Here is a 111,931-nt window from a genome sequence, read left to right on the forward strand (position 1 = left end):
TGCCCGAGAAGGTCGTCGATCGTGACCACGCCGAGCAGGCGCTGACCGTCCACGACGATCGCCAGCTGCACGCGCCCACGGCGCATCCGCAGCAGCGTGTCGTACGCCGACGCGGCCGGCTCGACCACGAGCGGTTTGCGCGCGATCGCCGCCACCGGCGTCGTCGGAGTGAGCTTCAGCGTGTCGCGCACGTGCGCGACGGCGCACTCGGCGGTCGACCCCACGAGGATGCGAAGGTGCCCCGATTCCGCGGCCACGCGCTGCAGGTCGGCGACCGTGGCGTCGGTGGGGACGGATGTCGGCACCCGGTCGGCTCGGACGATCTCCCCGACCATGCGCGTGCTCATGGCGATCGCCTGCGCGATCGGCTCGGAGTACTGCCGCTCGAGCGTTCCCGCCTCGCGTGAGTGGGCGACGAGTTCCCGGATGGTGTCCGCGTCCTGGCCGCCCACCGCCGCCTTCTCGACGGGCTCGACACCGGACGCCCTCACGAGCCGGTTGGCGATGTGGTTGATCCAGAGGAGGAACGGTCGCAGCGGCCAGGTCAGAGCTCGTGCCAGGATGCCGGTCGCCTTGGCCGCGACCTCGGGGTGCGCGATCGCCCACGACTTCGGGGCCATCTCACCGATCACAAGGTGCAGGAAGGTCACCACGATCAACGCGAGCATGAAGGCGATCACGCCCGACAGCACCGAGGGCAGCCCCCATGCCTCGAAGACCGGGGCGAGAGCGTAGTCGATCGCCGGTTTGGTGATCGCGCCGAGGAGGAACGTGCACGCGGTGATCCCCAGCTGCGCGAAGGCGAGCATGACCGTCAGCTCGTTGATTCCTCTCAGGGCAGCGCGCGCCGACGCGCTGCGGTCGGCCTCCTGCTCGAGTCGGTGCCGGCGGGCGGCGAGCAGGGCGAACTCGACGATGACGAAGAACGCGCTGGCGATGATCAGCAGCGTCGTGATGAGAGCGACGGTCCATCCGTTCATCGGTCCGCCTCCGTCCGCGCGCGGTCGTCCGCATCGTGTTCGGCGTCGAGATCGCGTTCGTGCAGATGAACGGTCAGACGCGAGGGCACGTGCCGCTCGATCTCGAGCACCTCGACCTCGAGCCAGCGCTGCATGTTCAGTCCCTGCACGGCCTCACCCGCCCGCTCGGGCAGGTCGACCCGCACGACCGCACCGAGCGGCGGCAGGTCGCCGTGCTCGCTGATCGTCAGTCCTGCGACCGTTTCGGCGCCGTCCCGCTCCAGGTCGTGCCCGATGAGCCGCTCGAGCTCATCCAGGTGGACGTCGCCGGGCACCGTCCACGACGCGTCGCCGTCGGAGGTCACTTCGTCGACGTCCAGGTCGTGCTCGTCGGAGATCTCCCCCACGACCTCTTCGGTCAGATCCTCCAGGGTGAGGATGCCATCGAAGTTGCCGTACTCGTCGACGACGCAGGCCATCTCGTTGCGTGTCCGACGCATCCGCTCGAGGGCGATCGGCAGCCTCATCGAGGTGGGCAAGACGACCGCCTCACGCATCACCGTGGACACCGTCGCGGACGGGTCGTAGTGCCCGCGGAGCAGGTCGATGAGATTGACGATGCCGACCGGGGTGTCCTCGTCGCCGATGACCGGGTAGCGGGTGTGACCGGTCGACATCAACGACAGCACTTCGGCGATCGTGGTGTCGGGGGATATCGAGTCGATGTGGGACCGGGGGACCATCGCGTGCTCGACGTCGCGCTGCGGGAAGTCCAGGATGCGGTCGATGATGTTCGACAGGTCGTCGGGCAGATCGCCACTCGCGCGGGAGTCCTCGATGATCGCCTCCAGGTCGCGGGCCGTCGCACTCTCGTCGACGTCTTCGAGCGGTTCGATCCGCAGGAGCCGCAGCAGCGCGTTCGCGGCGAAGTCGAACACGGCGATCAGCCACCCGAACAGCGTCAGGTAGATCCGGGTGGGAACGGCGAGGGCGCGGGCGAGCGGTTCAGGGTTCGCGATGGCGAGGTTCTTCGGGTACAGCTCACCGAAGATCATCGTCACGATGGTGGCCAGCAGCAGGGCTCCCGTGGTGCCGATGAGGACCGAGACCCCCGGTTCGAGGCCCACGCCGCCCAACAGGGTGCCGATAGACTGCCCGATGAGCGGCTCGGCGACGTAGCCGATCAGCAGGCCGGTGACGGTGATTCCCAGCTGCGCTCCCGAGAGCATGAACGACGTGCGCTTGGTGATCGACAGCACGCGCCGCGCCTGCGCGTCGCCCTTCTCGGCCTTCGCCGTCATCCGCGAACGGTCGACGGACATGTAGGCGAACTCCTGGGCGACGAAGAAGCCGCACGCGACGATGATCGCCAGTGTGACGACGATGCCCAACAGCAGGGTCAGTGTCGCCGCCAGCATCCGGATTCACCCCCTCTCGGATGGAGGGGGTACGAAGATCGACCCTCCTGGTCGGTGGAGGTTCGGTGGTGGCGCACGGATTGCTCCCGTGGGTCAGGGGTGGGGGTGTCCGTCCACGATACGCGTCGCGGTGGCCCGCAAACCGGGCGCTGGCCGTGAAGCGACCTACGATCGGAGGATGACCGACTCAGTGCTCGTCCTCGTCGCAAACGCCGGTGATGGCTCGATCAGCGTCTTCCGTGTCGAAGGAGAGCGGATGACGCGGCTCGCCGTCACAGAAGGGCTCACCGGATGCTCGACCTTCGCCGTCGACGCCGCCCGCGATCTCGTCTACGCGGGCGTGAAGGGGTCGCGCGACGGCGAACCCGCCGGCATCCTCACCCTCGCTCTCGATCGGGACACCGGTCGGCTGGAGCGTCGAACCCGTCTGGACCTTCCCGACGGCGGCATGAACTACCTCGCCCTGACGAGGGACGGATCGGGCCTGCTCGGCGCGGCGTACAGCGGCGGATACGGCATCTCGTCACGGATCGACGACGGTGTGGTGAGAGCGCCCGTCAGCCGTGTGAAGTTCGCGAACCTCCACTCCGTGCTGCCGAGCAGCGACGGGCGCTTCGCGTACTTCGTGTCGCTCGGCGACGACCTCGTGGCGCAGTACACGGTGGACGACGACCTCGCGCTGCTGCCGCTCGACCCTGAGACCGTGGCCGCGCCGGAGGGCAGCGGCCCGCGTCATCTCGTGCTGAACGCCGCGCAGGACGCCGTGTACGTGCTGACGGAGTTCTCGGGCGAAGTGCTGCACTACGCCCGTGACACCTCGACCGGCACGCTGCGCCTCGCCGGTCGCGCGCCGGCGTTCGACTCTTCGAAGGATCTCGCCCACAGCACCTTCGGCGCCGACCCGATGGCGGGGCACCTCATCTGGGGCGCCGACCTGCACTTCGGCGCAGACGAGCGGTACCTCTGGGCCACCGAGCGCACTGAGAGCACGCTCGCTGCCGTCGCGGTGTCCAGCGACGGGGGCGTCACGGGACCGACCCGGTTCTTCCCCACCGAGCCGCAGCCGCGCGGGTTCGCGCTGAGCGCCGACGGGCGCTTGCTCGTCGCCGCCGGAGAGCGCTCGACGACCGTGTCGCTCTACGCCGTCGACGGCGACACCCTCAGTCTCCTGCAACAGGCCGAGACCGGCCGCGGGGCGAACTGGGTGCGCTTCGCCTGAGCCCGTCTCCACCCCCACCCGCGAGGGTGCACTCCCCCACCGCGAGGGTGCACGCCCCACCGCCCGAGGTGCACCCCCCCGTCCGGGGTGCACTCCCCACCGCCCGAGGTGCACCCCCCCGTCCGGGGTGCACTCCCCACCGCCCGAGGTGCACTCCCCGCCTGCTCAACGGAACAGCGCCTCGTACTCCGCGAGGGGCACAAGCCCCTCCGCTCCCGCGATCATGAGCGCGTCCTGCGTGACGATCGCGTCGGCCTGCAGCTTCGCGACGGCAAGATACTCGGCCGGCCCCGTGTCATCCCAGTCCCGCTCGCGCGCAAGCGCGAACGCCGTGGCCCGCGACACCCTGTCGGCCAGCACCCGCACCTTCTGCGACGCGAGCGCCTCCAGCGTCCGCCTGCCCTCGCGGTCATCGAGCCGTCCCGCTCGCACGTCGGCGTAGACGGCGCGCAGCGCGTCGGACCGCATGATCGCCGGCGCGACGAGGGAGTGTCCGCTCGCGACATCCCTCTCGTCGGCCAGCAGCCGCAGCGCGGTCGCTGCGTCGATCGCGAATCTCGTCATGGCGGTGAGCCTCTCACGGGTCACCGACACCGCGCCCCGCCTGCGATGATCGACCCATGCGCACGCTGCTCAACATCATCTGGCTCGTGCTTTCGGGATTCTGGATGTTCCTCGGCTACGTGCTGGCGGGCATCGTCCTGTGCATCCTGATCCTGACCATCCCCTGGGGCATTGCGTCGTTCCGTATCGGGCTGTACGCGTTGTGGCCGTTCGGTCGCACGATCGTCGACCGCTCCGACGCGGGCGCGGGGGCGCTGCTCGGGAACATCGTCTGGGTCATCCTCGCGGGCTGGTGGCTCGCGATCGGTCACATCGTCACCGGGATCGCCCTGTGCATCACGATCATCGGGATCCCGTTGGGGTGGGCGAGCTTCAAGCTCGTACCTGTTTCTCTGTTGCCGCTCGGCAAAGAGATCGTCGACGTCCGCTGACGTGAAGGAGCTTCAGAAGATGCATACGCGCACTCTCGGTCAGGGCCTGGAGGTCTCGGCGATCGGTCTGGGATGTATGGGGATGTCGCAGAGCTACGGCCCGAACCCCGGCAGCCGTGACGACATGATCGGCGTCCTTCGCGCCGCGGTGGACCTCGGGGTGACCCTCTTCGACACCGCCGAGGTCTACGGCCCGTACGTCAACGAGAAGCTCGTCGGTGAGGCGCTCGCGCCGGTGCGCGATCAGGTCGTCATCGCCACGAAGTTCGGGTGGGACATCCAGGACGGCAAGAGCGTCGGGGTCAACAGCCGTCCTCACCACATCCGTCGGGTCGCGGAGGAGTCGCTGCGACGACTTCGCACCGACGTCATCGACCTCCTCTACCAGCACCGTGTCGACCCGGATGTCCCGATCGAAGACGTCGCCGGCACCGTGGCAGACCTCGTCGCCGAGGGGAAAGTGCGGCATTTCGGCCTCTCCGAGGCATCCGCGGCGACGATCCGCCGCGCGCACGCGGTGTTCCCGGTGACGGCGCTGCAGAGCGAATACTCCCTGTGGACCCGTGACCCCGAGTCGGACGTGCTCCCCGTTCTCGCCGAGCTCGGCGTGGGGTTTGTGCCGTTCAGCCCGCTCGGTCGCGGATATCTGACCGGGACGATGGATGCATCGACGACGCTGGCCGACGATGACATGCGCCGCGCGCTTCCCCGGTTCGGGAAGGAGAATCTCGAGGCGAATCGCGCGCTGATCGACCACGTGGCAGGGCTGGCGGCGGCAAAGGGTGCGACGCCGGGTCAGATCGCGCTCGCGTGGTTGCTCGCGCAGCAGCCGTGGATCGTGCCGATTCCGGGTACGCGTCGGGTCGAGCGGATCGCTGAGAACAACGCCGCGACGGCCGTCGCCCTGTCGGCGGACGAGCGGAGCGACCTCGACCAGCTTGCGCAGCGCATCGGCGTGCGGGGCGATCGGTACAACGCCCAGCACTTCCGCTTCGTCGACCGCTGACGCCGCGCTCCGCGCGGCGCGGCGTCGCGCCGCGCGCGGCGCGGGCTACGCGATACGCGTACCGGGCGGAAGCCGCCGCGACGGAGTGTGCGTGCGCACCGCGGCGCGCCACATCAGCAGCGCCAGGAGCGCCAGCTGCACGCCGAGTCCGACGAACCAGCTCGGCACCGTGCCCTCGACCTGCTCCTCAGAGGTCGGGAAATCCCCACCGGGCACACCGGTCGCGGTGTCGCACCCGTCGTACTCCTGCACCGCCTCCGGCGCGATCTGCGCGGTGCGCACCCCGACCTTGAGCGCCCCGAACGCGTCCACCGGATACCCGTCGCGCCAGACCGTCGGCGTCGCGTCGGCGAGGATCACGAAGGGATTCGCCGACAGCAGCCACCACACCCGGTCGAACCGCGGCGCCGTGTAGGTCGATGTCGTCCACGGCCCGCAACGATAGTCGGGCTCCTCCACACCGGGCCCGAAGCCGACGTCGACGCACTGCGGGAGCGGCTCGGTCGCCCCGGGATCGGCCGTCATGCACTCCTCCGGCACCTGCATCGACGGGTCGTACACCGGCTCGAGGAACCGCTGCCGCGACTCGATCTCGATCGGGAACGCCGTCCCCACCAGCCCGAACGCGATCGGCGTTCCGACCACGAGCGCCGCGACGGTCAGATAGGTCACCGCAACCGAGAACAGCGGACGAGCGAGGATGCCGCTGAGCGCGACCCCCAGCCCGGCGACGACCGCCACCTCGATGATGAGGATCACCAGCGACACCAGCAGCACGTCGGCCCGCACCTCGCCGAAGACGGCGGCGAAGATGAGGAACGGCGCCGAGACGGCGAGGAACGCCAGCCCTGTGATCCACGCCGCGAAGAACTTGCCGGCGATGATGTCGGCCGTCGTCGCGAGGGTCACCTGCACCGGCGCGAGTGTCGCGGCGTCGCGATCGCCGTTGATGGCGTTCCCGCTCAGGGTGGGCGACACGAGCACCACGAGCAGAAGCACGAAGAACACGATGATCGAGTACGCGGTGCTCCCCGCCTGCTGGAAGGCGTCGCGCGGCACCGAGATGAACGTCAGCGCCGTGACCCCGAGCAGCAGGACCGCGAAGATGCCGAGCAGCACGTACCAGGCGACGCTCCGGATGCGCTGGGTCAGTTCCAGACGGATGATCGTGGCGATCCGCTGAGCGTTCATCGGTCGCCCTCCCCCGTGGTCTGGGTATCCTCGACGATCGCCGGCGGCGCCACCGTCCCCTCGCGCAGATCCAGCAGCGTCTGCTCGAGCCGGCCGGTCGACGGAGCGAACTCCGCCACCGCGATCCCCGCTCCGACGATCGCCGCCAGCCCCGCCGCGGCGTCGGTCTCGCTCGCGAAGGCGACGAGGACGCCGGCACGGTCGCCCGTGACATCCGTCCGCCCGAGCGCCGCCGCGATCGCGCCCTGCGCGGCGACCATCTCGCCCCCCGCGACCCGCACCCGCCAGTACCGCCCGCGTTGCGCGGACGCGGCGACCCGGTCGGCCGAGACCGATTCGCCGGCGATGAGGAAGGCCGCGTCGTCGACGAGCTCCTCGAGCTCGGAAAGGATGTGGCTGGAGATCAGAATCGTCCGTCCCTCGTCGGCCAGGCGTCGCAGCAGCAGCCGCAGATGCACCCGCGACTCGGGGTCGAGACCCGAGGCCGGCTCGTCCAGCAGCAGCACACGCGGGTCGTGCACGAGCGCACGGGCGAGCCCGAGCCGTTGCTTCTGCCCGCGGGAGAGCACGCGCGCGGGCGACGCGGCGAGCGCGCGGAGGTCGAGCAGGTCGATGAGCGACTCGGCACGGGCCGCCGCGTCGTCGCGCGGCAGATCGTAGAGCCGCCCGGTCGTGACGAGCGTCTCGCGCACCGTGAGCGAGCCCCACGCGCCGAGGGCGTCGGGCATCCATCCGATCACGCCGCGGGCGCGCTGCGGCTCGGCGACCGGGTCGATGCCGGCGACACGGATCTCGCCGGCATCCGGCGCGAGCAGCGACGACAGCATCAGCAGCAGCGTGGTCTTACCCGAACCGTTCGGCCCGACGAGGCCGGTGACCTTCCCGGGCGGGGCGTGCAGACTCACGTCGCGCACCGCGTGGACGTCGCCGAACGACCGACGCACGTGCGTCGCTACGATCCCCCCGGAGGGGATGCCGGCGGCGCCGGCCGATGAGGGAACGGGGTCGGGCGCGGCGGCGTCAGCGGAAGTCACCCGGCAAGCCTAGGCCGCAGCCCCCACAATCCCGGGGAACGCCGGATGTACGTTTTCCGATCGTCTCACCCGGGCGAAGAACCCGCCCGCCGCCCCGGCAGCGCGAGCACGGCGCCGACGACGCACAGCACGCCGCCGGCGGTCGCCGCCCACCATGCCGACGCGACGGGGACTTCGAGCCACACGAACGGCGCATCCGCCGCTCCGCCGAGGGGCGCGAGCGACAGCGCCCACGCCTCGGCGACCACCTCGCCGCCGATGATCGCGATGCCGAGCGCAGGCAGCGCCAGCCCCGCGCCGATCGCCGCCAGCACGAATCCGGTCGCGGCCCTCGGACCCACCTGCATCACCAGCGCCCACGCCGCGGCGACGAACACCCACACCAGCAGCACGGCCGCCACGAGCGCGTATCCCCAGCGCAGCACCGGTTCGGTCCACAGCGCCGACCACGCCGCTGCGGGCCCGCCGATCGCGACCGGGATGAGCGTCCACACGCACCGAAGCACCACCGCCCCACCCGCCGCGGCCAGCACCGGCCACGGCGAGCGCGCACCGACGAGCGCTCTCAGGACGAGGACGGCCACGAACCATCCGCTCATCACGATCACGAGGTGCACCCATGACAGAAAGGAGGTCTGCACCGCCCGCGTACCGAGCAGCAGCGCGCCGGGCACGAGGATGAGCAGCCATTTGTCCAGCTGCAGCAGGCCGAGGGTCGACTCGCGAGCCCGCCAGGGCCGGGTCGACCCGAGCCAGCTCGCGCGCGCGGCCGCAGCGCCGGGCCGTCGCACCAGCCGGGTGCGGGCGGCGAACATGCCGATCACGCCCCACACGAGGGCCAGGAGAAGGATGCCGCGGGCCAGCCACGCCATGAGGGCGTCGCGTCCGTCGTCGTACCCTGCCGCGCCGGTCAGCTGCACCGCGATCGTGGTGTCATCGACCGCCGGCGTCTCGCCGGTGGGAAGCACCTGCAGGGTGGTGAGCACGGCGGCGGTCACGAGGCCCACGGCCAGCACTCCGGCCACGGCGCCTGCGACACCGGCGAGGATGCCCCGCCGTGTCACCATCGCCATCCGATAACGCTAACGGATGCCGCGGCCCGCGCCCGACCTGTCGCGATCGGCCGCTCTGCGGCATCCTGGAATGAAACGGGCGATTCATGCGTTTGCATAGACATCATCCGGCATCGGACTTCAGGAGAGATCATGACCGCCGCCACGCAGGGTCTGCACCACGTCACCGCACTCGCGGGCGACCCGCAGAAGAACATCGACTTCTACATCACCGGCCTCGGGCTGCGACTGGTCAAGAAGACCGTCAATTTCGACGCTCCCGGCACCTACCACCTCTACTACGGCGATGAGGCGGGCCGTCCCGGCAGCCTCATGACCTTCTTCCCCTGGCGGGGCATCGCCCCCGGCCGGATCGGAGCGGGCCAGTCGACCTCGACGGCGTTCTCGGTTCCCGCCGGGTCGCTCGGATGGTGGGTCGACCACTTCGCATCGGTGGGCTCGGAGGCGAAGATCACCTCGACGAGTTCGAGCGAGGAGCGCCTTCTGGTCCGCGACCCGGACGGCCTGCAGATCGAGCTCGTCGCCACGCACGAGAACGACCCGCGCGACCCGTGGGACTCGAAGAGCGTGCCGGCCGAGTACGCCATCCGCGGGCAGCACTCGAGCGTGCTGACCGTCCGCGACGCCGAAGGCACCATCGGGCTGATGGTGAACGACCTCGGCATGCGGATCGTCGAGCAGGAGGGCGGGCGCACGCGCCTGGCGGCCGGCCCCGGCGGCCCGGGCGCCCTCGTCGACGTGCACGCCTCCGGCCTCGCACCCGAGGGGCTCACCGCCGGAGGAACCGTGCACCACATCGCGTTCCGGGTGCCCGACCAGGAGACCCAGCTGGCCTGGCGCAACGACCTCGTCTCTCGCGGACACCAGGTGACCGAGATCCTCGACCGGCAGTACTTCACGAGCATCTACTTCCGCGAGCCCGGCGGGGTGCTCTTCGAGATCGCGACCGACACCCCCGGCTTCGACATCGATGAGCCGCTTCTCGAACTCGGACGCTCGCTGAAGCTGCCGCCGTGGCTCGAGCCCTCCCGCGAGGCGATCGAGGCCCGCGTGCAGCCGGTGTCGCTGCCGACCGAGAACAACCCCGAGGTCGCGGCGTGAGCGGGTTCGCGGGCGCTGTGGATCTCGACGCCTGGCCGCACCTGTTCGAGCCGGGCGACGTCGATGCCCCCGTCCTGCTGACCCTCCACGGCACGGGCGGCGACGAGCGCGAGATCACCGCGCTCGTGCCGCACCTGTGGCCGGGCGCGGGGGTGCTCTCGCCCCGCGGTCGGGTGAGCGAGCAGGGGATGACCCGGTGGTTCCGTCGCAGGGGCGAGGGCGTGTTCGACGTCGACGACGTCATCGTGCGGGCGGGTGAGCTGGTCGCGTTCCTCGAAGCGGCGCGGGAGCGATACGGGCTCGAGGGGCGTCGCATCATCGCGACGGGATTCTCGAACGGGGCGAACATCGGTCTCGCGACCGCGCTGCTTCATCCCGAGACCCTCGACCGGGTCGTGGCCTTCAGCGGGATGTACCCGTTCGCCGACCGCGACCCGGTCGGTGACGTCTCGGCGGTCGAGCTGGTGCTGCTCAACGGCGCTGCCGACCCGATGGCGCCGTCGGCGAGCGTCGACCGCCTCGAGCAGGTGGCGCTGGCGCACGGGGCGAACGTCGATCGCCGTGTGCGACCCGGCGGGCACGGCCTCGCGCAGAGCGACGTCGACGCGGCGCGGGAGTGGCTCGCGGGGCGCCTTTGACGCGGCCACTTCCGATTCGGGGTGCCTTCAGAGGCAGGGCCGGGTGATCAGCGCGAGGTACTGGCCGGAGGGATCGAGCAGGCGGACACCGCGTCCACCGCGCTGGTAATTCATCTCGGCAGGCCCAGGGTCGGGCCGTGAGGCCCTGCTCATGAGACTCTTGACACCGCACTTGCATTTTGCAAGCATGCGGTCATGAGCCTCTTCATCACCTGCCCTGTCAAGGACGTCGAGAGGGCGACTGCGTTCTACACCGCGCTCGGCTGGCACCTGAACGCCGAGATGTCCGACCACAACGTGTCGTGCTTCGCGATCGCTCCCGAGCAGTACGTGATGCTCGGAAGCCATGAGATGTACGCGGCCGTCGGTGGGACCGCGGACCTCGTGGGCGGAGCGGGCGCGCCCTCGAAAGTCACCGTCTCGTTCGATCTCGACAGCCGAGAAGCCGTCGACGCGCTCGTCGACCGCGCTGCTGCCGCCGGCGGACGCGTCGGGGACGTCGACGACTACCCCTTCATGTACCAGCGGCAGTTCGACGATCCCGATGGCTACCACTACTCGCCGTTCTGGATGAAGCCCGAGTCCGATCCCGCCCCGTGAACGACCTCGCAACGGCGTTGGACGTCGTCGGCGCGCGGTGGGCGCTGCTCATCGTCGCGGAGCTGCTCGACGGACCGCAGCGCTACGGCGACCTTCAGCGCCGACTCGGGGCTCCCACCAATATGCTCGCCACGCGCTTGCGCGAACTCGAAGCCGCGGCCGTGCTGACCCGGCTCCCGCTGAAACAAAACACCCGCGCCTACGCCCTCACCGCTCGGGGGCGGGCTCTTCGTCCCGCCGTCGCCGCCCTTGCACGGTGGGGCGCCGAGAGTAGCGTGGCGCACGGAGGCTGAAGTGCCGAAGCTGATCTACACGACGAATGTCTCGCTGGACGGCTTCATCGAAGACCCGGACGGCGGCTTCGACTTCCTCCCGCCGGGCGACGACGTCTTCGCCGCGCACACCGCGCTGATGCAGTCGATCGGCACGCTCATCTACGGGCGTCGCCTCTACGAGCGGATGGCCGTCTGGGAGACCGACCCCACGTTCGCTGCGCGCTCACCCGCCCTGGCGACCTTCGCGGCGGCGTTCACCGACACCGACAAGGTCGTGTACTCGTCGACCCTGACGCACACGCAGACGGCCCGCACCCGCATCGAGCGGGCCTTCGATCCGGCCGCCCTGACGACGATGAAGGATGCCGCGGATCGCGACCTTCTCATCGGGGGCGCCGACCTCGCGGGCCAGGCGCTGCGCGCGAGGCTCGTCGATGAGGTGCAGCTGTACATCGCCCCGGTCGCGGTCGGCGGCGGCAAGCCCGGTCTGCCCACCGGCATCCGGATCGATCTCGAGTTGCTCGATCAGCATCGCTTCGCGAACGGCGTCGTGCTGCTGCGGTATCGCCCTCGCTCGGTGTGAGCGCCGATCGCGACGCCATCCCGCAGGCTCACCGCCCCCGCATCCCCCGTCACCTTCTGCCCGGTTTCGCTTCGCGACGCGGCCGAAGCCGCCGGGGGAACGCGCGGCCGCGCGGCGCAACCCGACGCTCAGCGGCTGAGGGGCGTCTGCTGTACAGCGCGAGCCGTATCTGCCCGTCGACCCGCTCGTACACGCTCGTCATCGCCGCGACGAAGGGCTCAGGCATCCCGGCCCGGCGCGCCGCGCCGCGGTACACCAGGGCCGCGGTGCTCGTCCCGGCCGGCACCATCCGCTCCTCCGTCATCTCGAAGGAGTCCCGCGTCGGGGCCTCTGCATGGGCGGTGCGGACCTGGCTCCGATCCATCACCACACCGTCCGCAAGCACCATCACCGCGTCATCGGTCATCAGATCTCCGTAGAACTCCGCACCGGCGGACGTCACCCACGAGGCCCACGCAGCTCCCCCGTCAGAATGGGCCCCGAAACGCCCCAGAGAAGGGCGCAACGTGACGGGGGAGGACACCGCCCGCCCGCTCCCCCGTCACGATGCGCCCCCTCGACACGCGTCGGAAGGGCAGATCGGGACGGGGGAAGGAGCGGCGGGCCGCGCCGTCCCCAACTCCTGCAAAACCGGGGCCGCGGGGCGCGAACAGCCCCGCCTGGGCACCCGCCCACCGATTCTGCAGGAGTTGGGGACGAGCAAACCGGCTCAGCCGCTCCGGCGCATCGCCCGCACCCCGACGACGAGCCCGACGGCGGCGAGCAGCAGGGCCGCGATCCAGCCCCACAGCACCACCGGCGCCGAAAGGTCGCCCGACAGCAGCGCCCGCTCGGCCTGCACGACCCAGTTCACCGGGTTGACGGTCGCGACCGCCCGCATCCACGCCGGACCGTCGTCGAGCGGCAAGAGCACGCCCGACAGGATCAGCAGCGGGAAGATCAGCGTCTGTTGCACTCCCCAGAAGAGCCACTCCCGGTCCTTCGTCTTCAGCGCGAGGCTGTACGACAGCGACCCCAGGCCGACGCCGAACACCGCCAGCAGCGCGAGACCGACCACGAGCCCCGGGACGTTCACCGCGAAACCGAACGGCAGCGCGATCAGCACGATGATGATCGCCTGCACGACGATCGGCACCACTTCCTTCAGTGCGCGTCCGACGAGGAGCGACGCCCGCGAGATCGGGGCGACCAGGGTGCGCTCGTGCGAGCCGGTCATCATCTCGTACTGCAGGTTCGACCCCGTCGCCCCGGTGCCGAAGAGCACGATCATCACGAGCACGCCCGGCACGAACCAGCGCAGGGTCTCACCCACCGGCTCGCCCGACTGCCCGACGAGCAGCGGCGCGAACAGCCCGAGGAACACCAGGGGCTGCACGAGGCTGAAGATGAGGGTGAACGGGTCGCGCAGCGTCGGCCGCAGTTCTCGGGTCAGCACATTCCAGGTGTCGCGGGCGGGGTTCGGTCGCACCGCGGTGTCGGGGCGATCGGATGCCGGGGACTGGCGTACGGGCGCGCTCATCGCACTGCTCCTTCGGTCTGAGTTCTCGCGGTCTCGGTCTCGGGGACGGCGGCGTCCCCGTCGGTCTCGTCGTCGATCGGGTGCTCGGCGTCGCGGAGCGTCCGCCCCGTGAGGCTGAGGAAGACATCGTCGAGGGTCGGCGGGACGCCGGTCGCGCGCACCACCTCGATGCCCGCGGCGTCGAGCGCGCGCACCGCGCGCGGAAGAAGCGCATCGCCGTCCGGCGCCGTCACCACCAGGTCGACGGCGCCGTCGCGCCGCACCTCGCGCGCGCTCAACGCCGACAGCAGCGGAAGCGCGCGGTCAGCGGCATCCGGTGTGCCGAAACCGAGCGTCAGCACATCTCCGGCCAGCTCGGCCTTCAGCCGCGCGGCGGTGTCGTCGGCGATGACGCGTCCTTTGTCCATGACCATGACGCGCTCGGCGTAGCGGTCTGCCTCTTCGAGGTAGTGGGTGGTGAGGAAGATCGTCGTGCCGAAGCGCTCGCGAAGGTCGAGGATGTGCTGCCAGAGATTCGCGCGACTCTGCGGGTCTAGGCCCGTCGACGGCTCGTCGAGGAAGATCAGCGGAGGCGCGTGCATCAGACCGAGTGCGATGTCGAGCCGACGCTTCTGCCCGCCGCTGAGCTGCTGGACGGTGCGGGTCGCGAATCCCGCGAGATCGAGCGACTCGATGAGCTCGTCAGCCCGCGCGGATGCCGCGGCGCGGCCCATCCCGTAGAAAGCACCCTGGCTCAGCAGTTCGTCGCGGGCGCGCTGCGAGAAGCTGCCGCTGGTGAGCTGGCCGACGTACCCGATGCGGGCGCGGACGCCTTCGGGGTCTCGGAGGATGTCGCGCCCGACCACCTGCGCGGTGCCCGATGTCGGTGGGAGGAGTGTGGTGAGCATGCGCAGGCTCGTGGATTTTCCCGCGCCGTTGGGCCCGAGGAACGCGACGAGTTCGCCGCGCTGCACCTCGAACGAGAGGTCGGTGACTGCCGCCACGGTCTTTTTCTTCACGGTGAAACGCTTGGTGAGCCCCTGCGCTTCGATGATCGGTTCGTTCGCCATGCGTCGAAGGTAGAAGCCCACCCGGACAGATCCTGTCCGCGATAGGAGGCAGAATCGACGCATGTCCGACACCACGACACGCGCGCTCTCTCTGCTGAACCTTCTGCAGACGCATCGACACTGGCCCGGCACCGAGCTCGCCGCGCGGCTGGGCGTCACCGAGCGCACCGTGCGGCGCGATGTCGAGCGGCTTCGCGACCTCGGCTACCGCATCGAGTCGACGCCCGGCATCGCCGGCGGGTACCGGCTCGAGGCGGGGAGCGCGGTGCCCCCGCTGCTCCTCACCGACGAAGAGGCGGTGGCGATGGCGATCGGGCTGCGCGTCGCGGCATCCCAGCGTCTGGTGAGCGGACCCGAGACCACACTCACCGCGCTCGCGAAGCTCGAGCAGGTGCTGCCCGCGCCCCTTCGCCGCCGCGTGAACGCCCTCGCCGACGCGGTGCAGCCGGCGGGCATCCAGACGGGGGCAGCCGTGTCGAGCGAGGTGCTCGGCGAGCTCGCCCTCGCGATCCGCGACCACGAACGGGTGCGGTTCGACTACACCTCGATGACCGGCGCCGAGACACGGCGTCGTGTCGAGCCGCACGCCCTCGCGCCCGCCGACCGGCACTGGTATCTGCTCTGCTGGGACCTCGAGCGCGACGACTGGCGCACCTTCCGCGTCGACCGGCTCGCGCGGGTCGAGCACACGCGGGTCCTGTTCGACCCGCGGCCGCTCACTCCCGCCGAGGTCGAAGACTTCATCCTCGTCGCCCGGTCGTGGACACGGCAGCCCGTCGAGGCGGACGCCGTCATCGAGCTGCCGATCGACGTCATGAAGGAGCATTTCGGCATTTGGGGGCAGGGCGCGACCGAAGAGGATGCCACGCGCACGCGCTGGCCCGTCGGCGGCGCCGACTTCCGCGAGACCATGTACGGCCTGTCGTGGATCCCCGCCGGCGTGGACTACACCACCGACCTCGCCGAGCCGTCGCGCTCCGAGCTGCGCGAGGTGCTCGAGCGGATGCTGCGTGCCGTCGACGCTTCCCCGCCGCCAGCGCGCACCCCGGTGGTGGAGCGAGCACCCCACCCCGCGCAACACACCGTCACACCCTGACACTCTCCTTCACATTTCTGGCGGATGTCGCCGGGCTCACGTAGCGTCGAGGTCATCGCGGCGATCCGGGCGGTCCCGGGCTCCGACTCATAATCGGACGCGTTGCGGGTTCGACTCCCGCCGTCGCGTCCACTTCCGCCCCGGGGCTCCTGCCGCCGGTCAGCTCACCCGGGTCGTTTCCGCGACACCGGTCCGTTCGTCAGCGCCACGGATGACGAATGCGACGCCGATCAACGCCACCACGATCGCGAGGATCTCGACGACGCCGCCCAGTGCTGTGAGTGGCCCTGGGGTGCCACGAGCGACGCTGAAAGTGGAGAAGTCCCACAGTCCGTGAAGGATCATGGCCCAGATGAGACTCCCCGTCACGCGGCGCAGGATGTAGAAGATCGTTCCGGCGCCGAAGGCGAGCGCCACCTGCTGCAGCGTGGGTCCGATCGCCTGACCAGTGAGCGCATTCGCGAGGTGCATGAGACCGAAAAGCGCGGATGTCAGGAACCACACCCACACCTCGGGGAGCCGACTTCGCAGCCCCACCAGCAGGAGACCGCGCGTGGTGAGCTCCTCGGTGAAGCCGACGAGCAGCAGCACGATCGAGGCAGCGAAGAAGGCGGCGTCGTAGGCTCCCCAGTCCGTGAATGACAGGTTGAGCACAAGGGCGACCACCATGATGATCGGGGCGATGATCGGCCAGGTGTGGGCGGACCGATGCCGGTCGAACAGCGCCGGCCGCCACCATCCGAGCAGGGTCGTGGTGACCGCGAGGAGGACGGCTCCGACGATGAGGGAGAGACCGGCGCCGAGGAAGAGGTTGATGCCGCTTTCGCCGAACTCCGTGTACGGAATACCGGAGAGCTGCTGGACCGTGAAGACGACCGCGACGTAGGCGAAGTAGACGACGAGGCCGATCCACACCCGAGGACGGACACGGTAGCGCTGCGTGGCGTGGTCGGACATCGGGCCCCTCACTTTCGGAAGAACTCGTTCGCGCGGCTCGTGTAGAGAAGCGCGAGACCGATGATGGCAACGATCCCGGAGAGGATCGGCGCGACGAGGTTGGCGGGGTTGGCCGCAATGGCCACGATCGCTGTCAGCAGAGAGAGCACGAAGGAGATCGTGACGAGGATGCGGGCGACGTTGCTCCCGCTGAAGAGGAAGAACGCCACGAGGAACGAGATCACCCCGACGACGATCGCGACCCACGCCGGCTCGGCACCGACACCGTCCGGGCTGAGCACACGCGTGAGCACGAGGACGCCCGAGATGATCTGCAGCGCCGCGCCGATCCAGGCGAGAACGGCGATGAGGACGACGCCGGCGGGGCGCTGACCGGCCATCAGGCCTTTCCTCCGTCGGCGTCATCAGCGGAAGACTCTTCGGCTTGGACGGCCTCGAGCAGGTCCTTCAGTCCGAGGCCGCCGACGTTCTGCGCCTCCACCTCGAGCGTCGTCCCCGTCGTCGTGTCGGTCAGCCCGATCACCACGACCGTGCCGCGTCGGCGCCTGGTGACCTGGAGGTCCTTCCGTTCGATGTGCGCGACCGGGTGCAGGTGCTTCCACCCCCCGACGAGGCCGGTGCTCTCCCTTCCGAGCACGTAGAGACGCCCGGCGGAGAGCGCGAGCACGAGCGACGGATAGCTGCCTTTCGACGCAGCGCTCACACGTTCGCCGATCATTCCGCCCGCAACGCCCCACGCCGTCGGGTTGCTGCCGCCGGCTGCGACGCCCGCCGCCGCGCCGAGCACTCCGGCAAAGGTCGACCCTCGTGGCATGACCACCGCGACATCGAGGATCTCGTCGTCGGGAATGACAGCCTGCGCGCCTTCTCGGGCGTGTTCTTCTCTCGACATATCGGTGATCTCCCACAGTTCGGCCGCCGACGCGCCTCGTCAGGCATCTGACCTCGGCACGACGCTAGCTCACAGCAGGACAAAACTGAACTACTTGGCGGCGCGCACTTCGGGCGAAGCCGCAGGACGGCCCCTGCTTGAATGGAGGCTTCGGCAGGTGGGGCATGGATGGAACAGCGCAGGCTCGAGCTCTGGGGCTCCTGGGTCGATTCAACGACGACCTGACCCAGGTCTTCGACTCCACGTTCGGCACCCAGTGGGCGGAAATCGAGGAGATGACCGCGATCAGCGCGATCGCGGCGGATTCGCGCGTAACGACCCGCCGGCTGGCAGAGATCACGCGGCTCAATCGTCGCGCGGTCTCGCGGATGGTGGCCCGTCTGCGCGAGCATAACCTCGTCCTCACCCGCCCGTCGGACCGCGACGGACGCGCTGTCGAGGTCGTGTTCACTCCCAGCGGCCAGCGACGGGTAGAGGCGCTGCGTACTTCGATCCTCGGCTTCTACCTCGCGAACGCCGCCATCGCCCGTGAGATTCGCGACGGCCTCGGATCAGCATCGGCGCCGCTGCGACCCCCAGCGCCGACGGATCCGCTGGACCTCCTTCGCCGTGTGTGCGAGGCCGGGGTCGCGCTGGTGCGATCCATGCCGGATGCCGCGAGTCAGGGACAGCTGGCCGCACGCCAGCGTGCGGCGCTCGTGCAGATCGCGTCGTCGACGGACACACGCCCGCACGACCTCGCCGCGGCACTGCAGGTATCTCGCGCCGCGGCCACATACATCGTCGACCAACTGTGCGCGAAGGGGTACGCGCTCCGCCGCCGTGACCTCGTCCCCGCGGACCGGCGAGCGGTCGTCGTGCAGGCGACCCCCCGTGGCTTGACTGCCGTGCAGGCCGTCATCAGCGGAATCGAACGGCAGGCTGACTCGCTCGCGCATCTGTTCGCCGAGCTGGCCGATTTCGCCGAGCTGGCCGCGGGTGGTGATCAGCTCGCCATCGACACCGCGGCCGGGGCGACCGGTCGTTGAGCGAGCTGCCGCAATCCGGAAGCGAGGCAGTCCACCGGCGAGCTGTGGTCTGGACGTCCTCGCCGCGTCGTCTCGTCTGTCCGGACGGGCGCTTATCCTTCGACCATGGTCGCCATCTCCGCCAAGCCCGAGCTGCGCGTCGACACCATCGAGGAATGGGAGCGCTGGCTCGCATCCGATCCCGGCCCTGACGGCGTGAGGTTGCGCGTACGCAAGACGGCGTCACGCCAACCAGGCATCACATACGCCGAAGCACTCGACGTCGCGCTGTGCTTCGGCTGGATCGACGGGCAGAAGCAGTCTCTGGATGCCGACTACTTCCTGCAGGTCTTCACGCCGCGCCGGCCTCGAGGGGTGTGGTCGAAGGTCAACATCGCGCACGCTGAGCGTCTCATCGCCGAAGGACGGATGCGCCCCTCCGGACAGCGCGAGATCGACCGCGCGAAGGCCGACGGTCGCTGGGACGCCGCCTACCGCCAGAGCGACGGCGACATCCCAGCCGAGCTCCAGGCGGCGCTCGACGCCGACCCGAAGATCGCCGCCGCCTTCGCCGCCCAGTCGGCGCAGAACCGGTTCGCGATGACATTCCGCATCACCAACCTCAAGCGGCCCGAGTCCCGCGCTGCGCGCGTGGCCCAGTACGTCGCGATGCTCGAACGCGGCGAGACGATCCACTGACTCGCGCGGAGACCCACCGGTCGGAGATGGTCTCACCCCTCGCCAGGGGCGTCGGGCGACGTCGGCTGAAACGGTTCGGAATGTCGTGCAGCACACCCCGATACCCGTGACCTACGGAGAAGCCCGTGGCCGTGGCCCGCCTCGTCCTGCGATGCTGGGTCGATCGATCGCATCCAGCGTCGATGTCGACTCGAAGGGATGGCCCAGATGGCCGACGTTCTGCTCTTCCACCACGTCCAGGGTCTGACGCCGGGCATGGCCGCTTTCGCCGAGACGTTGCGCTCCGCCGGCCACACCGTCCACCTGCCCGACCTGTTCGACGGACACACCTTCGACTCGATCGACGACGGCATGGCGCACGTGCGCGAGATCGGCGGCTTCGCGGCAGTGCTTGCTCGCGCAGAGTCTTCCACCGACGGTCTCCCCCACGAACTGGTCTACGCGGGCTTCTCGCTCGGCGTCGTTCCGGCACAGAAGCTCGCCCAGACTCGGCCGGGTGGTCGAGGCGCTCTGTTCTACAGCGCCTGCCTGCCCGAGGAGGAGTTCGGCACCTGGCCGTCGGGGCTCCGCGCTCAGGTGCACGGCATGGCGGACGACCCGTTCTTCACCGAGGAGGACGGCGACCTCGCCGCCGCGCGAGCACTCGCCGCCTCGCATCCCTCGGTCGAGATCTTCCTCTACCCGGGCGATCAGCACCTCTTCGCCGACGACTCGCTCCCGGACTACGACCAGAAGGCGAGCGCGCTCCTCGTCAGCCGGACCCTCGCCTTCCTCGCATCCCTCTGACGACGCCGGCGCTCCTCAGAGCTCTACCGCCACCCCGTCGGGCAGCCATCGCACCCGTTCACGCACGCCGGGCGGGGCGGTGTCGAGCGCCCGGCGTAGGCCATCCTCCCCGTCGCGGAAGTGCGACCACCCGTCGTAGTGCGCCGGCACCGCGACCATCGGCTGCAGCGCCTCGATGAAGCGCACGACATCGCGCCCCGTCATCGTGTAGCGGAGCGGCCCCGTGGCCGGAAACCCCACGCCGCCCGCGTTGACGATCGCGACGTCCACCGCGATGCCGCGTGCGACGCGCAGAAGCTTGCGGGTGAGCACCGTGTCGCCGGTGATCCACAGATCCGGATGCGGGCGGTGCCGGCGGCGCAGGGTGAAGCCGATCACGTCACCGACGATCGCCCGGCTGAGAGGCGGCCCGTGCCGGCCGGGCGTCGCCAGAACGCGGATCGGCTCCTTCCCCTCCCCCTCCAGCAGGATCGATTCGTCGACCATCAGGCCCCGGACCGACGCCATCCCCAGCCGTCGTGCTCCGCTCTTCGTCGTCACGACGTACGTGGCGCCCGGGAGGAGCGCACGTCCCGCGTCATCCAGATTGTCGGCGTGATGATCATGGCTGAGGAGGATCGCATCGATCGGCCCGACATCCGGCGCCGGTACGAAGGGCCCTTTCGTCTTCGTGCTCGAGGTCCCGAGCGCGAACGCGTAACGACGACCGGGTGGATCGAACGTCGGGTCGATGAGGATCCGCCACCCGGCGAGCTCGACGAGGATGGTCGGCCCGCCGATCCGCGTGAGGCGCATCGCGATTCCTCCCTGCCCGATGGGCTCAGGCTTCCGACCGCGCCGACACCGGCTGAGCGTGCTGCAGCGCCCAGTCGAGCGCGTAGTCCGCAACGGCCTCCCACCCGGGTTCCCCGCAGGTCCAGTGGCCGCGGCCTTCGAACTCGTGGTACTCGGTGAGCGCCGGTGACTTCTCCCAGTGCTTGGCGTTGGACTTGTTCACCGACGGCGGCATGATGTGGTCGACGCTCCCGCCGATGAAGAGCAGCGGCGCGCGGTCGACCGAGTAATCGACCCACGTCTCCTGGTGCCCCGGCTGGAAGTTCGCGAGCAGCCCGTAGGCCCACACCCAGTTGCCCGGTGCGGGAATCGCGTAGCGCTCCCACGCGGCATCCGATTCCTCGCGGCTGAGGGCATTCGCGAACGCGTAGTGCCACTCCTCCCTGGTGAACCCGACCGCGCGGTGGAAGTTCGCGGGGTTCTTCAGCGCCGGGAAGAGCGACCGCGCCTGCGAGAGCGGGGTGACCCGCACGCCCTCGGTCGGCGCAGAGTCGATCGCCACCCCAGCGGCACCCAGTCCCCGCGCGAGAAGCATCTGCGTGAGCAGCCCGCCGAACGAGTGCCCCATGATGATCGGCGGGCTGGGGAGCGCTTCGATGACGCCGGCGAGGTGCGCCACGGTCTCGGGCACGGTGAGGTTCGCGATGACGTCGGTGTTCTCGCGCAGGGCCTCGACCTCGATCTCGAACCCCGGGTAGGCGGGGGTAACGACGGTGAAGCCCTTCGCTTCGTAGTGGGCCTTCCACTCCTCCCAGCTGCGCGGGGTGACCCAGAGGCCGTGGACGAGGACGATCGTGTCGGGTGCGGCGTCAGTACTCATGAGGGGGTCCTTTCGGATCGGTGGAGCACGGATGACTCAGGATTGGAGGAAACGGAGGATGTCGCCGTGCAGGCGATCGCGCTCGGTGTCGGGAAGGCCGTGGGCCCCGCCCTCGTAGACGAGCAGTTCGGCGTCGCGGATGCCCGCGGCCGACAGGCGTCCGCTGATCTCGAACGGCACGATCTGGTCGTCGTCGCCGTGGATCACGAGCGTGGGCACGTCGATCTTCTCGAGGTCGGGTCGGAAGTCGGTGGCCGAGAACGCGGCGATGCACTCGTAGGCGTTGCGGGTGCCCGACGCCAGGCCCTGGAGCCAGAAGGCGTCGCGCGTGCCCTGCGGCACGTCGCCGGTGCGGTTGTTGCCGAAGAAGGGCCCGTTGGCGAGGTCGCGATACAGCTGCGACCGATTGGATGCTTCGCCCGCACGGATTCCGTCGAACACGGCGATCGGCAACCCGCCCGGGTTGTCGTCGGTCTGCACCATCATCGGCGGCACCGCCGAGACCAGCACGAGCTTCGCGACCCGTCCGGACCCGTGGCGTGCGACGTAGTGGAGGACCTCGCCGCCCCCGGTCGAGTGGCCGACGAGGGTGAGGCTGTGCAGGTCGAGGTGGTCGATGAGGCACGCGAGGTCGTCGGCGTAGGTGTCCATCTCGTTGCCGTTCCACGTCTGACTGGACTTGCCGTGCCCTCGCCGGTCGTGGGCGATCGCACGGTACCCGTGCTGCGCGAGGAAGAGCGCGGTCGCCTCCCACGCGTCGGAGTTGAGCGGCCAGCCGTGACTGAGCAGGACGGGTGGGCCGCCGCCCTCCCAGTCTTTGTAGAACAGCTGCGTTCCGTCATCGGTGGTCACGTAGGGCATGGGGTCCTCCATCTGCTCGAGGCCAGCGTGGCCCGGGGCGGTGAGGCGCGAACCACGTGAAGCGCGTAGTCCTTCGTGACGATCGCGGAGTCGTCGCGAAGGACGCTTCCCTGCGACTCGGACCGGCCGCTACTCTGACCGCATCGACGCGGAACGATCTCTGCTGGGGCGCGCGGAGGAGTCGGAACGACTCCGCACGCTGCTCTCCGGTGTCCGCAACGAGGCGGGTGGCGCGCTGTTCATCACCGGGGAGCCCGGCATCGGAAAGACCTCGCTTGTCGACGCCGCGCTGCACGAGCACACGCAGTCTCTCCGGGTGCTGAGCATTCAGGGTGTGGAGGTCGAGGCCGGCATCGCCTTCGGTGCCCTGCAGCGGCTGGGTGGTCCGCTGGTCGCGTTCGTCGACGACATCCCCGAGACCCAGCGCGCGGCCTTGCGCATCGCCGCGGGTCTCGACGAGGGTCCGCCCCCGCAGCCGCCACTCGTGGGCCTCGGCTTCCTCTCGCTTCTGGCCCGCGCGGGCGCCGATCGCCCGACCCTCTGCGTCGTCGATGACGCCCACCACCTCGACGCCGAGTCGCTCCTCGTCCTCGGGTTCGTCGCCCGTCGGATCTCCGCCGAGCGGGTCGGACTGGTCGTCGCAGCCCGCGCCGACGAGAGTGTCGAAGGCGCGCTCGCGGGCGTGCCGCGCATCGAGCTCGGCGGACTCGACACCGAGGCGGGCTCCGCACTCCTCCGCCGGGGTGTGGAGGGGGAGCTCGACCCCACCGTCGCGGCCGACTACGTCCACGTCACCGCCGGCAACCCGCTCGCCCTACGCGAGTTGGCAACCGAACTGTCGGCGGCGCAACTCACGGCGACGGCGATCGCGCACTCCCCCGTTCCCATCGGCGGCCGACTGGAGATGATCTACACAGAAAGGATGTCGGAACTCCCCGCACACAGCAGAGACTGGTTGCTCGTCGCGGCTGCAGAGTCGTCCGGTGACCCGGCCGCTGTCGAAGCGGCGGCCGCGGTGCTCGGAATCCCCGCTGACGCGTCGGACGCAGCCGAGGGCATCGACTTCGTCTCCGTTCGCGACACGGTGCGGTTCCGCCATCCCCTCATCCGATCCGCCGTCTACGGCGCCGCGACCGATGCAGCCCGGCGGCGCGTACACCGCGCGCTCGCTGAGGATGCTCGCGATCGCGGGCAGCTCGACGTCGCGGCCCACCACGCGGCTGCCGCCGTGCACGGACCTGACGCCGAGGTCGCCGCCGAGCTGGTGGCCGCCGCCGACGCTGCCGGCGCCCGAGGCGGAATGCTGTCCCGCGCGCACCTGCTCGCGCGGGCAGCGGAGCTGAGTCCGGATGCCGCCGAGGCGAGCGAACGCTCGGTCGCCGCCGCCGAGGCGGCGCTCAGCGCCGGCGCCGCACGACTTGCGTTGCACCTACTGCCGAAGGGCGATGATCACGAGCTCGACGATGTCGCGCGAGCGCGGAAGCTTATCGTCGAGGCGATGTCGGGGATGTTCCTCTCCGAGCCGGAAGGCCTGCGCGCCGGAATGGCGAAGCTTCTGGCCGCGGCCGACCTCGCTGGCGAAACGGCGCCGCAGCTGCGCCGCCAGGCGCTCCTGCTCGCCCTCAACTCCGCAACGGTGACCGAGGGGCGGGCGGTCGGTGCGACCGTCCGCGAGGTGGGCGAGCGGATGCGCGCGGCGTCGGGCGGCGACGACGTCACCGCGGTCGTGATGCGGGCGGCGAGTGCGTTCATCCTCGACGACTACGTCACAGCGGCCCCTGCGCTCCGCCGCGCAGTCGAGTCGCTTCAGGAGGAAACGGGCGCGGGCCTGACGTCGCTGGCGTTCTTCGTGACCGTGCCGTGCGTCGCGCTGTGGGATTGGGATGCTGCGGCAGAACTCCTGCGGCGCTCGGCTGACATCGGGCGGACCATCGGAGCCCTCCGTGAGGTCGATGCGTGCCTCTGGACCCTGAGCGCCGTAGAACTCAGCCGCGTCAATCCGCAGGCGGCGTCGGACTATCTGGAGCAGTCCGCGGAGCTTCGTCGCGCGCTCGGCGTGGGCGACGAGCAGGCGGTGAATGCGGCGATGCTCGCGTGGCAGGGAACGCCGTCCGTCGTCGTGGAGCAGATCAACCACGCGATCCATGAGGCGGGGTGGGGCGGAATCTCTCGGATGGGCGCTGCGGCCATCGCGATCAACGAGCTGGCGACCGGTGCCTACGAGTCGGCGTTCGAGCGGCTGACGCCGCTGGTGCGCCATCCGTTCCTGCAGTCGAGTCATCATCACTACCCGGAGTACGTCGAAGCCGCCGTCCGAAGCGGCAACCGCGCCGCGGCGCAATGGGCGCTCGAGCGCATCGAGGCGTATGCCGAAGCCAGCGGCTCAGCCGTCGCGCGAGCCCTGTTCCTTCGATCGCTCGCACTGTTGTCCGATGACGCGGACGCCGAACATTCATTCACTGAGGCGATCGGGATGTTCCCGCCGTCGCATCGGGGCGACGCCGCTCGGACGCGCCTGCTCTACGGGGAGTGGCTCCGTCGCGTGCGGCGGCGTTCCGACGCGCGAGCCCAGCTCGAGCAGGCGCTGCGCGACTTCGAGGCGGTCGGCGCGACGACCTTCGCCGAGCGAGCCCGGCGGGAGCTCCTCGCTGCGGGCGGCTCGGCGCCGACGGGCTCTGCACGGGTGGATCCGCTGAGCAGCCAGGAGCGTCAGGTGGCCCTGCTCGCCGCGCGCGGCGCGACGAACGCCGAGATCGCCGCGGCGATGTTCATCAGCCCCAACACGGTCGACTACCACCTGCGCAAGGTCTTCAGAAAGCTGGAGATCAGTTCGCGCCGCCAACTCGCCGACCGGTTCGCCGGGGAATGACGACGACCGCCGTCTCGATCGACGAGCTCAGCGCGCTGCGGGCGGCCGCTCCCCCGTTCCGCGCTCCATGATCCAGGTCGGCAGCTCGATCTGACGGCTGAACCCCGCACGGCAGGGGTTACTCTGGGCGGGCGCGCCACCGGCGCCGCCGAGCGAAGGACCCGACGATGAATCCTCCCCCCGCGCCACCGGCCGGCTGGTACGACGTTCCCGCGGGGGGCAAACGTTTCTGGGACGGGAAGAGCTGGTCGGCCGATGTCGTTGCCGCCCCCAGTGCGACGGCCGAGTACGACGCGCTCGATCCGTACCTCCCGGCGCCGCTCGCGACGGCCACGGTGGCGACCGTCCCGATGACTCCCCTCGTCGCGTCGCCACCCGCCGGGTGGTACCCGAGCCCGACGGGAGCGCTGCAGTGGTGGGACGGCAGGCAGTGGGGTCCGTTCGCCCCGCCTGCCGCGCAGGGCGGCGCACCCGCGAAGGATGTGGGAATCGCCTACCTCCTTCTGCTCCTGCTCGGAGGCGTGGCCGCGCATCGCTTCTACCTCGGCCTCATCCCGTCGGCGATCGTCTTCACCGTCCTGTGGTGGGGCGGATGGCTGCTGTCGATCCTGCTGATCGGCGTCCCGATGGTCATCGCAGCCGCGATCTGGTGGGTGGTGGACCTCTTCCTCCTCCCCACCCTGGTGCGCCGGGCGAACGCGGTGCGGTCGATGGGGCCGGGGCTGCGCGCCTGAGCGGGGTCGGGATAAGGGGGTGCACGCACGGCGTCGCGTGGCCCTTGTGACCGCGACGACATTGCGAGGTGGCATTCGATCGCGGCTGAACGGCGGTGGAACCGCTCAGAGCACGGCTCTCGACGCCGATGTTCACGCCGTATACATTGGGGCTGTGCCCCGCGTCATCCTCTACGCATCGATATCGCTCGACGGGTTCGCCGCCGGTCCCGACGGAGATGTGTCGGTGTTGCACGGGTGGGCGTTCGGAGATTCGTCGATGCAGATGCACCCGCAGGTGACGAGCGAGTTCTTCGCGGCAGGCGCGGTCATCTTCGGCGCCAGGACGCTCCGTGCCGGTGATGCCGCATGGGGCGACGATGCGATCTTCTCGATGCCCGTCTTCATCCCCACGCATGAGCACCGTGACCCGGTGACGAGAAACGGGGCACTCTTCACGTTCGCCCCATCGGCCGCCCAAGCCCTGCACCTGGCACGGGACGCAGCCGGCGAACGGAATGTCTACATCATGGGGAGCCCCACCGTCGCACGGCAGCTCTTCGAGACCCGTGCAATCGATGAGATGGAGCTCGCCATCACGGGGGTGGTGCTCGGCGCCGGAATCAGGCTCTTCGATGAGCTCGCTGACACACCGATCCGGATGACGCCGACGCGCGTCATCCCGTCTCGAGGGATCACCCACATCAGGTACCGGGTGGAGCGGTGACGGGCCGATGACGGCGCGCACTCGCGGAGGCATCGGCTCCCCGCAGTTCGAAACGCGATGTCGGAGGGTAGTGCCATGATTCATACATGCGTTCGAACCCGCGGCTCACTCTCCTCCGTGACGAGGACCGGTCTGAGCTGACGGGGATCCTCGGTGAGGTCGAGGCGGCGCAGATGGCTCTGGCTCAGGCGGAGGCTGCGTATTCGCGGGCTCTCTCGGCGGCGGGGGTGTTCGCGGCACGGTTGGCGGAGGGGTCGTCGGCGGTGGTGCGGGACCGGGACATGGCACTGCGGGGTGTGGCGGCCGAGATCGCCGCGGCGGTCAGGTTGTCGGACCGGTCGGTGCAGCGCCAGATCGATTCTGCGTTCGCATTGGTGACCGAGTATCCCGCGACGCTGCACTGCCTCGAGAAGGGGCTGATCACGCGGGCGCACGTGGCGGTGGTGGAGGATGTCGGGCGGCGCCTGCCGGTGGAGGTGCGGGGGGAGTTCGATCAGCTGGCCGCGGAGATCTGCCTGGACGAGACCCCTGGTCGTGCGAGGGCGGATTTGGAGGTCATCGCGGAGCGGATGCACCCTCGGTCGCTGACCGAGCGGCACACGGAGGCGTTCGGGCAGCGGAGGATCGTGCGGTACTCGATCGGGGAGGGGATGTCGGAGTTGCGGGCGGTGCACTCCACGGTGCTGATCGAGGGGATCTTCCAGCGCCTCACCGACGAAGCCACCGAGGTCATTACCGCGCGGGAACCGCAGCCAGGCGATGACTCGGCGGATACCCGGTCGATCGATGAGGTGCGCGCGGACGTGTTCGCGGACATGCTCCTCACCGCCACCCCGACCCTGGACTCCACCGGTCACGGTGACCGGCCGGGCGGGTTGGGGGCGATCCGGGCGAAGGTGCAGGTCGTGATCCCGGTCATGGCGCTCATGGGGCACAGTGACGTCCCGTGTGACCTGGCCGGGGTGGGACCGATCGACGCCGGGACGGCGCGGTTGTTGGCGGGGAACAGTGACGGGGTGTGGGAGCGGCTCCTGGTTCATCCGATCACGGGGTTGATCATGGCGGTGGATCAGTACCGGCCGACCGGGGCGATGGTCCGGTTCCTCAAGGGCCGGGATAAACACTGCCGGTGGCCGGGATGCCGGATGCCCGCCCGAAAATGCGAGCTCGACCACAATCACGACGCCGCCCTCGGGGGCAGAACCGAGATCTGCAACCTCTGCTGCCTGTGCCAACGGCATCACAGCATGAAACAGTTCACCGCCTGGAAAGTGACACAACTCCACGGCGGGATCATCGAATGGACCTCCCCCACCGGAAGGGTCTACACCGACAACCCACCCGGCCACGGCGTCCACTTCCATCCCGAAGAAGACCTCCCCGACGACGTCTGGGTGAAATGGACCACCCCCGGCACCGAGTTCCGGATCCTTGACGAACCCGCCGACGACCCCCACGCACCCGCACCCTTCTGACGGCGACGCGCTCGCGCCTCTCGTTCGCACGTCATGCGGCCGTCTCCCGCGTTGGTCACGTGGCCGGGCCATCGCAGGCTTCGCCGCTCCTCGGCACGGTGTCCTGGATCACCGCGCACTCAGTGCAGCCTGGATCTGCCGGATGTGCGCTGCGAGATCACCGCGGGCAAGCAGGCCACTGCCGAGCGGTCCTGCCGCGTCGGCGCCGAGCGGAGACAATCGACGAAGAGCCGCTCGCGCGTCGGCTGCGACGGCGGCGAGCTGCCAGCCGATCTCCTCGGCAGCGGCATCCGGACGATCTGCCGCCGCCAGTTGCACTGCCCGCGCGGCGTAGGCCGCCGCGCCGAGCGCGTGCGCGCCCATGTGCGCCACTCCGGCCGCCTGCCCAGCCGCGCGGGCTGCCGCGACCCCAGCCGGATCGGCGAGTCCGCCCGCGGCACGCCCCGCTTCGAAGCGGCGCCGGATCTCGCCCGCCGCATCCAGCTCGCCGCGCGCGAAAGCACGGGTCCGCGCGATCGCACCGCGGGGCCGCGGATCATCCGGCGCTACACGCTCGAACAGCGGCAGCACGCGCTCGGCGCAATCCGCCGCCCACGCTGCGACCAGGCGGCGGTCGGTCTCACTCAGAGTCTGCGGCGAGGGCACGCCTCAGCTCTCGGACACGCGACGGTTCGCGCGGGCCCGCGCGGCAGCATGCGCGTCACGAAGCAGAGCGATCACCCGGTCGGAGGTCACCGGACCCGGGTTGACGACAGACACCCAGCCCGCGTCGCCGTAGAGCGGGTGCGGTACGAAGGCATCCTTCGTCATGGGCTGCGCGCCGGCATCCGTCAGCATCCCCACCTGATCACGACCGACGTGGATGTTCACGCGGAAGCGATCGGGCTCGTCGAGCCGAGACGCCATATCGTCGGGGTAGTTCTTCGTCACGATGGTCGCGTACGGCTGCGTGCGCTCGGGCATCACGCCATCTGGTGCGTAGTAGAGGAACGCATCGCCCCAGGCGAGCTCGGGCATTCCGCTCCCCTCGTCGGGGATGACCACGAGTACGCCGTCGAAGGCTCGGACGGCGTCGAGGATCTCCTGAATCTCCATCTCTCCATCGTGGACCTCATGTGCTTATGTGGACTTCGGGTCAGGAAGGGCCGGGAACTGGCGTGCTAAACCCTCAAGAGGTGTCACTGACGACTGCGGCTACCGGCCGACAGGTGGGCTACTCCACGCAGCAGGTTCGAGACCTGGAGCGGTTGGGGGTCATCCCCGCTGCTGAGCGTGCCAAGAATGGATACCGACGCTACAGACCCCACCATGTCGTTGCGCTCCGCGCCTATCGCGCGCTGGCCGCCGCGATCGGACCCGTCCCTGCGCGCCGGCTGCAGCCCATGCTGATCCACGACCCGATCGGAACCGCCGCCGAACGCATCGACGACCTCCACGTCGACCTCGCGCGATCACGCGGACATCTCAGAGAGGCCCTCCGGGGCCTGGACGCCGTGCTCGCAGACCCCGCTGCGGTGTTCGACGAGCGCGATGTGATGACGATCGGCGAACTGGCCGACGCGCTCGGTGTCCGCACCTCCGCGCTCCGCCACTGGGAAGACGAAGGCCTGATCGCCCCCGACCGCAGCGCGAGATCGGGCGCACGTCGATACGGGGCGCGAGCCGTCAGCGAGGCGCGGATCGTCGCGGCGCTGCGAAGCGGCGGGTACCCCCTGCCGCCCATCGCGCTGGTGCTCGGGCAGCTCCGTAAGGACGGGATGACCGATGACACCCGTGCTCTGCTGGAGGAGCGACTGGCCGATCTCACCCGCCGGAGCGTGGCGCTGCTGGAAGCCGCGGGGTACCTACACGAGCTGCTGCGCGATCGAGCGGCGCGGCAGCCCTAGTCGTCGGCGGCGGGGTCGGTCCGCGCGAGCAGCCGGCGCACCACGCCTCGCGCGAGCATCAGGGTGATGATCAACACCGTCACCGGGAAGAAGCCGCCGAGGCGCACGGACGCACCGAAGACCAAATCGACCAGCCACAGCACGACGAACTTGCTGCCGGGCATCAACAGCACGAGCGTGACGACACTGACGGTGCGGGTTTGCCATGTCTGCGCGCCGCGGATGCGGACCATGACCCGCTTCTTGGCCCACAGGACGACCTCGAGCACCAGCTTCAGAAGAATCGCCGTCAGCACCGCCAACAGGAAGGTCTCGGAGATGACGGCCGGGAACAGCTGGATGAACGTCCCGAGCACCACGAGATAGACCAGGACGTCCACCAGATCGATCGGACGGATCCGCACGACGTGAGTGTATCGACGCGCTTTCCCTGCCGGAACGGGACCACCCCTCAGGCGTCGCGCGACCGCCACAGCAGCCAGACGAAGTACGGCGCCCCGATGAGCGCGACCACCAGCCCCGCCGGGAGCTGCGCCGGAGCGATGACCGTTCGTCCGAGGGTGTCGGCGACGCCGACCAGCACGGCGCCGAGCAGCACCGCGACCGGGATCGACCGCCCGTGCTTCGCGCCCACGAGCGCCCTCGCCGCGTGCGGCGCGACGAGCCCGACGAACCCGATGACGCCGACCGCCACGACACCGAGCGCGGCGAGCACCGCCGCGGTCACGAGCAGCGAGAGGCGCGTGCGCTCGAGACGGATGCCGACGAGCTTCGGGGTGTCTTCGTCCATGGCGAGGATGTCGAGGTCGCGGCGCCGCACGAGCGCGAAGGGCAGCGCGATCGTCAGCACGATCGCGAGCGGAATCACCTGCTCCCAGATCCGCCCGTACGTGGTGCCCGACAGCCACGTGAAGATGCGCGGGGTGTCCCACGGGTTCGCGCGCAGCAACACGAAGGTGGTGAGGGCCACCGCGCCGTAGGAGACCCCGATGCCGATGAGGATGAACCGGTCGGCGCTCAGCCCTCCCCGCCAGGCCAGGGCATAGACCAGCCCGAACGCCAGCAGTCCCCCGATGACGGCGGCCACCAGCATCCCGAAATTGCTCGCCGTGGCGCCGGTCACGACCAGCACAGCACCGAGCCCAGCACCCCCGGTGATCCCGAGGAGGCCCGGTTCGGCAAGCGGGTTGCGACTGACCGCCTGCGTGATGCTCCCCGAGAGCGCGAGCGCCGCGCCCGCGACGACGGCGGCGACGATCCGCGGAGCCCGCTCGTCCAGCGCGAAGGCGACGAGCGGCGGCGCGGAATCGGTGAGCCACAGCATGATGTCGCCGGTGAGGAGGCGCGTGCTGCCGAGCAGCATCCCGGCGAGCACCACCCCGCCGAGGACGAGCGCCGACACCGCGACGACGAGGACGAACCGGCGCTGCGTGCGCACGCCGATCCGCATCGTCGGGGGCCGCCGGGTGGGGCCGGCGTCGCGGAGGCGCCGCGCCATCAGCACGAGCACGAGAGCCCCGAACAACGTCGTGGCGACACCGGTCGGCACGGCGATCGCGCCCTCGGCTCCGATGAGGGCGCGCAGCAGCGCGTCGGCGACGATGACGACGATCGCGCCGATCAGGCCCGAGAGGGGAATCAGCAGCAGATGCCGCCCGAGCGCCGGCACCACCCGGACGAGCAGCCTCGCGAGCACGGGGGCGCAGAGGCCGACGAATCCGATCGGCCCGGCGAGGGTCACCGCGGTCGCGGTAAGGAGAACGGAGAGGAGGATGCCGGCGACCCGCGTCGATCGGATCGGCACCCCGAGCGACGAGGCGATGTCATCGCCCAGGGCGAGCACGTCAAGGCGGCGCGCGAGCACGAGGGCCAGGACGACCGCCGTGACGACGACGGGCACTGCGCGGAGGAACGCCTCGAGACCGAGCTGTGAGAGGCTGCCGCTCCCCCAGGCGAAGAGGCCCTTGGTCTCTTCGGAGAACAGCACGAGCAGGGCCGACGTGCCGGCCTGGAAGGCCAGCGCGAGCGCGGAGCCAGCGAGCACGAGCCGGGTGGTCGAGGTGCCCGCTCCCCCGGCGAGGCCGAGGACGATCGCGGCGGCGGTAAGGCCGCCGAGGAACGCCACGGCCCCCGAGGCCCAGATCGGCACCACGAATCCGAAGGCCGCGACGGCGGTGACGGCGAGGTAGGACCCCGCGGTCACGCCGAGGGTATCGGGCGAAGCGAGGGCGTTGCGCGAGAGCGACTGCATGAGGAGCCCCGCGACCCCCAGCGCAACGCCGACGGCGACGCCGGCCGCGAGGCGCGGAATGCGCGACCCCCACAGCACGTCTGGATCGGCGAAGATCGCCCCGCTCGTCCCCTGGGTGAGGTGCCAGCCCGCCGAGAAGACGAGCAGCACGAAGAGCGCCGCGAGCACGCCGAGCGCCACCCCTGTCGAGGAGCGCTCGGCGATGCGCGTGCTCACGGGGTGATGGCGGCGACGTACGCGTCGATGATCTGCTCTGCCGAGCGGGGTCCGCCGAAGGTCCAGATGCCGGCAGGGAACGCGGTGATGCGCCCCTCGGCGACGGCCGGGATCGACGCCCACGCCGGGTTCGACTCGGCGGCGTCGATGAAGCTCTCGTAATCGGGGTCTTCGGTGCCGGTGTAGAAGAAGTTCGCGTCTCCGACCGTGGTCATGCCCTCGATGTCGGTCTGGCCGAGGCCGTAGGCGGGATCCACCTCACCGGTCCAGGCGTTGGTGAGGCCCAGCTCCTCGCCGAGCTCGCCGACGAGCGAGCCCTGCCCGAATGGACGGATCGACACGTTGCCGCCGTCGACGTACCCGTCGAAGTAGACGAAGTCGGTGACCCCGGGCGTCGTGCCCTCGATCTCGGACTTCGCGTCGGCGAGGTGCTGCGCGAACTCGTCGGTGACGACCTCGGCGCGCTCCTCACGGCCGGTCGCCTGGGCGATGAGGTCGAAGGTGTCGAGCATCTGCGCGATGGGATCTTCGGCGTTCGCGCCGACGGTGGCGAGCACGGGCACGCCGTACTCCTCGAGCTGGCCGATGATCGCGTCGTCGCGGGTGTACGCCTCGACGATCACGAGGTCGGGCTCGGTCGCGAAGAGTGCGTCGAGGTTCGGCTCCTGGCGGGTGCCGACGCTCTCGACAGTTTCGGGCAGCTCTTCGGCGGAGTTCCAGGTGCGGTATCCGTCGGCGTCGGCGACCGCGACCGGGGTGAGGCAGAGGCTCAGCACGTCTTCGATCTGCTGCCACTCCAGCACCGCGACACGCTCGGCGGGCTGGTCGAGGGTGACGGTGCGGCCGAAGGCGTCGGTCAGTTCGACCGGGCCGGTCGAGGTCGTCGTGGTGTCGTCGGCGCAGCCCTCGCTCGTCGAGGTCGAAGGCGCGGCGCTCCCCTCAGCGGCCGGGGTGGTCTGCGTGGTGCCGCATCCGGTGAGGGCGAGGGCGAGGGCTGCCGCTCCGGCAAGGGCGGCGAGGGGCTTCTTGGTCATGACGAACTCCATCGAGGGTGGGGGGTGCGGGGAAGAGAAGGGCGGATGCCGGGGCGCAGCGAACCTGCCGCCGTGCCGGGGTCGGGCGTCAGGCGGAGACGGCGTGCAGGTGGCGTGAACGGGCTGCGGCCCGGGCGTGGTGACGACCACGCGGGATCACGCGGACGCGCCCCGTTGCGGCATCCACTTCCGTTTCGATGGCGAACTCGTAGACCTCGGTGAGGTTCTCACCCGTCAGCACCTCGGCGGGCGAGCCCTTCGCGTGGACGCGCCCACGACTCATGAGCAGGACCTCGTCGGCGACGAGCGCGGCGTGGTCGAGGTCGTGCAGGACGACGCCGACGGCGGTGCCGTGGTCGGCGAGGTCGCAGATGAGGTCGAGGGTCTCCACCTGGTAGCGCAGGTCGAGGTGGTTGGTGGGTTCGTCCAGGAGCAGGATGCCGGTGCCCTGGGCGAGCGCGGTGGCCAGCCAGACGCGCTGCAGCTCGCCCCCGGAGAGTTCGTCGACGGGGCGGTGCTCCATGGTGAGGAGGCCGGTGAGCCGCAGCGCGTGGTCGATCGCGGCACGGTCGGCATCGCTGAGCCCTGCGAAGCGGCTGCGGTGCGGGTGGCGTCCGTGGGCGACGATGTCGCGCACCTCGAGACCCGAGGGGTGCGGGCGCGACTGAGAGAGCATGGCGACGGCCTTGGCGAACTCCTTGGCCGAGAGGGTCTCGGCGTTGCGCGGGCCGGCCGGGGTGTCGACGTGGACGACGCCGGCGTCGATGCGGTGAAGCCGCGCGAGCGCGCGGAGGGCGGTGGACTTCCCGCTGCCGTTCGGTCCGATGAGCGCGGTGACGACGCCGGGACGGAGGTGCAGCGAGACGTCGTGCACCACGCGGGTGCGACCGTAGCTGAGGGCCAGCGCGTCGCCGCGCAGCTCGCCTGCCGTGCTCGTGATCTCCGCATCCGTCCTCACGTTAGGTGAGCCTAACCTAGGGTCGCGGCGGGTTCAAACGGATTTGTCTCGATCGTGAGAGAGGGTCTCCCCGTGCCGCATCGTTCGCTGGGCCTCCCGCCCGCGACTCCCGGCCGACCCCGGGAGAAAGGCCGACGCGCCGTCAGGCTGTCGTCACACTCATGCTCCACGTCACGCCGAAGCGGTCCGTGAGCATGCCGAAGCCAGGGCTCCAGGCTGAGGCGGCCAGCGGCTCGACGATCGCAGCGCCAGCAGACAACTTCTCCCAGTAGCCCTGCAGCTCCTCGAAGCTGTCGGATCCGATGGAGACGAACACCGCCTGATCGGTGATGGTCGTGTTGTTCTCGCGACGGGTCGATCCGCCACCCGCGATCGATCCCTCGGTACGACCGGGGATGTCGTAGCCCATCACGCGGAAGCCGTTCTCGGCGGCAACGAGACCGAACACGACCCTGTCCGCCCCGGGCAGGTCGGCCGGCATCCCGAAGTCCGCGTACGTGTTGACGGCGAGGTGACCGCCGAAGACGGACTGGTAGAACTCCAGCGCCTCCCGAGCGTCGCCGCGGAAGTTGAGGTGAGTGGTGGTCTGGACGGACATATCTGCTCCTCGAGGGACGGTGCCGGACCGGTGTGCCGACAGCAATCAGTCTTCCCGTTGTATAGGTCCGTTCCGGTCCTAGCTACGAACTAATCTCGAGGCATGCCATCGACGACGACCACCCGTCTGCTGCGCCTGCTGTCGCTCCTTCAGACCGGTCGCGAGTGGCCCGGTTCACTGCTCGCGGAACGGCTCGAGATCGCGCCCCGCACCGTTCGCCGCGACGTCGACCGCCTGCGCGGGATGGGTTACAACATCCAGGCGACGATGGGCCCGATCGGCGGATACCGTCTCGATGCCGGCGCGGAACTCCCCCCGCTCCTCTTCGACGACGAACAGGTCGTCGCGCTCGCGATCTCCCTTCAGGCCGCGACCACGACGGGGGTCGGCATCGAAGAAGCAGCCCTTCGCGCCCTGAACACCGTCCGGCAGGTGATGCCAGCGCGGCTGCGCCACCGCCTGAACGTCGTCGACTTCACTGCCGTCCCGACCGGGCCCGGCGACCGGACGCGCGACGCGGTCGCTCCCGAGGTCCTCGTCGCGCTGTCATCCGCCGTGCGCGCGCAGCACGTCCTGCGGTTCGACTACGCGGGCCGCCTCCGCAGGGTCGAGGCGCACCATCTCGTCACCGCCCAGGGGCGCTGGTACCTCGTGGCGTGGGACCTCGACCGAGACGACTGGCGCATCTACCGCGCTGATCGGATGACACCGCGTACGCCCACCGGGCCGCGCTACGCCTCGCGGCCCCTCCCCGCGCCCGATGCCGCCACCCTCGTGTCGGCTCGCTTCAAGGGGTCCGGCGTGGGCGACCGTTGGCCGTGCACCGGGAAGGTCATCCTGCATCGCTCCGCCCGCGACGTCCTGCCGTTCGCGGGCGACGGGGTCGTGGAGGACCTCGGTCCCGACCGGTGCAGCATCGAGGTCGGCTCCTGGTCGTGGATCGCCCTCGCCTCAGGCCTCAACCGGTTCGACGCAGACATCGAGGTACTCTTCCCCGACGATCTCCGCGCCGCCTTCGGCGAACTCGCGGCGAGGAACGCAGCGACGGCGGCGCGATGAGGGGGCGTGACTCTGTTCATTCGTCGCAGATGTACGCCACGGCGGCCCTCGACCGTACATTTTCGACGAACGAACGTGGGATGACACGAACGCGCGGCGGGTGGCGGGCGCAACTCGGGCCGGCCCGAGCCGACGCCTTCGAGCCCTGGCAGGGGCCGCACGACCGGATCGACGCGTCGGCGCCCGTCGCCGCGGTCGCAGCATCCATCCTCCATCGCTTGGAATCAGCCGAGCCGCGCACTCCCTGACGACCGTTCGCGCGTAGGGTTTCCGTCATGGCCGCCGATCCGTCCGCATCGAAACCGCAGATCGATCAGCGACCGTTCCTCGAGGCGACCTCCGAGGCGAAGTCGCGCTACGGGCGGTTCAACCTCGCGGTGATCGGCAACACCGGCGTCGGCAAGTCGTCGCTCGTGAACGCGGTCTTCCAGCGCGACTGGGCGGCGGTGGGCAAGGGACTGCCGGTCACGAAGGGCGTGCGGTACTACCACGACGACTCCCTCGGCATCTGGGACATCGAGGGCTTCGAGATCGGATCGGCTGTGCCGCCGCGCGAGCAGCTGCGCGATCACCTCAAGACCATCGAGCAGCACCCGCGCAACGAGCAGATCGCGGTGGTCTGGTACTGCGTCAAGGCCAACGACGACCGTCTCACGCGCGCCGACATCGAGATGATCCAGGAGCTGGATGCCCGCGGTCTGCCGGTCATCCTGGTGCTGACGAAGGTCGACTGGGAACGCAATGCGCTCAAGGGCAGCCGACGCCCGACCAAGGGCACCCGCGAGTTCATCGCCTGGCTCGAGAACCCCGTGGACGAGAGCGGCCGACCGATCACGATCCCGTTCGCCCGGGTCATGCCCACCTCGACGCGCGAGAAAGACGGAAAGGGCACGGGTCACGGGCTCGGTGATCTCGTCGCGGAGACCCTCGCGCTGTCGCCCGCCGACGCGAAGGACGCGTTTCGCATCGCCCAGCGACTCAACCTCCCCTGGAAGCGCGAGATGGCAAGGCCCATCATCACCGGAGCCGCAGGCCTCGCCGCCGGCGTTGCGGCGACGCCGATTCCGGTTACCGATGCGTTCGCCCTGGCGCCGATCCAGATGACGATGATGGGGCGCATCGCCGCCATCTACGACCTCGAGCTGAAGACGATGATGTCGGCCGGTGCGCTCGCCCAGCTCGGCGTGCAGATCTCGGGTCAGGCGCTCGCGCGCAGCTTCCTCAAACTCATCCCCGGCGCCGGCAACGCCGTCAACGCCAGCGTCGCGGCGGCCCTCACCGTGGCGATGGGAGAAGGGTGGATGCGCCTGTGCGAACAGGTCCACACCGGCAAACTCGACATCGCCAAGGTCGGGGATGCCTGGAGCGAGTACGTCCCTGGTGCGCTCGATGTCGTACGGAAGATGGCCGAGCAGCGGGTCAAGAAGAAGTAGGGATGTCGCGGGGCGACCTCAGCCGGACGCCCGAGGCCTTCAACTCCAGCGCCGCCAGCCGGCGCATCACCTCCTGATCACCGCGCCGCCACGCGCCCATCGCATCGGCGTCGACCTTCGACAGCTCGGTGAGCTTCTGAGTCGCCAGAGCCCGGAGCGCGAGGAGGTCGGTGCCCGCGCCACCGCGGAGTACGACCTGCGCGCGGCCGGCGCGACGGACGAACCGGACCCGCGGGATCAGCCAGAGAAGGAGGATCATGACGGTCGGGATGACCGCGATGCCGACCCCGAGTGTCAGTGCCAGCTGCTGCACGATGGCCTGCTGGCCTTCTCCGGCATCCACCAGCACCTGACCCGCCGAACTCGCACCGTCGAACGGTGCGCGCACCGCCCCACCGATGAGCGGCACCCCGGCGAGGGTATCGCCGACATCGGTCATCGAGGTGCGGAAGCCGCTGCCGGCCTCGACCATGTCCTCACCGAAAGAGCCGAGTGCGGCGACAGCGTTGTACACCGTGACGCCGAAGACGACCCAGAGGGCGATGGCAGCCACGGCGATCAGGTCGGCGATGATCTGGCGGGTCCGCTGGGGCGCGAAGTCGGAATAGAGTTTCACGGCCCCACCCTGTCACGCGCGGGAAAGCGGGGGCTCCACCGACGCCGGATGAAGTGGGTGCCCACGGCCGGTCAGCGTCCGTATCGAGCGACCATGGTCTTCGCTGCCTCCTCGACGACCCGTCGAATCTCGTCGTCGGTCAGCGAGCCGCCGTGCACCAAGCGCGGCCAGAACACCACGGTCGCGATCATTCCGAGGAACTGGGGGGCCGCGGTATCGGGGTAGGCCGCGCTCGCCCGGCCCGCCGACGTCTCGGCGACGAGAAACGCGCGCAACGAGGAGAGGACGGGGAGCGTACCGAAATCGAAGGTGCGCTCGCGCAGCTCGGGGAAGCGCGGTGCTTCGGCGATGATCGTCCGCAGGAGCGCCTCGATACGGGGGCGCCCGAGGATCTCGGCATAGGCGAGACCGAGGACGACCAGTCCCCGCTCGAGATCGCCGGCGGGGGGCTGCGGCAGCTCGTCCGGCGAAGAGTCGCCGGCGGCCAGGACCGTCGCTTCGAACAGGGCCGCCTTCGTCGGGAACTGCTTGAACAGCGTCGCCTTCGACACCCCCGCCGCCTCCGCGACCCGTGCGAGCGAGGTGCGGTCGTAGCCGTCCTGCAGGAACAGATCCGACGCCGCAGCGAGGATCGACCCGCGGTTCGCAGCCGCCACCCTGCGGTGGTACTCGGAGACATTCGCCGTCATCCGTTCAGTATCACAGATGGTGAGTTGCTTGACTCACTACGCAGCAGGTCGTAGCCTCGCAAGTAGTGAGTCAAGTGACTCACCATTGCCGACCGACACGACGGAGTGACCATGAGCGTCGTCTTCATCCACGCGACCGTGACCCTCGACGGATTCCTTGCGGGCCCGCGGGGAGAGGTGGACTGGATGTTCGACTTCCCCTCCGCCCCACAGGATCAGGACGTGGTGGACCGCGTCTGCGCCAACATCGGCGCGGTGGTCGGCGGTGCGAACCCGGGCCGGACCATCGAGGACGGCGAGGTCCCGTACGGCGGGATGGTCAAGGCGCCCGTGTATCTCATGAGCCACACCCCGGCCGCGCCCGTCGAGCGGGACGGGATCACCTACACCTTCGTCGTCGATGACCTCGCCTCGGCCGTTGAGACGGCGAAAGAGGCGGCGGGAGAACGGTGGGTGAGCGTTCTCGGCGGCAAGGTCTCGCGCCAGTGCCTGGAGCTCGGACTCGTCGACGAGATCCACCTCGACGTCGTGCCCGTGCTGCTCGGCGAGGGCATCTCGCTCTTCGGCGGGCTCGGTAGGCGCATCGACCTCGACCGGCTCGAGACCTCAGCGTTCGCCAGCGAGACGCACCTGAGGTTCAGGGTGCAGGGTCAGCGGAACCGCGATGCCGCCTCGACGAGCACGTCTTCACTGCCGGCGTAGATGCCGTCGGGACGGGGCCAGTGGGTGATGACGTCCGTGAATCCGAGCGCGGCGGCGCGTCCGGCGGCATCCTCGAACCTGTCCGCGCTCTCGAGGAAGTACATGCTCTCGGAATCGAGCGACAGATACCGGTCGAGCGTCTGCGGGTCGCGGCCCGCCGCCGCGAGGGCGTCGTCGAGGCGGGCGGACAGACCGGCGATCGCCTGCCACCACTCCCCCTCCGGCTTCCCCTCAGGCCCCGTCGTCACCCAGCCGTCGCCGCGGTCGGCGACGAGCGCGAGGCCCTTCGGCCCGTTCGCGGCGATGATCAGCGGCACCCGCGGCTGCTGCGCAGGCTCCCCCACCATCCGCGCGCTCCGCGCGGTGTACCACTCGCCGTCGAAGCTGATACCTCCCGACTCCGGCGCCTCGAATCGCAGGAGATCGTCGAGCCCGGTGACGAACTCGACGTACCGCTCGTGTCGCTGACGGGGCGTGTACTCGGGCTGCCCGAGGACGAAGGCGTCGAAGCCGGTGCCACCGGATCCGACGCCCAGCAGCATCCGTCCGCCCGAGATCTCATCGACCGTCGCGATCTCCTTGGCGAAAGGAACCGGATGCCGGAAGTTCGGCGATGCCACGAAGGTGCCGAGCCTGATGGTGGTGGTCGACAGCGCCGCGGCGGTCAACGTCGGAATCGTGGCGTGCCAGGGCTGATCGGCGAGCGACCGCCACGAGAGGTGGTCGTAGGTCCAGGCGTGGTCGAAGCCGAGCTGCTCGGCGTCCTCCCACTTGCGTCGGGCGGTGGCCCAGGGTTCCTGCGGGAGGATGACGATGCCGTGGCGCATGCGCCCGAGTGTACGGTCACGCGAGCTGTTGCGCGGTGGCGCGGACGAACGCGGCGTACCCGCCGGGGGTGCGACCCTCGAACCGACCCGATGTCATCACCTCGGCACCGTCGCTCGCCACGACGACCGCCCCGAGCGCACGGGCGGCATCGACGAGGCGGACGTCCTCGTGCTCGGGCGTCTCGCTGAACCCGCCCGCGGCGCCGTACACGCTCGCCCGCACACCGAGATTCGCACCGTGGGTGTTCCCGGGCGGGCGGCCGCGATGGTGGGTGGACAGCCAGTGCGCGACGTGCGCGGGAGCGAGGTCGGCGAAGTCAGGCCGCACCGTCCCGAGCACGACGTCGGCCCCGGCGCGCATCAGCGCCACCTGGTGGGTGAGCCAGTTCGCGGGCACGACGGAGTCGGCGTCGGTGTTCGCGATCCACACGTCGACGGGGTCGAGAGCATCGAGAGCGTCGAGACGGCGAAGCGCCTCGACGACCCCCGCCCGCCGCGCAGCGCCCACCTGCGTCACCGAGAGCTCGACCGTGACCACGTCGAACTCGGCGGCGATGGCGGCCGAACGATCGGTGCAGGCATCCAGCACCACGACGACCTCGACCCGCACACCGGCGCACGACGCCGCCTCGACGGCGTCGGCGAGGGACGACAGGCAGGCCGGCAGCAGGTCCTCCTCGTCGTGGACGGGCACGATCACCGCCACCGCGGTCACAGCATGCCCGTCTCGCGTGCGACGGACGGCGCCGGCGGACGTGCGAACACCTCAAGGAGGAAGTCATCCTCCTCGTGGCGCACCACCACGGCGAGATCGTGCTGGGTGCGCAGGGCGATGTGCACGCCGTCGCCGCTCACCGGATTCGTGTCGACCGGATGCCGCCAGTGACACGCCACGAGATGACCGTCGGGGCTCAGCGATCCGAGCGCCAGAGCGATGGCACGCTCGAGGTCGGGGGCGTCCCAGAAGTAGCCGACCTCGGACATCACGATGAGGTCGAACGTGCCCTCGGGCCATTCGGCCGGGAGTGTCGCCCGCCGGAGCTCGACGGTCTCCTGCGAGGCCAGTCGCTCGCGGGCGATCTCGAGCGCGGCCTCGGCGAAGTCGATGCCGAGGAGCGCATCGCACCGCTCGGCCAGCTGCGCGGTGAGCACCCCGGTCGAGCAGCCGAGCTCGACCGCACGCGCGTAACGCGGTCGCGGGAGCGCCGAGAGCAGCACGGCGCGTTTGCGCTCCTCGTACCAGCGGGTCTCGAAGCCCCAAGGATCAGCGCGGCGCGCGTAGAGGTCGGCGAAATGCTCGGCGGGCGTCGACCGATGCCAAGCCTTGTCGGGCACGGGGTCGTCGTCGACGCGGATGAGCGTTTCGAAGCCGCGCGTGAAATGTCGCAGCATCGCTCTGCTCACGATCGGCTCGTCACCGGCTGCGGCCGAGAGCGCCGCCGTCTGGCTGCGGTGGGCGGCGAGCGCCTCGAGCTTCGCGCGGTGCGCCGCGGCACCGAGCGGCACCCGTTCGATGTGACCCCACGGCGGGTCCTCGGCACTCCCCCAGTGCCAGAGCCAAATCGGGTAGGCGCGGTATCGCACGCCCAGGTGACGGGCGACGGCGTGGGCGGCCTCGCCGGCGATCCGATGGTCGCGATGGGAGTCCCCGGTCCACGGCGACACGACGAGCGTGCGGGAGCGCGGCGAGCCGACCGTCCGCACGATGGTCTCTATCTCGCCGGTGAGGCGCGCCTTCACGGCATCCAGGCCACCGTCGGTGTGGCCGAGGAAGGCGACGGATGCCGCGGGGCTGACCTTGTCCAGCGCGTCGCGCACCTCGCCGCGACGCACCGAGCGCAGGTCGTCGGGCGTGTGGGTCGGTGAAGCGGGGTGGGAGTTCTCACCGTCGGTCGCGACGACGACGATCACCCGGCCGCCGCGCGCGGCGACGGTATGCATCAGTCCGGCCACGCCGAGCGTCTCATCATCGGGGTGCGCGGCGACGACGACGAGCGCGTCGATGTCGATGTCGGCATCGGGCAGCCGGCGCGCATCGAACGCCGCCTGCCAGCGTTCCTCGTCGGTGCCAGGGTCGAGATGACTGAAGGTCACCATGGCTGATCCGAGGCGACGAGGTCACGGCCGATGCGCGCCGTATCGCGCGCGCCGTGGTGCTGGCGGAGGTAGAGGTGCAGATCTGCGACCCGCCGCGCGTGGTCTTCGTCGGCGACGAGCGGCAACGGACCGAGCGCGACGTCGGCGGTGCGGAGCGTGGTCGTCGCAGCGTGGGCCGTCACCGTGCGCGCGCGGTTCGCGAGCAGAGCTTCGTCGGTGCGCGGACCCGCGGAGAACACGTCGGCGGTCTCGGCGAGGACGGCGCGGGCCGCCCAGAGCGCCGCATCGGCGTCTCCGAGGTGCAGCTGCGCGACCTGGTCGGCGCGCCCGGTGCTCGCCGCGGCGCACAGCGCGGGAAGGAGTCCCCTCGCGCCACCCCACCACGCCGCCGCGACACCGACACCGCCGTGTGCGAAGCCGGGGCGCCGGAGGTACCACCCGACCTCGCCCACCGGCTCCGCGGGGGTGCCGTCGAAGTCGACCGGGGCGCTCACCACCTGCGACAGGCCGCGGGCGTGCCACGGGCCCGCGTGCGGCGTCACGGTCTCATGGCGAAGGGGAACGGCGAAGAGGCGGCGATGCTCGTCGTCGACCCAGGCGGTGACGAGCGCGTGCGACAGCGCGAAGGCCAGCGAGCACCAGGGCTTCGTTCCGTGGAGCGTCCAGCCCGTGTCGCCCGCTTCGGCCCTTACGCGCGTACCGGGGCCCTCGGCGGCGAACACGCCCCAGGTCGCGGCACCTTCGGGCTCGACGCCCGCCTCGGCGAGGATGGCGAGCGCGTCGAGGTGCGGTTCGAGGATGCGGGCGGCGCCGACGTCGAGAAAGGCGGCGCCGGCGAGGACCTGCCAGCGGTCGGTCAGCGAGGCGTCGGCGGGCAGCATCCGCCCGACGTCGGCCGCCCACGCGAGCGTCACCGGCACATCGAGACCGATCCGGTCGATCGCCGACGCGGCGGCGAGCGCCTGATCGACCCACGCCGCAGGCTCGACGAACAGCGACAGGCGCGGCGGCTGTGATGACGTCATCTGGTGCGGTCCTCCGCCGTCAGTCTGTCTGACGCGCGGGTTTGCGCCGACCGGGGTTGTCGCGCGCGGGGCGCCCTGCTATCGGGCCGGAACGAGAGGCGATGCAGTGGCGTGTGCAGCGCGCAGACCGACCGCCACGATTGCCGCGATCAGTGCGACGAATGCCACGGCGCTGATGATCATCAGCGGGGCGGCCCATGGTGAGTAGTCCGCGCCACTGATCAGGAATGCGTCAGCCAGATTCATTCCCGACATGAAGCTCGCCACGAATTCTCCCGGGGCACCAAAGACAAGGAGCCCGAGGTACGCAATGGCAACCAGAGCAGGCCTCTGCCGGAGCCAGACCTGACTGCACACGAGAAAGACGAGAGCAAGGAGAGGACCGACGGCCAGGAATGCAGGGACCGTGATCCGGTGGATCGATCCCTGCGACTGCTCGACCTCTCGCCAGATCTCCTCCAGTGCCAGGCCCGGAACGGCGGCCAGGGGGTTCAGCACCATGATGTGGACGTACGCCCACACCGCGTACAGCGTCACCAGTAGGGTCCCGACGACCGCGATGCCGAGGGCGAGCAGCGGGCGAGCAGCGGATGCCATCAGCCGGCGACCCTCTCGGTGAGCCATTCGCGCAGCAGGCCCAGGAAGGGCTGCGGGTACTCCACGCTCGGCATGTGCGCCGTGCCGGGGAAGATGTGGAGGGATGCGCCGTCGACGGCCTCGGCGAGGTGCGCGGCCTGCGCACGTGCGGCGCTGTCGTCGTGCTCGCCGACGATGAACAGGGCGGGCACGGTGATCTCTCCAAGACGCTCGTACGCGCGCGGGGTCAGCGGCACGGGCCGCGGATCACCGTCGAGGAGCGCCTTGTTCTCATGCCCGAGCTCCCGTAGACGCTGGAGGAAGATCGGATCGACGTCCGCGGTCTCGCGGGTCGGACCCACACCCCAGTACAGCGCTTCCAGTTCGACCAGGCGATCCCAGTCGCGCGCCTCCTCGGCCTCCTCGATGGGCGCCTGAAGCTCTTTCTCGCGCGCGGTCGGCTCGATCTCGGGGAAGCCGCTCGGGCCCGATCCGATCGTCACGAGCCCGGCGACCCGGTCGGGGTACTCCAAAGCGGTGTCGATCGCGACTATCCCACCGTAGGAGGCGCCGATGAAGATCGCCTGATCCACGCCCGCAGCCTCCAGCACCGCGACAGCGTCGGCGCGATTGGAGTACTCCACATCGTCGGAGGGGCTGCGACCGAACCAGCGAAGGTCGTAGCGGATGACGCGGAAGTCGCGCTGCAGGTCGGCCCACTGCGGTTCCCACATCGCCGAGGTCGCGATGCCCGCGTGGAGGAACAAAAGCGCCGGAGCTTCTTCCGGGCCGGCGGCCTCCCAGAAGAGGCGGGCACCGTCGTGGCGGAGAGTCGGCATGCAGTCACCGTACCCACCGAGGACGGCGGAAGACAGGGACACGCGTCCCGTGACAGCGGGACACGTCACCTGGAACGATGAGCGAATGACCCGGGCTGCCGCCAGTCGCACCGCCACCCTCGTCGCGGTGGTGCTCTCGATCGTCTCGGGCATCGGCGCCCTCACCCTCGACCTGACTGTGCTGCCGACCCACCCCGAGCCCCCGCTGTCGTCCGGATGGTCGGGAGTGCTTCCCGGGGTGGCGATGCTCGTTCCCGGTGCGCTCCTGCTCTGGCGGTTGCCCTGGCATCCGATCGCGGTGGTCTTGACCCTCTTCGGCGTCCTCTGGATCGTCGACGGACTGGCCGCCGCGGCGGTCAACTACGCCTGGTACTTCGACCAGGGCGCCTGGTGGGCTCCGCCGGCCTTCTGGTTCTTCAGTCGCTTCGGGGCGGTGCTGATCTTCCCGATCGTCCTGCTGCTGCTCCTCTTCCCCGACGGGCGCCTCCGCGGCGGGGTCTGGCGCATCGTCTCGATCGCCGCCATCGTGCTCGGGCTCGTGCTCCCCTTCGCGTTCCTCTTCTCCCCCGCCGAGGCGCTGAGCCTCGACAACGACGACCGCGCCGACCTGCTCGCCGCGTTCGAGCCGGCGCTCCCCACGCTCCCCCTTCCCCTCGGGGTGTGGCTCGCCCTCCTCGCCGCGGCCGTGCCGTGCCTCGGGCTCGGCCTGTTCCTCGCCCTCATCGTCTGCGTCAGTCGCCGGTTCGGCGCGACCCCGGTGGAGAAGGCGCAGTTGCGGTGGCTGGTGTGGTCGGCACTCATCTTCCTCGTGGCGCTCGTCTTCGTCTTCCCGAACGTGCCCACGGGCCTCGTCGACCTGCTGCTCGGGGTGACGATCGGCCTCGTCAGCGCGTCGGTCGTCGTCGCGGTGACCCGCTACCGCCTCTACGCCATCGACCGGCTGCTGTCGTGGACGCTCGTGTACGGTCTGCTGATCTGCGGCATCGTGCTCGTCGACGTGCTGATCGTGCTCGCCATCGGCAGCGCGATCGACGACCGAGTCGCCATGCTCCTCGCCGTCGTCGCCGTCACCATCGCCTACGCGCCGCTGCGCGGCTCGCTCTACGCGATTGCGAGCCGCCTCGTCAGCGGCCGCCGCGGCGACCCCTACGCCGTCGTCTCATCGCTCGGCGAACGACTCGACCGCGCCCCTGACGCGCGTGCGCAGCTCGCCGAACTCGCCGCCGCGGTCGCCGAGGCCTTCGGGTCGCGCTCGGTGCAGGTCGAACTCGATCGCCCCGGCGGTGAGGCGATGGTGGCGATCTACGGCACACCCATCGCCGATGCCGCGGAGGTGCCCATCGACCACCGGGGTGAGATCATCGGGCGCATCCTCATCGAAGCCGGCCGCCGCCCCGTCGTCTCCACCCGCGACCAGCGCCTCCTCGGCGATCTGGTGCGGCTCGCCGCCGCCTCGGTCCGCAGCGCCGAACTCGGGCGCGCGCTTCAGGCGGGGCGCGAGAAGCTGGTCCTCGCCCGCGAGGAGGAACGCTCACGTCTGCGCCGCGAGCTCCACGACGGACTCGGTCCCCTCCTCGCCGGCGTGAAACTGCGTCTTGAGACCGCGCGGAACCTCGCCGAGCGCGACCCCGCGCGCTCGCTCGCGCTCGTCGACGCCGCAATCGATGACCAGTCGGACGTGATCGGCGAGATCCGTCGCATCGTGCAGGACCTCCGGCCACCCGCTCTCGATGACCTGGGGCTTCTCGGCGCGCTCGACCAGCAGGCCGCGCGCCTGAGCGGGGGCGGCATGGTGGTGACGGTGACGGGCGCCGTGCCGCCCGACCTCCCGCCCGCTGTCGAGGTCGCGGCGTTCCGCATCGCCTCGGAGGCGCTGGTGAACGCCCACAAGCACTCCGGGGCCGCCCGCGTCGAGGTGGAACTCGGCGAAGAGGACGGGATGCTGCGACTCGAGGTCTCGGACGACGGGCGCGGTCTTGCGGCCGCGGGCTCGACGGGGGTCGGGTTGCACTCGCAGCGCGAGCGCGCCGCCGAACTCGGCGGCACGCTCGAGGTCTCCTCGCGAAAGGGCGAGGGCACGGTGATCCGCGTTCTTCTCCCCCTTCGATCAGACACCGCACGACAGGAGGTGGTCGCCGATGTCGGCTGAACCGATCCGGGTCATCCTCGTCGACGACCACCCCGTCTACCGCGAGGGGCTGTCGATGCTGCTGGAATCGATGGACGGCATCGAGATCGCCGCGACCGCCGCCGACGGCGCCGAAGCGATCGAGGCGACCGACGGCGCCGACGCCGACGTCGTCGTGATGGACGTGCAGATGCCGCGGCTCGACGGACTCGCGGCGACGAAGGAGATCGTGGCGCGGCATCCGCATCTCGCCGTCGTCATCCTCACGATGTCAGAGGACGACGAGACCGTTTTCGCCGCGATGCGCGCCGGGGCGCGCGGGTATCTCGTCAAGGGTGCGAGCCAGCATCAGATCCGGGCGGCCATCACCGCCGTCGCGGGCGGCGAGCTCGTGTTCGGCGCCGCCATCGCACGGCGTGTCGCCGAGTTCTTCACCACGGGGCCCACCTCCTCGCCTGCGGCGGAGGTCTTCCCGCAGCTGACCGCACGCGAGCGCGAGATCCTCGACCTGCTCGCCGCGGGGCGGTCGAACCCGCAGATCGCGCAGACGCTCTTCCTCTCACCCAAGACCGTGCGCAACAACGTCTCGAACATCTTCGCCAAGCTGCAGGTCGCCGACCGGGCCGAGGCGATCGTGCGCGCCCGCGACGCGGGACTCGGGCGGTCCTGAGGTCCCGGGCCGGGGTCGGGACAACGGCGGGACGCCGCACCCTGGGGGCCCGGGTCGACCGGACGGGAATCTGGAATCACCAACCAGAACCGCCCGAAAGGCACACACCACCATGGATCTCTTCACCTCCACTCCTGCCCCTGCCGCCGCGGCACCCGTCGCGCCCGTCGCGAAGAAGAAGGTGCGCGAGTCGCTCGGCCCCGTCCGCCCGAACCGCCTGCAGCGTGTCGGCGGCGCCGCACTGATCGCCGCGCCGCTGCTGTTCACCGTCGGGTTCCTCACTTCGCCGCAGCAGACTTCGGCCGGCACCGCGGGTTACATCGAGTCGCTCGCCGCCGACCCGGCGCTGAGCCTCGTCTCGGCCAACGCCCTGCACTACGGCTGGGTCGCGCTCGTCTTCGGCGCCCTCGCCACCCTCGGCCTCCTCCGCGGCCGCCGCGGCCGGGTCTTCCTGCCCATCGCCGCCGTGATGACGGCCTTCGGTGCCGTGCAGATGTCGGGTCTGCTGCTGTCCGACTGGTTCCTCGTCAGCGCCGGCAACGTGCTGTCGATCGACGATGCCGTGCTGATGGACACCGTCGCGAAGGAATGGTCGGTCGCGATCTGGCAGTTCTCGGGCATGATCGGCGGGCTCGTCGGGATCGCGCTGCTCTCGCTCGCCCTCGCACGGGCGAAGGCCGTCTCGTGGTGGATCGCACCGCTCGGCTTCCTGCCCTGGATCCTCCCCGCCTTCGGCCTCGGCCCCGTCGGCGTGATCCTCGCGCTCGTCTGCTACGCCCCGCTGATGATCGCCGGAGCGCGCCTGATCGCCGCCCGCTGATCCCTCTCGCGCCTCACGGCCCGGTGACCGCATGGTCGCCGGGCCGTTCGGCATCGGCGGCGAGCGCATTCAGCACGAATGTCCAGCCCTGACGGTAATCCTCGGCGGATGTCGCATCCTGCCACGGGCCGCGATGCACGACGGTCACGCGTGTCGCACCCTCGAAGCGCGCGAAGGACACATCGACGACCTCGCCGTCCTGCACCCCGTCGGCGTCTTCCCACCGCCACGTGAAGGAGAGATGCGAGGGTTCCTCGACAGCAAGGTATTCCCCGGTCACGATGATCCCAGCGCGGGGTGCAGCGAATCTGTACCTGCCGCCGACCACGGCGTCGGCGGCGATCTCGACATCGGGCCAGTGATTCCACCACCACGCCTTCAGGCCCGGAGGTGTCGTCCACGCCGCCCAGACTCGGGCGACGGGAGCGTGGATCAGGCGATCGAGCCGGAGCAGGCGGGTGTCATCCATGAGCGTCCAGAGAGTCATCGAGGGCGTCGAGCCGGTCGTTCCAGAACCGCCGGTGGTGAGCCATCCAGCGCTCGATCTCATCCAGCGGTGCGCGGTCCAGTTCGTAGATGCGCCGCGAACCCTGCGGAGTCACCCGGACGAATCCCGCGTCGCGCAAGACCCGGAGGTGGTTGGACACGGCGGGCTGCGACACCGCGAACTCCGCGCGCGCACGCTCGGTCAACTCCCCCGCGGTGCGCGGCCCTGCGGCGAGGTCTTCGACGACCCGCCGCCGAACGGGATCGCTGAGGACCGTGAACGGATGCATGGAGCAAGTATCACTTGCGCGTGATATCAGCGTCAAGTGATACCTCTGAATCCGCCGGTCGCGAGGTGGATCTGTCGGCCCACGACGAGCGATGCTTCACTGTCGGAATGACGCTCGGAGCCGTGGGAACGCAGGTCGCCGAGACGCTCGGGATCGATGCGGAGTCTCGGGCGCTCATCGAAGTACCGTCCGGCGTCTTCCCCTGGGGTGCACGCCTGGGCGTCGGAAATCTGGCGACGGACAGCGTCGCCCTCGCGTCGCTCGCCATCGCCCTTCTCAGCGCCGACCCTCGGCCGCTGCGCGTCGACCGCGACCGTGTCGCCGCATCCTTCGGCAGCGAGCGAATACTGCGCATCCACGGTGCCGCGCCCTCGGCGTGGGCGCCGCTCTCGGGCTTCTGGCGCGCCGCAGATGGCTGGGTACGCACGCATGCCAACTACCCACACCACGAGCGGGCGCTGCGCACTCTGCTCGGTCTGCCGGATGATGCGGGGACGGATGCCGCTGCCGCCGCCATCTCGGCGCGGTCAGCCGCCGAGCTCGAAGACTTCGCCGCCGACGCAGGATCGATCGTCGGCCGGGTGCGGACGTCCGAGGAATGGCTGGGGCACCCGCAGGGTCGTATCGTCGCCGCAGCGCCGATCATCACTCATCGCCGGCTGGGCGACGCGAAGCCGCGCACCTGGTCGGACACAGGCGCGCCGCTCGCCGGCCTGCGGGTCCTCGACCTGACTCGCGTGATCGCCGGACCCGTCGCCGCGCGCGACCTCGCCCTCGCGGGCGCCGAGGTGCTGCGGGTCGACTCCCCGGGCCTCCCCGAGATGGGATGGATCCACCTCGACACCGGACAGGGCAAGCGCTCGACGCTTCTGGACCTTCATCAGGCCGCCGATCGAGAGACCTTCGATCGGCTGCTCTCCCGCGCGCACGTCGTCGTCACGGGGTACCGCCCGGGCGCGTTGACGCGGTTCGGTCTCGATCCGGATGAGCTCGCCGAGCGGCATCCGGGACTCGTCACCGCCTCGGTCTCGGCCTGGGGAACCGCCGGACCCTGGGCCGAGCGGCGCGGATTCGACAGCATCGTGCAGGCCGTCAGCGGCATCGCGATGATCGAGAGTGCAGACGGCGAGACACCCGGCGCGCTCCCCGTGCAGGCCCTCGATCATGCGACGGGGCACTTCCTCGCCGCCGGGATCGTCCGGGCGCTCGGGGCTCAGCGCAGAGAGGGCGGCTCGACCGACATCCGCATGTCGCTCGCCCGCACCGCCCACGCGCTGCTGACCTCGCCCGAACCTGCCACCGAGCCCGGCCCCGTCGTCACCGCGCCGCCGCCGCTGGCGTTCCCCGGCGCGCCCGAGCGCTACCCCGTCATCGGCGGCGAGTGGGGCGCGGATGAGGCGGTCTGGCTCCCCTGATCGGGTCAGCCGGGTCGATCAGGGGAGCGGGGCGGAACGGTGAGACGCATCACGGTCTTGCTCTTGCCGATGTGACGCTCGAAGGTGAAGCCGGCCTTCTCGAACATGGCCCGCGTGCCGTTGTGGAGGAAGGACGACGAGGTGCGCTTGCCCGGCACGAGCTCGTTCGGGAACGACACGACCTCGCCCCCGCCCGCCTTGGCGATGAGGGCGAGTGCACCGTCGAGCGCTTCCCGCGCGACCCCGGAACGGCGATGGTCGCGGTCGACGAAGAAGCAGGTGATGCGCCAGGGAGCCGGACGCGTCTCGCCGGCGTCGTACTGCTTGCGGTGGTAGATGTTGGGCAGGTCGTCAGGGCTCCCGTACTCGCACCAGGCGATCGCCGCGTCGCCGTCGAAGACGAGCGCCGCCTTCGCGACCCCTTCGTCCACCAGCCGCTTCTTGAAGGTCGGGCCGTCGTAGTCGGCCTTGACCGTCCCCTCGGTGTCAGCGTGGAAGTACGAGCACCAGCACCCGCCCCACACCCCGTTGTGCTTCTGCGCGAGCGCGAGCCAGGCGGGATAGGTCTCCGGGGTCAGCGGCTTGATGACGTGACCGGTCGCGCTCATGGCGCCGATCGTGTCACGGATAGGTCAGCTTCCGCAGCATCCATTCCGCAGGTCCTCGCGTGTGCGCGCGCTCGAGGATGACAGCGAAAACGACGGTGACGAGCCAGACGCCGACCGCGTAGAGGGCGACGGACCAGCTCGACAGGTCGTCGCCGAGCCCGAGCCCCCAGGCGCACAGCACGGGCGCGAACAGCACCGACTGCGCGAGGTACGACGTCAGCGACCGCTTGCCCGTCGCCTGCAGCGCCCGGCCGATCGCGCCGGGGCCGGCGGGGCGAGTGCTCAGCCGGGCGGCGAGGAGCGTGAAGGCGGCGACATATCCGAGTCCGCCGAAGAGGCCGCCGAGGGTGTGGAGACCAACGAAGGCGAAATCGAGGTCGCGGGTGAACCCGAAGAGTCCGAGGTTCTGCGCCGCGAGGATCGCGCCCGTTCCCCATCCGACGGTGATCCCGATGATCGCCGTCCGTTGGAGCAGACGTCGGTGCGCGGCGGGATCCTCGAGCACGCTGTGCCGAGCGGCGAGGAAGGCGAGGAGGATGGCGGCGGGAACGACGAGTCCGAGGAACGCCGTCGCCGGGGTGAGCACCGCCCAGAAACTAAGGCGGAGCACCATGGACAGCAGGTACGACGGCTCCCCATTCGGGTTCGGGATCACGAGCGCCCCGGCGTCCGACGCGCCGGACGGCAGGAAGAGGGCCGTCAGCGCCCCACCGACCGCCGAGAACACGGCGAAGACGCCGAGCAGGCTCACCAGGACGATCGCCGTGGTGCGCAGGACCGCATCCCGGCGGTCGAGGAAGAGCCAGCAGATCACGAGACCCGCCAGGCCGTAGGCGCCGACGATGTCGCCGTACCAGAGCAGCAGCGCATGGACGAAGCCGAAGACGATCATCCAGAGATGACGCCGCCGGAGAAGGCGCCTCGCGTCGGCGTGCGAGACCCCGGCCTCGGCCTGTCGCCGATAGAGCTGGACGATGCCGTACCCGAAGAGGAAGGCGAACATCGGGTAGGAGCGCCCGTCGATCGCGATGATGGCGATCGTCTGCGCGACCAGGTCGGCGGGCGACCCCTCGGCGGGATGCGAGGCGATCACGCTTTTGTCGACGCCCCACAGGTACCAGGGGGCGTTCGCGACGGCGATGAAGAGCAGCATTGCTCCGCGCGCGAGGTCAGGAGCGAGAAGGCGAGTGGTCAGCGAGGTCGGGGACGCGGAGCGCGGCGAGGCGGCGGCGGTCATGACCTCAGGTTCGCCCGGACGCGCCCATTCGCACCTCCCCCTGGCGGCGGATTTCCGGCGGATGCCTCGTTGCCCCCCAGACTCACTGGGGCATGACGAGTTGGCTGGTCACGAAGCGGGCCCCCTGGGGATCGACGATCACAGCCTCGCGGGTCCAGTCGGTCTCTGCCGACGAGGCGATGGTCGCGCCCAGCCGCTCGGCAAGAGCGGCAGTGTCGTCGCGATCGGCGACCGTGAAGCGGATCGACCACCGAGCCTCACCATCGCCCTCACTGACCCCTGCGATCACATCCTCGAAACCCTCGGGCGCGAATGCCTGACTCTCCAAGATCTCGGGATCGGATGTGGCGGCCAGATGTCGCCCGTACCCCGGCAGGCGGATCATCCCGGCACCGAGGTCATCGTTGACCTGCCAGCCGAAGACGGCGCCGTAGAAGCGCATCGCCTCGCCCGGGTCGGGTGTGATGAGATCGCTGAAGTTCCAGGCTCCGGGTACATTGACCGCTTGGGCGCCGAGGCGCTGCCGAGCCTGCCAGAGCCGAAACAGGGCGCCCTGCGCGTCCTGGCACGTGGCGGCACGGCCGCCGGTTCCGGCATCCTGCGGAGCGTCGATCACCCGACCCCCCGCCCGGGTGACGGTCGCCGCAGTCGTGTCGGCATCATCGCAGGCGATGTAGCTCACCCAGCCGTCGCTGGCGTCACCCCGCGCCAGCGCCCCGACATCCTCGCCGTCGAGCGTCGCGACGAGGTACCCGCCCGGCGCGGACGACGGCACGACGTCCTGGAACCGCCAGCCGAAAAGGGCGCCGTAGAAGCGAGCAGCGGCATCGATGTCGGGTTGGGTGAGGTCGATCCAGCACGGCACGCCGTGCGGGTAGGTGCGAGCGGGCATGTTCACTCCCCTTGATCGGCTGGTCTGCAGGGCCAAGGCTAGGGGGACCCGCCTGTTCGCGCACGGGGTTGCGGGATGTCCTCAGAGGACAGCCCGGAACAGGCCGGGGTAGTCGAGCACCACGCCGTCGTCATCCACCATCAGCGTGGCGCGGAAGTCGGAGTCGCGCGACTCGTACAGCCACTGCCGTTCACCGACGCGCGTGTAGCGCTGCGCATCGCGGACGACGGTGAGGTCGGGGACGGCGATCCACGCGGTGTCGATATCGGCGCTCTCGCCGATGGAGAGGTTCAGCCGACGGATCGGGAGAGTGTTGGTCAGCGGCGTCGCCGAGATGTCGATCTCGGTCGCGCCGTCGAGGTCGCCGCGGTGCTCGCCGTTCACGAGCCACCGGCCGTCGGAGAACGACAGGCCCAGGGCACGTCCGCCGATCGCGAGATCGGCAAGACGGAAGGCGCCGGTGGCGTCGGTCTCGACGCGGTAGGTGAGGCGACCTCCGTCGGTGTCGACCACGCCGTTGGCAACCATGCCTCGCTCTGAGAACTCGATCTCGCAGGTCTCGGTGCTCGGGGATTCGATTCCCTGCCAGGTGATGCGCGTCATCCGCTCCTCCTCGATCGCTGCCCGGGTCTCGGTGTAAACCGCCAGCGCGGCAGCCGTGGGCAGATCCACGCGAAGTCGGATGCTGTCGGTCGCCGGCCCCGCTCCGTTGACGACCGCCGCGCCCCCGAGCGTATCGAGATGCGGGGCGAGCGTCGCCGCCACGCGGGACGGCAGATACCCGACGTCGCGTCCGTTCGAGAAGACCGCGACCCGCGCGGGACGGCGCGAGCGCCGGTCGGCCTCGTGACGCAGGACGTACAACCGCTGACCGCGGTGATGCCGCTCGGGATCGTTCACGACGTAGTGCGTGCGCTCGAGAGAGACCCGCCGCGAGGGCAGGTGACGAAGATCGGGAAGATCGACGTGACGACGGGATCGGCCGGTCGCAACGTGGGTCAGGTGTTCCCACCATGTCGGCATGGGCGCCCCTCCTTGACTGTGGTGCGCCTTCTTCAAGGCGGAGCGTCCGCCCATCGTGTCACGCCAGGCTGGGCGTTGCCCTGGCGAGGGGGCGCACACGGGTGAGTACCGCGACCGGGGTGAACGGCCGCCCGTTGAAGCGTGTCGCGGTCACCGATGTGTAGGCGCCCATGACGGGGCTCACCACGAGATCGCCGACCCGCAGGTCGGGGAGGTCGCACTCGCGCGCGATGACGTCGGCCGAGTCGCACGTGGGCCCGGCGAGCGTGGCGCGGCGGCGTGGCTCGACCAGCGCGGTCAGGTCGCGCTCCGCGAAGACGAGCGGATGCACCCCTTCGGTGAGCACGTTCGAGTACGAGCCGTACAGGCCGTCGTCCAGGTAGTACCAGCGCCCGTCGGGGCGGTCGGCCACACCGTCGACGCTCGTGACCAGCACCGCCGACTCGGCGACGAGCACCCGGCCGGGTTCGGCGAGGATCTCGTAGCGCTCGGCGAGCGGATCCAGGATCGGACGGATGACCTGTGCGATCTCCTCCAGGTCCGCAACCGGCCGGTCGTAGGCGATCGGAAACCCGCCTCCGATGTCGAGCACGGTGAAGCGGCGACCTCTCGCGCGCTCGAGGCGCGACATCAGCGCGGCCGTGTCGCGGATCGCGGCGGCGAAGCGGGCCGGGTCGTCGAGCTGGCTGCCGACGTGGAAGCTGAAGCCCGCGACGTCGAGGCCCAGCGCGTCGGCACGGGCGACGAGGGCTTCGGCACGCGCGGCGCTCACGCCGAACTTGCTCGACAGATCGCTCCCCGCGTGGGGGCTGCGGTAGGCGAGCCGCACGAGCAGGCGGAGGTCAGAGCCGCCGTCGCGACAGAACTTCTCGAGCTCGATCTCGTTGTCGACGACGAAGGTGCGGATGCCGGCGGTGAGCGCCTCGCGGATCTCGACGGGCTTCTTGATGGGGTGGGTGTGGATGACGCGATGCGGCGCGACACCCTGGCGCTCGAGCTGCGAGATCTCCTCACCGGAGGCGACGTCGAAGCCGCATCCCTCCTCGGCGAGGGCGGCGATCACTGCGGGGTGGGCGCAGACCTTCACCGCGTAGTGGAACCGCGCGAAGGGGAGGGCCTGCCGCAGCCGTGCGTACTGGCGCACGACGATCGAAGGATTCAGCAGCAGCACCGGGGTGCCGTGGAGTGCGATGGCCGCGCGGGCGTCATCCGTCTGCATCACCGCCGCACACTCGTCCCGGCGGCGATCGATGAGGGTCGTGACCGTGTCGTCCATCAGTCCTTCTTCGGGTGCGCGGGGCGGAGACGGGTCTTGGTCGTGAGCACGAAACTGCTTGCCGCCATCGCGTAGAAGACCAGGTCGGCGAGGATCTTGCCGGCGAGCAGGCCCCAGAACGGATCGGGGATGAGCCAGACGCACAGCGAGATCGCCGCGGGCCTCACGACGAACGAGTCGACCAGCTCGGCCGCGCCGAACTCCGCCACGAGGAGGACGACCGTGAGGCTCAGCGCGCGGAAGCCGCGGCGCCCGAGCCGGCGCTGCTCGAGCAGCACGATCGTGGCGAGCACGGCGTAGAACCCCAGGCTCTCGCCGATGATCGCCGCGACCGCGACGGCGACGGGATGGGTGATCCACCCGATGATCAGCAGTCCGAGAAGAAGGAGCGTCGCAGTGCCGACGATCTCGGCCAGCAGATAGCGACGGATCCAGAACCGAATGCCGCGACGCGGCTCGGTGACGACCGCCGGCGGGGTGACGGCCGGCGGGGTGACGACGGCCGGCGGGGTGACGGCGGGGACTGCTGCTGCGGACATCGGTGCCCTCCTCGCCGTGAGAGAGGACGCCGGCGCGGTGGTGATACCCGCGATCGCCGATCAGCCGGTCATCAGACCTCGGCGAGGAGGTGTTCGAGCACCTGGGCGACGCCCTCGTCTGCGGAGGCGGGCGCGGTGCGGTCGGCGATCTCGTGGACGGACGGATGAGCGTCCGCCATCGCGTAGCTCGTGCCTGCCCACGACAGCATCGGGATGTCGTTCGGCATGTCGCCGAAGGCGATGACCTCGGCGGGGCTCACGCCGAGGCGCTCGCACAGGGCGTGGAGGGCGCTGGCCTTCGTGACGCCGGCCGCGCTGATCTCGACGAGCCCCGGCATGGTCCAGGTGACGGTCGCGGCGTCGCCGACGATCGCGGTGATCCTGCCGTGGAGCAGTTCGGCGTCGACCTCCGGATCCCTGACCAGCAGCTTCACCGCGGGGTCGGTCCAGATCTCCCGGAGCGGCCCGCGCGGGGCCTCCGCGATGGCGGTACGCGCGGCGTATCGCGGATCGAGGCGGATGCCGTCGGCGCACTCGATCGCGAACCGGGCCCCGGGGAGTTCGGCCGAGATGGTCGCCGAGAGGGCGAGACCGTCGTCGGCCTCGATGCCGGTGAGCGCGATGATCTGCTGGGCGTGGGCGTCGTACGTGACGGCGCCGTTGGCGACGATCGCCATGCCGTGATTGCCCACGTGCGGCCAGAAGCCGGTCATCCAGCGAAGGGGTCGGCCGGTGACGAAGACGACCGCGACGCCCGCGGCGTCGAGGCGGCGGAGAACGTCGGCGGTGTAGGCAGGAACCTCGAGCGTGCCATCGGGGACGAGGGTGCCGTCGATGTCGGTCGCCACCAGCGTTCGACGGCCTGTGCTCACGTTCTCAAGGGTAGGTGGCGCGGAGGCGGAGCAGGGCGGATCGGGCCTAGCCTGGCGGGACCATGACCGAGGCGTCCGCAGCACCGATCGTCATCGCGATCGACTCCTTCAAAGGATCGATCCGCGCAGCCGATGCGGCCCAGGCGATCGCCGGAGGATGGCGGAGCGTCGACGCCGAGGGCGAGATCCTCCTCTGCCCGATGGCCGACGGCGGGGAGGGGACCCTGGATGCGTTCGCCGCCGCGGACCCCGGGGCGCGACGGATGTCCTCGTGGCTGCTGCTCCCCGCGACCGACGACGCCCCGAACGGAACGGGCGTCGTCGAGCTCGCGTCCACCTCGGGGATCGAGCTCCTCGGCTCGCCGCCGCAGCTGAGACCGTGGGACGCCGACACCCGCGGCTTCGGCGACGCGATCGCCGCGGCGCTTGCGCACGGCGTGTCGCGGCTGATTCTCGGCATCGGCAGCAGCGCCTCCACGGACGGCGGCGCCGGCATGCTCACCGCGCTGGGGGCTCGATTCACGGATGCCGCGGGCCGGCCGCTCGCACCGGGTGCGCGGGGACTCTCGCACATCGCGAACGCCGACCTGCGTGAGCTCGCCCCCCTCCCGCCCGGCGGCGTGACGGTCCTCAGCGATGTGACCAGTCCCCTCCTCGGCGAGCGCGGGGCCGCGGCGGTCTTCGGACCGCAGAAGGGGGCCGGGATCAGCGACATCCCCCGCCTCGACGCCGCCCTCGCGCGCTTCGCCGACCTGCTCGATGTCGACCCCGAGACCCCGGGCGCGGGAGCCGCCGGCGGCACCGGGTTCGGACTGCTTGCGTGGGGTGCGCGCCTCGTGCCGGGTGCGGAGGCGGTGGCGCAGCTCATCGACCTGCCGGCGCGGCTCGCCGCGGCATCCCTCGTGATCACCGGCGAGGGCTCCTTCGATCGATCGTCTGCGGCCGGGAAGACCGTCTCCCACGTGTACGGTCTCGCGGCCGCACGGGGAATCCCGATCGCACTCGTCGCCGGCCGCATCGCCCGGGACGCGTCCTCGTCGGGATTCTCCGGGCGGATTTCGCTCACCGAGCTGGCCGGCAGCGCCGCGTCCGCGCAAAGCGAGCCGGCGCGGTGGCTGCGCCGGGCCGGGGCGGAGCTGGCTCACGAGCTAAACGGATAGATCATCCGTTTAGGGTGTACCCTGACGGTATGACCCCCCGTGCGGACGCCGTTCGCAGTCGCAGCCGCATCATCGAGGCCGCACGCGCCCACGACCCTCGCGCGCTCCGCCTCAACGACGTCGCACGCGACGCCGGCGTCGGCATCGGCACCGTGTACCGACACTTCCCCACCCCCCGGGCCCTCGTGGAAGCCCTGAGCCTCGACGCGCTGGAGCGTCTCGCCGAGGCCGGGCGCCAGGCCGCCGCCGAGCCCGACCCCGCCGAGGCGCTTCGCGGCCTCCTCGCCACCGCACTGCGACTGCAGCTCGAGGACGCCGGGCTCGAAGCCCTGCTCACCGACATGGCCCGCGATGAGCCCGCCGTTCACGATGCCTGCTCCGCCGCGCGCGGACAGATCTTCCACGGCTACGAGGCCGTGCTGCTCCGGGCGCAACGCGCCGGCATCGTCCGCGCCGATCTCACCGCCGGCAGACTCCACCGGCTCATCTGCGGCATCGAACACGCCGTGCGACTCGGTGTGCGCTCCGACGAGTCGCTGCTGCTCGACATCCTGCTCGCCGGCATCTCCGCCCCCACCCCTTCTTGAGGACACCCATGGATTACGGACACGCGCTGGAGTTCGGCGCCTTCATCACCCCCACCGCGGCGGACCCCGAGATCCCCGTCGCCCTCGCCCAGGTCTCCGAGGTCGCCGGACTCGACCTCGTCACGTTCCAGGATCATCCGTACCAGCCGGCGTTCCTCGACACCTGGACGCTGATGACCTGGGTCGCCGCGCGCACCGAGCGCGTGCGGATCGCACCGAACGTGCTGAACATCCCGCTGCGTCCGCCCGCCGTCGTCGCCCGATCGGCAGCGAGCCTCGACCGTCTCTCGGGTGGACGGTTCGACCTCGGGCTCGGCGCCGGCGGCTTCTGGGATGCCATCGAGGCCATGGGCGGACGCCGGCTCACCCCCGGCCAGGCCGTCACCGCGCTCGAGGAGGGGATCGAGGTCATCAACGAACTGTGGAACACCGGCGAGAAGCGCGGTGTCTTCACCGAGGGCACCTACTACCGCGTGACCGGGGCCAAACGCGGACCACGGCCCGCGCATGCGATCCCGATCATCATCGGCGCCTACAAGCCCCGGATGCTCGCGCTCACCGGCCGCACCGCCGACGGCTGGCTCCCCTCCCTCGCCTACCTGCAGCCGGGCGACCTCGCCCGCGGCAACGCGGCGATCGATGAGGCCGCCGCGTCGGCCGGACGGGCCCCGGCGGAGATCCGGCGACTGCTCAACGTCGGACGCCTCTCGGCAGATCCGCGCGCCTGGAGCGAGCAGCTGGCGACATTGGCCCTCGAGGACGGTATCTCGACGTTCATCCTCGCCGCCGACGATCCCGATCTCCTCCGCACCTTCGGCGGAGACATCGCTCCCGCCGTTCGCGAGCTCGTGGCCGACGAACGGCGGGCCCGCGGAGTCCCGTCCGCTTCCGCCCGGTCCGCGATCGCCCTCGCGGCCCGCAGGGAGGGCGTTGCGTACGACGACGTCCCGGACGGGCTCCGCGTCATCGAACCCGGCGATTTCGAGTATCCGGATGTCCGCTCGACGTACATGCGCGGCGGCTCCCCCGGCATCGTGCTGCAGCCCGCCGACACCCCAGAGGTCGCCGCGGCTCTCGCGTTCGCGCGACGGCACCCGAACCTCCCGCTGGCTGTCCGCAGCGGAGGCCATGGCATCAGCGGGCGGAGCACCAACGACGGCGGGATCGTCATCGACCTCCGGCGGCTGAACACGATCGAGGTGATCGACGCCGATCGCCGGATCGTCCGCATCGGCCCGGGAGCGCGGTGGATGCAGGTCGCCGCGGCGCTGTCCGAGTTCGGGTGGGCGCTCAGCTCCGGCGACTACGGCGGCGTCGGCGTGGGCGGGCTCGCCACCGCCGGCGGCATCGGATTCCTCTCCCGATCCCACGGGCTCACCATCGACCGGATGCGCGCCGCCGAGATCGTGCTCGCCGACGGCAGCGTCGTGCGTGCCGACGCCGAGGACCATGCGGATCTGTTCTGGGCCGTCCGCGGCGCGGGCGCCAACATCGGGATCGTCACCGCCTTCGAGTTCGAGGCCGTCGAGATAGGCCGCGTCGCGTGGGTGCAATTGGCCTTCCAGGTCGACGATCTCGCCGGCTTCCTCGTCGACTACGGCCGGCTCACGACCCAGGCTCCGCGCGACACCACGCTCTTCCTCCTCACCGGCAGGTCGCAGCCCGGTGAGCCGCGCATCGTCCAGCTCTACGGCGTGGTGGACGCCGACGACCCGACCACGATCGTCGACCGCCTGCAGCCGTTCGCCGACCTCGCCCCGCTCGTGCAGCAGTCGGTGCAACTCGCCACGTACGCGCAGATCATGGCGAATGCCGATCTCGGTCCGCAGCACGGCTCCGGCGAACCCCATTCCCGCTCGGGCATGATCGAGCGACTCACGTCCGAGACGGCCGAGGCGATCGAGCGGATGCTGGCAGGCGGCGCGATCGCCTTCTTCCAGCTCCGCGCGGTCGGCGGGGCGGTCTCGGACGTCGCCCCCGACGCGACGGCCTTCGCGCACCGCTCGGCCGCCTTCTCGATGGTGGCCCTCGGCGGCAGCGCGTCGCGGGTCGACGCCGCCTGGCGCGAGATCGCCGCGCACAGCACCGGCTCGTATCTCAGCTTCGACTCGTCACTGCGCCCCGAGCGCCTCGCCGAGGCGTTCCCACCGGCGACCCTCGCGCGGCTGCGACAGATCAAGCGGCGCTACGACCCCGATGCCGTCTTCCGCGACAACTTCGGAATCGACCCCCGCGACCAGGGCGAAGGGGTGACGATCTCGGCCGCGTGAAAGCGGGAACCTGACGCAATCGGGCCCCGCACCCTCGCGCCGCTGATAGCGTCCCACTCATGACCGTCGCCCGGGAAAGCGCGGCCACGGGAGCACCGCACACCACGGCCGGGCGGCCCGACACGGCCGAAAACCGGCCCGCGGTCACCCGCTTCACCCCCCTCACCTTCATCTGCGTCGGCGTCGCCCTGGCGAGCGGGCTGGCTCTTGGCCTCCCCCTCCCGGCCGTCCTCGCCGCGGCATCCGCCCTGGTCCTCGCCCTCGTGGGCGCGGCAGTCGCCCTCGCGCGGCACCACCCGTACGCACGCCTCGGCGGAGCGAACGTCGTCACACTCATCCGCCTCACGGTCGTGGCGTTCCTGCTCGCCGTGCTCTTCGCCGGCGGCGGCCACCCCGTCGCCGTGATCGCGGTGAGCATCGTCGCGCTGAGCCTGGACGGCGTGGACGGCTACCTGGCACGCCGCCAAGGGCTGTCGTCGCGATTCGGGGCGGGCTTCGACATGGAGGTCGACTCGGCCTTCGCGCTTGTGCTCGCCCTGCTCGCCGGGCTCGGACCGGCAGGTCCCCTGGCGATCGTCCTCGGGCTCCCCCGTTACCTCTTCGGCGCCGCGGCCCTCGCCTACCCGTGGCTGAACGGGTCGACCGCCCCGCGGTACAGCCGCAAGGTCATCTGCGTCCTCCAGCTCATCGCCCTCATCGCGCTGCAGCTCCCCGTCCTGCCGGCGCCCGCCGCGATCGCGATCGTGATCGTGACCGCGGGGCTGCTGGCGTGGTCGTTCGGTGTCGACATCCGCGAGCTGCGACAGAATGCGGATGCCTCGGCGAGGCCGGCACTCATACGACTCGGCCAGGCCCTCCTCACCGTCCTGATCCTCGCGATCGTCTGGCAGGTCGCGGGAGGGGCAGAGGCCCTCGACATCCTTCTCACCGCGAATCCGTGGTGGCTGCTCGCTGCGGTCGTCCTGCTGGTCACCCACACGGTGCTCTCAGCGCTCCGCTGGCGAGTGACGGCCGCTCCGCTCGGCATCGACCTCACGGGCGCGCACGCGATCCGCGAGTACTTTCTCGCGCAGCTGGTGAACACGACCCTGCCCGGCGGCGTCGTCGGAGACGCCGCCCGCGCCGCCCGCACCCGCCACCAGGCGAGCCTCAGCCGATCGGTGGGCGCCGTGGTCGTCGAGCGCGGCGTCGGTCAGGTCGCCCTGCTCACCGTCTTCGCCGTCGCCTTCGTCGCCACCCTCCTCGCACCCGGGGGCATCGACTGGCCGGCTCCTCTCGGTGCCGGCATCTCGGCGGCGCTCCTCGCCCTCACCGCCGCGGCGCTCGTCCTGCTCCTCCGCCTGCGCTTCGCCCCGCCCGCACCCGAGTCCCGGCTGGGTCGCGTCGTCGAGGGCACCCGCCGGAGCCTCGCCGCGCCGGGCGTCCTCCCCGCCCAGCTGCTCCTCAGCGGGGGCGCGACGGTGTGCATCCTCGCGGCGTTCGCGTGCTGCGCGGCCGCCGTGGGCGCCCCACTCCCCCTCGGCGCGGTCTTCGCCGTCGTACCGCTCGTCCTCTTCGCGATGGTGCTGCCGATCTCGGTCGGCGGCTGGGGGGTGCGCGAGGGCGCCGCCGTCGCCCTCCTGCCCCTCGCCGCTCTGACCACCGCCCAAGCCTTCGCCACGAGCGCCGCGTTCGGGCTGATGGCCCTCGTCGCCTCTCTCCCCGGCCTCGCCCTCGTCTGGACCCGCCGCCGCACCCTGGAGACCACCCCATGACAGATCGCAAGACCCTCACCCGCCGCACTCTGCTCGGCGCCGGCATCGTCGGCGTCGCCGGCATCGCCGCGGCCGGGATCGGCCTGAGCACCCGCCCCGGGGGGCTGTTCGGCAGCGGGGACGCCACGACGGCGGCATCCCTCCAGCTGTCGTGGCTGCACTCGGTCCAGTTCGGCGGGAGCTACATCGCCCTCGACCGCGGCTGGTACGAGGGCGTGGACGTCACGCTCCTCCAGGGCGGACCGAACGCCCCCGTCGAACCGCCGGTCGTGTCGGGATCGGCGCTCATCGGCATCTCGGCCGCCGACTACACCGCGGCCGCCGTCGCCGAAGGAGCGCCGTTCAAGATCATCGGCGTCGCGATGCAGAAGAACCCCTTCGTGATCGCCTCCCTCCCCGAGAATCCGGTGAACGAGCCCGCCGATCTCGTCGGCAAGCGCATCGGCATGGCCCTCGCGAACACGCCCGTACTCGAGACGCTGTGCACGCTCAACGACGTCGATGTCGACGGCATCGAGGTCGTGCCCACGCAGTACTCCGCTCAGCCGCTCCTCGCCGGCGAGGTCGACTGCCTGCTGTGCTGGGAGACCGACCTGCCCGTCGCGATGACGGTGCAGGGGGTCGAGAGCGTCACGATGCTCATGGCCGACTACGGCTACGCGCTGCACTCGCAGACGTACATCGCGACCGAGGAGAGCCTCGCGAACCGTCGCGCCGACCTCGTCGCCCTGATGCGCGGAGAGGTGCGCGGGTGGGACGAGTACCGCGCCGATACGAACGCGGCGGCCGCCCTCACAGTGGAGACGTTCCCCGACGCCGGACTCGACCTCCCCACCCAGGAACTGCAGGCCGAACGGCAGGTGCCGCTGATGTTCTCGGAGGTCACCGACGAGAACGGCTTCGGCTGGTGGACCGACGAGTCGGTGTCGCAGAACCGCGAGACCCTGGCGCTGCTCGGTCAGGACGTTCCGGCCGACCTCTGGGATCGGTCGGTGCTGGAAGAAGTCCATGGCAGCTGAGCCCCGGGTTCTCGTCGCGGGTGCCGGCAAGGTGTACCCCGACGGGCTCGAGGCGGTCGCTCCGCTGGATCTGGAGTTCGCCGGCGGCTCGACCACGGCCCTCGTGGGGCCGTCGGGATGCGGCAAGTCGACGCTCTTGCGCATGATCGCCGGGCTCGAAGACCCCACCTCGGGGTCGATCACGATCGACGGCGACTCGCCCCACGCCGTGGCCGAACGCGGCGAGCTCGCCGTGGCGTTCCAAGACCCCTCGCTCCTGCCGTGGCGGAGCGTGCGGCAGAACGCCGCCCTCGCGCTCACCCTCACCCACCGCGAGGTCGACCGCGCCGCGATCGACCGGATGATCGCCCGCGTGGGACTCGACGGCTTCGGCGACGCCCGGCCCGCGGCCCTGTCGGGAGGGATGCGGCAGCGCGCCGCGATCGCCCGGGCCCTCATCACCGAGCCCCGCCTGCTGCTGCTGGACGAACCCTTCGGCGCGGTCGACGAACTCACCCGGCAGGACCTCATCGCCGAGCTCCCCCCGCTCTGGCGCGAGCGCGGCACCACGGCGCTGCTCGTCACGCACTCGATCAGCGAGGCCGCACGGATCGCCGATCGCATCATCGTGCTGAGCCCGCGGCCCGCTCGGGTGGTCGCCGACGTCCCCGTCCCGCGAGGCGACGCCGCGGCATTCGACCGGGTGGTGGCCGCGGTGACCGACGCACTCTCCCGGTCTCGGGCGGCATGACCACGGTCACCACGCCCCGCACGCGCGCGTGGCGCGACACGGCTCTCGCCGTCGTGCTGCTGCTCGTGGTGTGGGAGGTGGCCGCACGCCTCGTGACCTCGGCCTTCGTCCTGGCCGCGCCGACCGAGATCGCCGTCGCCCTCGTCACCCAGGCGGGTCTGCTGTGGCGAGCCCTCCTCGTGACCGGACAGGCCGCCCTGGCGGGTTTCATCATCGGCAACCTCGCCGCGATCGCCCTCGCCGCCCTCGCCGTGCTGCTGCCGGCGACCGAGCGGGTCGTCACCGCGGTGGCACTCGTGGTGTTCTGCCTGCCGCTCGTCGCGACCGGGCCGGTGCTCCGCGTCATCCTCGGCCCGGGTGACGGTCCGCAGGTCGTCCTCGCGGCCCTCGCGGTGTACTACACCACGATGATCCCGCTCCTCGTGGGGCTCCGCGCGGCGCCCGCCACCTGGTTCGACCTCGTCCGCAGCTACGGCCGAGGGGCGGGGGCGGCGCTGGTGCACGTGCGCGCGCGGGCGAGCCTGCCGTACCTCGTCGCGGGGCTGCAGATCGCGGCACCTGCCGCGTTCCTCGGTGCGATGGTGGGCGAGTTCACCGGCGCGCAGAGCGGGCTCGGGGTGCTCACGATCCGCGCGTCGCGCGACCTCGACATCCAGCTCACCTGGGCGCTCGCCACCGTCGCCACGGTCGTCTCGGTCGTGGCGTACGTCGTGATCGGCGCGATCGGGCGCCGGTTCGTCAGCGAGCGGCCGCCGCTCATCCTCGCCCCCGTCCGGCCGCGTCTCTCCGGGCGCGAGCGCATCCGCAGCGCCGCGATCACCACGGTCGCGTTCCTCGTCGTGATCGTCGCGCTCTGGTGGGGCGGCATCGCCGTCACGGGGATCAGCCCGTTCTTCGCGCGGACGCCGGTCGACGTCGTCCGGATCTTCGCCGGGGTCGACGACGGCGGTGAGGTGCGCGGCATCCTCTTCGCCGCGCTCGGCGAGACCGCGGTCCTCGCGATCGCCGGCTACCTCGCCGGGCTCGCCGTCGGCGCGGTCGGTGCGATCGCCCTGACGCTCGCCCCGCGGGCGGCGACCGTATCGATGCCCATCGCCATCGCCCTGCGCGCCGTGCCCATCGTCACCACGGCACCCCTGGTCATCCTGCTTCTGGGGCGCGGGCCCGTCGGTGCGATCTCGCTCGTGGCTCTCATGGTCTTCTTCCCCACGCTCATCGCGTGCCTGGAGGGCCTCCGTCAGGCGCCCGGCCAGGCCCTCGATGTGCTGCGCAGCTACGGCGCACCCGCGCGCGTGCAGCTCGTGCGCGTGCGGATCCCCGCGATGCTGCCGGCGTTCTTCGCCGCCGCCCGCATGAGCGTGCCCGCCGCGGTGCTCGCCGTCACCGTCGTGGAGTGGCTCGCGATCGGCGCCGGCGTCGGCGCCGCGATGGCTCTTGCCGCCTCGCAGTCGGGCTACGACCTGCTCGCCGTCGCGGTCGTCGCCGTCACCGCGCTCTCCGCGCTCGGGTACGCCCTGGTCGGGGTGGTCGAGTCGCGGGTGCTCCGCGTGTACGCCCCGGAGCAGCAGGCGTGAGCAGCCAGGCGGCCTTCGCCATCCCCGGCGACCTCGACACCGTCACCGGCGGCTACCTGTACGAGAAGCGCCTGCTCCTGGGCCTCCGCGAGATCGGCGTCGACACCGCGCATGTGGAACTGGCGGCCTCCTTCCCCGATCCTTCCGACGAGGAGGTGGATGCCGCGCTGGCGACCCTCCAGCAGGTCGATCCGCGCCATCCACTCATCCTCGACGGCTTCGTGTTCGGGGCCATGCCCACGGCGGCGCTCGCGCGCGTGCGCGCCCCGATCGTCGGCGTCGTCCACCACCCGCTCGCCCACGAGGAGGGCCTGACGCCGGAGCGGCGGGAGTACCTGTTCACCAACGAGCGCGACAATCTGCGCCTCGCCGCCGCCGTGCTCGTGCCGAGCCCGCACACCGCGCGCATCCTCATCGACGAGTACGGCGCCCACCCGAGCATGATCACGGTCGCGCGGCCGGGCACCGATCCCGTGCCGGGAGCGCGGCGCGACACGGAGCCGCCGCTCATCCTGTCGGTGGGGATCCAGCATCCGCGGAAGGGCCACGACGTGCTCCTCCGGGCACTCGCACGGCTGACCGACCTCGACTGGCGGGCCGAGATCGTCGGGACGCCGTGGGATGAGGAGTACGCCGCTGCGCTGCCGAGGCTGCGCGACGACCTCGGGCTCGCGGAGCGCGTGCATCTCGCCGGGGGGATCGGCGACGCCGCGCTCGACAAGCTCTGGGCGCAGGCGTCGGTGTTCGCCCTCGCCACCCGCTACGAGGGGTACGGCCTGGTGTTCGACGAGGCCCTCGCGTGGGGGCTGCCGATCGTGTCGTGCCGCACCGGCGCGGTGCCCGAGACGGTCCCCGCCGACGCCGGCATGCTCGTCCCGCCCGGCGATCCCGAGGCCTTCGCGGCGGCCCTCCGTTCCGTGCTCGCCGATCACGACCAGCGCGAACGGATGACGCGTGCGGCGCGCGCCGCGGGCGCCGCACTGCCGTCGTGGCTCGACACCGCCCGCACCGCACAGCGCGTGCTGGATTCCGTCACCCGTCGTTCACCCACCCCACGCCCGCCGTTCATCGACACGGGGGCGGCGAAACCCGAGCATTGACCAACCGTCGTCTGACGGCTCGGATCGATGAGAGGCGCCACGATGACCGCACCCCTGCGCGTTCTGTCGCTGTACGAAGGGTTCTTCGCCGGAGGCGCACGGGTGCTCCATACCGATGTCGTCGCGGGGCTTCACGCCGGCGGGCAGAGCCATCGCGTTCTGTCGATCGCATCGCGCGCGCGGCGCGAGGCGACGGTGCAGCGGATGGGCGACGACCCGCGCTGCCGTCGCCTCGTCGACGCGGGCGTCGAGGTGCGGAGCCTCGGGCGGACCGCCGGCGACCAGCCACTCGCACCCGAGACGTTCGGCCCGCGCCACCTGCGGCGGGCGGCGACCATGATCGCCCAGGCCGACGTCGTGGTGTCGCTCAAAGAGCAGCCGCTCGGCCTGCTGCTCGCCCTCCGCGACCGCGGGATGATGCCCGACGTGCCGGTCGCCGTCTGTCTGCACCGCTCCGACCCGGCGCATGCCGGCGCGGCCCGCGAGTGGCTCGCCGAGGCGGCGTGGAGCGGGCTCGTATCGACCGCGATCTCCTGCGCGGACTCGACCCGCGACGCCTACCGCGACGTCGTCGGCGAGGGGATCGACGCACGGGTGGTGCCGAACGGCATCGACACCGAGAGGTTCCGCCCCGGCACCGCGCGGGAACGCGCGGCGATCCGGCGGTCGCTCGGAATCCCCGCCGACGCACCCGTCGTGCTCTTCGCCGCACGGTTCGACGCGATGAAGAACCCCGGGCTGTTCCTCCGCGCGGTGGCGGCGCACGCGCGGCACCGGCACCACACCCGCTATCTACTGTGCGGGGCGGGGATGTCGGCGGACAACCCCGCTCTCCGCGCGGCGATCGCGGAGGCCGGGGTTCCGGCATCCGCCCGGATCCATCTGCTCGGGATCCGCGACGACATGCCGGCCCTGCACCGGATCGCCGACATCGTGGCGCTCACGAGCGCCTTCGGCGAGGCGTCGCCGCTGTGCCTCATCGAGGGTGCGGCGTCGGGCGCGACGCCGGTCACGACAGCGGTGGGCGACGCCGCGCGTGTCGTCGAGGGATTCGGAATCGTCACCGCACACGACTCGGTGTCGATCGCGGGGGCGTGGGACGCGGTGCTCGCCGAGCGGCCGGCGTTCCGGCGCCTGGCTCTCGCGGCACGGCCGCGGCTCTCGCGCGAGCGGATGGTCCAGGAGTACCGCCTCGCAATCGAGAGCCTTGCGGTGCGGGTGCCGCTGGCGGCCTAACGGTAGTGCTCGGCGAGACGCGCGAGGCCCTCGTCGATCGACACCGTCGGCGCCCACGCGAGCGCTGCGCGGGTCTCGCGCTGGTCGAACCAGTGCGCGGTGGAGAGCTGTTCGGCGAGGAACCGGGTCATCGGCGGCTCGTCCTCGCCCGGCCTCACTGCCCAGATGCGTTCGATGACCGATCCGGCCGTGCGCGCGAGCGACGCCGGAACGCTCCACCGTGGCGGAGCGGCGCCGGCGGCCAGGCAGATGCCAGCGAGAAGCTCGCCGACGGCGCGGGGCTCGCCGTTGGTGAGCACGAACGCGCGTCCGTGCGCGTGCTCGGCGCGGGCGAGGGCTGCGGTGATGCCCGTCGCGGCGTTGTCGATGTAGGTGGAGTCGATGAGGGCGGTGCCGCCGTTCAGCAGTGGCAGTCGCCCCGCGCGCGCCCGCGCGACGATGCGCTCGACGAGCTGCGGGTCACCCGGCCCCCACACCAGGTGCGGGCGGATCGCGACGACGGATATTCCGGCGCCGTCGCGCGAGAGGGCGAGGAGCTCGCCGGCGGCCTTGGTGCGGGCGTAGTCGCCGCGCGCCTGCTCGGGTGAGGCGGGCTCGGCTCCGACCCCGGCGAGCGCCGCTCCCGCGTGGGCGACCGACGGCGACGAGACGAAGACGAACCGCGAGACCCCGGCGCGCTCGGCGGCATCCAGGATCGTGCGGGTGCCCCCGACGTTCACCGCCTCGAACTCGCGCGGGTCGCCCGCGAGCGACACCTTCGCGGCGAGGTGGATGATCCCGTCCACTCCGTCGAGCGCGCGCGCCGCGGCATCCGGATCCGTCACCGACCCCAGGATGTCGTCGGCTCCCGCGACACCGGAGGGGCGGCGCTGGAGGGTGCGCACCTCGTGTCCGGCGGCGACGAGGTCGGCCGCGACGGCGCCGCCGAGGAAGCCGGATGCTCCGGTGACGGCGACCCTCACGGCGCCGTCGGCCTCTCGCCGGCGAGCACGCGCTCGGCCCAGCCCGACAGACGGGTGCGGTCGATCTTGGAGTTGTGACGGATGTCGGTCGGAAGCGCCGGCACGGCGAGCACCGCGACGAGCGGAGTGTCGGTGGCGGCACGGATGCGGGCCGCGAGCTCGGGAGAGGCGAGGCCCGGGGCTTTCGCGGTCGGCGACGTCTCGATCACCGCGACCGCCTGCCGGAGTCCGTGCGGACCCACGCCGACCACCGCGGCCCGGCGGACGCCGTCGACCCTCTCGACCTGCTGCTCGGGGCCCACGGGGGCGAGCGGACCGTCGGCCGTGACGAGCACGTGCGGCACGCGCCCCTCGACCCAGAGGCGCCCCTCGGCGTCGAGGTGCCCGACATCGCCGGTGCGGTGCCAGCGTCCGCCGTCGTCGGGGACCCCGCGGGCGGCCTCGCGGTCGGTGAGCCAGAGACGGTCGTAGTGGTCCTTCAGGTGGGGCGCCGACACGAGGATCTCGCCGAGCACGCCGGGTGCCTCGCTCGGATTTCCGGTGGCGCGGCCATCGGCGTCGAGGGCGCTGATGCGGATGCGGTTCCCGCCGATCGGGCTGCCGACGCAGACCCCGGCGTCGGGAGCGTCCGCTGCGGCGCGGATCCCCTCGAGGGTGATGTCGGTGACGAGAAGGCACTCGGTCATGCCGTACGGGGTGTGCGCGGTCGCATTCGGCATGACGCGCGCGGCGGCGGCGAGCAGCGCTTCGCTGATCGGCGCCCCCGTGGAGAGGAAGGTCTGTACGCCGGCGAGCGCGGCGCGGTCGTCGGCGGTGAGGGCATCGGCGGTGGCGACGACGTTGAGGATCGCCGCCGGCGAGAGGAACACGATGCGCGCCTCCGAGGCGCGGACCGCGGCGGCGACCGCCGAGGCGGTGAGCGTGCGGGGCGCCGATACGTCCATGTCGGGGGTCACCGAGAGGGTGCCGAGGGCGGGGCCCAGGAGGGCGAAGGGGGCGAACCCCGTGACGAGGCCGGTGCCCGACGAGACGTCGAAGTGCGCGGCGAGGATGTCGCGGAGCGCCGACAGCTGCCGATGGGTGTACGCGACGCCCTTGGCCGGGCCCGTGGACCCGGAGGTGAAGAGGATGGCGGCGGGGTCGTCCGGGCCGGGGATCGGGGGGAGGTCGGCTGCGGCACCGGCGCGCGTGACGTCGGCGAGGCTGTAGCGGATGCCGAGGGCCCGGGCGGTCACGGCAGGCAGCGTCGGCACCGAGATGCGCAGTCCCGGCCACCCCAGCACCCGAGCGGCGGTGAGACCGGGGAGTTCGCCGATGACGACGTCGGGCCAGGCACCGCGCACCGCGCGAGTGAGGCCCTTCAGCCCGAGACCGGCGTCGGCGACGACGACGACTGCGCCGACGCGCAGGCACGCGTAGATGATCGCCGTCAGGGTGGGCCCGGGCGGTACGAGGAGTGAGACGCGGTCGCCCGCGCGCACACCGAGGGCGGTGAGTCCCGCGGCGAGGGTGCGCACGCGGTCATCCAGCTGCCGCCAGCTCACCCGGCGGGTGGCGCCGGTCGCGCCCATCTCGATGACGGCCGTCGCGTCGTCGTCGCGGCGGGCCTCGAGGCGCTCCCAGAGCGGGGTCCACGCCGCATCCGCCTCTCTGTTGGCCTCGGCCACGACCACCACACTCACAGAATCACGCGAACTCCCCACTCGTCCTTCGGAGAAGTGTGACTCTGGCGAGAATCTGTGGGGTTCGGCGAGCCAGGTCAGCACCGCGGCGGCGTAGTCGCGGTCTTCGGCGATGAGGTGCCCGGCGCCTTCGAAGCGGTGGACGTGGGCCTGTGGCATCCGCTCGATGAGGTCGTCGAGATACCGGTCGCCGAAGATCGGGTCGCGGGGTCCCCAGAGCATCAGGGCGGGCACCGTCAGGCGGGTGACGCCGTCGGCGATCCGCTGCAGCTCCGCGAAGCTCTCGTGGCGGGCATCGACGGGGATGTCGGCGACGAAACCGCCGATCGCGCGGCGACGGTCGGCGGTGGCGTACGGCGCGCGGAATGCCGCCTTCGCCTCGGGGCTCAGCGCCGGGGCGGCGAGGGCGAGGGTGGTGTCGAGGAACGCCGTCGTCTGCACGGTCGAGGCGGCGAGCACGCCGCGGGCACCCGCGAGCCGGAGCGGAGCGGGGATCGGCACCCCCGCGGGGTGGTGCACGGCGGTGTTCAGCAGGGTGACTCCGGCGAGGAGCTCGGGGTGGTCGACCGCCCAGCCCAACGAGATCACGCCGCCCCAGTCGTGGCCGAGCGTGACGACCGGGCCATCGAGTTCGAGCGCGTCGGTGAGGGCGGCGAGGTCGCGGATGCGCTGGGCCAGCGGGCGCACGACGTCGGTGCGCTCGGAGAAGCCCATGTCGAGCTGGTCGACGGCGATGACCCGCCAGGCGGGCTCGCCGGCCTCCGCGGCCGCCACCGAGCGGGCGACGATGCTCCGCCACAGGTACGACCAGGTCGGGTTGCCGTGCACGGCGAGGATCGTCCCCTGCGGGGCGACGCCCCTCCGGTCGAGCTCGGGGCCGGTGTCGAGGACGTGCCAGGTGCGCGTCATCCCCGCGTCGACCCCGGTGCCGGGAACGGCCACCAGGCGCGAGAAGCCGGGGTCGAGTCCGGGAAGGCCTTCGGGGGGCAACGCTGCCGGTGAGGTCACCGGTCCGTCACCAGGCCAGTTCCATCATCGCGGTGTTCAGCCCCGAGCCGACGCCCATGAGCAGCACGCGGTCGCCACGGTTGAGCGAGGACTGCTGCTCGACGAGCGTGATCGGGATCGATGCCGGCCCGACGTTCCCGTAGCGGTCGTAGGTGACCGGCACGCGCTCGGGGTCGAGCTTGGCGGCCTTCACGATCGAGTTCGTATGCACCGAAGAGACCTGGTGGGTGATGTAGCGGTCCATGCCCGCCCACTTCCACTCGGGGTCCGCCTCTTTCCACGCCGACACGACGAGGTTGAGGCCCCCCTTCAGCAGCGCCTTGGCGTCGGTGAACATGCCGTCGACGCTCCCGACGCACAGCTCGTGGAACTGCGTGGCGGCCCGGGTCACCCCACCGAGGAGGCGGTGCCCCTCGGGGTGCTCATCGGTGCGGCCCAGCACCGCCGCCGCCGAGCCCGAACCCAGGGTGAGGGAGGCGAACTCGCTCATGAATCCGTCACGGTCGGCGTTGGAGTTCACGAGGCGGTTGATGGTATTGACCTGGATCTCGTCGGCGTCTTCGCCGTTGACGACGATGGCGTAGCGGATCTGGCCCGACTCGATCATCCCGGCGGCGAGGCTCATGCCGTTGACGAACCCGAGGCAGGCGTTGGCGACGTCGAAGTTGATCGCCGAGGTGGGAAGGCCGAGTCCGTGATGCAGCCGCACCGCCACCGAGGGCTCGAGGTGCTTGCGGGTCACCGAGGTGTTGATGAGGAGGCCGACCTCGCCGGGCTCGACACCGGCCTCGGCGAGCGCCTTTGCGCCGGCGGCGATCGTGGCCTCATCGCTGGATTCGCCCGGACCCCAGTTTCGGCGTTCGTTCACCCCGGCGACCCGGCGCAGGAGCCCGGGCTTCAGACGCAGGCGGGCGAGCGCATCGGTGAGACGGTCTTCGATGTCGTCGGACGTCGTCACGCGGCTCGGCAGCACGCTCGCCACCGACAGCAACGACACGTTGCTGAACCGGGTGGTCGCATTTCCGGCCACGAATCCTCCGTTCGACGGGCTCGAGCACGCCCGCCGCTGAAACCAGAAGTCTACGCGGGCCGTATACGCACCCTGGCATGCAGCTCCCAGGAACCGGCGCGGGGTTGCATGTTCAACGGCGGGATGCAACGGGTTCATTCCCGGCGCACAGCGACCCACAATCTCGCCATGGATGACGACGAGCAGAAGAAGATCGCGGATGACTTCGCCGAGGCCGTGAACATGACGCCGAAACAGCTCGAGGATTGGCTCGACACCGATGAGTCGAAGGACGTCGGGCAGAAGGACGGCGGCGGTGAATCCACGGGTCACGCCTCGGGTCGGCGGATCGTGAAGATCCTCCGGAAGAAGAAGGCCGATCTCACCGAGAGCGACTACGCCCATATGAAGAAGGTGTCGGGGTACGTCTCGAGGCATTCATCACAGCGTCCGAGCGGCGATGTGACCGACACCCCCTGGCGCTACTCGCTCATGAACTGGGGCCACGATCCGAAGAAGTGAGGCCGTCCCGGAAGAAGTCGACGCCGAGGTCGGCGTGGTCGACGAACACCCCGTCGACGCCCCCCTCGCCGTTCGCACCGTCTCTGAGCAGCGCCCACTCCGCTTCGTAGTCGCCGAAGGCCGCCTTGCCGCCGGGGCGCCGGAACTCCTTGAGGAGGAACGGGTTCTCGGGCCGGCAGGTCCAGGTGAAGACCTCGAGGTCGCGCGCATGCGCGTCGGCGATGATGTGCGAGCGGTCGGTGGCTCGCCCGAGGCGATCGGGGGTCAGCAGCATCCGCTTGTCGACGCTGATGCCGTCGACTCTTCCCACCAGAGCGTCCAGGCCCGACGGTGCGGCGATCGACGCGTAAGTCGGAGCGTCGTCACCGCGGGCCGCGACGAGGTCGAAGGGTTTCCCCGCCGCCTCGAGCAGGTAGACGTACCGGGCGGGGAGGCCCCGATCCTGCAGCGCGAAGAGGATGCCGGACTCGAACGATTCCACGATGAGCGGCCACTCCCCCGCGGCCCAGCCGGCCGCACGGAGCTCATCGTGCACGATGGCGGCCAGGTCGAACCCGAGAGAGGCCATGAAAGTGGCGTGCTTGATCTCGAGCACGACGCCGATCTCGCGTCCCTGCGCGAGGGAGGCGTCGCGGACGAGATCGAGCACGTCGCGCAGGCGCAGGACGGGCTGTCGATCGTCGAAGGTCGCGCTGGTGGGTCGGACCTCGGCGAGGCGCTCCCGGCACCGGAGGGTGGCGAGCTCGTCCCAGGTGAAGTCCTCGGTGAACCATCCGGTGAGCGCGACGCCGTCGACCTCGTTCGTGGTGCGGCGATCGGCGAACTCGGGTCGCGCCGCGACATCCGTCGTTCCCGAGATCTCGTTCTCGTGACGGACGACCAGCACGCCGTCCTTCGACAGCACGACGTCCGGTTCGACGGCGTCGACGCCCATCTCGAGAGCGAGGTCGTACGAGGAGCGCGAGTGCTCGGGGCGATACCCGGGGGCGCCCCGGTGGCCGATGACGAGGGGACGGCGCACGACTTCAGGCTAGACGCTCATAGTCGCTTCACAGCAGGCCGCCTGCCGGGAATCGGACAGGGTCCGATATCGTTGATTCACAGCACACCGCTGTGGCCCGAATACTTTGGAGTGTGAGAGCAGTGGCCCTCAACAACCCCGCATTCAACAACCCGGCGTTTCAGGACCCTCGCGCCGTGCAGTCTTACCCGGGCGGTGCGCGTGCAGCAAGCCTGACTCCGCCGCCCGCCGCCGCCGCAGGCTCCGCCTCGCGCGGTGGCGTCGACCTCGCCGCACAGGCCCAGATGGAAGGCGCCTTCGCCGGCCCGCCCGCCGGCTCCGTCGACACCGGCCGGATGACGATCGAAGACACCGTCGTCAAGACCGTGTCGCTCTTCGCGGTGCTGCTCGTCACCGCCGCCGTCGGCTGGGTCTGGACGCTCGGCGGCCTCGTGCCGACGACCGCGAACGTGTCGGCGCTGCCGATGATCGTCGGCGGTCTCGCCGGCTTCGTCCTGGCGCTCGTGATCATCTTCACCTCGCGCAAGAAGGTCCGCCCCGCGCTGATCTTCGCGTACGCCGCAGCCGAGGGACTCTTCGTCGGTGGAATCTCGGCGTTCTTCGAGGTGATGTACCCCGGCATCGTCTTCCAGGCGACGCTCGCCACCCTCGTCGTCGTCGGTGTGACCCTGGCGCTCTTCGCAAGCGGCAAGATCCGCGCGTCGGCCCGGGCGACGAAGATCTTCCTGATCGCGATGGTCGGCTACCTGGTGTTCTCGCTGGTCAACGTCGGCCTCATGCTGTTCAACGTCCCGATCGCCGGTGGTGCCTTCGGTCTCCGGAGCGTCGAGGTCTTCGGCATCCCGCTCGGCCTCATCATCGGCGTCTTGGTCGTCATCATGGCCGCGTACTCGCTGGTGCTCGACTTCGACCAGGTGCAGCAGGGCGTCCGCAACGGCGCCCCGCGGCAGTTCGGCTGGCTGAGCGCCTTCGGCATCATGGTCACCGTCGTCTGGCTCTACATCGAGATCCTGCGCATCCTCGCGATCCTTCGCGGCAGCGAGTGATCTCTCGCTCCACGAACGGCCGGCCCGGTTTCCGGGCCGGCCGTTCTGCTGTGAGCAGAACGCGTGGCGCAGCGCGGCATCCGCTCCGTAGCCTCTGTTCATGACGGACTTCCTCCCGCCGGAACCCCTCTGGCGCGACGCCCTCGGCGACCGCTTGCGGCGCCTGCGCCACGAGCGCGGCGAGCGCCTCACCGACACCGCCGACCGCGCCGGGGTGTCGCCCCAGTACCTCTCCGAGGTCGAGCGCGGCCGCAAAGAGCCCTCGAGCGAGATGATCGCCGCGATCGCCGGGGCCCTCGACACCACCCTGATCGACCTGACGCTCGGCGTCGCCGACGACCTGCGGAGCGTCCAGAGCGTCCGTACCACGAGCACCCGCGGCGCATTCGCCCTCGCCGCCTGAACCGCGCCCGGGTACGGTGGGCCGCATGGCCGCGAAGACACCACCCGCGATCCTCGACGTCGACGGCGAGGAGGTGCGGATCTCCAGCCCCGACAAGGTCGTCTTCCCCGAGCCCGGGATCACGAAGCTCGACCTCGTCGAGTACTACCTCGCCGTCGCCGACGGAGCCCTCCGCGGGGCGGGAGGCCGCCCGATGGTGCTCAAGCGCTTCCCCCGCGGCATCGACGCCGAACCGTTCTTCCAGAAGCGCGTGCCCGAGAACCACCCGGCCTTCGTCGACACCGCCACGCTGCACTACGCGTCGGGCACGTCCGCCGAAGAAGCCGTCATCCGAGACGCCGCCGGGCTCGCGTGGATCGTGAACCTCGGATGCCTCGATCTCAACCCGCATCCGGTGCGCGCCGAAGACCTCGACCACCCCGACGAGCTGCGGATCGACCTCGACCCGATGCCCGGCGTCGAGTGGTCGCAGATCGTCGACGTCGCCCTCGTCGCCCGCGAGGTGCTCGACGACGTCGGGCTGGTCGGATGGCCGAAGACGAGCGGGTCGCGGGGCCTGCACATCCTCGTCCGCATCGCCCCCGAGTGGGACTATAAGCAGGTGCGCCTCGCCGCCGAGACCCTCGCCCGCGAGGTCGAGAACCGGGCACCCGGCCTCGCAACGGCGCGGTGGTGGAAGGAGGAGCGCGGCGAGAGCGTCTTCGTCGACTTCAACCAGAACGCCAAGGACCGCACCGTCGCGTCGGCGTATTCGGTGAGGCCCCGGCCCGACGCCCGCGTGTCGGCACCGCTGTCATGGGATGAGGTGCGCACCGCCCTGCCCGAGACGTTCACGGTGCCGACGATGATCTCCCGCTACGCCGAGATCGGCGATCCGCATGCCGGCATCGACGGCGCCGTCGGGTCGCTCGACGGACTGCTGCGGCTCGCCGACGAGCTCGGCCCCGCCGAGAAGCCGCCGCGGGGCGGGGACGGCTCGGGGCGTCGGCAGTCGACGATGCCGCTCATCGAGGTCGCGCGCACGAAGACCAGGCCCGAGGCGCTGGAAGCGCTCGAGACCTGGAAGGCGCACCACGCCGGGGTCGCCGCGCAGCTGCATCCGGCCGATGTCATGATCGACGGCATGCGCGGGTCATCCTCCCTCTGGTACCGGGTGCGGGTGAACCTGCAGCACGTCGCCGAGGGTGAGCGTCCACCGCAGGAAGACCTCGTCGCCGACTACGACCCGTGGGCGGGGAAGGTCTGGCCCCAGGCCGAGAGGTAGGTCAGCCCGTCCGGTCGAGCCCGGCGACGATCGTGTCGAGCCCGAACGCATAGGCCTGGTCGAGGTCACCGCCCAGCCGGAACGCGCCGGCGAGCTCCATGGTGAGGAACCCCGTCGCCCACGCCGTGACCACGCGGGCGGCGTCGAGACTCTCCGTCGCCCGGATGATCGGGTCGGCGACCTCGCGGAACGCCTCTGCCGCCGACTCCGAGTCGAGGAGCAGGCGGAAGCTCGCCGGAGACGTCAGGGCGAAGGCGCGGTAGGCCGAGGCGAGCTCTCGCACCGTGCCGCGCGTCGCGGCGAAGCGCGCGGAGAGGTCGGCTGCCGCGTCCTCGGCCACCAAGCGGAGGAGTTCGTCGCGGTCGCGCACCCTCTTGTAGAGCGAGGGCGCGCGCACGCCGACCCGCTCGGCCACGGCATGCATCGTCACACCCGCCGCGCTCCGCTCCTCGAGCAGTGCGCGGGCCGCCGTGACGATCGCCGGAAGGGTGGTGCGCTCGGGAGTGGGCATCGAGGGTCTCCAAGGGGAATAGCGAGGAGCTATTGACGTTAGCCATGAAAGCTATGTACCGTAGCCATCGTACCCACAGAGAGAGAAGACGGCAATGCGACTCGCACCCCAGCTCCACCGCATCGGCAACGACATCGTCGCGGCGTACCTCGTCGAGACCACCGACGGCATCACGGTGATCGACGCCGGGCTCCCCGGGCATTGGCACGACCTGCTTCGCGAGCTCCGTGCGATGGGACGCGAGCTCAGCGACATCCGCGGGGTCATCCTCACCCACGGCGACAGCGACCACCTCGGGTTCGCCGAGCGCCTGCGCAGCGAGCACGGTGTGCCCGTCTACATCCACGCCGCCGACGCCGAGCGGGCGAAGGGCGGCCCGAAGCCGCCGACGCCGATGGGACGCAAGCGGCTCGGCGCGCTGGTCGGCTTCTTCGCCTATGCGGCGCGCAAGGGCGGGGCGCGCACCCGGCACCTGACCGAGGTCGTCGAGGTCACGGACGGCCAAGTTCTCCTCCTCCCCGGCGAACCGCAGATCGTCGCACTTCCCGGCCACTCGCCCGGGAGCGTCGCGGTCTTCGTCCCCGCCGTACGCGCCGCGTTCGTCGGCGACGCCCTGACGACCCGCTCGGTGCTCACCGGAGAGGTCGGGCCGCAGCCGGCGCCGTTCACCGACGAGCCCGCCGAGGCGCTGGCCTCGCTCGACCGGCTCGCCCGGCTGGACGTGGAATGGATCCTCCCCGGCCACGGCGCGCCGTGGCGCGGCCGTCCGGCTGACGCCGTAGCCGCGGTGCGGGCGGCGGCATCGGCATAACTCCTCAGGTTCGCGCGGTGAGGCGCTGGATCAGCCAGAATCCCGGTTTCGCGAGGCGAATCTGAGGAGTTTGCGGGTGGTGGGGCCTCAGGCCGGTCCCTAACTCCTGCACTTCGGCGGCGGGGGCGGCTCAGCGAGCGGAATCCGGTGCCCCCTGGCCCGAAATGCAGGAGTTAGGGACACAGCGGGCTCAAGCCCGCGTGAGAACGGTGTCGGCCAGGCCGTACTCCACGGCCGCGGCCGCGGTGAACACCCGGTCGCGGTCGGTGTCGACGCGCAGCTTCGCCGCATCGACGCCGGTGTGCCGGGCGAGGATCTCCTCCACCTCGCCGCGCACCCGCACCAGCTCGTCGGCCTGCAGGATCAGGTCGGGGATCGTTCCACGACCCTGCCCGGCGGGCTGATGCAGCACGACCCGAGCGTGGGGCAGGACGGCGCGCTTGCCGGCGGCACCGGTCGCGAGCAGCACCGCCCCGACGCCGATCGCCTGTCCGACCACGGTCGTCGCGACGTCGGGTCGCACGTGCTGCATCGTGTCGTAGATCGCCAGCATCGCCGCGGGGTCGCCGCCCTCGCAGTTGATGTAGAGCTGGATGTCGCGCTCGGGACTGTCGGCGTCGAGGTGCAGCAGCTGGGCGATGAGCGCGTTCGCGACGCCCGCGTCGATCGCGGTACCGAGGTAGACCACACGCTCGGCGAGGAGGTGCGAGTAGACATCCATGATGCGATCGCCGCGCGGATGCTGCGCCACCACGTTCGGTATCGTGTAGCCGCTCACGCCGCCACCTCCGTCGTGCCGACGCTGAGGCCGGCCGGCCGCCGGCGGCGCGGCACCACCTGGTCGAAGCCGTCGACGATCCCGTCGATGAAGCCGTACTCCTTCGCCTCGGTCGCGGTGTACCAGCGGTCGTGGAGCGAATCGTCGAAGATCCGCGCCACGGGCTGACCGGTGTCGTCGGCGATGAGGGCCAGCACCGTGTCGCGGGTGTGACGGAGGTCGTCGGCCTGCATCTCCACCTCGACCGCCGACCCGCCGATGCCGGCCGACCCCTGGTGCATGAGCACGCGCGCGTGTGGGAGTGCGCGACGCTTGCCCCTCGTCCCCGCTGACAGCAGGAACTGGCCGGCACTGGCGGCCATGCCGAGGGCGAGGGTGGCGACGTCGTTCGGGATCAGCCGCATCACGTCGCGGATCGCGAGCATCGCCGGCACCGAGCCGCCCGGCGAGTGGATCCACAGGGCGATGTCGGCGGCCTCGTCCTCAGCGGCGAGGGTCAGCAGCTGGGTGGTGAGCAGGGTGCCGTTGTCGTCATCGAGCGCGCCGTCGAGCACGAGCACCCGGTTGTGGAACAGCTCGCGTCGGGTCTCGGGCCCGAACGCCGGAGGGCGGGGAGTGTCTGACATGCATTCATCGTGCGACGGATGCCGCGGACGCGGCCGCCCGCGCGGCTCTCGGCGGATCAGCTCTGGGCAGAGCGCCGCGAGGGCTTGGCCAGCACATCGCGCACCGCGCCGGCGAGTGCCGCCATCACGTGCGCGGGCTCGATGCGCCGCGCCGCCTCCACCGCCTCGACCGAGAGCCGGTGACGCAGGTCGAGGTCGGTGAGCACCCGCACGAGTGCCTGCGTCATCGCCTCGATGTCGCCGTTCGGTACGAGCAGTCCCCCACCGCCGGCGAGCGCTTCCGCCGGGCCGAAGGGCGCGTCATAGGCCACGACCGGGCACCCGCGCACCAGCGCCTCCGCGAGCGAGAGGCCCTGCCCCTCGTGTCGGGAGGTGGAGAGGAACACGGCGGCCTCGTCGAGCACACGCCCCGGGTCATCCGTCGGTCCTCGCAGCACGACGTGCGATCCGACACCCAGCTCGTCGATGAGCGCCTGCACCTCGCCGCGCAGCGGTCCGTCGCCGAAGATCTCCAGCCGCGCCTCGGGAAGCACGCGGATGACTCCCGCGAACGCCCGCACGGCATGGTCGACCCGCTTCTGGAACGCCAGCCGGTTGAGCATGACGACCTGGTTCGGGTCGCGCCCGGCGAGCGGCGCGACGGCGGAGGCGGCGGGCACCCCGTTCGGCACGACGATGTGGACGTCGGAGGCCCCGAACCGCGCCTGGATCGCGTCGCGCTGCGCCGCGGTGGGCCAGAGCACCGCGTCGAACCGCTCGGCGACGCTGAACCAGCGCTCCCACAGCGCGTTGGTCTCGGCGTCCATGGTGTACGGAGGCTCCATGTGCACGGTGTGGATGGAGTGCAGCAGCCGCACCTCCGGGTCGTCCCACCCCGCGAGCAGCTCGCCGAGCTGCCGCGACTCGCACACGACGATCACCGGCCGCGCCGGGTCGTCCGCGCGAAGCCCCGCCACCACGTGCTCGAGCCATGCGCGGTACAGCGCTCCGAACCCCGGCAGGATTCCGCGCACCCGCCCGTCCGCCCCGTGCACGGCGATCGGGGCGGTCGTGATGTGCCAGTCGGGGTCGTCGGGGATGATCGGCAACGCCACCGCCGGATGGCCGGCCGGCACCGGACGGTACTCCAGGGCAGGGTCGGGGTCACCGGGACGCGCCGCATCGAGCAGCCACGCGGCGGCACCGCCATCCGCTCCCCTCGCCTCGTCGAAGAGGTTACGCATGCGATCGACCCCCGTGATGAGGTCGCGTCCGTCGAAGACGGCGCGATGGTGCGCGTGCTCCTCGGACGTTCCCGGGTCGACGGTGAGAAGGAGCGGCCCCTGGCCGCCGTGCACCCCGGCGGCGGCCATCTGCCGCGCCCGCGCGAGGGTCGCGAGGGTGTATCCGCCGTCCTGGTCGGGGATCAGGCGACTGGAGAGGATGACGTACTCGGCGTCCGGGAAGACGGTCATCCGCTCAGCTCACTCCCACTCGATGGTGCCCGGGGGCTTGGAGGTCACGTCGAGCACGACGCGGTTGACCTCGCGGACCTCGTTGGTGATGCGGTTGGAGATCTTCGACAGCACGTCGTAGGGAAGCCGCGTCCAGTCGGCGGTCATCGCGTCCTCCGACGACACCGGGCGGAGAACGATCGGATGACCGTAGGTGCGGCCGTCTCCCTGCACGCCGACGGAGCGCACGTCGGCCAGGAGCACGACGGGGCACTGCCAGATCTCGCCGTCCAGGCCCGCCTTGGTCAGCTCGGCCCGCGCGATGGCGTCGGCCTCACGCAGAATCTCGAGACGGTCAGCGGTGACCTCACCCACGATCCGGATGCCGAGGCCGGGGCCCGGAAAGGGCTGACGCGCGACGATCGCCTCCGGCAGGCCGAGCTCGCGGCCGATGGCGCGGACCTCGTCCTTGAAGAGGGTCCGCAGCGGCTCCACGAGCTCGAACTGCAGGTCTTCGGGAAGGCCCCCGACGTTGTGGTGCGACTTGATGTTCGCCGCCCCCGTCCCGCCACCCGACTCGACGACGTCGGGGTAGAGCGTCCCCTGCACGAGGAACCGGATCGGCTCGCCGTCGGCGGCGGCCTCGGCGACGAGATCGCGCTCGGCGGCCTCGAAGGCCCGGATGAACTCGCGACCGATGATCTTGCGCTTCTGCTCGGGGTCGGAGACGCCCTCGAGCGCGGCGAGGAACTGCTCGCGCGCGTCGACGGTGACGAGCCGCACCCCGGTGGAGGCGACGTAGTCGTTCTCGACCTGCTCGCGCTCGCCCTTCCGCAGCAGGCCGTGGTCGACGAAGATCGCCGTGAGCTGATCGCCGACCGCGCGGTGCACGAGGGCGGTCGAGACGGCGGAGTCGACGCCGCCCGAGAGCGCGGAGATCACGCGGGCGTCACCGACCTGCGCGCGGATCTTCTCGACCTGCTCGGCGATGACGTTGCCGCTGTTCCAGTCGGCGGGGAGCCCCGCGGCCCGGTGGAGGAAGTTCTCGAGCACCGCCTGCCCGTGGTCGGTGTGCTTGACCTCGGGATGCCACTGCACCCCGTACAGGCGACGGGCGTCGTTCGCGAACGCGGCGACCGGGGTCGCGGCGGTGCGGGCGAGCACCTCGAATCCCTCGGGGGCCGTGGCGACCTGGTCGCCGTGGCTCATCCAGACGTTCTGCTCGGCGGGCTGACCCTCCAGCAGCGTCCCCTCCGACACGATCGTGGCGTCGGTGGCGCCGTACTCGCGGAGGCCGGTGTGCGCCACCTCGCCGCCGAGTGCCTTCGCCATGGCCTGGAAGCCGTAGCAGATGCCGAGGGTCGGCACGCCGAGCTCGAGCACCCGCGGATCGAGCGCCGGGGCGCCGTCCTCGTACACCGACGACGGGCCGCCCGAGAGGATGATGCCGACCGGCTCGCGCGCGGCGATCTCTTCGGGGGTGGCGGTGTGCGGGACGATCTCGCTGTACACCCCGGCCTCGCGCACCCGTCGAGCGATCAGCTGCGCGTACTGCGCGCCGAAGTCGACGACGAGGACGGGGCGCTGCGACGTCTCGGTCTGTTCGGTCACCGGGTGCCTTCCGAAGCGGGGACGGTGGGAGATTCGGATGCCGCGGCCGCGGCCTGCGCCTCGCGCTCGGCGAGGTAGCGGCGCACCTCACGGGCCACCCGCGCCTCCATGAAGAACGACAGCAGCGGCACGACACCGCCGAGGGCGAGGGTGATGAAGCGCAGGAACGGCCAACGCATGAGGCTCCAGATGCGGAAGCACGCGAAGAGGTAGACCACGTAGAACCAGCCGTGGGCGACGAGGATGAACAGCGAGATGTTGAACCCGTCGCCGGTGGAGATCATGTCGCAGTCGTTCGTCGCAGGGAGGAACAGCGACCACCACTGGCAGTCCGCACCGGCGATGACGGGCGCGAACCAGAGGAATCCGCCCGATCCCCCGGCGAACAGCTCGATGTGCAGCGGGGTGTACTTCAGGATCATCTCCGCGACGAGCAGGAGCAGGCCGACACCGGTGATGATCGAGCAGATCTGGTAGAAGGTCAGCGCTCCGCGGATCGCCGGAAAAGAGGCGAGTTTCGGGGCACGCGGCATACCCCCGAGTCTACCGGCCGGCGCCCGAGACCCGATTCCGGATGTCTCGGCGCCGAACCAGGTGCGGCGCCGGGTCAGACCCGCGCGGCGACGATGCCGCCGTCGACGTCGATCGTCGCGCCGTGGACGTACGCCGCCTCGTCCGAGGCGAGGTAGCGCACCGCGAAGGCGATGTCGACCGGTCGCCCGGGCTTCCCGGCCGGGGCTCCGGCAGTCATCGCGTCGAGGATCGCGACGGCGTCCGCGTTGCCGGGGGTGAGGGTGGCGCCGGGGGCCACCGCATTCACCCGCACGCCGGACGGCCCGTACTCCGCCGCCCACGCGATGGTGAGGTGGTCGAGGGCCGCTTTGGTCGCGGGGTAGAGGGCCACGCCCGGGGTCCCCACATTCGCCATCCACGAGGTGATGTTCACGATGACCCCGACGCCTCGTTCCGCCATGGCCGGCGCGAGGGCTCCGACGAGATCGTGCGGGACGCGGATGTTCGTCGCCAGGAGCGCCGTGACATCCTCATCGGGCAGGTCGGCCGTCGGTCCGGTGGGGAAGATCCCCGCGTTGTTGACCAGGATGTCCACACGGCCGCCGACCACATCGGTGGCCCGCTCGGCGAACGCCCGCGCGGCGGCGGGGCTTTCGGCGAGATCGCCGATGACGACGCTCGCGCGTCCGCCGCGTTCGGCGATCGCCGCCGCGACGCGGTCGGCACGCTCGGCACTGCGGCCGTGGACGACGACATGGGCGCCTGAAGCGGCGAGGACGTGGGCGATCGCCTCGCCGATGCCGCTTGAGGATCCGGTCACGATCGCCGTGCGGCCGGCGAGACGATCGTCATGAGAAAGGACGGGAAGGGAGGAAGAAGATGTCATGCCTCCACACTCCCTCTCCGCGACGCGAAGACCTTGACCTGTCGCATCGCGACCTTGACGGAAAACGTCAGGAGGGCGGCGCGCTGAGGTTGGATGGACACATGGATGCCCGGACGACGGCGGCTCTGGACCGCGCAGCCGAGAAGACCCGCCGTCACATCGGCACCCCTCGCCGTGCGGAGACGCTCGGGCTCACGCTCGGACGGACGACCGCTCCGACGCCGATGCTGTTCGTGCGCTACCCGCCCTGCCTCGCGATGGTGCTCCACGGACGCAAGCACTCCCTCGACGCCGATTCCGGGGGCCTGGACTGGGGACCGGAGAGCTTCCTCATCACTCCGGTCAAGCTGCCCGTCATCGCCCGGGTTGTCGAGACCGGCGCGGACGGCGACTTCGTCTCGCTGAACTGGCGCCTCGACCCGGCGATCGTCGCCGAGGTCGCCGGCCAGCTTCCGCGACCTCGGCCCGGGTCAGAGGCGACGCCCCGGCGCCTCGGGACGACGACGGCGGAGATCGCCGACGCCGTCGACCGGCTCGTCGGGCTGCTCGACACCCCGGAGGACGCACCGGTGCTGCTCCCCCTGGTGAGCCGGGAACTGATCCTCCGCCTGCTGCAGAGCGATCAGGCACCCCGCGTGCACGCGGCGGCGGAGCACGCCCGCGCCGACACGGTCAGCACGGTGATCGATCACTTCACCGCCGATCTCGCCCGCCCGTGGACGATCGACGACGCCGCGGCCCTGTGTCACATCAGCCCCGCCACGCTGACGCGGAGGTTCCGCGACATCACGGGTCTGACACCCATGCGCTACCTCAAGCGCCTCCGCCTCGGCGAGGCGCGACGTGCGATGCTCACCGACGGGTGGACGGCGACGCAGGCGGCGACCTCCGTCGGGTACCTCAGCGCCGCGCACTTCTCGCGCGATTACCGCGCGGCCTACCGGCTCCCGCCCGCCAGGGACGCGCAGCGGGCATCAGTCGGATGACGCGGCGCGGGCGTCCTCGAGGTCTTCGACCTCTTTCTCCCACGCGTCCCTGGCCAGGCGATACCAGAGGTAGAACGCGAAGCCGGCGAAGATGACCCACTCGGCGGCGTAGAAGATGTTCAGCCAGTTCACCGCCGACCCCGCCTCCGGCGGCGCCGACACGATCTCGTCGAGACCCCCCTGGGGCACCTCGGCGACGATGTACGAGCGGTAGACCTCGAGCCCCGCCGTGTCGCTCCACCGCGACAGAAGAGCCGCCGGCGACATCCGGGTCAGGGTCTGCGGGTCGGCGCCCGACGGCGGCGGCACCGCCCCCTCGTCGGAGATCAGCCGTCCCTCGATCGCCATCGGGGCGCTCCCCGCCGCGGCGTCGGCGTTCAATCGCTCGGCGGCCGCGTCCGCGGCATCCTGTGTCGGCGCCCATCCCACCGCGACGGCGATCGAGGTGGGCGGGGCGGTGTCGGAGATGCGCAGCTGGCCGGTCACCCAGTACCCCTCGACCCCCTCGTTGAACCGGGAGGCGACGATGATGAAGTCGCCCGGCACCCACGTACCGGTCACGCTCACGCGCTGTCCGACGAAGGGTTCGGGCAGGTACTCGCCGGGTTCGCTCACGTCGGCCAGGGGCCGCACCTCTTCGGTCGCACCCGGTGGAAGGGGCGCGGTGTCGATCGCGCGGCCGAGCTGCCACTGGCCGAGCCAGGCGAACAGGCCCGCGACGACGAGCGACAGCGCGAGGAGCGCGATCCACTGCGGCCGGACCATCACCTCGCGGAGGGTCGGCGGGAACTCCTGCGGCGGAGCCGGCGGCGGCAGTGGGGCGGGCTGGGTCATCACTGCGGGTAGGGCGCGACGACGACCTCGACGCGCTGGAACTCCTTGAGGTCGGAGTAGCCGGTGGTCGCCATGGACTTCCTCAGCGCCCCGATGAGGTTCGCGGTGCCGTCGGCCACCGGGGCGGGGCCGTAGAGGATCGACTCGAGGGTGGTGACCTGGTCGACTTTGACCCGGCGCCCGCGCGGGAGCTTGGCGTGGTGGGCCTCGGGGCCCCAGTGGAAGCCGCCGCCGGGGGCGTCGGTGGCCCGGGCGAGCGCAACGCCGAGCATGACCGCGTCGGCGCCCATCGCGAGGGCCTTGACGATGTCGCCAGACGTGCCGACCCCGCCGTCGGCGATGACGTGCACGTACCGGCCGCCCGACTCGTCGAGGTAGTCGCGGCGGGCCCCGGCGACGTCGGCGACCGCCGTCGCCATCGGCGCGTGGATGCCGAGGGTGGCCCGCGTGGTCGAGGCCGCTCCCCCGCCGAAGCCGACGAGCACGCCCGCGGCGCCGGTGCGCATGAGGTGGAGGGCCGCGGTGTAGGTCGCCGCCCCGCCGACGATCACCGGAACGTCGAGGTCGTAGATGAACTTCTTGAGGTTCAGCGGCTCGGCGACGCTCGACACGTGCTCGGCCGAGACGGTCGTACCCCGGATCACGAAGAGATCGACCCCCGCCGCGACCACGGTCTCGTAGAGGTCCGCCGTGCGCTGCGGGGTGAGGGCGCCGGCGACGGTGACGCCGCCCGCACGGATCTCGGCGAGCCGGTCGCGGACGAGCTCGGGCTTGATCGGCTCGGAGTACAGCTCCTGCATGCGCCGGGTGGCGGCGGCATCGGGGAGGCTCGCGATCTCGGCGAGGAGCGGCTCGGGGTCGTCGTACCGGGTCCACAGGCCTTCGAGATCGAGCACGCCGAGGCCGCCGAGCTGGCCGAGCATGATCGCCGTCCGGGGACTCACGACGGAATCCATCGGGGCGCCCAGGACCGGGATGTCGAACTGGTAGGCGTCGATCGACCACGCCGTCGAGACGTCCTCGGGGTTCCTCGTGCGCCGGGAGGGCACGACGGCGATGTCGTCGAACGTGTAGGCGCGGCGAGCGCGCTTGGCGCGGCCGATCTCCATCTCCATGGTCACCGTCCCAGCCTACCCGCCGGGTCTGACGGGGCCGCGGGGGCTGCCCGGCTCAGGCGACCTGGTACCGGCCCGAGGCCACCGCGCGGGCGCGGGCCTTGGCCGCCTCCTCGTCGCGGTTCTTCGGCGGGGCGGTGGTCACGAGGTCATCGAGCAGGTGCTGGGTGACGTGGGCGATCTCGGCGACGGCGCGATCGAAGGCCTCCTGGTTGGCCTTCGACGGTTTCGTCGTCCCGGCGATCTTCCGCACGTACTGGAGGGCGGCGGCGTGCACCTCGTCCGACGAGGCGGCGGGCTCGAAGTTGTGGAGGGTGTGGATGTTCCGACACATGCGAGCGAGGATACGCCCGCCCCGCTCCGGTCACCAGGGTTCGTCGGCGCGGGGGGCGACGTCGAGGATCTGCGGGAGCTTGGAGGGGAAGCACGTCTGCATCAGCTCCGCGATCCGCGCGTCGGTGTCGTAGTCGTCGACCAGTCGCATCCCGATCATGACGTTGATGAGCATCCCCTGCGCGAGGAAGGTGCTCGCCTCGTCGGCCGAGAACCCGACCTCTTCCCGGAAGAACTGCCACACGTCGGCGAAGATCGTGCGGGCGGCGGGCCCGATGACCGGATGACTGCCGAGCAGCCACGCGTGCGAGAGGGTCTGGTGCAGCCCCCGCACGCTCACCAGCTGGATGTAGGCGTCGCCGATCCGCTGCGGGAGTTCGCGATCGGATGCCTGGTCGGCGAGGGCGTCACGGAACGCGGCCATCAGGGCATCGGATGACGCGGCGAGCGCGGCGAGGAACAGGCTCTCCTTCGACCCGAACAGCCGCACCACGTAGGGCTGGCTGACGCCGGCCGCGCGCGCGACATCGTCGGTCGTCGTTCCCTCGTACCCGCGCGCCCCGAAGATCGCGATGGCCGCGGCGACGATCTGCTCGCGGCGCTCGTCCGAGCTCATCCGGCGCGCCGGAACGGGTGACGTCTTCGTCGAAGGGGAAACCATGTTGACATGTTATCAGTCGATTACTACATTGTCCTTCAGTAAGTAATCATCCGATTACAACCAAGGAGTCCCGATGTCCCGTCGACCTTTCGCGCTCGTCCTCGCCGCGGCATCCCTGCCGATGTTCATGGCGACCCTCGACAACCTCGTCATGACCAACGCCCTTCCCGTGCTGAGCCGCGAAATGGGGGCGAGCGTGGAGGAGCTGCAGTGGTTCGTCAACGCCTACACGCTCGTGTTCGCCAGCGCGATCCTCGTCGCCGCGGCTCTCGGCGACCGCTTCGGCCGCCGGACCGTCTTCGCCATCGGCATCGGCGTGTTCGGGCTCGGCTCGGTCCTGGCCGCCCTCAGCACCGACCCCGGGCAGCTGATCGTCGCCCGGGCGATCCAGGGGCTCGGCGGGGCCGCGGTGCTGCCGCTCTCGCTCGCGCTCCTCAGCGGAGCGGTCGCGCCCGCACGCCGACCGCTCGCGATCGGCATCTGGGGCGGGGTCTCGGGGCTCGGGGTCGCGGTCGGTCCGCTCGTGGGCGGGGCGATCATGGAGGGCTGGTCGTGGCAGGCGATCTTCTGGATCAACGTTCCGGTCGCCCTCGTCGCTATCCCCCTCGCCCTCCTCGTGCTGCCGAACGACCGCGGCGCGCGGGAGCGCATCGACCTGTGGGGCGCGCTCCTGGCCGCCGCCGGGGTGCTCGCTCTCGTCCACGCGATCGTGCGGGCGAACGACGACGGGTGGGACACGATCGGAGTCATCGGCGAACTCGCCCTCGGCGGCATCCTTCTCCTCGCGTTCGTCCTCTGGCAGGCTCGGTCGGCCGCGCCCCTCATCCCGCTCCGGCTCTTCCGCGACCGGTCGTTCTCGGTGACGAACCTCGTCGGATTCGCGTTCAGCTTCGGCACGTTCGGCGCGGTGTTCCTGCTGATCCAGTTCCTGCAGGTCGAACAGGGCTCGACCCCGCTCGAGGCCGCGCTGCAGACGACGCCGTGGACCCTCGCCCCGATGATCGTCGCGCCGATCGCCGGGTTCATCGCGCCCCGTGTCGGCACGCGCCTGTTGCTCGTCAGCGGCCTCGCGCTGCAGGGCGGTGCGCTGGCGTGGATCGCCGCGGTGATGTCATCCGATGTGGCGTACGCGACGCTCGTGGCGCCCTTCATCATGGCGGGGGTGGGGATGGGACTCGTCTTCGCCCCGTCGGCGACGGCGCTGCTGGCGACCCTCGGGCTCGTCGACCACGCCAAGGCGTCGGGGGTCAACTCCACCGTGCGCGAGCTCGGGGTCGCGCTCGGCACGGCGGTCATGACCGCGGTCTTCGTCGGCGCAGGCGGCGCCTTGGTGCCCGGCGAATACGTCGCGGCCGCGCGGCCGGCGATCCTCCTGGGCGCCGCGGTGCTGGGGGTTGCGACGCTGGCGGCCCTGTTCCTCCCCGCCGGGCGCAGCGAGACCGCGTCCAGCGCGGTGAAGATCGACGACGAGACCGAGGTCAGCGTCCCCGCAGCAGTCGGGTGAGCGGCCCGTCGAGGATGAACAGCAGGAAGGCCGCCGAGCCGACCCACGGCGAGACGATCACCACGACGACCGAGATGATCACGGCGCTGAGAGCGCCGCGGCCGTAGGCGCGGGCATCGGCCTCGGGAAGATCGGGCATGAGGTCGGCGCGCCGGCGCACCGCCCACGACCACTGAAGCCAGCTGGTGAGGATCGCCAGGAAGAACGTGATCGGCATGAGCACGCGCCCCGCTGTGTATGTCGAGTACTCGGTGGTCAGGCCCGTGGCGAAGGGGACGACGACGATGAAGAGCAGCCGGACGTTGTTCAGCCAGATCATGACGCCGTCGGCCCGGACGATCCACTCGAACTGCTCGACGTGGGTCATCCACAGCAGGCACAGCAGCAGGAAGCTGAGGGCGAAGTTGAAGAACTGGGGGCCCATGGCCGCGAGGGCGCCCCACATCTCGTCGTTGCTCTCGATCGTGCCGAACGCGTGGGTGGTGAGATCGAGCACCAGCAGTGTCGCGGCGATGGCGAACACCCCGTCGGTGAAGGCCGCCAGGCGCGTCGCGCCGACCGTTGCCGCGGGGTGGGACCGGGTCCTGATCACCCCGCCAGGGTAGCGGCGGCCACCGGCAGGGGCGAGCGCGCGGCGGCGAGGCCATCGGGCGATTCTGTGGCGGGGCGTACGCCCGGGCAGGCTCAGCGCTTGTAGTTCGGCGCCTCCACGACGATCTGGACGTCGTGGGGGTGCGACTCCTTGAGCCCCGCGGGAGTGATCCGCACGAACTTGCCTTTGGCCTTGAGCTCGTCGATGGTGCGCGCGCCGACGTAGAACATCGACTGGCGCAGGCCCCCGACCAGCTGATACGCCACCGCCGACACCGGGCCGCGGTAGGGCACCTGCCCCTCGATGCCTTCGGGGATGAGCTTGTCGTCGGTGGGCACGTCGGCCTGGAAGTAGCGGTCTTTGGAGTAGGACGTCTTCTTGCCCCGTGTCTGCAGCGCACCGAGCGACCCCATGCCGCGGTACTGCTTGAACTGCTTGCCGCTCTGGAAGACGATCTCGCCCGGCGACTCGTCGGTGCCCGCAAGGAGCGACCCGAGCATGACGGTGTCGGCGCCGGCGACGAGGGCCTTGGCGATATCGCCCGAGTACTGCAGGCCGCCGTCGGCGATGATGGGCACGCCCGCTGCGCGGGCGGCGAGGGATGCCTCGTAGATCGCGGTCACCTGCGGCACGCCCACCCCGGCGACGACCCGCGTGGTGCAGATCGAGCCCGGCCCCACGCCGACCTTCACGGCGTCCACGCCGGCGTCGATGAGCGCCTGCGCGCCCTCTCGCGTCGCGACGTTGCCGCCGATGACGTCGACGCCCGCGAACGAGGGGTCGGCCTTGAGGCGGCGCACGATGTCGATGACCCCGGCCGACTGGCCGTTGGCGGTGTCGACGACCAGCACGTCCACACCCTTGTCGCGCAGCGCCTCGGCGCGCTGCCACGCGTCGCCGAAGAACCCGATGGCGGCGCCGACCCGGAGGCGACCCTGCTCGTCCTTGGTGGCGAGGGGGTACTTCTCGCTCTTGTCGAAGTCCTTGATGGTGATGAGGCCGGCGAGCGTGCCGTCGTCATCGATGAGCGGCAGCTTCTCCACCCGGTGCTTGGCGAAGAGCGCGATGACCTCGTTCGCCCCGATGCCGACCCGCCCGGTGACGAGACCCTCGGTGGTCATCACGTCCTTCACCAGGGTCGTCTGGCGCTCGAAACCCGACACGAAGCGCATGTCGCGGTTGGTGACGATGCCGACCAGGTGCCCCTCGGTGTCGATGACCGGCAGGCCCGAGATGCGGTACTTCGCGCACAGCGCGTCGACCTCTTCGATCGTGGTGTCGGGGGTGGTGGTGATGGGGTCGGAGATCATCCCCGACTCGCTCCGCTTCACCCGGTCCACCATGGCCGCCTGCTCCTCGATGGAGAGATTGCGATGGATGATGCCGATCCCGCCCTCGCGCGCGATGGCGATCGCCATGCGGGCCTCGGTGACGGTGTCCATCGCGCTCGAGAGGAGCGGGGTCGCGACCGTGATCCGCCGCGTCACGCGTGAGGAGGTGTCCGCCTCGCTCGGGATGACATCGGTGTGGCCGGGAAGCAGCAGCACGTCGTCATACGTGAGACCGACGAAGCCGAAGGGATCGTTTTCCATGGGGGCTCCTGCGCGAGAGGGGGTGTGCTGATTCTAAACGCGAGAGGCCGTGGCCTATTCCGACCGATCGGTCACTTATGCTCGACCCGCACGCTTTACACATGCCAAGTCGGTTCGTAGGTGAAACACGCCCGACACATTACGCTCATACCGTTCATCAATGCCGATGCACCCCGATGTCGGTATTGGCGCCGGACTGGAGGATCTGTGAGTCCCACCATCGCTGCGGCTCAGCGGACGAGACGCAGGGCGGTCCCCGCGATCATCGCCCTGTTCCTGATGCTCATGGGCATCTTCGTGTCATCCGTGCCCGCTTTCGCCACCGACGCGGAGAATCCCTACCGCATCAGCGGAAACGTCCAGCTCGACGGCGAACCCCTCGAGGGTGTGCGGCTCGTCATCGACGGGCCCGGCGGTGAGCAGGAGGTCGAGACCGACGCGAACGGCCAGTGGCGTGTGGGGGTCCCCGAGCGAGGAGAGACCTACACCGTCACCCTCGACGAGGAGACCCTGCCCGAGGGCATCGCCGTGGTCGACCCCGAGGACGACTCCCCCAACATCAAGGAAGTCGAGATGGGGCAGGGCGGCCGCGCGACGGTCAACTTCTTCATCGGCGAGGGCGAGCGCAACGTCACCGGCTTCTTCGACCAGTTCGTCCAGCGCATCATCCAGGGGCTGAGTTTCGGACTCATGCTGGCGCTTGCGGCCATCGGCCTCTCGCTGGTTTACGGCACCACCGGCATCTCGAACTTCGCGCACGGCGAGATGGTCACGTTCGGTGCGGTGATCGCGGCCGCGCTCGTGGGGCCTGCGAGCCTCGCCCTCCCGTGGTGGCTCGGCTTCCCCGTCGCCGTGGTGCTCAGCGCCGTCCTCGGCCTCGTGATGGACATGGCGCTCTGGCGACCGCTGCGGCGAAGGCGCGTGGGCATCGTGCAGCTGATGATCGTCTCGATCGGTCTGTCGCTCGCGATGCGCTACACGTTCCAGTTCTTCATCGGCGGTGGCACGATCCAGCTGCCGGGCTCCAACGCCCCGCGGATCCCGCTCTTCGGCACCGTGGAGCTCAGCGTCATCGACCTCGCGTCCCTGGCCATCTGCATCGTCGTCATCGTCGCCTTCGCGCTGTGGCTGACCCGGTCGCGGATCGGCAAGGCGACCCGGGCGATCTCGGACAATCCGTCGCTGGCAGCGGCATCCGGAATCGACGTGGACTTCGTCGTCCGCATCGTCTGGATCCTCGCCGGCGCCCTCGCCGGCCTCGCCGGCATCCTGTACGCGTATTACCGTCCCGGCATCCGCTGGGACATGGGAGCGCAGATTCTGTTGCTGATGTTCGCCGCGGTGATCCTCGGCGGCCTCGGCACCGCGTACGGCGCGCTCGTCGGCGCGATCATCGTCGGCATCGTCGTCGAGGTCTCGAGCCTGTGGATCCCGTCCGACCTCAAGTACGCCAGCGCGCTGTTCATCCTCATCGTGATCCTGCTCTTCCGACCACAGGGAATCCTGGGCCGGCGAGAGAGAATAGGTTAGGGCCCGGCAATGGACTGGCTGCAGATCCTCTCAAACTCCGCCTCCTCGATCCTGAGTCCGGCGACCATCGGCTACGCGCTCGCAGCGCTCGGTCTCGCGGTGCACTTCGGGTACACCGGCCTCATCAACATGGGTATCGCCGGGTTCATGGCGATCGGGGCATACGGCTACGCGATCGGCGTGCTCACCTTCGGACTCGAGTGGTGGCTCGCCGCGCTCCTCGGTCTCGTCGCGTCGGCCGTCTTCGCCGTCATCCTGGGTATACCGACCCTGCGCCTGCGCGGTGACTATCTGGCGATCGTCACCATCGCTGCGGCCGAGGTGGTGCGACTGCTCTTCCTCACCACCGCCTTCGACGAGGTCACCGGCTCGGCCGACGGGCTCAGCGGATATCACACGAGCTTCCGTGGTGCGAACCCCATCCCCGACGGCACCTACGGGTTCGGACCCTTCACCTACAACGAGACCCAGTGGTGGGTGCGGATCATGGGCCTGCTGACCCTGGCCTTCGCCGTGCTGGTGGTGTGGATGCTCACGCGCAGCCCCTGGGGCCGCACGATCAAGGGCATCCGCGAGGACGAGGACGCCGTGCGTGCGCTCGGCAAGAACGTGTTCTCGTACAAGATGCAGTCCCTGGTGCTCGGCGGTGTGCTCGCCGCGGCCGGCGGCATCGTGTACGCCCTGCCGTCGGCGGTCAGCCCCGGCGTGTACGTGACCTCGCTGACGTTCTTCGTGTGGACGGCGCTCCTGCTGGGCGGCGCGGCGACCGTGTTCGGCCCGCTCCTCGGATCGCTGATCTTCTGGGTGCTCCAGACGTTCCTCTCCAACGTCCTCCCGGCGCTGGTGTCGGCGGGCATCCTTCCCTTCATGACCCAGATCCAGGCGGGGACGCTGCGCTTCATCATCGTGGGCGTCGCGCTCATGCTCCTCGTGATCTTCATGCCGCAGGGCATCCTCGGCAACAAGAAGGAGCTGACCTTTGTCCGATAACACCTCCGATCCCATGGCCGCCCCGACGCCGCGCGCGAAGACCACCGGTCTTCACGTCGGCGAGGTCAAGCCCGGGGTGGCCAAGGTCGATCCGATCCTCGTCGCCGACGGCGTGCAGCGCTCGTTCGGCGGTGTCAACGCCGTCGACGTCGATCACCTCGAGATCCCGCGCGGCGCCATCACGGCGCTCATCGGTCCCAACGGCGCCGGCAAGACCACCCTGTTCAACCTGCTGACCGGCTTCGACAAGCCCAACGCGGGTACCTGGAGCTACGAGGGGAAGGACCTCTCCGGCATCCCGGCCTACCGTGTCTCGCGGATGGGGCTCGTCCGCACCTTCCAGCTGACCAAGGCCCTCGGGCTCCTCACCGTCATGGAGAACATGAAGCTCGGTGCGACCGGGCAGCGCGGGGAGAAGTTCTGGGCCTCGCTGTTCCCGCCCCTGTGGCGCAAGCAGGATGCCGAGATCGAGAAGCGCGCCGAGGTGCTGCTGAAGAAGTTCAAGCTCGACGCCAAGTCGGCCGACTTCGCCGCGAGCCTCTCGGGCGGGCAGCGGAAGCTCCTCGAGATGGCGCGCGCCCTCATGACCGAGCCGACGCTGGTCATGCTCGACGAGCCGATGGCCGGCGTGAACCCGGCGCTGACCCAGTCGCTCCTCGACCACATCCTCGACCTCAAGGACGAGGGGATGACGGTGCTCTTCGTCGAGCACGACATGCACATGGTCCGTCACATCGCGGACTGGGTGGTCGTCATGGCCGAGGGCCGCATCGTCGCCGAAGGCGACCCGACATCCGTCATGCAGAACCCCGCGGTCATCGATGCCTATCTCGGAGCGCACCAGGAGCTCGATCTCGGTGTCGTCACAGGCCGCATTCCCGTCGTCGAGGCGGATGCGGGGACGGATGCCGCGGCCTCGGCGTCGTTCAGCGCGCAGACGCTCGTCGACGAGGGCCTGGCCGAGGAAGAGCAGCAGGAGGAGCACAAGTGAGCACCCCGACCGAGACCGGCGCGACCACGTCCACCGGAACGCCCGTCGTCTTCGTCGACGATGTCCACGCCGGGTACCTTCCCGGCGTGAACATCCTGAATGGATGCTCGCTGGTCGCCCATCAGGGCGAGCTCATCGGCATCATCGGGCCGAACGGCGCGGGCAAGTCCACGCTGCTGAAGGCCATCTTCGGGCAGGTGAACGTCCGCCAGGGCACCGTCACGCTCGAGGGCGACGACATCACGGGTCTCAAGGCCAACAAGCTCGTCGCGCGTGGGGTCGGCTTCATCCCGCAGACGAACAACGTCTTCCCCAGCCTCACCATCGAAGAGAACCTGCAGATGGGGCTCTATCAGCGTCCGAGCGCCTACAAGGAGCGCTTGGAGTTCGTCACCGGCATCTTCTCCGAGCTCGGCAAGCGGCTCAAGCAGCGCGCCGGGTCGCTCTCGGGCGGTGAGCGCCAGATGGTGGCGATGAGCCGCGCGCTGATGATGAACCCCAAGGTGCTTCTCCTCGACGAGCCGTCGGCGGGCCTGTCGCCCGTGAGGCAGGACGAGGCGTTCATCCGCGTCTCCGAGATCAACAAGGCCGGCGTGACCTGCATCATGGTGGAGCAGAACGCACGCCGCTGCCTGCAGATCTGCGACCGCGGATACGTCCTCGACCAGGGACGCGACGCCTACACGGGCACCGGACGCGAACTGCTGAACGACCCCAAGGTCACCGAGCTCTACCTCGGCACGCTCGGCGCCTGACGCGGGTCGCTGCCGCGCGCCTGCGCCAGATCTGCCCCACGCGCTGCGCCTGCTGGCGCCACGCAACCACCTGCCTGCCTGCCGGCGCCACGCGCCTACCCCCGTGCCTGCCGGCGCCACACCCCCACCCCCGCGCCTGCCGGCGCCACGCGCCCACCCCCGCGCCTGCCGGCGCCACACCCCCACCCCCGCGCCTGATCGAGGGGGCGCATATGGTCGGGTTGAGGCGGCCCGAGGTCACCATTCGCGCCACCTTCACACCTGCGCTGCACCCGCGTTCGCCGACGCCGTCGCCGTCGCCCTGATCGAGGGGGTGCATATGGTCAGGTTGCGGCACCCAAGGTCACCATTCGCGCCACCTTCCTGCGGGCGTTCGCATTGAGGTGGCGCATATGGTCGGGTAGAAGCGCCCGAGCCGACCAATGGCGCCACCTCCCTGCAGCGGGCGGAGCGAGGTGGCGCAACTGGTCGCGCCGAGGCGACGAAGTCGACCATCTGCGCCACACCCAACGCCTCTACCCAGTCCTCCTCGCTGCGCGGACGAGTGCGCCCCCGTCCGCATCGCGTCCACCCCCGCGCGCAGCGTGTGCACCCCTGCACGCGACGCGTGCACACTCGCGCGCAAACGGACACGGGCCCCGGAGTCGAAGACTCCGGGGCCCGTTGCGATCCTCAGGCTGGATCAGCCCTCGTACGCCGAGTAGGTGTTGTCCTCGCCGTACTGGTAGATGCCGATCGACGCCTCGGTCGGGTCGCCGACCTCGTCGAAGGTGATCGGGCCGGAGATGCCGTCGTAGTCGGCCGTGCCGCCACCGAGGATGATGTCGGCGCACTCCGCGTAGCTGGTGCACTTCTCGCCATCACCGTCGCCACCCGAGACCGTGATGAGGTTCTCGGCGATCGCTGCGGAGTCGGTCGAACCCGCCGCGAGCGACGCGAGCGCCAGCAGCACGACCGCGTCGAACGACTCGGCGGCGTAGCTGTACTCGGTCAGCTCGGGAAGGCCCTCGGCCGCGACCCACTCGTCGAGCGAGGCGGTGAAGTCACCGATCGAGTCGATCGAGAGACCCGGCAGGGTGCCCTTCGCGCCGGTCAGCGCACCGGGCTCGAGGCCGTCGTCGCTGAAGTCCGACAGGTTGCCGTCGACGAAGTACAGCTTGTCGGCGGGGAACGAGCCCAGCAGGCCCGGGAGGATCGTCGTGACCTCTTCGAACGTGATCAGGGCGATCGCGTCGGGGTCGGCGGCGAGCACCTCGGAGATCTGCGCGTCGAAGTTCGTGTCACCGGTGTTGTACGTCGGTGCCGCCACGACCTCGCCGCCGGCCGCCTCGAACGCCTCGGTGACGTAGCCGGCGAGGCCGGTGCCGTACGAGTCGTTCAGGACGATCATGCCGAGCGTCTGGTTGCCGTCCTCGGCGATGAGGTTGCCGAGCACCTCGCCCTGGAGCACGTCCGACGGAGCGGTGCGGAAGTACAGACCGTTGTCGTCGTACGACGTGAATGCGTCGGAGGTGTTGGCCGGCGAGAACTGGATGACGCCTGCGCCCACGACCTGGTCGATGAACTGCAGCGAGGTGCCCGACGAGGCCGCACCGATGATGGCCGCGACGTCTTCACCGAGCAGACGCGGGATCTCGGTCTCATAGGCCTTGTTGTCGGTGTCGCCAGAGTCGCCGTAGACGACGTCGATCGAGAGCCCGGTCTCGTCCGAGACCTCGTTGATCTGCGATGCGGCGTAGCCGACACCGGCTTCTTCCGGCGGGCCGAGGAAGGCGAGGTTACCGGTCTGCGGCAGCGCGGTACCGATCTTCAGGGCGAGTTCCTCGCCGGGTGCCGCGGCCGAGGGCTCGGCGCTGCTGTCGCCGCCGGTGTCTCCGCCGCCGCCGGAACATCCGGCGAGGACGAGGGCGCTGGCGCCTGCGAGCGCGACGGCACCGAGGATGGTGCGCTTGCGCGAGCGAGTGAAGACGCTCATGTTGCTCCTTGCTGTGTAAGGGTGCGAAACGGCTCGGGAAAGCCGCTTCCAGTGGGACAAACCTAATCGCGATCCCGTCTCGACAATGTTGCCGTTCGTTAACGATCTGTAACGCTTGAGAGCGCTCCTGGCCGCACAGTGCAAGAAGCAAGCGCGGAACGCGTATCAGGGTGCAGGATGACACCCGTGGCACGCATCACGGTCATCGGCGGCACCGGGCTTATCGGACGCAAGGTCGTCGCGCGGCTGCGCACCGCCGGGCACGACGTCCGCGCCGCATCCCCTTCCACAGGCGTCGACCTCGTCACGGGAGCGGGGCTGGACGCCGCCCTCGCCGGCTCATCCGTCGTCATCGATGTGTCCAAACCGCGCACCTACGACCCTGACGCGGTCTGGCGGCACTTCGACCTGGCGACGCGCACTCTCGTCGCCGCGGAGGCGCGGGCGGGCGTCATCCATCATGTCGCTCTGTCGGCGGTCGGCACCGAGCGCGTTCCGCAGCCGATCCCGTTCTATCGGGCGAAGGCGCACGGCGAGGCCATCCTCCGCGAAGAGAGTGCGCCGTTCTCGGTCGTGCGGGCGACGCAGTTCTTCGAGTTCGGAGCGCAGATCGGCGCGCAGGCGCGCGCGGGCGGAACGGATGCCGCGCGCGTCGCCGACGCGGACGTGCAGCCGATCGCGGGTGACGACGTCGCCGCGGTGCTCGCGGGTCTGGTGGATCAGTCGCCGACCCGCGACGCCGCCGAGATCGCCGGCCCGGAGGTGATGACGCTGGCGGACTTCGTCTCGCGGTGCCTCGCCGCGACAGGGGACGCGCGACCCGTCCTGGCCGATCCCGAAGCCCAGTACTTCGGCGCGCTGATCGACCGGAGCGAGCTGCTCCCCGCCGAGGGCGCCTGGCTCGCCCCCACCCGACTGGCCGACTGGCTCGGCTGAGAGCTCAGGTCACGGCGCCGACATCCGACACCCCGCGGCGGGCGTGACGGATCGAATCGACCGTCAGCACGACGAGGGCGATCCAGACCAGGCTGAACCCGATCCACCGCTCGAGCGGCATCGGCTCCCCCAGCAGGAACGCACCGGTGAGGAACTGCAGGATCGGCGCCAGGAACTGCAGCAGTCCGATGAGGCTGAGCGGCACGCGCCGGGCACCGGCGGCGAAGAAGAGGAGCGGTGTGGCGGTCACGACACCCGCCATCAAGAGCAGCACCGCGTGCCCCACGCCCGCCGTTCCCCACGTGATGCCCGAGGTGAGGCCGACGCTCACGAGAACGGCGATCGCGACAGGGGTGAGCCACAGGGTCTCGAGCGTCAGACCGCTCACGGCGTCGACCGCGGGGCCGATCTGCTTCTTCACCAGCCCGTAGAGCCCGAACGAGAACGCCAGCGACAGCGCGATCCAGGGGAAGGCGCCGTAGCCCACGGCGATCACGATGCACGCGACGGCCGCGATCGCGAGGGCGACCCACTGGGTGATGCGCAGGCGCTCGCGCAGCACGACGACGCCGAGCAGCACTGTGACGATGGGGTTGATGAAGTAGCCGAGGCTCGTCTCGATCACGTGGCCGGTGAGGGCGGCGATGAGGAAGACCTGCCAGTTGATGTAGATGAGGATGCCGGCGACCGCCGTCCACAGCAGCAGCCGCCGGGTGCGGAGGATGACGAGGAACTTGCCCCAGCCCCGCGTGATCGCGAGAAGCAGGACGCAGAAGACCAGCGACAGCAGGATGCGCCAGGCGACGACCTCGAAGGCGCCCGTCGGCTCGAGCAGCAGGAAGTAGAGAGGCAGAAAGCCCCAGATGAGGTAGGCGGCGAGGGCGTACACCGCGCCGAGGGTGCGCTCGCGCGTCGGATCCGAGGTGGTGGTGCTTCTCTCGGTCGTCTCGCGCGTCACCGGCTCAGCCTACGCGCGAGGCGGAGGATGTTCGCCGGGCCGATCGGAGATCTGTGGCTTGCCCGGCGCGCGAAACGGGGGCCGGATGCCTGAGCATCCGACCCCCGTGGAGCGGTGTCGCTGGAGCGAACTCAGCGGACGACGACCGCCAGCACGTCGCGAGCGGAGAGGACGAGGAACTCGTCCGCGCCGAACTTGACCTCGGTGCCGCCGTACTTGGAGTAGATCACGCGGTCGCCGACGGCGACGTCGAGCGGGACGCGGTTGCCGTTGTCGTCGATGCGACCGGGGCCGACGGCCACGACCTCGCCCTCCTGGGGCTTCTCCTTGGCGGTGTCGGGGATGACCAGACCGCTCGAGGTGGTCTGCTCGGCCTCGACCTGCTTGATGACGATGCGGTCCTCGAGCGGCTTGATGGAAACCTGAGTGGAAACCGTCACGGTCTACCTCTTCTTTCTTGAGATGAAGACTGGTTAGCACCCACACCTTGAGAGTGCTAATCCAGTGTAGGCAAATCGCTGGCACTCATGCAACGTGAGTGCCAGATTCGGACCGCGAACAGTAGCAGTTCCTGACGATCGGGGAAACGGTCGCCCGACTGCCCTACTAATGGTCCAGCGTGGTGTGTATCATCCGAAGTAGGACGCCGCTCTCGATGTCGAGACCACTCGATGCGGAGTAACGCGGCTGATGAGTCGGATTGGGGCTGGAACCTGGGGAGGTTCCGGGATCGACTCTGTTGGGGGAGATGAGAACTTGGCTACTGGGGCTACGTATTTTCTGGGGATCGACGTCGGAACGACGCGGATCGCTGCGGCAACGGCGCGTACCGCGCCGGACGGCAGCATCGTCGCGGCACCGTTCCCGCTCGGTCGCCGCAACGACAGCGCCGCCACGGTGGTGTTCGTCGCCGATGACGGCGAACTGCTGATCGGCGACGCCGCCGAGCGGCGCGGCATCACGCAGCCCGACCGGCTCGTGCGCGAGTTCAAACGCAGCATCGGCGACGATGTGCCGGTGGTCGCCGGCGGACGGTCGATCCCGGCCGAGAAGCTCTGGGCGCACACGGTGTCGGCGGTCGTCGACGCGGTCGTCGAGCGCGAGGGCTCCCGCCCCGCCGCGGTGATGCTCACCCACCCCACCGCGTGGGGCCCGCACCGCATCGGCCTGATCCTCTCGGCGCTCGACAAGCTCGGCGTCAAGGACGTCCACCTCATCACCGAGCCCGAGGCGGCCGCCCGTCACTACGAGTCGGGCCGCACGATGGAGCCCGGTCAGGCGCTCGCCGTCTACGACCTCGGCGGCGGCACCTTCGACTCCGTCGTCCTGCGCAAGAGCGCCGACGGCTCGTTCGCCCCGGTCGGAATCCCCGTCGGCATCGACAATCTCGGCGGCGCCGACTTCGACGACGCCGTGTTCCGTCACGTGCTGCGCTCCTCGGGTGTCGCCGAGACCGACCTCGACGACACCGACCCCGACATCCGTCTCGCGCTGGCGCAGCTGCGCCGGGAGTGCGTCGAGGCCAAAGAAGCGCTGTCGTTCGACTCCGACGTCACCGTGCCCGTGCTGCTCCCCTCAGGAGCGACGAGCGTGCGGCTGACGCGCCAGGAGTTCGAGGAGATGATCGACGGCTCGATCGAGCGCACGATCGACACCCTCGAAGACGGACTGGACTCGGCGGGGCTCGAGCCCGACGCGCTCGAGAGCATCCTCCTCATCGGCGGCTCGTCGCGCATCCCGCTCGTGGCCGAGCGCCTGTCCGAGCGACTCGACCGGCCGATCGCGATCGACGCCGACCCGAAGTCCTCCATCGCCCTCGGCGCCGCCCGCGCCCTCGTGCCGGTCACCGCGGATGAGTCGGTCGCGACGCTCGCGCTGGTCCCGGTCGGCGCCGCTGCTGCCGGCGCGTTGGCGACGACGGATGCCGCGGCTGCCGCCACGACCGATCTCGCCGTGTTCGACCCGGCGGGTCCTGCGGAGCGGAAGGCTGCGCGCCGCTGGTACCAGCGCGTGCCCGCCGTCGCGGCCGCGGGGGCCGGTGCCCTCGTCATCGCGACCGGGCTGGTCTTCGCCAGCGCCGGGGGCCTCGGCGCCGGCACGTTCGACGCCGCCGCCAGCACCGAGAACCTGCGCGAGTGGGTGGACGTGGAACTCACGCCGTCGCCGGCCGCCGCGGACGAGTTGCAGACGTCCGACCCGATCGCCGCGGCCCAGGAGCCGGCGGCTCCGCAGGCGAGGCAGGACCGGAGCTCGACCGAGAACAAGCCGAAGGCGACCAACGCCCGCAAGCAGGCGGCTGAGCGGAACGCCGCCGTGCGCCCGCCCGAGCAGCCGAAGCCTGCCGCGAGCCAGTCGGCGACCTCGGGGAAGCCGTCGTCGTCGCAGCCGACGCAGCCGAGTGGTGGCGGGACGGGTTCGAACACCCCCGCGCCGGGAACCAGCACCCCGGCGCCGGGGACCTCCACGCCGGCACCGGACCCGACCACGACCACCCCGGCTCCGGACCCGACCACGACCACCCCGGCGCCGGACCCGACCACGACCACCCCGGCTCCGGACCCGACCACGACCACGCCGGCGCCGGACCCGACCACGACCACGCCGGCGCCGGACCCGACCACGACCACCCCGGCTCCGGACCCGACGACTCCCGCGAGCGAACCGCCGGCGAGCGAACCGCCGGCGAGCGAACCGCCCGCTGACACGACCCCCGCCCCGTAAGCGGTGAGCACGCCGATGACGACTCTGCTCTCGAACTCGTCGGACACCCGGACCGCCTCGATCATGCCCCGTGCCCTTCATGCGCTGACCGCGCTGCACGCGATCGTCGCAACCGACCGGCCCGTCCGCGCCGCCATCGTGGGGGGCTCCGGATCGGGAAAGACCGACGCCCTGCGCTTCCTCCTCGCTCAGCTCGAAGCCGATGACCGGCCGGTCAGGCTGCTGTCCGCACGCGATCGCATCTCGACGATTCCTGACGATGTCGCGCTCCTGGTCGATGACGCCCACACGCTCGACCCGGCACGCCTGTCGCAACTGATCGATCGCGCCCACCGCCCCGACGCGTCGGTGGTGATCGCGTACCGCTCCTGGCCGGCCCCTTCGGAACTGCTCGAGCTCACCCGCGCGGTCGAGCGCAACGCTCCGGCGGTCCTCCTCGGCGAGATCACCCTCGCCGAACTGCGCGAGATCCTCCCCGACGCGTCGGCCGAGTGCGAGGAACGGATCCTCTCCGGCACCGGCGGCATCGCCTGGCTGGTCTTCGAGTGCGCACAGGCCCACGCCGCCCTGTCGTACGAGGGCCGGGATTGCGGCGACCCTGAAGCCCACGCGGATGCGACGCGTGTGCTCATGCGGCGCATCACCCACCGACTCGAGACCGTGTCGCCGCGCCTGCGCCGACGGATCGAGGCGCTGAGCCTCGGCGTCAGTGACGGCGACGACCGCGACGCTCAGGCCGAGCTCTCTGCCGAGGGGCAGGCCGAGGGGCTTCTTCTCCACAACGGCCGACCCGCTCCGGTCGTGGCGATGGCGGCCCGCGCCAGCGTGCCCGTTGATCGACTGGTCGACCTGGTCCAAGCCGGCACCCTCGATCTCGTTCCCGGATCCGACCTCGCCGCCAGTCTCGACGGCATCGTGGATCCCGGGGTCGGGGATCGCCTCGCCGCGCGCGCTCGCCGCGAGGTGGGTCGCAACCCGCATCTGGCCGTCACCCTTTTCGACTACGCGCTCCGGTGCGGCTCCGACCCGCGCGGTCTTGCGGCGGCACACGCGCACGCCCTGTGGGCAGCGGGAGACGTCGATGCGGCGGGGTCCCTCCTCGACGACCTCGCGGCCGAGGGCGGCTGGGCCGGGCTCTCGCCATCCGATCATGACCTCCTCACCGACGCGGTCGCCGCCACCTGGGCCGACCGCGGGCTGATGTCGCTCGCGCACCAGAGCTATCTCGCCGTCACTCCGCTCTCCCCCGCGGGCAAGACGAGGGCTCTGGTCACAGCGGCAGGGGCCGGGTCGACCGCCCACGACGGGGATCCGGCGCCGGATGCCCCGGGTGCGGCCGGCTCGGCACCATCGGCGAACGGCGTGGCGATGCAGCTGTGGGCGCGAGGACTGCGCGCCTCGTTGCAGGCGTCGCACTCCCGCAGCGCGCTCGACGACCTTCGGCGGGCATCGGAGCTGGCGAACGCCGGCCACGACGCGTCGCCCACCACGGAGCTGCCGGCCGTCGTCGCGGCGATCGTCGCCATCGGGCTGGGAGACCTCGGCGCCGCGCATGGGATCCTTGACGACGCTCAGCGCGCGCAACAGGGCGGCGCCCGGTGGATTCCGCACCTCCAGCTGTGGAATGCGTGGGTCGCGTTGCAGCGCGAGCAGCCCGCCGAGGCGCGTGCGCTTCTCACCGCGGCGACCGACGGCACGCGCCTGTCGCCGCGCGACGACCTCATCGCCGCAGCGATCGCGGTGGGCCTCGCCCGCCGTTACGACGACGCGCCGACGCTCGAAGCGATGTGGGAGTCGGTGAAGTCGCGCGCGACAAGGCCGGAGATCGACCTTTACCTCCTGCTCCCCCTCGGCGAGCTGGTGATCGTCGCCGCGCGCCTGGGCGACGCCCACTGGACCCAGGCGGCCTTCGACCGGGGTCTCGCGCTTCTCGCCGATCTCGGTGAGCCGTCGCTGTGGTCGGCTCCCCTCCACTGGGCCGGTATCCAGCGCGGCATCATGCTCAGCCGGCCCGATGATCTGGCCCCGCACGCACGGGCTCTGGTCGCATCCTCATCGCGCAATCCGTTGGCAGCGAAGATGTCGCACGCAGGAAGGGTGTGGACCTCCGTCCTCGCCGGCCAGGTGGACGCCGATGCGGTGGAAGAGGCGGCTCGCGGCCTGGCTTCGGTGGGTCTCGCCTGGGACGGTGCGCGGCTCGCGGGCCACGGCTCGCGTCGCTCGGACGACCGGAAGGTCAGTTCGCGACTGCTCGCCTGCGCGCGCGAGCTGCATCCCCGCGAGGCGCCCCGATCCGCGGACGCGGACTCGCAGGCGACGCCTGCGCGGGCGAGCGCACCAAGCCTGCTCAGCGAACGCGAACGCGAGGTCGCCGAGCTCGTTCTGCAGGGCAAGACCTACGCCGAGATCGGCAAGGAGATCTTCATCTCGCCACGAACGGCTGAGCACCACATGGCGCAGATCAAGCGGCGCCTGGGCGCGTCCTCGCGCTCGGATCTCATCGCGAAGCTGCGGGTCACCCTCGGTGCGACCGGATGAGCATCCCCGCATCGGGGGAACCCCGTAACACCCCGACGACTTTTCGGGCTAACCCCCGATTCCAGACCGACGACCACCGCATAGCCTCTGTAAAGAGTCTCGCAGAGACAGGAGCCGACTTATGACTACCCCGCTGGCGACCATCGCCGACGCCCTTATCGAGTTCATTCTGAGCTTGCTGAACGATCCGGACGCAGCAGCCGAGTATGACGCCAACCCCGAGGCCGCTCTCGCCAGCGCCGGCCTCGCCGAGTGCACGGCGGAGGATGTCCGCGCTGTCGCGCCGATCATCGTCGACCGCCCCGACGTGCACCCGACCCCGCACCCGAACCCTCCCGGCCCCGGCCCTAAGCCGCCGGTCGAGAAGGAGATCTGGAACATCGCGAACAACTTCCACATCGACAACCGGGCGACGATCGTCGACCAGTCGGTGAACCAGAACATCTGGGCCGAAGGCGACGTCAACCAGATCTTCGACCAGGAAGCCGTGATCGCCAGTGGCGACCAGGCTACGGCCGCGGGCGAAGACGCGTCCGTCGACAACTCCGAGACCGACGTCTCTGTGGGTGATGTCTCCATCGGCAACGAGGAGAACAACGTCGACATCACGGACTCGTTCGACGACGAGTCGACCAACACCGACACGGACGTGGTCGTCGTCGCCGACGAGTCGTTCAACGACGGGTCCACGAACGTCGATGCCGACGTCTCGGCCGACGACTCGTTCAATGACACCACCGAGGTCGTCGTGGAGGAGTCGTACGAGTACGACAACAGCGGAAACATCGCCTCCGAGGACGCCATCGTCTACACCGAGGAGACCGACCAGCCGTAACGGTCTTCCCCGTAAGGTTCTTCTGTGACCGACGATCAGAAGCCCCCTCAGCCGCGCGCCGATGCCCCAAGCCGGCGCGCGGCTGAGGATTCTTTCGTGGACGATGTCCTCGCGCAGCACGCGGCGACGGAGAAGAAGCGCCGGGACCGTCAGCGCCCGGCCAACGCCGTACCCACGCCGACGCCGACGCCGACGCCGGAGGCTCAGATGCAGGGACAGGCGGCAGGTCAGGTGAATTCGTCAGCACCTCAGGGACAGCCGCGCCCGCAAGGACAGCAACGTCCGCAGGGGCAGCAGGCGCCCGGTCAGGGGCAGCAGCACCCGCAGGGACAGCAACGCCCGCAGGGACAGCAACGCCCGCAGGGACAGCAACGCCCGCAGGGACAGCAACGCCCGCAGGGACAGCAACGCCCGCAGGGACAGCAGGCGCCCGGTCAGAGGCAGCAGCGCCCGCAGGGACAGCAGGCAACCGCGCAAGGGCAGCAGCGCCCTCAGGGGCAACAACCTCCTCAGCGACCGCCGCAGGGCGCCCTGCCCTACCCCGGACAACCACCGGCGCGCTCTGGCGCGACTCTCGGCCGCATCCAACCGGTGCAGGTTCCCGCGAGCCAGGCGAAGTTCGCCCCCGGCTCACCGCAGCAGCCGGTCCCTCTCTACACCGATCCCCAGCCGCCTCAGGGTCCCGTCGTTTCGACTCCCCGTCGCGGGTTTCAGCCGAAGCGCGACGCCCCCGAGCGTCCCGCGCTGGTCAATCCCTCTGCTGCGCCGGTCATGGCGAAAGCGCCGCCGCCCTTCACGGTACGGATGTCGCAGTTCCTCTGGGTGCTGAGCTTCGCTGTCGGCGCGGTGGCCGTGGTCTTCTACTTCGTCATCCGCGAAGACCAGCTGCCGTTGATCCAAGACGTCATTCGCGGGGTCAGTGAGGGACGCGACGACGCGACCTACGAGTCGGCAGCCGACATTCTGTTCTGGTCGGTCTTCGGCATCATGGTGACGCTGCTGCTCGTCCAGATCGCGCAGCTCGTGTCGTTCTCCGGACGCAAACCCAACATCCGCTGGTGGCAGCTGGGGACGACCCTCGTGATGGGAGTCGCCTACCTCATCGCCCTAGAGTTTGTCGGGACCGGAGAGTACGGTGCCATGCTCGAGCAGCTCTTCATCGCTCAGGCCGGCCTCGCCGTCCTCGCTCTGCTCTTCAGCACCTTCCCCAATGCCCTGCGATGGACGGCCCGCCGCGTCGACGTTCGGCCTGCCGGCGGCGCCGAGGACTTCTGACACGATCTCCTCGAGACTGCGGATCACCACCCGGCACACCTCGACGGCCGCCCGCTCGGTCAGCGGCGACTGGCTGAGCGACCGCCAGTAAGCCAGCTGGGTGTCGGCCTCCTCACTCACCTTCTCGTCGGTCGCTTCGTCGTCGAGGCCCAGGCGGGCGGTCGCGGTGACCCCCTGGCCGCCGATGATCCGCTCGGCCGTCGTCGCATCCGCCGCGCGCAGCGGGAGGCCCGAGGCCTTCGCCTGCGACAGCAGCGACAGCTCGCGCAGCGTGTGCGCAGTGGCGCGGATCCGTTCGATCCCGGCGAGGATCGACTGGGTCCCCTCCCTCGGATCCGCACGGATCGCCTGCTCCAGCCCGTCGAGGACGCCGCGGACCTTGAGGTCAGCCCCACGCGTGCGGAACTGCTCCCGAACGAACCCCTGGAGCTCCTTCAGCCCGCTGTGCTGCACGAGCTGGTCTGCAAGCTCGGTGGACGTCACCGCGCCGCCCCGGATCAGAGCGACGGCCAGCCGCACACCGAAGATGCCGAATCGCGCCAGCAGTTCTCGCCTGACCTTCTCACTGAGAGTGGTGAGCTCCGAGGGCCGGGCGAAGCGGTCGGCCGACACCATCAGCCGTTCCCGGTCATCGCGGGGAAGACCCGCGAGCTCCTTGAAGGCCGCGTACTCGCTCTCGCGGAGGGTCTTGGCGCTCTCGGCGAGGAGGCCGGCCACGGGGACGACACCGAGCGAGAGCGAGGCGAGGTCGCCGTCCCTCTCGTAGCGGCGAGCCACCTTCTGCGCCGAGAGCATCGAGTCGATGCGCCCCGAGCCGATCTCATCGGCGCGCGACAGTACCGCCACCGCATTCACTGTCTCCGACGAGCCGGCAGCGGTGTCGCGGAAGGACTCCAGGAACTTCAGGTCCGACGCGTGCAGGTGACGCATCAGGTAGATGATGGCGTCCGCAGAGGACGGTCGCGCCTCGGGGACGAGGAACGCGGTCGAGCGTGCCGAGACGTCCGTCGACAGCGACGCGATACCGGGAGTGTCGATGAGGATGACAGAGCGAAGACCCGTCGACGGCCAGCCGACGTCGATCCACGCGACCTCCTCGGCCGCGACGCCATCGAGCTCGAGCACGAGTCGACCCGCCTCGCGCTTGATGGGCATGCGCCTGGGCTCCCCCTCGTGAGGATGGAGCGTGATGCTGGGGGTCGTGGAGTATCGGTACCAGGTCACGACCCGGGTGCACTCCCCGGCGTCGGTGGGCGCCAGCTTCTCGCCGAGTATGGCGTTCAGCAGGGTCGATTTCCCCGCCTTGACCATGCCCGCGAGGGCCAGCCGCAGCGGCTCGTGAAGACGGCGATGCAGGTCGTTCAGAGCCACCCGGGTGTCGGAGGGTTCGGGGTATATCTCCTGCGCCGCTGCGATCAGCTTCGCTGCGTCATCGCGTACCGTCGCCGTCACCGCTGTACGGTCTCCAGCTGCCTCACGGCGGGAACGTCCGGGATCTTCGACCGCACCGCCTCGATCTGCGCGATCTGCATCTGCAGCTGCTTCACCCGCTGGTCCTGGTTCGCTGAGAACGACCCGGCAGCCTGCTTGGCAGCGAGAACGGCTTCGGAAAGCGAACGGTGGAGCTCATCGGCGATGCTGCCGAAGTGATCACGGGCTGCGCGCTGCACCATGCGAAGTCGGTCTTTGAGCTGCTTGGAGACCTGGAAGATCACCTCGTCGATGTGCCTTCGGACGATGTTCTTCGCCTCGAAACGGCGCCTCGACAGGCGGTTTCCCATGTCTTCGCGATACGCGCGACGTCCCACCAACACACCCGCGAGGAGGGAGAGCGGGTTGATCAAGGAAAGTCCGATGAGGCTGGTCGCGAGCCCGACCATGAGCACCCCGCCGTAGGATCCGCGGACGCCGATGAAGATCTTCTCACCTGCCCCGAGGGTGCCCGCATCCAGATGGGAGATCTGGTCGATCGGATCGAGCACGCCCGAGGTATCGGCCACGTAGACGACGGGAATCTCGGTCTCGCCCTCCTGGAACAGATCCGCGACCTCCTCGCAGAGCCAGCGTGAGCGCTCGTCCGTCCAGACGAAGGTCTCGGACACGGCGGCCGAGATGCGCTGGTCGAGCCAGTCCGTCATCTGCTCCCAGATGGGGCCGGGGTCACCCTCGTCGATGGCGTTCTCGGCCTCGCGCTGCACTCGGCGGAGACGGTCGCGTAAGTCGTGCTCCATGTCGGAGATGAGGTCGGCGACGCCATCGTTCAGAGCCGTCTGCCATTTCGACGAGCGACCGCGGAACTCCTCGGTGCGGGCTTTGGCGTCTTCGAGTTGCGCGATCATGCGCGGGGTGTCTTCGGGGTGCAGAATCGCGTTCAACTCGCTCGTGAGCGACATCTGCAGCTGATCGACGACCGACACCAGGTCGTGCACCGCGGAGCGTGCCTGGATGTCTTCAGCGCGGCCGAGGACGTCACGACGCAGGTGCGAGACGAGGGCGGGGAATCCGGATTCGTCGTTCAGTTCCCGGTCCTGCAGCTGCGCGGCCATGAGGCGCAGATCGCTCGACACGGAGAAGACCGGCACCTCGCCGACGTCCCCGAGGTGGCCGCGGTCGATCTGCTCGATCTCGCGCCAGTGGGGATAGAGGTCGGTCTTGGCGATGACGGCGGCGACGTTCGGAGATACGCGCATGGCGTGGCGGAGGAACTGCACCTCGGGTTCGGTGTACTCCTGCGACGCATCGGACACCAGGAGCACGGCGTGCGCACTCGAGAGAGCTGCGAGCGTGGCAAGGGCGTTCGTAGAATCGAGACCGCCCACACCGGGCGAGTCGACCAGGCGGAGCCCGCCCTTGAGGAGCTCACGCGGGAGCGCGACCTCGGCGCCGAGGATGTGCTGCTCGTTCTGGGGGTTGCCCTTCTCGGACACATAGTCGGCGAGCTTCTCCAGGGGAACCTCGAGTCGCTCGACGACCCCCGGCTCACCCTCCTTCTGGGTGACGACCCAGGCCCCCGGGGTTTCGGAGTAGCCGACCGCGGTCGGGACGCTCGTGGCGACGTCGTCGTCGACCGGGCACACCGGGGCGTTGACGAGGGCATTGATGAGCTTGCTCTTGCCCTTCTTGAACTCGCCGACCACGATGACGCGGACGTTCGGGTCCTCCAGACGGTCGCGCGTGTGGTGGAGTCGGTCGGCGAGGTCACCGCGGCCCGCCGACTCGGCGAGCGTGCCGATGTTGTCCACCAGGGTGACCAGCGTCTTGCCGGTCTCACTCTGGCTCAAAGCTGGGAGCGTCACCTCCTGGCTCTGCGGGCCCTGTCCGCTCACAACACCGGTGTTGTTCGTCTTGTCCCCCACGCATCCCCCTTGGTCGTGCATCCCCACTCACACGGTACGCCAATCTCTGCCGTGCGAGAACCGTCGCCCCCCGGGCGGTAAACGCGCCTTGCCCGGCCACTCCCCAAGGGGTGGCCGGGCAAGGTGTGTTAGGTCAGTGAGCTGGTGTCAGATCACAGGTCGATGTCGTCGGCGACGACGCTGTCCTCGGTGAACAGGTTGCCGCTGTTCGACCAGTCAACGTCGGTGTCGATCTCGGTGTACTCGTACTCGTTGAAGGCGTCCTCGACGTCGACGTCCACGATGGTGTTGGTGGAGTCGTCGTTGAAGGAGTCGTCGATGTCGAGCTCCCAGTCGTAGTCCTCGTTGACCGAGTTGTCCTGGAAGGAGTCGCTGATCGACACGTCGTTCCACGTGTTGCCGGTGTAGATGTCGCCGATCGAGATCTCGGTGACCGAGTTGTCGACGGTCGCGTCGTCGCCGGCAGCGGTGGACTGGTCA

111 protein-coding genes and 1 tRNA gene (2 of these 112 cut by a window edge) are annotated in these 111,931 nt (G+C 70.5%); 50 read left to right on the forward strand and 62 right to left on the reverse strand.

All coding sequences use genetic code 11. From position 1 onward, the window contains the following. Positions 1-980: the 5' portion of a CNNM domain-containing protein gene (locus T9R20_RS13065; RefSeq protein ID WP_322409742.1), read on the reverse strand. The gene continues 70 nt to the left of window position 1, outside the view; only the first 980 of its 1,050 coding nucleotides appear in the window; its start codon is at positions 978-980; its stop codon lies beyond the left edge, outside the window. Next, positions 977-2,377 carry a hemolysin family protein gene (locus T9R20_RS13070; RefSeq protein WP_322409743.1) on the reverse strand — a complete coding sequence of 467 codons (1,401 nt, stop codon included), beginning with the start codon at positions 2,375-2,377 and terminating at the stop codon, positions 977-979. The genes T9R20_RS13065 and T9R20_RS13070 overlap by 4 nt, the downstream gene beginning before the upstream one ends. A gap of 178 nt (positions 2,378-2,555) precedes the next feature. On the opposite strand from T9R20_RS13070, the gene T9R20_RS13075 reads away from it, so the two are divergent. Then, positions 2,556-3,596, forward strand: a complete 1,041-nt coding sequence (locus T9R20_RS13075; RefSeq protein ID WP_322409744.1) for a lactonase family protein — start codon at positions 2,556-2,558, stop codon at positions 3,594-3,596. Between the two features lie 165 nt (positions 3,597-3,761). Here T9R20_RS13075 and T9R20_RS13080 read toward each other — a convergent pair whose 3' ends face one another. Next, positions 3,762-4,160, reverse strand: a complete 399-nt coding sequence (locus T9R20_RS13080) for a hypothetical protein (RefSeq protein ID WP_322409745.1) — start codon at positions 4,158-4,160, stop codon at positions 3,762-3,764. Positions 4,161-4,216: 56 nt separating this feature from the next. Between T9R20_RS13080 and T9R20_RS13085 the strand changes: the two genes are divergently transcribed. Both T9R20_RS13085 and T9R20_RS13090 read left to right on the forward strand, forming a co-directional pair. After that, positions 4,217-4,591, forward strand: coding sequence for a YccF domain-containing protein (locus T9R20_RS13085; RefSeq protein WP_322409746.1), 375 nt, complete (start codon positions 4,217-4,219; stop codon positions 4,589-4,591). 19 nt (positions 4,592-4,610) lie between these two features. Then, positions 4,611-5,597 carry an aldo/keto reductase gene (locus T9R20_RS13090; RefSeq protein WP_322409747.1) on the forward strand — a complete coding sequence of 329 codons (987 nt, stop codon included), beginning with the start codon at positions 4,611-4,613 and terminating at the stop codon, positions 5,595-5,597. A 45-nt stretch (positions 5,598-5,642) separates the two neighbouring features. Here the strand turns inward: T9R20_RS13090 and T9R20_RS13095 are convergent, their stop codons facing one another. From T9R20_RS13095 to T9R20_RS13105, 3 genes are all read right to left on the reverse strand, one after another. Then, entirely contained in the window at positions 5,643-6,788 is a 1,146-nt protein-coding gene (locus T9R20_RS13095) for an ABC transporter permease (protein WP_322409748.1), read from the reverse strand. Then, entirely contained in the window at positions 6,785-7,762 is a 978-nt protein-coding gene (locus T9R20_RS13100) for an ABC transporter ATP-binding protein (RefSeq protein ID WP_322412181.1), read from the reverse strand. Before T9R20_RS13100 ends, T9R20_RS13095 begins: the two co-directional genes overlap by 4 nt. A 125-nt stretch (positions 7,763-7,887) precedes the next feature. Continuing rightward, complete coding sequence (locus T9R20_RS13105; RefSeq protein ID WP_322409749.1) at positions 7,888-8,895, reverse strand: hypothetical protein; 1,008 nt, start codon at positions 8,893-8,895, stop codon at positions 7,888-7,890. A gap of 132 nt (positions 8,896-9,027) precedes the next feature. On the opposite strand from T9R20_RS13105, the gene T9R20_RS13110 reads away from it, so the two are divergent. From T9R20_RS13110 to T9R20_RS13130, 5 genes are all read left to right on the forward strand, one after another. Next, positions 9,028-9,996 carry a ring-cleaving dioxygenase gene (locus T9R20_RS13110; RefSeq protein ID WP_322409750.1) on the forward strand — a complete coding sequence of 323 codons (969 nt, stop codon included), beginning with the start codon at positions 9,028-9,030 and terminating at the stop codon, positions 9,994-9,996. Continuing rightward, positions 9,993-10,634 carry an alpha/beta hydrolase gene (locus T9R20_RS13115; RefSeq protein WP_322409751.1) on the forward strand — a complete coding sequence of 214 codons (642 nt, stop codon included), beginning with the start codon at positions 9,993-9,995 and terminating at the stop codon, positions 10,632-10,634. Before T9R20_RS13110 ends, T9R20_RS13115 begins: the two co-directional genes overlap by 4 nt. Before the next feature lie 195 nt (positions 10,635-10,829). After that, positions 10,830-11,234, forward strand: a complete 405-nt coding sequence (locus T9R20_RS13120; RefSeq protein ID WP_322409752.1) for a VOC family protein — start codon at positions 10,830-10,832, stop codon at positions 11,232-11,234. Continuing rightward, positions 11,231-11,527 (forward strand): helix-turn-helix domain-containing protein, encoded by a 297-nt coding sequence (locus T9R20_RS13125; protein ID WP_322409753.1) that lies wholly within the window; start codon positions 11,231-11,233, stop codon positions 11,525-11,527. The genes T9R20_RS13120 and T9R20_RS13125 overlap by 4 nt, the downstream gene beginning before the upstream one ends. A gap of 1 nt (position 11,528) precedes the next feature. Beyond that, the gene (locus T9R20_RS13130; protein WP_322409754.1) at positions 11,529-12,092 is read left to right on the forward strand and encodes a dihydrofolate reductase family protein; all 564 of its coding nucleotides are present in this window, start codon (positions 11,529-11,531) and stop codon (positions 12,090-12,092) included. 49 nt (positions 12,093-12,141) lie between these two features. Here T9R20_RS13130 and T9R20_RS13135 read toward each other — a convergent pair whose 3' ends face one another. The 3 genes from T9R20_RS13135 to T9R20_RS13145 form a co-directional block, all read right to left on the reverse strand. Next, complete coding sequence (locus T9R20_RS13135; RefSeq protein WP_322409755.1) at positions 12,142-12,615, reverse strand: nuclear transport factor 2 family protein; 474 nt, start codon at positions 12,613-12,615, stop codon at positions 12,142-12,144. 186 nt (positions 12,616-12,801) lie between these two features. Next, positions 12,802-13,611: an ABC transporter permease gene (locus T9R20_RS13140; protein ID WP_322409756.1), complete on the reverse strand. Its 810-nt coding sequence runs from the start codon at positions 13,609-13,611 to the stop codon at positions 12,802-12,804. Continuing rightward, a complete protein-coding gene (locus T9R20_RS13145; RefSeq protein ID WP_322409757.1) occupies positions 13,608-14,660 on the reverse strand; it encodes an ATP-binding cassette domain-containing protein in 1,053 nt (350 codons plus the stop codon). Before T9R20_RS13145 ends, T9R20_RS13140 begins: the two co-directional genes overlap by 4 nt. Before the next feature lie 61 nt (positions 14,661-14,721). Here T9R20_RS13145 and T9R20_RS13150 point away from each other — a divergent pair, with 61 nt between their 5' ends. Together T9R20_RS13150 and T9R20_RS13155 are read left to right on the forward strand one after the other, a co-directional pair. Then, on the forward strand, positions 14,722-15,756 hold the full coding sequence (locus T9R20_RS13150; RefSeq protein ID WP_322409758.1) for a YafY family protein: 1,035 nt from the start codon (positions 14,722-14,724) through the stop codon (positions 15,754-15,756). Positions 15,757-15,812: 56 nt separating this feature from the next. Beyond that, positions 15,813-15,888 (forward strand) — tRNA-Met (locus T9R20_RS13155). 27 nt (positions 15,889-15,915) lie between these two features. Here T9R20_RS13155 and T9R20_RS13160 read toward each other — a convergent pair. Genes T9R20_RS13160 through T9R20_RS13170 form a run of 3 tightly spaced genes read right to left on the reverse strand, consistent with a single transcriptional unit; the run spans position 15,916 to position 17,605 of the window. Continuing rightward, positions 15,916-16,713 (reverse strand): CPBP family intramembrane glutamic endopeptidase, encoded by a 798-nt coding sequence (locus tag T9R20_RS13160; protein WP_322409759.1) that lies wholly within the window; start codon positions 16,711-16,713, stop codon positions 15,916-15,918. An 8-nt stretch (positions 16,714-16,721) separates the two neighbouring features. Further along, positions 16,722-17,093 (reverse strand): hypothetical protein, encoded by a 372-nt coding sequence (locus T9R20_RS13165; RefSeq protein WP_322409760.1) that lies wholly within the window; start codon positions 17,091-17,093, stop codon positions 16,722-16,724. Further along, positions 17,093-17,605: a hypothetical protein gene (locus T9R20_RS13170; protein ID WP_322409761.1), complete on the reverse strand. Its 513-nt coding sequence runs from the start codon at positions 17,603-17,605 to the stop codon at positions 17,093-17,095. The genes T9R20_RS13165 and T9R20_RS13170 overlap by 1 nt, the downstream gene beginning before the upstream one ends. Positions 17,606-17,769: 164 nt before the next feature. On the opposite strand from T9R20_RS13170, the gene T9R20_RS13175 reads away from it, so the two are divergent. From T9R20_RS13175 to T9R20_RS13185, 3 genes are all read left to right on the forward strand, one after another. Then, positions 17,770-18,633 carry a MarR family winged helix-turn-helix transcriptional regulator gene (locus T9R20_RS13175; protein WP_322409762.1) on the forward strand — a complete coding sequence of 288 codons (864 nt, stop codon included), beginning with the start codon at positions 17,770-17,772 and terminating at the stop codon, positions 18,631-18,633. Between the two features lie 105 nt (positions 18,634-18,738). After that, positions 18,739-19,311, forward strand: coding sequence for a YdeI/OmpD-associated family protein (locus tag T9R20_RS13180; RefSeq protein WP_322409763.1), 573 nt, complete (start codon positions 18,739-18,741; stop codon positions 19,309-19,311). A 207-nt stretch (positions 19,312-19,518) separates the two neighbouring features. Beyond that, complete coding sequence (locus tag T9R20_RS13185) at positions 19,519-20,097, forward strand: dienelactone hydrolase family protein (RefSeq protein ID WP_322409764.1); 579 nt, start codon at positions 19,519-19,521, stop codon at positions 20,095-20,097. A gap of 15 nt (positions 20,098-20,112) precedes the next feature. Here T9R20_RS13185 and T9R20_RS13190 read toward each other — a convergent pair whose 3' ends face one another. From T9R20_RS13190 to T9R20_RS13200, 3 genes are read right to left on the reverse strand one after another with little or no spacing between them, the layout of a single operon-like run. Further along, the gene (locus tag T9R20_RS13190; RefSeq protein ID WP_322409765.1) at positions 20,113-20,892 is read right to left on the reverse strand and encodes an MBL fold metallo-hydrolase; all 780 of its coding nucleotides are present in this window, start codon (positions 20,890-20,892) and stop codon (positions 20,113-20,115) included. Between the two features lie 25 nt (positions 20,893-20,917). Next, positions 20,918-21,751 (reverse strand): alpha/beta hydrolase, encoded by an 834-nt coding sequence (locus tag T9R20_RS13195; RefSeq protein WP_322409766.1) that lies wholly within the window; start codon positions 21,749-21,751, stop codon positions 20,918-20,920. A gap of 36 nt (positions 21,752-21,787) precedes the next feature. Beyond that, positions 21,788-22,612, reverse strand: coding sequence for an alpha/beta hydrolase (locus T9R20_RS13200; protein WP_322409767.1), 825 nt, complete (start codon positions 22,610-22,612; stop codon positions 21,788-21,790). A 163-nt stretch (positions 22,613-22,775) separates the two neighbouring features. On the opposite strand from T9R20_RS13200, the gene T9R20_RS13205 reads away from it, so the two are divergent. The 4 genes from T9R20_RS13205 to T9R20_RS13220 all read left to right on the forward strand — a co-directional run bounded on the left by T9R20_RS13205 (position 22,776) and on the right by T9R20_RS13220 (position 28,396). Further along, complete coding sequence (locus T9R20_RS13205) at positions 22,776-25,481, forward strand: AAA family ATPase (RefSeq protein ID WP_322412182.1); 2,706 nt, start codon at positions 22,776-22,778, stop codon at positions 25,479-25,481. A 167-nt stretch (positions 25,482-25,648) separates the two neighbouring features. Continuing rightward, complete coding sequence (locus T9R20_RS13210) at positions 25,649-26,215, forward strand: DUF2510 domain-containing protein (protein ID WP_322409768.1); 567 nt, start codon at positions 25,649-25,651, stop codon at positions 26,213-26,215. A gap of 46 nt (positions 26,216-26,261) precedes the next feature. Further along, a complete protein-coding gene (locus T9R20_RS13215; RefSeq protein ID WP_322409769.1) occupies positions 26,262-26,921 on the forward strand; it encodes a dihydrofolate reductase family protein in 660 nt (219 codons plus the stop codon). An 86-nt stretch (positions 26,922-27,007) separates the two neighbouring features. Continuing rightward, the gene (locus T9R20_RS13220; protein WP_322409770.1) at positions 27,008-28,396 is read left to right on the forward strand and encodes an HNH endonuclease; all 1,389 of its coding nucleotides are present in this window, start codon (positions 27,008-27,010) and stop codon (positions 28,394-28,396) included. Positions 28,397-28,504: 108 nt separating this feature from the next. Here T9R20_RS13220 and T9R20_RS13225 read toward each other — a convergent pair whose 3' ends face one another. After that, on the reverse strand, positions 28,505-29,041 hold the full coding sequence (locus T9R20_RS13225; protein ID WP_322409771.1) for a putative immunity protein: 537 nt from the start codon (positions 29,039-29,041) through the stop codon (positions 28,505-28,507). Positions 29,042-29,044: 3 nt separating this feature from the next. Continuing rightward, positions 29,045-29,491 (reverse strand): DUF6194 family protein, encoded by a 447-nt coding sequence (locus tag T9R20_RS13230; RefSeq protein ID WP_322409772.1) that lies wholly within the window; start codon positions 29,489-29,491, stop codon positions 29,045-29,047. Positions 29,492-29,571: 80 nt separating this feature from the next. Between T9R20_RS13230 and T9R20_RS13235 the strand changes: the two genes are divergently transcribed. After that, the gene (locus T9R20_RS13235; protein WP_322409773.1) at positions 29,572-30,282 is read left to right on the forward strand and encodes a MerR family transcriptional regulator; all 711 of its coding nucleotides are present in this window, start codon (positions 29,572-29,574) and stop codon (positions 30,280-30,282) included. On the opposite strand, the gene T9R20_RS13240 is transcribed toward T9R20_RS13235, so the two are convergent. The 5 genes from T9R20_RS13240 to T9R20_RS13260 all read right to left on the reverse strand — a co-directional run bounded on the left by T9R20_RS13240 (position 30,279) and on the right by T9R20_RS13260 (position 35,339). Beyond that, positions 30,279-30,686 (reverse strand): hypothetical protein, encoded by a 408-nt coding sequence (locus tag T9R20_RS13240; protein WP_322409774.1) that lies wholly within the window; start codon positions 30,684-30,686, stop codon positions 30,279-30,281. The two genes, T9R20_RS13235 and T9R20_RS13240, sit on opposite strands and share 4 nt — an antisense overlap. 47 nt (positions 30,687-30,733) lie before the next feature. Beyond that, positions 30,734-32,749: an iron ABC transporter permease gene (locus tag T9R20_RS13245; RefSeq protein ID WP_322409775.1), complete on the reverse strand. Its 2,016-nt coding sequence runs from the start codon at positions 32,747-32,749 to the stop codon at positions 30,734-30,736. Further along, positions 32,746-33,783 (reverse strand): iron-siderophore ABC transporter substrate-binding protein, encoded by a 1,038-nt coding sequence (locus tag T9R20_RS13250; protein WP_322409776.1) that lies wholly within the window; start codon positions 33,781-33,783, stop codon positions 32,746-32,748. Before T9R20_RS13250 ends, T9R20_RS13245 begins: the two co-directional genes overlap by 4 nt. Before the next feature lie 88 nt (positions 33,784-33,871). Beyond that, positions 33,872-34,741, reverse strand: coding sequence for an ABC transporter ATP-binding protein (locus T9R20_RS13255; RefSeq protein ID WP_322409777.1), 870 nt, complete (start codon positions 34,739-34,741; stop codon positions 33,872-33,874). A 142-nt stretch (positions 34,742-34,883) separates the two neighbouring features. Continuing rightward, the gene (locus T9R20_RS13260; RefSeq protein WP_322409778.1) at positions 34,884-35,339 is read right to left on the reverse strand and encodes a VOC family protein; all 456 of its coding nucleotides are present in this window, start codon (positions 35,337-35,339) and stop codon (positions 34,884-34,886) included. Positions 35,340-35,441: 102 nt separating this feature from the next. On the opposite strand from T9R20_RS13260, the gene T9R20_RS13265 reads away from it, so the two are divergent. The 3 genes from T9R20_RS13265 (at position 35,442) to T9R20_RS13275 (ending at position 37,831) form a co-directional block, all read left to right on the forward strand. Further along, positions 35,442-36,398 carry a helix-turn-helix transcriptional regulator gene (locus T9R20_RS13265; protein ID WP_322409779.1) on the forward strand — a complete coding sequence of 319 codons (957 nt, stop codon included), beginning with the start codon at positions 35,442-35,444 and terminating at the stop codon, positions 36,396-36,398. Positions 36,399-36,478: 80 nt separating this feature from the next. Continuing rightward, positions 36,479-36,646: a hypothetical protein gene (locus T9R20_RS13270; protein ID WP_322409780.1), complete on the forward strand. Its 168-nt coding sequence runs from the start codon at positions 36,479-36,481 to the stop codon at positions 36,644-36,646. Between the two features lie 27 nt (positions 36,647-36,673). Continuing rightward, positions 36,674-37,831 (forward strand): GTPase family protein, encoded by a 1,158-nt coding sequence (locus T9R20_RS13275; RefSeq protein WP_322409781.1) that lies wholly within the window; start codon positions 36,674-36,676, stop codon positions 37,829-37,831. On the opposite strand, the gene T9R20_RS13280 is transcribed toward T9R20_RS13275, so the two are convergent. Both T9R20_RS13280 and T9R20_RS13285 read right to left on the reverse strand, forming a co-directional pair. Further along, on the reverse strand, positions 37,818-38,447 hold the full coding sequence (locus tag T9R20_RS13280) for a hypothetical protein (RefSeq protein WP_322409782.1): 630 nt from the start codon (positions 38,445-38,447) through the stop codon (positions 37,818-37,820). The genes T9R20_RS13275 and T9R20_RS13280 overlap by 14 nt on opposite strands. Before the next feature lie 71 nt (positions 38,448-38,518). Next, on the reverse strand, positions 38,519-39,136 hold the full coding sequence (locus T9R20_RS13285) for a TetR/AcrR family transcriptional regulator (RefSeq protein ID WP_322409783.1): 618 nt from the start codon (positions 39,134-39,136) through the stop codon (positions 38,519-38,521). 111 nt (positions 39,137-39,247) lie between these two features. On the opposite strand from T9R20_RS13285, the gene T9R20_RS13290 reads away from it, so the two are divergent. After that, positions 39,248-39,838, forward strand: coding sequence for a dihydrofolate reductase family protein (locus tag T9R20_RS13290; RefSeq protein ID WP_322409784.1), 591 nt, complete (start codon positions 39,248-39,250; stop codon positions 39,836-39,838). On the opposite strand, the gene T9R20_RS13295 is transcribed toward T9R20_RS13290, so the two are convergent. From T9R20_RS13295 to T9R20_RS13320, 6 genes are all read right to left on the reverse strand, one after another. Next, the gene (locus tag T9R20_RS13295; RefSeq protein WP_322409785.1) at positions 39,787-40,665 is read right to left on the reverse strand and encodes an LLM class flavin-dependent oxidoreductase; all 879 of its coding nucleotides are present in this window, start codon (positions 40,663-40,665) and stop codon (positions 39,787-39,789) included. The two genes, T9R20_RS13290 and T9R20_RS13295, sit on opposite strands and share 52 nt — an antisense overlap. A 16-nt stretch (positions 40,666-40,681) precedes the next feature. Then, a complete protein-coding gene (locus tag T9R20_RS13300) occupies positions 40,682-41,380 on the reverse strand; it encodes a glycosyltransferase (protein WP_322409786.1) in 699 nt (232 codons plus the stop codon). Beyond that, positions 41,377-42,762 carry a PIG-L family deacetylase gene (locus T9R20_RS13305; protein WP_322409787.1) on the reverse strand — a complete coding sequence of 462 codons (1,386 nt, stop codon included), beginning with the start codon at positions 42,760-42,762 and terminating at the stop codon, positions 41,377-41,379. Before T9R20_RS13305 ends, T9R20_RS13300 begins: the two co-directional genes overlap by 4 nt. After that, positions 42,756-43,787 carry an acyl-CoA dehydrogenase gene (locus T9R20_RS13310; RefSeq protein ID WP_322409788.1) on the reverse strand — a complete coding sequence of 344 codons (1,032 nt, stop codon included), beginning with the start codon at positions 43,785-43,787 and terminating at the stop codon, positions 42,756-42,758. The genes T9R20_RS13305 and T9R20_RS13310 overlap by 7 nt, the downstream gene beginning before the upstream one ends. Before the next feature lie 78 nt (positions 43,788-43,865). Beyond that, entirely contained in the window at positions 43,866-44,384 is a 519-nt protein-coding gene (locus tag T9R20_RS13315; protein ID WP_322409789.1) for a hypothetical protein, read from the reverse strand. Further along, on the reverse strand, positions 44,384-45,202 hold the full coding sequence (locus T9R20_RS13320) for an alpha/beta hydrolase (protein ID WP_322409790.1): 819 nt from the start codon (positions 45,200-45,202) through the stop codon (positions 44,384-44,386). Before T9R20_RS13320 ends, T9R20_RS13315 begins: the two co-directional genes overlap by 1 nt. An 85-nt stretch (positions 45,203-45,287) precedes the next feature. On the opposite strand from T9R20_RS13320, the gene T9R20_RS13325 reads away from it, so the two are divergent. The 3 genes from T9R20_RS13325 (at position 45,288) to T9R20_RS13335 (ending at position 48,820) form a co-directional block, all read left to right on the forward strand. Then, positions 45,288-47,351, forward strand: coding sequence for a sensor histidine kinase (locus T9R20_RS13325; protein ID WP_322409791.1), 2,064 nt, complete (start codon positions 45,288-45,290; stop codon positions 47,349-47,351). Then, the gene (locus T9R20_RS13330) at positions 47,341-48,000 is read left to right on the forward strand and encodes a response regulator transcription factor (RefSeq protein WP_322409792.1); all 660 of its coding nucleotides are present in this window, start codon (positions 47,341-47,343) and stop codon (positions 47,998-48,000) included. The genes T9R20_RS13325 and T9R20_RS13330 overlap by 11 nt, the downstream gene beginning before the upstream one ends. A gap of 112 nt (positions 48,001-48,112) precedes the next feature. Continuing rightward, the gene (locus T9R20_RS13335) at positions 48,113-48,820 is read left to right on the forward strand and encodes a hypothetical protein (RefSeq protein WP_322409793.1); all 708 of its coding nucleotides are present in this window, start codon (positions 48,113-48,115) and stop codon (positions 48,818-48,820) included. A gap of 13 nt (positions 48,821-48,833) precedes the next feature. Here the strand turns inward: T9R20_RS13335 and T9R20_RS13340 are convergent, their stop codons facing one another. Then, positions 48,834-49,307, reverse strand: a complete 474-nt coding sequence (locus T9R20_RS13340; protein ID WP_322409794.1) for an SRPBCC domain-containing protein — start codon at positions 49,305-49,307, stop codon at positions 48,834-48,836. Continuing rightward, on the reverse strand, positions 49,282-49,596 hold the full coding sequence (locus T9R20_RS13345) for a metalloregulator ArsR/SmtB family transcription factor (protein WP_322409795.1): 315 nt from the start codon (positions 49,594-49,596) through the stop codon (positions 49,282-49,284). Before T9R20_RS13345 ends, T9R20_RS13340 begins: the two co-directional genes overlap by 26 nt. Positions 49,597-49,703: 107 nt before the next feature. Here T9R20_RS13345 and T9R20_RS13350 point away from each other — a divergent pair, with 107 nt between their 5' ends. Beyond that, the gene (locus T9R20_RS13350) at positions 49,704-51,011 is read left to right on the forward strand and encodes a CoA transferase (protein WP_322409796.1); all 1,308 of its coding nucleotides are present in this window, start codon (positions 49,704-49,706) and stop codon (positions 51,009-51,011) included. Between the two features lie 5 nt (positions 51,012-51,016). Here T9R20_RS13350 and T9R20_RS13355 read toward each other — a convergent pair whose 3' ends face one another. The 7 genes from T9R20_RS13355 to T9R20_RS13385 form a co-directional block, all read right to left on the reverse strand. Beyond that, entirely contained in the window at positions 51,017-51,619 is a 603-nt protein-coding gene (locus tag T9R20_RS13355; RefSeq protein ID WP_322409797.1) for a GNAT family N-acetyltransferase, read from the reverse strand. Positions 51,620-51,632: 13 nt separating this feature from the next. Continuing rightward, positions 51,633-52,856 carry a DUF418 domain-containing protein gene (locus tag T9R20_RS13360; protein WP_322409798.1) on the reverse strand — a complete coding sequence of 408 codons (1,224 nt, stop codon included), beginning with the start codon at positions 52,854-52,856 and terminating at the stop codon, positions 51,633-51,635. A gap of 82 nt (positions 52,857-52,938) precedes the next feature. Then, positions 52,939-53,748 carry a VOC family protein gene (locus tag T9R20_RS13365; protein ID WP_322409799.1) on the reverse strand — a complete coding sequence of 270 codons (810 nt, stop codon included), beginning with the start codon at positions 53,746-53,748 and terminating at the stop codon, positions 52,939-52,941. Between the two features lie 81 nt (positions 53,749-53,829). Then, positions 53,830-54,771 (reverse strand): putative glycolipid-binding domain-containing protein, encoded by a 942-nt coding sequence (locus tag T9R20_RS13370; RefSeq protein ID WP_322409800.1) that lies wholly within the window; start codon positions 54,769-54,771, stop codon positions 53,830-53,832. A 58-nt stretch (positions 54,772-54,829) separates the two neighbouring features. Then, positions 54,830-56,047, reverse strand: coding sequence for a type III PLP-dependent enzyme (locus T9R20_RS13375; protein ID WP_322409801.1), 1,218 nt, complete (start codon positions 56,045-56,047; stop codon positions 54,830-54,832). Next, positions 56,047-56,586 carry a hypothetical protein gene (locus tag T9R20_RS13380; RefSeq protein WP_322409802.1) on the reverse strand — a complete coding sequence of 180 codons (540 nt, stop codon included), beginning with the start codon at positions 56,584-56,586 and terminating at the stop codon, positions 56,047-56,049. The genes T9R20_RS13375 and T9R20_RS13380 overlap by 1 nt, the downstream gene beginning before the upstream one ends. 71 nt (positions 56,587-56,657) lie before the next feature. Then, positions 56,658-57,458 (reverse strand): HAD family hydrolase, encoded by an 801-nt coding sequence (locus tag T9R20_RS13385; RefSeq protein ID WP_322409803.1) that lies wholly within the window; start codon positions 57,456-57,458, stop codon positions 56,658-56,660. Between the two features lie 62 nt (positions 57,459-57,520). On the opposite strand from T9R20_RS13385, the gene T9R20_RS13390 reads away from it, so the two are divergent. From T9R20_RS13390 to T9R20_RS13430, 9 genes are read left to right on the forward strand one after another with little or no spacing between them, the layout of a single operon-like run. Further along, positions 57,521-58,618: a glycerate kinase gene (locus T9R20_RS13390; protein WP_322409804.1), complete on the forward strand. Its 1,098-nt coding sequence runs from the start codon at positions 57,521-57,523 to the stop codon at positions 58,616-58,618. 29 nt (positions 58,619-58,647) lie between these two features. Beyond that, the gene (locus T9R20_RS13395; protein WP_322409805.1) at positions 58,648-59,205 is read left to right on the forward strand and encodes a helix-turn-helix domain-containing protein; all 558 of its coding nucleotides are present in this window, start codon (positions 58,648-58,650) and stop codon (positions 59,203-59,205) included. A gap of 8 nt (positions 59,206-59,213) precedes the next feature. Continuing rightward, positions 59,214-61,475 (forward strand): LLM class flavin-dependent oxidoreductase, encoded by a 2,262-nt coding sequence (locus T9R20_RS13400; RefSeq protein WP_322409806.1) that lies wholly within the window; start codon positions 59,214-59,216, stop codon positions 61,473-61,475. Positions 61,476-61,534: 59 nt separating this feature from the next. Continuing rightward, the gene (locus tag T9R20_RS13405) at positions 61,535-63,229 is read left to right on the forward strand and encodes a lysylphosphatidylglycerol synthase domain-containing protein (RefSeq protein WP_322409807.1); all 1,695 of its coding nucleotides are present in this window, start codon (positions 61,535-61,537) and stop codon (positions 63,227-63,229) included. After that, positions 63,226-64,248 carry an ABC transporter substrate-binding protein gene (locus T9R20_RS13410; RefSeq protein WP_322409808.1) on the forward strand — a complete coding sequence of 341 codons (1,023 nt, stop codon included), beginning with the start codon at positions 63,226-63,228 and terminating at the stop codon, positions 64,246-64,248. Before T9R20_RS13405 ends, T9R20_RS13410 begins: the two co-directional genes overlap by 4 nt. After that, the gene (locus tag T9R20_RS13415; RefSeq protein ID WP_322409809.1) at positions 64,238-64,978 is read left to right on the forward strand and encodes an ABC transporter ATP-binding protein; all 741 of its coding nucleotides are present in this window, start codon (positions 64,238-64,240) and stop codon (positions 64,976-64,978) included. Before T9R20_RS13410 ends, T9R20_RS13415 begins: the two co-directional genes overlap by 11 nt. Then, a complete protein-coding gene (locus tag T9R20_RS13420) occupies positions 64,975-66,552 on the forward strand; it encodes an ABC transporter permease (protein WP_322409810.1) in 1,578 nt (525 codons plus the stop codon). The genes T9R20_RS13415 and T9R20_RS13420 overlap by 4 nt, the downstream gene beginning before the upstream one ends. Next, on the forward strand, positions 66,549-67,652 hold the full coding sequence (locus T9R20_RS13425; protein ID WP_322409811.1) for a glycosyltransferase family 4 protein: 1,104 nt from the start codon (positions 66,549-66,551) through the stop codon (positions 67,650-67,652). Before T9R20_RS13420 ends, T9R20_RS13425 begins: the two co-directional genes overlap by 4 nt. A gap of 42 nt (positions 67,653-67,694) precedes the next feature. Beyond that, positions 67,695-68,888: a glycosyltransferase gene (locus tag T9R20_RS13430; protein WP_322409812.1), complete on the forward strand. Its 1,194-nt coding sequence runs from the start codon at positions 67,695-67,697 to the stop codon at positions 68,886-68,888. Here T9R20_RS13430 and T9R20_RS13435 read toward each other — a convergent pair. Genes T9R20_RS13435 through T9R20_RS13445 form a run of 3 tightly spaced genes read right to left on the reverse strand, consistent with a single transcriptional unit; the run spans position 68,885 to position 73,570 of the window. Next, positions 68,885-69,850, reverse strand: a complete 966-nt coding sequence (locus T9R20_RS13435) for an NAD-dependent epimerase/dehydratase family protein (RefSeq protein WP_322409813.1) — start codon at positions 69,848-69,850, stop codon at positions 68,885-68,887. The genes T9R20_RS13430 and T9R20_RS13435 overlap by 4 nt on opposite strands. Next, positions 69,847-72,540, reverse strand: coding sequence for an alpha/beta fold hydrolase (locus tag T9R20_RS13440; protein ID WP_322409814.1), 2,694 nt, complete (start codon positions 72,538-72,540; stop codon positions 69,847-69,849). Before T9R20_RS13440 ends, T9R20_RS13435 begins: the two co-directional genes overlap by 4 nt. A 7-nt stretch (positions 72,541-72,547) precedes the next feature. Beyond that, positions 72,548-73,570, reverse strand: coding sequence for a 3-oxoacyl-ACP synthase III (locus T9R20_RS13445; RefSeq protein WP_322409815.1), 1,023 nt, complete (start codon positions 73,568-73,570; stop codon positions 72,548-72,550). Positions 73,571-73,738: 168 nt separating this feature from the next. Here T9R20_RS13445 and T9R20_RS13450 point away from each other — a divergent pair, with 168 nt between their 5' ends. Continuing rightward, entirely contained in the window at positions 73,739-74,071 is a 333-nt protein-coding gene (locus T9R20_RS13450) for a DUF3140 domain-containing protein (protein WP_322409816.1), read from the forward strand. Here T9R20_RS13450 and T9R20_RS13455 read toward each other — a convergent pair. Next, positions 74,040-75,092 carry a glycerophosphodiester phosphodiesterase family protein gene (locus tag T9R20_RS13455; protein WP_322409817.1) on the reverse strand — a complete coding sequence of 351 codons (1,053 nt, stop codon included), beginning with the start codon at positions 75,090-75,092 and terminating at the stop codon, positions 74,040-74,042. The two genes, T9R20_RS13450 and T9R20_RS13455, sit on opposite strands and share 32 nt — an antisense overlap. A 122-nt stretch (positions 75,093-75,214) precedes the next feature. On the opposite strand from T9R20_RS13455, the gene T9R20_RS13460 reads away from it, so the two are divergent. The 3 genes from T9R20_RS13460 (at position 75,215) to ligD (ending at position 77,805) form a co-directional block, all read left to right on the forward strand. Then, positions 75,215-76,138, forward strand: a complete 924-nt coding sequence (locus T9R20_RS13460) for a Bax inhibitor-1/YccA family protein (protein ID WP_322412183.1) — start codon at positions 75,215-75,217, stop codon at positions 76,136-76,138. A gap of 100 nt (positions 76,139-76,238) precedes the next feature. Further along, complete coding sequence (locus tag T9R20_RS13465; protein ID WP_322409818.1) at positions 76,239-76,541, forward strand: helix-turn-helix transcriptional regulator; 303 nt, start codon at positions 76,239-76,241, stop codon at positions 76,539-76,541. Between the two features lie 25 nt (positions 76,542-76,566). After that, positions 76,567-77,805, forward strand: a complete 1,239-nt coding sequence (gene ligD, locus T9R20_RS13470) for a non-homologous end-joining DNA ligase (protein ID WP_322409819.1) — start codon at positions 76,567-76,569, stop codon at positions 77,803-77,805. A gap of 1 nt (position 77,806) precedes the next feature. Here the strand turns inward: ligD and T9R20_RS13475 are convergent, their stop codons facing one another. Beyond that, positions 77,807-78,316 carry a TetR/AcrR family transcriptional regulator gene (locus T9R20_RS13475; protein ID WP_322409820.1) on the reverse strand — a complete coding sequence of 170 codons (510 nt, stop codon included), beginning with the start codon at positions 78,314-78,316 and terminating at the stop codon, positions 77,807-77,809. A 94-nt stretch (positions 78,317-78,410) separates the two neighbouring features. On the opposite strand from T9R20_RS13475, the gene T9R20_RS13480 reads away from it, so the two are divergent. Next, a complete protein-coding gene (locus tag T9R20_RS13480; protein ID WP_322409821.1) occupies positions 78,411-79,127 on the forward strand; it encodes an MBL fold metallo-hydrolase in 717 nt (238 codons plus the stop codon). A 190-nt stretch (positions 79,128-79,317) separates the two neighbouring features. On the opposite strand, the gene T9R20_RS13485 is transcribed toward T9R20_RS13480, so the two are convergent. The 6 genes from T9R20_RS13485 to T9R20_RS13510 all read right to left on the reverse strand — a co-directional run bounded on the left by T9R20_RS13485 (position 79,318) and on the right by T9R20_RS13510 (position 84,974). Continuing rightward, on the reverse strand, positions 79,318-79,905 hold the full coding sequence (locus T9R20_RS13485; RefSeq protein WP_322409822.1) for a ClpP family protease: 588 nt from the start codon (positions 79,903-79,905) through the stop codon (positions 79,318-79,320). Continuing rightward, positions 79,902-80,531 (reverse strand): ATP-dependent Clp protease proteolytic subunit, encoded by a 630-nt coding sequence (locus T9R20_RS13490; RefSeq protein WP_322409823.1) that lies wholly within the window; start codon positions 80,529-80,531, stop codon positions 79,902-79,904. Before T9R20_RS13490 ends, T9R20_RS13485 begins: the two co-directional genes overlap by 4 nt. Positions 80,532-80,587: 56 nt before the next feature. Further along, complete coding sequence (locus T9R20_RS13495) at positions 80,588-81,985, reverse strand: glycosyltransferase (protein ID WP_322409824.1); 1,398 nt, start codon at positions 81,983-81,985, stop codon at positions 80,588-80,590. Between the two features lie 9 nt (positions 81,986-81,994). Then, positions 81,995-83,575 carry a glutamine-hydrolyzing GMP synthase gene (gene guaA, locus T9R20_RS13500; protein WP_322409825.1) on the reverse strand — a complete coding sequence of 527 codons (1,581 nt, stop codon included), beginning with the start codon at positions 83,573-83,575 and terminating at the stop codon, positions 81,995-81,997. Continuing rightward, on the reverse strand, positions 83,572-84,108 hold the full coding sequence (locus tag T9R20_RS13505) for a DUF3817 domain-containing protein (protein WP_322409826.1): 537 nt from the start codon (positions 84,106-84,108) through the stop codon (positions 83,572-83,574). The genes guaA and T9R20_RS13505 overlap by 4 nt, the downstream gene beginning before the upstream one ends. Positions 84,109-84,182: 74 nt before the next feature. Beyond that, positions 84,183-84,974, reverse strand: coding sequence for an SDR family NAD(P)-dependent oxidoreductase (locus tag T9R20_RS13510; RefSeq protein WP_322409827.1), 792 nt, complete (start codon positions 84,972-84,974; stop codon positions 84,183-84,185). A 101-nt stretch (positions 84,975-85,075) separates the two neighbouring features. On the opposite strand from T9R20_RS13510, the gene T9R20_RS13515 reads away from it, so the two are divergent. Then, entirely contained in the window at positions 85,076-85,960 is an 885-nt protein-coding gene (locus tag T9R20_RS13515; RefSeq protein WP_322409828.1) for an AraC family transcriptional regulator, read from the forward strand. On the opposite strand, the gene T9R20_RS13520 is transcribed toward T9R20_RS13515, so the two are convergent. The 4 genes from T9R20_RS13520 to T9R20_RS13535 form a co-directional block, all read right to left on the reverse strand. Then, positions 85,949-86,725 (reverse strand): SURF1 family protein, encoded by a 777-nt coding sequence (locus tag T9R20_RS13520; RefSeq protein ID WP_322412184.1) that lies wholly within the window; start codon positions 86,723-86,725, stop codon positions 85,949-85,951. The two genes, T9R20_RS13515 and T9R20_RS13520, sit on opposite strands and share 12 nt — an antisense overlap. A gap of 68 nt (positions 86,726-86,793) precedes the next feature. Next, on the reverse strand, positions 86,794-87,909 hold the full coding sequence (locus T9R20_RS13525) for a GuaB3 family IMP dehydrogenase-related protein (protein ID WP_322412185.1): 1,116 nt from the start codon (positions 87,907-87,909) through the stop codon (positions 86,794-86,796). A gap of 55 nt (positions 87,910-87,964) precedes the next feature. Then, positions 87,965-88,243, reverse strand: a complete 279-nt coding sequence (locus T9R20_RS13530) for a DUF2277 domain-containing protein (protein WP_322409829.1) — start codon at positions 88,241-88,243, stop codon at positions 87,965-87,967. A 30-nt stretch (positions 88,244-88,273) separates the two neighbouring features. Next, positions 88,274-88,903: a TetR/AcrR family transcriptional regulator gene (locus T9R20_RS13535; protein ID WP_322409830.1), complete on the reverse strand. Its 630-nt coding sequence runs from the start codon at positions 88,901-88,903 to the stop codon at positions 88,274-88,276. 73 nt (positions 88,904-88,976) lie between these two features. Between T9R20_RS13535 and T9R20_RS13540 the strand changes: the two genes are divergently transcribed. Further along, a complete protein-coding gene (locus T9R20_RS13540; RefSeq protein ID WP_322409831.1) occupies positions 88,977-90,407 on the forward strand; it encodes an MFS transporter in 1,431 nt (476 codons plus the stop codon). On the opposite strand, the gene T9R20_RS13545 is transcribed toward T9R20_RS13540, so the two are convergent. Together T9R20_RS13545 and guaB are read right to left on the reverse strand one after the other, a co-directional pair. After that, positions 90,382-90,999: a TMEM175 family protein gene (locus T9R20_RS13545; protein WP_322409832.1), complete on the reverse strand. Its 618-nt coding sequence runs from the start codon at positions 90,997-90,999 to the stop codon at positions 90,382-90,384. The two genes, T9R20_RS13540 and T9R20_RS13545, sit on opposite strands and share 26 nt — an antisense overlap. A gap of 92 nt (positions 91,000-91,091) precedes the next feature. Further along, positions 91,092-92,591 (reverse strand): IMP dehydrogenase, encoded by a 1,500-nt coding sequence (guaB, locus tag T9R20_RS13550; RefSeq protein WP_322409833.1) that lies wholly within the window; start codon positions 92,589-92,591, stop codon positions 91,092-91,094. Positions 92,592-92,870: 279 nt separating this feature from the next. Here guaB and T9R20_RS13555 point away from each other — a divergent pair, with 279 nt between their 5' ends. From T9R20_RS13555 to T9R20_RS13570, 4 genes are read left to right on the forward strand one after another with little or no spacing between them, the layout of a single operon-like run. Continuing rightward, positions 92,871-94,121 carry a branched-chain amino acid ABC transporter permease gene (locus T9R20_RS13555; RefSeq protein WP_322412186.1) on the forward strand — a complete coding sequence of 417 codons (1,251 nt, stop codon included), beginning with the start codon at positions 92,871-92,873 and terminating at the stop codon, positions 94,119-94,121. A gap of 9 nt (positions 94,122-94,130) precedes the next feature. After that, a complete protein-coding gene (locus T9R20_RS13560) occupies positions 94,131-95,111 on the forward strand; it encodes a branched-chain amino acid ABC transporter permease (RefSeq protein ID WP_322409834.1) in 981 nt (326 codons plus the stop codon). Between the two features lie 13 nt (positions 95,112-95,124). Then, a complete protein-coding gene (locus T9R20_RS13565) occupies positions 95,125-96,102 on the forward strand; it encodes an ABC transporter ATP-binding protein (protein WP_322412187.1) in 978 nt (325 codons plus the stop codon). Continuing rightward, on the forward strand, positions 96,099-96,857 hold the full coding sequence (locus tag T9R20_RS13570; RefSeq protein WP_322409835.1) for an ABC transporter ATP-binding protein: 759 nt from the start codon (positions 96,099-96,101) through the stop codon (positions 96,855-96,857). The genes T9R20_RS13565 and T9R20_RS13570 overlap by 4 nt, the downstream gene beginning before the upstream one ends. A gap of 682 nt (positions 96,858-97,539) precedes the next feature. On the opposite strand, the gene T9R20_RS13575 is transcribed toward T9R20_RS13570, so the two are convergent. After that, positions 97,540-98,832 carry an ABC transporter substrate-binding protein gene (locus T9R20_RS13575; RefSeq protein ID WP_322409836.1) on the reverse strand — a complete coding sequence of 431 codons (1,293 nt, stop codon included), beginning with the start codon at positions 98,830-98,832 and terminating at the stop codon, positions 97,540-97,542. 186 nt (positions 98,833-99,018) lie between these two features. On the opposite strand from T9R20_RS13575, the gene T9R20_RS13580 reads away from it, so the two are divergent. Continuing rightward, positions 99,019-99,768: an SDR family oxidoreductase gene (locus tag T9R20_RS13580; protein ID WP_322409837.1), complete on the forward strand. Its 750-nt coding sequence runs from the start codon at positions 99,019-99,021 to the stop codon at positions 99,766-99,768. 4 nt (positions 99,769-99,772) lie between these two features. Here T9R20_RS13580 and rarD read toward each other — a convergent pair whose 3' ends face one another. Further along, a complete protein-coding gene (gene rarD, locus T9R20_RS13585) occupies positions 99,773-100,726 on the reverse strand; it encodes an EamA family transporter RarD (RefSeq protein WP_322409838.1) in 954 nt (317 codons plus the stop codon). Positions 100,727-100,857: 131 nt separating this feature from the next. Continuing rightward, positions 100,858-101,166: a co-chaperone GroES gene (gene groES / locus T9R20_RS13590; RefSeq protein ID WP_322409839.1), complete on the reverse strand. Its 309-nt coding sequence runs from the start codon at positions 101,164-101,166 to the stop codon at positions 100,858-100,860. Between the two features lie 316 nt (positions 101,167-101,482). On the opposite strand from groES, the gene T9R20_RS13595 reads away from it, so the two are divergent. From T9R20_RS13595 to T9R20_RS13605, 3 genes are all read left to right on the forward strand, one after another. Then, positions 101,483-103,447 carry an Hsp70 family protein gene (locus T9R20_RS13595; RefSeq protein ID WP_322409840.1) on the forward strand — a complete coding sequence of 655 codons (1,965 nt, stop codon included), beginning with the start codon at positions 101,483-101,485 and terminating at the stop codon, positions 103,445-103,447. Positions 103,448-103,462: 15 nt separating this feature from the next. Next, the gene (locus tag T9R20_RS13600) at positions 103,463-105,985 is read left to right on the forward strand and encodes a LuxR C-terminal-related transcriptional regulator (protein ID WP_322409841.1); all 2,523 of its coding nucleotides are present in this window, start codon (positions 103,463-103,465) and stop codon (positions 105,983-105,985) included. 121 nt (positions 105,986-106,106) lie between these two features. Next, a complete protein-coding gene (locus tag T9R20_RS13605; RefSeq protein ID WP_322409842.1) occupies positions 106,107-106,820 on the forward strand; it encodes an IniB N-terminal domain-containing protein in 714 nt (237 codons plus the stop codon). A 1,107-nt stretch (positions 106,821-107,927) separates the two neighbouring features. Here T9R20_RS13605 and T9R20_RS13610 read toward each other — a convergent pair. From T9R20_RS13610 to T9R20_RS13620, 3 genes are all read right to left on the reverse strand, one after another. After that, positions 107,928-109,547, reverse strand: coding sequence for a dynamin family protein (locus T9R20_RS13610; RefSeq protein ID WP_322409843.1), 1,620 nt, complete (start codon positions 109,545-109,547; stop codon positions 107,928-107,930). Continuing rightward, the gene (locus tag T9R20_RS13615) at positions 109,544-111,451 is read right to left on the reverse strand and encodes a dynamin family protein (protein ID WP_322409844.1); all 1,908 of its coding nucleotides are present in this window, start codon (positions 111,449-111,451) and stop codon (positions 109,544-109,546) included. Before T9R20_RS13615 ends, T9R20_RS13610 begins: the two co-directional genes overlap by 4 nt. Before the next feature lie 152 nt (positions 111,452-111,603). After that, positions 111,604-111,931 carry the final stretch of a hypothetical protein gene (locus tag T9R20_RS13620; RefSeq protein WP_322409845.1) on the reverse strand. Its footprint extends 635 nt past the window's final position, so the window shows 328 of its 963 coding nt (coding positions 636-963); its start codon lies off the right edge, out of view — the gene reads right to left on this strand; its stop codon occupies positions 111,604-111,606.

This window comes from Microbacterium invictum, assembly GCF_034421375.1.
Classification (GTDB): Bacteria; Actinomycetota; Actinomycetes; order Actinomycetales; family Microbacteriaceae; genus Microbacterium; species Microbacterium invictum_A.

Excerpts from the sequence above, each read along its gene's own strand:
- T9R20_RS13350 (WP_322409796.1), top strand. The coding sequence starts at position 49,704 with ATGACGCTCGGAGCCGTGGGAACGCAGGTCGCCGAGACGCTCGGGATC.
- T9R20_RS13200 (WP_322409767.1), bottom strand. The coding sequence starts at position 22,612 with ATGCCCTACGTGACCACCGATGACGGAACGCAGCTGTTCTACAAAGAC.
- T9R20_RS13450 (WP_322409816.1), top strand. The coding sequence starts at position 73,739 with ATGGATGACGACGAGCAGAAGAAGATCGCGGATGACTTCGCCGAGGCC.
- T9R20_RS13530 (WP_322409829.1), bottom strand. The coding sequence starts at position 88,243 with ATGTGTCGGAACATCCACACCCTCCACAACTTCGAGCCCGCCGCCTCG.
- T9R20_RS13190 (WP_322409765.1), bottom strand. The coding sequence starts at position 20,892 with ATGCGCCTCACGCGGATCGGCGGGCCGACCATCCTCGTCGAGCTCGCC.
- T9R20_RS13160 (WP_322409759.1), bottom strand. The coding sequence starts at position 16,713 with ATGTCCGACCACGCCACGCAGCGCTACCGTGTCCGTCCTCGGGTGTGG.
- T9R20_RS13210 (WP_322409768.1), top strand. The coding sequence starts at position 25,649 with ATGAATCCTCCCCCCGCGCCACCGGCCGGCTGGTACGACGTTCCCGCG.
- T9R20_RS13080 (WP_322409745.1), bottom strand. The coding sequence starts at position 4,160 with ATGACGAGATTCGCGATCGACGCAGCGACCGCGCTGCGGCTGCTGGCC.
- T9R20_RS13515 (WP_322409828.1), top strand. The coding sequence starts at position 85,076 with ATGGATGCCCGGACGACGGCGGCTCTGGACCGCGCAGCCGAGAAGACC.
- T9R20_RS13410 (WP_322409808.1), top strand. The coding sequence starts at position 63,226 with ATGACAGATCGCAAGACCCTCACCCGCCGCACTCTGCTCGGCGCCGGC.
- T9R20_RS13540 (WP_322409831.1), top strand. The coding sequence starts at position 88,977 with ATGTCCCGTCGACCTTTCGCGCTCGTCCTCGCCGCGGCATCCCTGCCG.
- T9R20_RS13340 (WP_322409794.1), bottom strand. The coding sequence starts at position 49,307 with ATGACTCTCTGGACGCTCATGGATGACACCCGCCTGCTCCGGCTCGAT.
- T9R20_RS13075 (WP_322409744.1), top strand. The coding sequence starts at position 2,556 with ATGACCGACTCAGTGCTCGTCCTCGTCGCAAACGCCGGTGATGGCTCG.
- T9R20_RS13565 (WP_322412187.1), top strand. The coding sequence starts at position 95,125 with ATGGCCGCCCCGACGCCGCGCGCGAAGACCACCGGTCTTCACGTCGGC.
- T9R20_RS13260 (WP_322409778.1), bottom strand. The coding sequence starts at position 35,339 with ATGTCCGTCCAGACCACCACTCACCTCAACTTCCGCGGCGACGCTCGG.
- T9R20_RS13290 (WP_322409784.1), top strand. The coding sequence starts at position 39,248 with ATGAGCGTCGTCTTCATCCACGCGACCGTGACCCTCGACGGATTCCTT.
- T9R20_RS13510 (WP_322409827.1), bottom strand. The coding sequence starts at position 84,974 with ATGACATCTTCTTCCTCCCTTCCCGTCCTTTCTCATGACGATCGTCTC.
- T9R20_RS13360 (WP_322409798.1), bottom strand. The coding sequence starts at position 52,856 with ATGACCGCCGCCGCCTCGCCGCGCTCCGCGTCCCCGACCTCGCTGACC.
- T9R20_RS13175 (WP_322409762.1), top strand. The coding sequence starts at position 17,770 with ATGGATGGAACAGCGCAGGCTCGAGCTCTGGGGCTCCTGGGTCGATTC.
- T9R20_RS13120 (WP_322409752.1), top strand. The coding sequence starts at position 10,830 with ATGAGCCTCTTCATCACCTGCCCTGTCAAGGACGTCGAGAGGGCGACT.
- T9R20_RS13405 (WP_322409807.1), top strand. The coding sequence starts at position 61,535 with ATGACCGTCGCCCGGGAAAGCGCGGCCACGGGAGCACCGCACACCACG.
- T9R20_RS13170 (WP_322409761.1), bottom strand. The coding sequence starts at position 17,605 with ATGTCGAGAGAAGAACACGCCCGAGAAGGCGCGCAGGCTGTCATTCCC.
- T9R20_RS13495 (WP_322409824.1), bottom strand. The coding sequence starts at position 81,985 with ATGACCGTCTTCCCGGACGCCGAGTACGTCATCCTCTCCAGTCGCCTG.
- T9R20_RS13265 (WP_322409779.1), top strand. The coding sequence starts at position 35,442 with ATGCCATCGACGACGACCACCCGTCTGCTGCGCCTGCTGTCGCTCCTT.
- T9R20_RS13085 (WP_322409746.1), top strand. The coding sequence starts at position 4,217 with ATGCGCACGCTGCTCAACATCATCTGGCTCGTGCTTTCGGGATTCTGG.
- T9R20_RS13195 (WP_322409766.1), bottom strand. The coding sequence starts at position 21,751 with ATGAGTACTGACGCCGCACCCGACACGATCGTCCTCGTCCACGGCCTC.
- T9R20_RS13430 (WP_322409812.1), top strand. The coding sequence starts at position 67,695 with ATGACCGCACCCCTGCGCGTTCTGTCGCTGTACGAAGGGTTCTTCGCC.
- T9R20_RS13475 (WP_322409820.1), bottom strand. The coding sequence starts at position 78,316 with ATGCCCACTCCCGAGCGCACCACCCTTCCGGCGATCGTCACGGCGGCC.
- T9R20_RS13230 (WP_322409772.1), bottom strand. The coding sequence starts at position 29,491 with ATGGAGATTCAGGAGATCCTCGACGCCGTCCGAGCCTTCGACGGCGTA.
- T9R20_RS13110 (WP_322409750.1), top strand. The coding sequence starts at position 9,028 with ATGACCGCCGCCACGCAGGGTCTGCACCACGTCACCGCACTCGCGGGC.
- T9R20_RS13380 (WP_322409802.1), bottom strand. The coding sequence starts at position 56,586 with ATGTCCGCAGCAGCAGTCCCCGCCGTCACCCCGCCGGCCGTCGTCACC.
- T9R20_RS13315 (WP_322409789.1), bottom strand. The coding sequence starts at position 44,384 with ATGGCATCCGCTGCTCGCCCGCTGCTCGCCCTCGGCATCGCGGTCGTC.
- T9R20_RS13150 (WP_322409758.1), top strand. The coding sequence starts at position 14,722 with ATGTCCGACACCACGACACGCGCGCTCTCTCTGCTGAACCTTCTGCAG.
- T9R20_RS13180 (WP_322409763.1), top strand. The coding sequence starts at position 18,739 with ATGGTCGCCATCTCCGCCAAGCCCGAGCTGCGCGTCGACACCATCGAG.
- T9R20_RS13370 (WP_322409800.1), bottom strand. The coding sequence starts at position 54,771 with ATGCCGACATGGTGGGAACACCTGACCCACGTTGCGACCGGCCGATCC.
- T9R20_RS13605 (WP_322409842.1), top strand. The coding sequence starts at position 106,107 with ATGACTACCCCGCTGGCGACCATCGCCGACGCCCTTATCGAGTTCATT.
- T9R20_RS13295 (WP_322409785.1), bottom strand. The coding sequence starts at position 40,665 with ATGCGCCACGGCATCGTCATCCTCCCGCAGGAACCCTGGGCCACCGCC.
- T9R20_RS13415 (WP_322409809.1), top strand. The coding sequence starts at position 64,238 with ATGGCAGCTGAGCCCCGGGTTCTCGTCGCGGGTGCCGGCAAGGTGTAC.
- T9R20_RS13400 (WP_322409806.1), top strand. The coding sequence starts at position 59,214 with ATGGATTACGGACACGCGCTGGAGTTCGGCGCCTTCATCACCCCCACC.
- T9R20_RS13320 (WP_322409790.1), bottom strand. The coding sequence starts at position 45,202 with ATGCCGACTCTCCGCCACGACGGTGCCCGCCTCTTCTGGGAGGCCGCC.
- T9R20_RS13600 (WP_322409841.1), top strand. The coding sequence starts at position 103,463 with ATGACGACTCTGCTCTCGAACTCGTCGGACACCCGGACCGCCTCGATC.
- T9R20_RS13535 (WP_322409830.1), bottom strand. The coding sequence starts at position 88,903 with ATGGTTTCCCCTTCGACGAAGACGTCACCCGTTCCGGCGCGCCGGATG.
- T9R20_RS13250 (WP_322409776.1), bottom strand. The coding sequence starts at position 33,783 with ATGACCAAGAAGCCCCTCGCCGCCCTTGCCGGAGCGGCAGCCCTCGCC.
- T9R20_RS13480 (WP_322409821.1), top strand. The coding sequence starts at position 78,411 with ATGCGACTCGCACCCCAGCTCCACCGCATCGGCAACGACATCGTCGCG.
- T9R20_RS13365 (WP_322409799.1), bottom strand. The coding sequence starts at position 53,748 with ATGCCCGCTCGCACCTACCCGCACGGCGTGCCGTGCTGGATCGACCTC.
- T9R20_RS13555 (WP_322412186.1), top strand. The coding sequence starts at position 92,871 with ATGCTCATGGGCATCTTCGTGTCATCCGTGCCCGCTTTCGCCACCGAC.
- T9R20_RS13330 (WP_322409792.1), top strand. The coding sequence starts at position 47,341 with ATGTCGGCTGAACCGATCCGGGTCATCCTCGTCGACGACCACCCCGTC.
- T9R20_RS13105 (WP_322409749.1), bottom strand. The coding sequence starts at position 8,895 with ATGGCGATGGTGACACGGCGGGGCATCCTCGCCGGTGTCGCAGGCGCC.
- T9R20_RS13525 (WP_322412185.1), bottom strand. The coding sequence starts at position 87,909 with ATGGAGATGGAGATCGGCCGCGCCAAGCGCGCTCGCCGCGCCTACACG.
- T9R20_RS13335 (WP_322409793.1), top strand. The coding sequence starts at position 48,113 with ATGGATCTCTTCACCTCCACTCCTGCCCCTGCCGCCGCGGCACCCGTC.
- T9R20_RS13465 (WP_322409818.1), top strand. The coding sequence starts at position 76,239 with ATGACGGACTTCCTCCCGCCGGAACCCCTCTGGCGCGACGCCCTCGGC.
- T9R20_RS13285 (WP_322409783.1), bottom strand. The coding sequence starts at position 39,136 with ATGACGGCGAATGTCTCCGAGTACCACCGCAGGGTGGCGGCTGCGAAC.
- T9R20_RS13070 (WP_322409743.1), bottom strand. The coding sequence starts at position 2,377 with ATGCTGGCGGCGACACTGACCCTGCTGTTGGGCATCGTCGTCACACTG.
- T9R20_RS13185 (WP_322409764.1), top strand. The coding sequence starts at position 19,519 with ATGGCCGACGTTCTGCTCTTCCACCACGTCCAGGGTCTGACGCCGGGC.
- T9R20_RS13505 (WP_322409826.1), bottom strand. The coding sequence starts at position 84,108 with ATGCCGCGTGCCCCGAAACTCGCCTCTTTTCCGGCGATCCGCGGAGCG.
- T9R20_RS13375 (WP_322409801.1), bottom strand. The coding sequence starts at position 56,047 with ATGGACGACACGGTCACGACCCTCATCGATCGCCGCCGGGACGAGTGT.
- T9R20_RS13310 (WP_322409788.1), bottom strand. The coding sequence starts at position 43,787 with ATGACGTCATCACAGCCGCCGCGCCTGTCGCTGTTCGTCGAGCCTGCG.
- T9R20_RS13345 (WP_322409795.1), bottom strand. The coding sequence starts at position 49,596 with ATGCATCCGTTCACGGTCCTCAGCGATCCCGTTCGGCGGCGGGTCGTC.
- T9R20_RS13145 (WP_322409757.1), bottom strand. The coding sequence starts at position 14,660 with ATGGCGAACGAACCGATCATCGAAGCGCAGGGGCTCACCAAGCGTTTC.
- ligD (WP_322409819.1), top strand. The coding sequence starts at position 76,567 with ATGGCCGCGAAGACACCACCCGCGATCCTCGACGTCGACGGCGAGGAG.
- T9R20_RS13520 (WP_322412184.1), bottom strand. The coding sequence starts at position 86,725 with ATGGTCCGGCCGCAGTGGATCGCGCTCCTCGCGCTGTCGCTCGTCGTC.
- T9R20_RS13325 (WP_322409791.1), top strand. The coding sequence starts at position 45,288 with ATGACCCGGGCTGCCGCCAGTCGCACCGCCACCCTCGTCGCGGTGGTG.
- T9R20_RS13395 (WP_322409805.1), top strand. The coding sequence starts at position 58,648 with ATGACCCCCCGTGCGGACGCCGTTCGCAGTCGCAGCCGCATCATCGAG.
- T9R20_RS13575 (WP_322409836.1), bottom strand. The coding sequence starts at position 98,832 with ATGAGCGTCTTCACTCGCTCGCGCAAGCGCACCATCCTCGGTGCCGTC.
- T9R20_RS13140 (WP_322409756.1), bottom strand. The coding sequence starts at position 13,611 with ATGAGCGCGCCCGTACGCCAGTCCCCGGCATCCGATCGCCCCGACACC.
- T9R20_RS13165 (WP_322409760.1), bottom strand. The coding sequence starts at position 17,093 with ATGGCCGGTCAGCGCCCCGCCGGCGTCGTCCTCATCGCCGTTCTCGCC.
- T9R20_RS13305 (WP_322409787.1), bottom strand. The coding sequence starts at position 42,762 with ATGGTGACCTTCAGTCATCTCGACCCTGGCACCGACGAGGAACGCTGG.
- T9R20_RS13490 (WP_322409823.1), bottom strand. The coding sequence starts at position 80,531 with ATGTCAGACACTCCCCGCCCTCCGGCGTTCGGGCCCGAGACCCGACGC.
- T9R20_RS13420 (WP_322409810.1), top strand. The coding sequence starts at position 64,975 with ATGACCACGGTCACCACGCCCCGCACGCGCGCGTGGCGCGACACGGCT.
- T9R20_RS13090 (WP_322409747.1), top strand. The coding sequence starts at position 4,611 with ATGCATACGCGCACTCTCGGTCAGGGCCTGGAGGTCTCGGCGATCGGT.
- T9R20_RS13275 (WP_322409781.1), top strand. The coding sequence starts at position 36,674 with ATGGCCGCCGATCCGTCCGCATCGAAACCGCAGATCGATCAGCGACCG.
- T9R20_RS13270 (WP_322409780.1), top strand. The coding sequence starts at position 36,479 with ATGACACGAACGCGCGGCGGGTGGCGGGCGCAACTCGGGCCGGCCCGA.
- guaB (WP_322409833.1), bottom strand. The coding sequence starts at position 92,591 with ATGGAAAACGATCCCTTCGGCTTCGTCGGTCTCACGTATGACGACGTG.
- T9R20_RS13390 (WP_322409804.1), top strand. The coding sequence starts at position 57,521 with ATGACCGAGGCGTCCGCAGCACCGATCGTCATCGCGATCGACTCCTTC.
- T9R20_RS13220 (WP_322409770.1), top strand. The coding sequence starts at position 27,008 with ATGCGTTCGAACCCGCGGCTCACTCTCCTCCGTGACGAGGACCGGTCT.
- T9R20_RS13095 (WP_322409748.1), bottom strand. The coding sequence starts at position 6,788 with ATGAACGCTCAGCGGATCGCCACGATCATCCGTCTGGAACTGACCCAG.
- T9R20_RS13560 (WP_322409834.1), top strand. The coding sequence starts at position 94,131 with ATGGACTGGCTGCAGATCCTCTCAAACTCCGCCTCCTCGATCCTGAGT.
- T9R20_RS13355 (WP_322409797.1), bottom strand. The coding sequence starts at position 51,619 with ATGAGCGCGACCGGTCACGTCATCAAGCCGCTGACCCCGGAGACCTAT.